The following is a 113168-nucleotide window of genomic DNA, read 5'->3' on the forward strand; positions in this document are numbered from 1 at the left end:
GCGCCGGCGATCTGGCTGAAGAAGAACGGCACTCGCGCTTTCGCCATGCCGTACTGCGTGAGTGCGGCCAGTGCGGCGCCGATGAACGCGAATGCGATCCCGAGCCAGTTCACGCCGAACATGATGGCCACACCGACCGCGAGCAGCGCCTGCGCAGCGACCACCACGCCCGGGGGATACCGGAACGGGGCTCGACGGATGGTGCGGTAGCGCTCGTACGCGGCATCCACGGACATCCCGGACCGGACCTCGGCCACGAGTGCCTGCAGGCTCTGCAGCTTGTCGTGATCGGGCACGGCGGCGCGTACGACGCGCAGCAGCGTTATGGGCCGTGCCGTTCCGGCGCGGTGGTGGGCGGCGGTGATCGCGTTGTAGGTCACTTCGACGTGCACCGGCTGCAGTCCGTATGCTCCGGCCACCCGCACGATCGTCAGGGTCACTTCGCTCGCCGGTGCGCCGGCGACGAGGGTCGACTCGCCGAGGCGGACCGCGAGGTCGAGAATCCGTGCGGCGTGGGCGTCGTCCATGATCGGCAGGGACTCCGTCAGGGCGTCGCTGCCGTACGACGGGCGCACCAAGCCGGACAGGGGTGCGAAGACCCGGCGGCGAGGCTTTGCCATCACAGCGGCGCGAAGGCGTCGGGGTCGTTCGTCAGTGTGACCTCGAGTGCCTGCTCGATGTCCTCATCCTCGAGCACGTAGGTCTCATCGATGCGCTCTTCGGCGGCTTCCTTCGCGTCGTCGTCGAGGTCGCGCTCTTCGAGCACGGCGTTGTCGATCGCACCGGCGGCGGACTCGAGGCCGAGGAAGCGGTACGCCTCGACCACCGCGTCGGCCGGGTACACCGGATCGTTCGCGTGCAGTTCGACCGCACTCAGCAGGCCGCCGTTCATCACGAGGCCGTGAAAGGTCAGCACAGTCAGCAGGGCGGCATCGCCCGGGCGTTCGGCGGCGGCGGGGGACTCCAGATCGAGCGCACGGTTCCACACGGCGTCAGTAGGAGAGCTCATGACCACCACGGTACGCCGTCGTCGTCGTCACATGGGCAGGCGCCACCCGATCGCTCTCTACAATGGCACGTGGGGTCGTGGCATCCGCCCACCCGTCGGCTCGTCGAGGCCGACCGTCTCCCGGGAGTTTCACACGTGGCGCTGATCGTCCAGAAGTACGGCGGGTCGTCCGTCTCCGACGCCGAGAGCATCAAGCGGGTCGCCAAGCGCATCGTCGATGCGCGCCGCGCCGGTGACGACGTGGTGGTGGCCGTCAGCGCGATGGGCGACACCACCGACGAACTGCTCGACCTCGCCGCACGCGTGTCGCCGATCCCGGCCCCGCGCGAGCTGGACATGCTGCTGTCCAGCGGCGAGCGCATCTCGATGGCGCTGCTGGCCATGGCCATCCACTCGATGGGCTTCGAAGCGCGCTCCTACACCGGCATGCAGGCCGGAATGCTGACCACGGCGGATCACGGGGCGGCCCGCATCGTCGATGTCACCCCGACCCGCGTGCGCGAGGCGCTCGATGAGGGCGCGATCGTCATCGTCGCGGGGTTCCAGGGATTCAACACCGACACCCGCGACATCACGACCCTCGGCCGAGGCGGCTCCGACACGACCGCCGTCGCGCTCGCCGCCGCGCTGGGTGCCGACGTGTGCGAGATCTACAGCGATGTGGAAGGCGTCTTCACTGCCGACCCGCGGGTCGTCCCGCGTGCCCGCAAGCTCCACACCGTCGGCTCCGAGGAGATGCTCGAGCTCGCCGCCAACGGCGCCAAAGTCCTGTACATCCGCGCGGTCGAATACGCCCGCCGCCACGGCGTCATGATCCATGCCCGTTCGTCGTTCAGCACCGGCCCCGGCACGTTCGTGCTCGGCCCGGGCATGACCGCACCGCAGGGCGCAGAGGGAGAAGAGATGGAAGAGCCGATCGTCGCGGGAGTCGCGACCGACCTGAGCCAGGCCAAGATCACGATCATCGGCGTGCCGGACGTGCCCGGCAAGGCAGCGGAGATCTTCAAGATCATCGCCAAGAGCGGTGCCAACGTCGACATGATCGTCCAGAACGTGTCGGTCGCCGGCACCGGGCGCACCGAGATCTCGTTCACGCTGCCCAAGTCCGATGCTTCCACCGCGCTGCGCGCGCTCGCTGCCGAGCAGGGCGATGTCGGTTTCGAGAACCTCGTGCACGACGACCAGATCGGGAAGCTCTCGGTCGTCGGCGCGGGCATGCGCTCCCATTCGGGCGTCTCGGCCACGCTGTTCGAAGCGCTGTCCACCGCGGGGGTGAACATCGAGATGATCTCGACGTCCGAGATCCGCATCTCGGTGGTCGTCCGCGGCGACGACCTCGCCGAGGCCGCCCGCGTCGTGCACACCGCCTACGGCCTCGACGGCGACATCGAAGCGGTCGTCCACGCCGGCACCGGCCGGTAGCCACCCGGCATCCGGAGTCGCGTGTCATCCGGAACACAGGAGAAATCACCGGTACAGGAGGTGTTACCGGTAACCGCTCCTGTCTCGGTGAGTTCTCCTGCCTTCATGAGGTGGCAGTCATCCGGCGGTCCGGGGCTGCCCGGCGGGGCGCACCGCGCTGCGCACACCCGCCCGGCCGGTAGACTCGCGGCATCCGCCCCTTCGGGCACTTCACCCGCGCTGCCGCAAGGAATACTGCCATGACACGTATCTCTGACTCAGGACTCTCCGTCGCCGTCGTGGGCGCCACCGGCCAGGTGGGCACAGTCATGCGCGAGATTCTCGCGGAGCGCGGCTTCCCGATCCGCGAGCTGCGGCTGTTCGCCACGGCCCGCTCGGCGGGCACCACCATCGAGTTCGGCGGCGAGACCATCACCATCGAAGACATCGCCACCGCCGACCCGACCGGCATCGACATCGCCCTGTTCTCGGCCGGTGCCACCGGGTCTCGCGCGCACGCACCCCGTTTCGCCGAGGCCGGCGCGGTCGTCATCGACAACTCCAGCGCCTGGCGCATGGACCCCGAGGTTCCGCTGGTGGTCAGCGAGGTCAACCCGCACGCGACCGAGAACCCGCCAAAGGGGATCATCGCCAACCCCAACTGCACCACGATGGCCGCGATGCCGGTGCTCAAGGCGCTGGATGCCGAGGCCGGCCTGGAACGCCTCATCGTCAGCACCTACCAGGCCGTGTCGGGTTCGGGGCTGGCGGGAGCGCAGGAACTGCTCGGACAGGTCGAGAGCGTCCTCGCCCAGGGCGACACCCTTCGGCTGGTTCACGACGGCAGCGCGGTCGAGTTCCCCCAGCCGGAGAAGTACGTCGCCCCGATCGCGTTCGACGTGATCCCGTTCGCCGGCAACCTCGTCGACGACGGTGACAATGAGACCGATGAGGAGAAGAAGCTCCGCAACGAGAGCCGCAAGATCCTCGAGCTGCCGGGCCTCCGCGTCGCGGGCACCTGCGTGCGCGTACCCGTCTTCACCGGCCACTCGCTGTCGATCCACGCCGAATTCACCCGAGACATCACGCCCGACCGGGCGCGCGAGGTCCTGGCATCCGCCCCCGGTGTCGTGCTCGAAGAGGTGCCGACCCCGCTTCAGGCGGCCGGCAAGGACCCGAGCTTCGTCGGCCGCATCCGTGCCGACCAGTCCGCACCCGAGGGCAAGGGCCTCGTGCTGTTCATCAGCAACGACAACCTGCGCAAGGGCGCCGCGCTGAACACGGTCCAGATCGCCGAGATCGTCGCCGCCCGCCTGTCAGCCCCCGTCTGACCCGCCGCTCCGCAGCCCTGCGCCGTCACCGCGAGAGAACCCCTCGCTGCCGAGAGAACAGCTGAGGTGTGTACGCTCGGCGCCACCCTGTTCTCCCGCTGCTGAGGCGCTGATGCGCTGAGACGCTGGGCCAGGGACCGCGGCGCATGACAGAGGTGAAAGAACCGCGATCCTTGCCGGATGCCGGTGCCCCGGCACGGACGGCACACCCAGGCCCGCGGCCTAGACTTGATGATTGTGAGTGAACCAGTCGACGTCGTCCTGATCGGTGGGGGCATCATGAGTGCCACCCTCGGAACGCTGCTGCACCAGCTGCAGCCGGACTGGAAGATCGTCGTCTGCGAGCGCCTCTCCGAGGTCGCGCTGGAGTCCTCGAACGCGTGGAACAACGCCGGCACCGGCCACGCCGCGCTCTGCGAGCTGAATTACATGCCTGCCGGCCCCGACGGTGAGGTCGACCCCGCCAAGGCAGTGGCCATCAACGAGCAGTTCCAGCAGAGCCGGCAGCTGTGGACGTCCTGGATCGAACAGGGCATCCTCGACGAGCCGTCGACGTTCATCAACGCCGTGCCGCACATGACGTTCGTCCAGGGTGAGAAGGACGTCGCCTACCTGAAGAAGCGCTACGAGGCGCTGAAGGGCCAGCCGCTCTTCGCCGGCATCGAGTACTCCGAGGACTCCCGTGTCATCAATCAGTGGGCCCCGCTGTTGATGCAGCAGCGCCGTAAGGGTGAGCCGTTCGCGGCCACCCGCGTCCCCGCCGGTACCGACGTCGACTTCGGTGCGCTTACCCGCCAGCTGTTCGCCCACCTCGAGAGCGAAGGCGTCGACGTCGTCACCAACCGCGAGGTGCGCGGCCTGAAGAAGCAGGCCGACGGCACCTGGAAGGTCTCACACCGCAACTCGCTCGGCAAGACCCCGGGCAGCTTCTCGGCCCGTTTCGTCTTCGTCGGCGCTGGCGGCTGGGCGCTGAAACTGCTGCAGAAGTCGGGCATTGCGGAGATCGGCGGCTACGGCGTCTTCCCGATCGGCGGCCAGTTCCTCAAGACCACGAACCCGGCCATCGTCGCGCAGCACCAAGCCAAGGTCTACTCGCAGGCCTCGGTCGGAGCGCCCCCGATGTCCGTGCCGCACCTCGACACCCGCGTCGTCGACGGCCAGGCCTCGCTCCTGTTCGGCCCGTTCGCCACGTTCAGCCCGAAATTCCTCAAGCAGGGCCGCATCACCGACATCGTCGCCCAGGTGCGCCCGGGCAACCTCTGGCCCATGACCAAGGTCGCCATCGACAACCCCAGCCTGATCACCTATCTCGTCGGCGAGCTGCTGAAGAACCACGCGAAGAAGGTCGACTCGCTCCGCACCTTCATGCCTACCGCGAAAGACGAGGACTGGGAGCTCATCCAGGCCGGTCAGCGCGCGCAGGTGATGAAGAAGGATGCCGACAAGGGTGGCGTGCTGCAGTTCGGCACCGAAGTGGTCACCGCCGCCGACGGCTCGATCGCCGGGCTCCTCGGTGCATCCCCGGGCGCGTCGACCGCGGCATCCATCATGCTCAACTTGCTGAAGACCTGCTTCCCCGATCGCATCGAGGGCTGGAAGCAACCGCTCACCACACTCATTCCGAGCTACGGCGAGACCCTCAACACCGACCCGCCGCTCGCCGCGGCCTCGGTCACGCGCACGGCTCAGGCCCTCGCGATCAACGCCTGACGGATGGCGGGCCCAGCACTGCACTCCCGCGCCGTGCGGATGCCGATGGCGCTGGTCACCGCCCTGCTCGCGCTGCTGATGGTGTGGATGCCGGTATCCACCGCCCACGCAGACGTTGACGACTTCACGTTCGACTCGTTCACGGGCGACTACTTCCTCAGCCGCTCCGCCGACCAGCAGGCGCAGCTCTACGTGGTCGAAACGCTCGTGGCGGCCTTCCCCGACGTCGATCAGAACAAGGGCCTCGTCCGGGCGCTGCCGAAGGTCCAATCCGGCATCGACCTCGGCACCGAGGTCATCTCGGTCACCGGTGCGGATGATGCCGCGGTGCCGTGGTGGACCGAGGAGGACGAGGAGTGGGTCTACGTCCTCACCGGCGACGACTCGTACGTACACGGCCCGCAGGAGTACACGTTCCGTTACACGATGAGCGACGTCGTGGTGCGCTACCCCGACACCGGGGCGGAGGAGTTCTACTGGGACACCGTCGGCACGGACCACCCGCAGCCGGTCGACCGCGCCGACATCACCGTGCACATGATCGGCTCGGTCGCCGCGGGGCTGCTCGACGATTCCGTCTCGTGCTACCAGGGTGCCGAGGGATCGACCGACACCTGCGAGCTGACCGAACCGGAGATCGGTGCTCAGTGGCCGCCCGACGCCGCATCGTGGGCGTCGTGGCACGGTGCATCGGCATCGGGTGCCGTGTCGATGAGCACGCAGGCCGACGGGCTCGGGCCGAACGAGAACGTGACCGTCGCGCTCGGTTTCACCCCGGGCACGTTCGCCGCGGCGACACTGCCCCCGCCGGCCGCGTACCCGTGGTGGGAGTGGATCGTGCCGGTGCTCGGCCTGGCACTGGCCGTACTCGGCTTGCCGTTGCTGCTGATCGTGCGATGGACGCTGCGACGCAACCCTGACCGCACCCCGGTCATCGTGCAGTACACGCCCGCCGACGACGAGTCCCTGACCCTGTCGGCCGGGGTACTCGATGTGCCGGCGCGGGCACTCGCCGCGCACACGGTCGACCTGGCGGTCCGCGACAAGATCGAGATCCACGGCACCGGCGACCGCGACGACCCGGAAGACTTCGAACTCGTCCTCACCGACCCCGAGGGCCTCGACCACGACGACCGGCGCATCGTGCAGACCCTGTTCGGCCGCAAGGCCGGTGTGGGCGCGCGGGTGCGACTGACCGCGTTCACCTCGTCGCCGCCGGCGCGCGCCGTCACCTACGTGCGACGTATCGACGAGTTCACGCTGCAGCGCGGCTACCGTGCGATGCGGCCGGGCTGGGTCGGCGGGTTGCGGCTCGGCGTCATGTTCGGAGCGCTGCTGACGGCGCTGTTCACCCTGGGCACGATCGACGAGCTCACCGTCGTCCCGGGCTGGGTGGTCGCCGTTGCGCTTGTGGGCTGCGTGCTCGCCTTCCTCGGCGCACTGGTGATCCGCATGCCGAAGACCGTGCTCACTGTCGCGGGCGGCATGCACGCCCACGAGCTCGAAGGCATCACGCAGTACCTCGCCCTGGCGGAGGAAGACCGTCTCAAGGCCGCACAGTCGCCGCAGACGGCCGACCTCGTGTCATCGGGCCGGCGCGCGTTCGGCGACAACCGGCTCGGCCCCGTCGTCAACGTCTACGAACGACTGCTGCCCTACGCTGTGCTGTTCGGCATGGAAGACGAGTGGGCGAAGGTCATCCGTGCCGAGCTTCCAGCCGAGCATCTCGCGTCGCGCGCCGTGCTGTTCGATGCGATCACCTCGCGCTCACTCGCCCGCGCCTCTTCGTCGGTCGGCCGTCTCGCCGCCACGCCGGTGTCACCCAAGGGTGGCTCGCGTTCGTCGTGGAGCTCGTCCAGCAGCGGCTGGTCGTCATCGGGCGGATCGTTCGGCGGCGGCTTCTCGGGCGGCGGCGGGGGAGGCGGCGGCATCGGCGGACGCTGATACCGACAGGTGCCCGATGCGACTCTGGTCTCTGAACGCCGCGATCCTCGATCGCGCGGCGCTGGTCGCCTGCTGGCGTGAGGCGCTGCTCGCACAGAAGGTGCTCGCCGGTGGCACCCGCGGCTACACGCGGCATCCCCAGCTCGAACGCTTCCGCAGCGCAGCGGACCCGCTCGCCGCGGTCGGACACTTCCTCGGGTGCCTGCAGAGCGAGGCGACGGCGCGAGGTTACCGGTTCGACGCGTCGCGCATCGCGGTTGTGGATGCCGCTTCCCCGGCCATCCCGGTGACCGACGGCCAGCTCGCCTACGAGCTGGAGCACCTGCGGCGCAAGATCACCGCTCGCGACGCGGACTGGCTCAGCCGGCTGCCGCGCGTTGCGACAGCCGCCGAGACTTTCACCGTCATCCCGGGCGCGATCGAGGCGTGGGAGCGGCCGTAGCAACGGCATCCACCCGCTGCAATTGTCGGCAACCGCCAAACAACAGGTGGCAACCATGGGCGGTAGTTGTCGGTGTCACTCAGACTGGGCCTTCAGGGGTGCTCCGCACCCAGTTCAAAGGAGATCCACTGTGAACGCATTCTCGCGTAAGCGTCGACGGATCGGCATGGCGGCACTCGCCGTCGCCGTTCCGTTGACGCTCGTCATGGGAGCCGGCACCGTCGCCGCCGCACCCGACCACGCTCAGCGCAACGACCGCGCATCCGCGCACGGGTCGAAGGGCCACCACGTCAAGACGCCCGCGCTTGATGCCCGGGCCAAGGAGATCATCAAGGTCAAGGGCAAGAAGTTCAAGGACCTCAACGCCAACGGCACACTCGACCCCTATGAGGACTGGCGGCTGCCGGTCGAGGACCGGGTCGCCGACCTCATGTCGCAGATGACGCTCGAGGAGAAGGCGGGCCTCATGCTGATCGACACCCTCAACGCGTCGTGCGACCCCGAGACGGGCGAGTTCGGCACGGTGGACGATCTGGCATCCGACTACATCGGCACGCAGCAGATGCACCGGTTCATCTTCCGCAACGTCGTGGATGCCGGTGAGCGCGGTGAGTGCGTGCCGGCGGGCGGTGGCTTCGGCACCAACGTGCGGGTCACCCCGGGCGAGGCGGCGACGTTCATGAACGAGATCCAGGAGATGAGCGAGGCGACGCGCCTCGGCATCCCCGTGCTCTACAAGTCGAACGCGCGCAACCACATCGACCCCCAGGCTCGCGCCGGCATCAACGAGGCTGCCGGTGCGTTCTCCGCGTTCCCGAAGGAGGCGGGCATTGCCGCCGCGGCCCTCGGCGAGCAGGCCAAGGCCGACGCGAAGAAGAAGGGCAAGAAGCACAAGCCCAACACCATCGGCGACATGTCGATCGTCGAGGACTTCGCCGAAGTGATGGGCGACGAGTGGTCGGCCATCGGCCTCCGCGGCATGTACGGCTACATGGCTGACCTGTCAACCGAGCCCCGTTGGTACCGTACGCACGAGACGTTCACCGAGAACGCCGACCTCGGCGCCGAGATCATGGGCGAGCTCGTCGAGAGCCTGCAGGGCAAGGTCGGGAAAGACGGCAACTCACTGAGCCCGTCGACCGACGTCGCGCTGACGATGAAGCACTTCCCGGGCGGTGGCCCGCAGGAGCTGGGCCTCGACCCGCACTACGCGTTCGGCAAGGCGCAGGTCTACCCGGGCGACGCGTTCGGCTATCACCTGAAGCCCTTCGAGGCGGCCATCGAGGCCGGGGTCTCGTCGATCATGCCGTACTACGGTGTGCCGGTGGATGTCACCTACGAGGGCGTCGACTACGACGAGGTGGGCATGGCCTTCTCCGACCAGATCGTCAACGGCCTGCTGCGTGACCAGATGGGCTTCGACGGTTACGTCAACTCCGACACCGGCATCATCAACGATCGTGCCTGGGGCCTGGAAGACGCGACGATCCCCGAGCGGGTCGCGGCGGCCATCAACGGCGGCACCGACACGCTGTCGGGCTTCCACGAGGTCCAGACGATCACCGATCTGGTGGATGCCGGACTGGTGACGGTCGACCGGGTCGACCTTGCTGCCGAGCGCCTGCTTGCCCCGCTGTTCGAGATGGGGCTGTTCGAGAACCCGTACGTCGATGCCCGCGCCGCGGACAAGATTGTCGGCAGCGACAAGCACCGCAAGACGGCACTCGACCTGCAGCGCAAGTCGACAGTCCTTCTGCAGAACCAGAAGGATCGCCGGGGCGCCGTGCTCCCGCTCGACGGACGCGAGACCGTCTACGTGCTGGGCAACGTCGACGCGGCCGAGGTCGCTGACGCGGGCTACGACGTCATCGACGGCAACGACCCCGCCGAGCAGCGCACCGCCGCCGACGCCGATGTCGCGCTCATCTCGATGACCGCGAGCAACGTCAACACGGGTGAGTACGTCAGCAACGACCCGGCGTACGGACTCAACCCCGATCACATCAACCCGAGCGCGATCGAGGGCATCACCGGTCTCGACGGGCAGAGCCCGTACGGTGCGGCAGACGCCTGTGTCGTGAACGGGGCCGGGGCGTGCACCGACAACGGGCTGCGGTTCGGCGGTTCATTCCCGTGGGAGTCGAGCGTCATCGACTTCACCGGCATGAGCCAGGCCGATTCGTGGGAGGTCACCCCGGCGCTGGCCGACGTGCAGCAGGTGATGGACGAGGTCGGTGCCACCAACACGGTGCTCGACATCTACTTCCGTCAGCCGTTCGTCCTCGATGAGGAAAGCGGCCTGCGTGACGCCGGCGCGATCCTGGCCAACTTCGGCAACAGCACCACAGCGCTGATGGACATCGTCTCGGGTGATGTCAACCCGCAGGGGCGCATGCCGTTCGCGTTGGCCGGCACCCGTGCCGCAGTCGAGCAGCAGAACAGCGACACCCCGGGCTACGACGAGACCGACGACGGGGCGCTGTACCCGTTCGGCTACGGGCTCAGCTACGACACCAAGAAGCACAAGAGGTAGCACTCTGACAGTGCGGCGGCGGGTCACCGATCGGTGACCCGCCGCTTCGCTCTGCATGGCGGTCAGTAGACTCATCCGGTGGCCAAACTGTACTTCCGCTACGGCGCGATGAACTCCGGGAAGTCCACGGCACTGCTGCAGGCGGCCTACAACTATGAAGAGCGCGGCCAGCACGTGCTGCTCGCGAAGCCGGAGATCGACACCAAGGGCGCCGACCGCATCTCGAGCCGGCTCGGTGTCGACCGCGACGTCGACTTCCTGATTCGTCCGGACGACGACGTGCGCGCGCTGTTCGCCGTGCACCGCCGCCGCGTGCAGGACCGCGCAGAAGACGCCCTCATCCCCGAGTCGGCTGCCACCGGAGCCCGCCCCGACGTGGCCTGCCTGCTGATCGACGAGGCGCAGTTCCTGACCCCCGCCCAGGTCGACGACCTGCTGCGGATCGCGGTGACCGACGGCATCCCCGTGCTCGCCTACGGCATCCGCACCGACTTCCAGACCCGCGCCTTTCCCGGGTCGGCGCGCCTCCTCGAACTCGCGCACACCCTCGAAGAGCTCAAGACCATCTGCCGCTGCGGCCGCAAAGCACTGTTCAACGCGCGCCTGGTCGGCGGGCGGTTCGTGTTCGACGGCGACCAGGTCGCGATCGACGAGCTGTCGGCCGACCGGGTCACGTACGAGTCGATGTGCGCACGCTGCTACCTGGAGGAGTCGGCCGGTCGTCTGCGCTGATTCCGTGACCTCGGGTTTGCGTGGTCAGACCATGGCGACTAGTGTGGTCCGACATCAGGAAGGATGTCGATGGCCGACACACCCACCCCCCGCGCATGGCGCGTCGTGCTCGAGAAGATCGAGCAGGATCTCCTCGACGGCACGCTCACACCCGGCGATCACCTCGCACCCGAGCGCGAGCTGGCCGCCACCCTCGGCGTGGGCCGCTCCAGTGTCCGCGAGGCGCTGCGCGTGCTCGAGGTCATGGGACTCATCCGCACCGGCACCGGCTCCGGCCCGACCTCGGGGGCGATCATCATCGCGACGCCCGCGGGCGGCCTGGCGCAGTTCCTGCGACTGCAGGTCGCCGCACAGGGCTTCCCGATCGACGATGTCGTCGAGACCCGGCTGCTCCTCGAGGCCTGGGCCGTCAGCCACCTCGCCGAGCGGGACGACACCGACCTCACCGCGGTCCGCGCCACCCTGCAGGCGCTGGATGCCACCGACCTCACCCGCGAGGAGTTCCTCGCCCTCGATGCGCAGTTCCACACCGGCCTGGCCGATGCCGCGGGCAACCAGATCGTCGCGGCGACGATGAACGGCCTGCGGTCGGTGATCGAGGGCTACGTGCGCACCGGCGCCGAGCGGATCGCCGACTGGGATGAGGCTGCCCGCCACCTGCAGGAAGAACACCACCACATCCTCGATGCGATCGAGGACCGCGACGCCGAGACGGCGCGCGCCCGCGTTCGCGCGCACATCACCGGCTATCTGGCCGCGACCGGCCTGCGCGGCTGATCCGGCACACCCAGGAAGGACACCCATGGTTCAGCGTCAGCTGCCCAAGATCTCCGAGCTGCTCGAACTCATGCAGTTCAAGAAGCCCGAGCTCAACGGCACCAAGCGCCGCCTCGACTCGGCACTCACGATCAGCGACCTGCGCACCATCGCGAAGCGGCGGACGCCCAAGGCCGCCTTCGACTACACCGACGGCGCCGCCGAGGGCGAACTGTCGCTGGCGCGTGCCCGGCAGGCGTTCGAGGACATCGAGTTCCACCCCGACATCCTGCGCCCGGCCGAGAACGTCGACATGTCCACCGAGATCCTCGGCGGTCCCTCGGCCCTGCCGTTCGGCATCGCACCCACCGGCTTCACCCGCCTCATGCAGACCGAGGGCGAGATCGCGGGGGCCGGGGCGGCCGGCGCCGCCGGCATCCCCTTCACCCTCTCCACGCTCGGCACGACCTCGATCGAGAACGTCCGCGCCGCCAACCCCCACGGACGCAACTGGTTTCAGCTGTACGTCATGCGCGAGCGCGAGATCTCGTACGGGCTCGTGCAGCGGGCTGCGGATGCCGGGTTCGACACCCTCATGTTCACCGTCGACACCCCGGTGGCCGGCGCCCGCCTGCGCGACAAGCGCAACGGCTTCTCGATCCCGCCGCAGCTGACGCTCGGCACGATCATCAACGCGATCCCGCGGCCGTGGTGGTGGATCGACTTCCTCACGACGCCGAGCCTCGAGTTCGCATCGCTGACCACGACCGGCGGCACCGTCGGCGAGCTGCTCAACGCGGCGATGGACCCGACGATCAGCTACGACGACCTCGAGGTCATCCGGTCGCTGTGGCCGGGCAAGATCGTCGTCAAGGGCGTGCAGAACGTCGCCGATTCGACGAAGCTCGTCGACCTGGGCGTCGACGGCATCGTCCTGTCCAACCACGGCGGACGTCAGCTCGACCGCGCCCCGATCCCGTTCCGGCTGCTCCCGCACGTCGTCCGCGAGGTCGGCAAGGACGCCACGATCATGGTCGACACCGGCATCATGAACGGCGCCGACATCGTGGCATCCATTGCCCTGGGCGCGAAGTTCACGCTCATCGGCCGCGCATACCTGTACGGGCTCATGGCCGGGGGTCGTGCGGGCGTCGACCGCACGATCGCGATCCTCAGCAGCGAGATCGAGCGCACCATGAAGCTGCTCGGCGTCTCGTCACTGGCCGAGCTCGAACCGCGCCACGTGACGCAGCTGCAGGCCCTCGTGCCCGTGGCGCAGCCCGCCGCGCGCCGCGCTCCGGCGCGCGCGGAGGCCTGACGGGCCGCCCGCGCGTCCCCACCCGCGCCGAGAGAACAGTGTGGCGCCGAGGGAACGGTTGAGACCCGTTCTCTCGGCGCCGAGTTGTTCTCTCGCGGGAGTTCGGCGCACCCGCGTCAGCGGGCGGGCAGCGTCGGGATGAGCTGCTCGAGGAACGTGATCGTGTCCTCCCAGCCGGTGACGGCGTGGCAGGTCACACCCATCGCCAGGACGGGGTAGTCGTTGCCGTGCTCGTCGAGGCGGTCGCCGACGAACAGCATGTCGTCGAGAGGGATGCCGGTCTCATCGGCCAGTTGGCGCATGCCGTAGGCCTTGTCGATGCCGCGCTGCGTGATGTCGACCGACGTCGAGCCGCCCGAACGGACCTCGAGGTCGGGAACGCGCGCGGCGACCGCATCGCGCAGCGCGTTCTTCTTCTCGCCGGTCGGGTCCCACGCCTTCTTCGCCTCGAGCGGAGCGGTCTGGCCCAGGGCCGAGAACGTGATCTGCGAGCCACGGTCCTCGAGGATGTCGCCCCAGGTCTCGGCCTCCCACAAGCCCAGGCGGCGGGCCTCGCCCTCGACGGCACTCAGCGCACGCTGCTTCTCGTCGTCGGTGAGCGAGTGCGCGTACACCGTCGTGACGCCGTCGGGGCTGAGCCGGTAGTACTGGGTGCCGCACGTGGGCAGCAGGTGGATGCGAGACCGGATGCCGGCATCGGCAGCGGGCAGCCGGTCGACCACCTGCGTCTGGAACTGGAGCAGCTGACCGCCCGAGATGATCGCCACCTCGACGCGCTCGGCGAGAGCCAGCAGCAGCTCGCCCATGCGCGGGTGGATCGCGCTCTTGGACGGGGCGAGGGTGTCGTCGAGATCGAAGGCGACAAGGCGGGGAGTGGTCATGCTGGCCTCTCGTTGTGCGCGGTATTCACACGAGAGGCCCCGGCCGGTGAACCGGTCGGAGCCTCTCGATTGGTCGGGGTGACAGGATTTGAACCTGCGGCCTCTTCGTCCCGAACGAAGCGCGCTACCAAGCTGCGCCACACCCCGTGGCAACCCTGAGAGTCTACCCGTTCGCGCCGCCGATACCGAATCGACGGGCAGATCGAGCGTTCCGAAGATCGACGCAGCTCTCCTGCGGCAGTCTTCGCATCAGCTCACCTCACGCGACCGCGGTCAGCGTCAGCACGGAGGCCTCGGGCCGGCATCCGAACCGCACGGGGGCGTAGATCGAGTGGCCGAGGCCGGCGCTGACGTTCAGCGGCACGGTGCGGCCGGCAGTGGTCCACGTGCTGAGTCCGCGGGCCTGATCGAGGGGGATGTCGCAGTTGGCGACCAGCGCCGACGGTGAGAACGGGATGCGCACCTGCCCGCCGTGGGTGTGGCCGGCGAAGATCGCGGAGGCTCCGAGGTCGATGAATCCGTCGAGCACACGGCGGTAGGGGGCGTGGGTGACGCCGAGCGTCACGGCTGCCTCACCGCGGGGTAGACCCGCGATCGCGGCGGGGAGCGCGTCGAGCTCGTCCCAGTCGCGGTGCGCGTCGCTCACGCCGAACGCGTCGATGCGCAGTCCCGCGATCTCGAGGCTGGCCGCCGCGTTGTTCAGACCCCGCCAGCCCAGTTCGTCGGTGAAGAACGCGTCCATCGCCGCCGTGTCGAGCTCCTCGACCTGATGCTCACGGGCGGATGGGCCTGCCAGGTACCGCAGCGGGTTGCGCGCGATGGGGCCGATGACATCGTTGGAGCCGTGCACGAACAGGCCGGGAACGTCTCGGAGGGGCGCGAACGCGGTCCGGATGCCGGTGAGGCCGTCAGCATGCCCGAGATTGTCGCCGGTGTTGATGACGAGGTCGGGCTTCACATCCGCGGCCAGCGCTGCGATCCACCGCTGCTTGTGCTTCTGCCACGGCGCCATGTGCGCATCGGACAGGTGCAGCACGGTCACCGGGGGAGCGCCGGCGGGCAGGACAGCCATCTCGTGCCGCCGCACCGTGTACAGGTGACGCTCGATGCCGATGCCCCAGGCGGCTGCCGCCGCACCGGCGGCACCGACGGCCGCCGCCCCCACGAGCCAGGGGCTCACGGGGGCGGCAACGCGGTGGCTGGTGCCGGTCACGGTCACCCGTCGTCGTTTCCGCCGCGGCCGCCGCAGCGGTCGCTCTGGTACTCGACGGTGATCGCCGTGTCACGGTTCGCCGAGGTTCCTGCCGCCGGGGAGGTGCCGGTGACGACGCCCTGGGCGGGCGCGCCCTCGGTCTCGGTGCACTTCATCTCGATGTTGCTGAATCCCGCTGAGCGCAATTGTCCTCGAGCGTCATCGGGCGTGCCGTTGACGGCGGGCACGGTGGCGCCCTTGCCGTTGCTCGGGCGGATGGTGACGGTCGTGCCACCGGCCACGCGACCGGCGCCCGGATCCTGCTCGATGATCGTGCCCTCGGACTCGCTGCCGTCCACCGGATCGCCGACCCTCACATCGAAACCGGCTGCCTCAAGAGTCGCGACGGCCCGGTCCTCGTCCATGCCGATGACACTCGGCAGTGTCACGTACGTGCGCTTGGTGAGCGTGGCATCCGGCTGCGGGAACGCATCGCCGCCGTACTTCGCGTTCGCGGCGCGCTGCATGTTCGGCCAGATCGAGTTGCGGATCCGGGACAGCTGGTAGCCGCTCGCGTTGTACCGCCAGAGCTCCTTCTCGCCGACGACATTGCCGACCCACACCACGGTGGCGACCTCGGTGGAGGCGCCGTCCATCCAGGTGTGCAGGTACTGGTGGATACCGGTCTTGCCGAACACCGGCGTGCCATCGAAGGTCCGCGCGCCGACGCCGGTGCCGTTCATGACGCCCTGCAGTGTGTACGCGGCGGTCGAGGCGACGGCCTCGCTCATGACCCGTTCGCACTTGGTGTCAGGGATCGGCTGTTCCACGCCGTCCGAGTCCACGACCTTGTCGATGGCCTTCGGCGCGCAGAGGATGCCGTTCGACGCGATCGCGGCATAGGCCGCGGCCATGTCGATGGGGGCGACGGCAGACGAGCCCAGCACGTTGTACGGCGCGTTGGTAGGGTCATCCGACCATGCCGGTACGTCGGTGAGCGGCGTGCCGTCACCCCAGGTCACGCCGAGCTTGCCGGCGACTTCGTTCGTGCTGCACACCGAGATCTTCTCGGCCATCGACAGGAACCCGGAGTTCAGCGAGTCGACCGTGAACTTGTAGATCGTGCCGGTGTAGCCGTTGTTGTTCTCGAAGTTGCCGATGTGGCCGGGTACGCCGCTGTTGTCGGCCGGGACGACCTGCTCGGCACCGTCACAGGTCTCGACGGTCTTCTTGCCGACACGGCCGTTGAGGTACTCGTTGACCGAGTGGCCCTGCTCCATCCAGTTGATGAGGCTGAACACCTTGTAGGTCGAACCGGCCGAATGGCCGATGCTGCCGCCGTTGGCCATGCGGACGTTGTAGTTGACGGCGGTCGTGCTGCCGTCCTCGCTGCCGTTCGGGCTGTACGGGCGGTTCTGCACCATCGACAGCACGCGCCCGGTGCCCACCTCGACCTGGACGCCGGAGGCGCCGAGATCGATGTTCGGCATGGTGGCGGGCACCACCGAGATCGCGTCGCGGGCGGCCTTCTGCAGGTCGTAGTCCAGCGTCGTGTAGACCTTCAGGCCACCGCGGCGCAGTTTCGCGGAGCGTTCTTCAGGAGTCTCGCCGAACGCTTCGTCGTTCTGGATGAGCGAGACGACGTACTCGCAGAAGAACTCGGAGCCCTTCGCCTCGACGCACCCCTGCGATCGGGGGGTGATGTTCGGCTCGATGGGGGCGGCGGCCGCCTCGTCGTACTCGGCCTGGGTGATCTTGCCGTCCTCGAGCATGCGCCCGAGCACGTACACCTGGCGGTTCTTGGTCAGCTTGTAGCCGTCCGCCTGGCTGTTGACGAGCTCGCCGTCCTTGTTCGTGGTCGAGCCGTCCGGCCGGTCGATGCGGTAGGTGTTGGGCTCCTGGACCATGCCGGCGATCGTGGCCGCCTGGCCGATGGTCAGGTCCTTGGCGTTGACCCCGAAGTAGTACTCGGCTGCCGCGCCGATCCCGTATACGACACCGCCGAAGCCGGCGATGTTGAGGTAGCCGTTGAGGATCTCGTTCTTGGTGAACTTCTTCTCCAGCTGGATGGCGTACCGCATCTCCTGCAGCTTGCGCTGGTAGCCGGCGGTGCCCTCGTTCACGCTGTACTGCTCGAAGCAGGCGTTGACTTCTTCTTGCCCGTTGGCGGTGAGCTCGCAGTTCTGCTGCAGCACGTTCTTCACGTACTGCTGGGTGACCGACGAGCCACCGCGGTTGGACCCGCTCGTCGCGTTGCCCACGAGCGCGCCGACGGTGCCGATCAGGTCGATGCCGCCGTGCGAGTAGAAGTTCTTGTCCTCACTGGACAGAATCGCGTCGTACATCACCGGTGCGACCTCATCGAAGGCGACCGGAATGCGGTTCTGGTCGTAGAACTCCGTGAGCAGGACGTCTTTGTCGTCCGCGTTCTTGACGTAGATCTCGGTCGGCAGCATCAGCTTGTCGATCTCGAGATAGCTCGGCATGTTGTCGAAGACTTCGATGGCACTGGATGCGGCATAGCCGGATACGGCGATGGCCGGGGTGACCGTGGCGGTCACCAGAACACCGGCGACAGCGCTCAGGCCGACGAGGCCGGCGAGACCACCGAGCACACCGGTGGTCGTCCGTTTCTTGTGGGGCATAGGGTTGATCGTAAGGGAGATAGCTGGGGGAAGCCTTGGTGGCTCCCCGTATGCCGCGCCGATTCCTGCCAACTATTCAGGGAGTTTCGATGACCACGTGGGAGTACCTCACCACCCCGCTGCTGATCCACAACACGGCAGCGATCCTCAACAACTGGGGCAAGCAGGGATGGGAGCTGGTGCAGGTCGTTCCCGGCCCTGAGGGTGGGCTCGTCGCCTACTTCAAGCGTCCTGTCGGCGGTGGCGCCGCGAACGCGGGGCTGGATGCCGCGGCCGAAGCCGCTCAGCAGTTCGAAGGCGCATGATGTCGGTCTCAGACCGCTTGGCCGAACTCGGCATCGAGCTGCCTGCCGTCGTCCCGCCGGTCGCCGCCTATGTGCCGGCGAATGTGCACGGCGACCTCGTCTACACCTCCGGGCAGCTGCCGATGGTCGGCGGCGCGATGCCCGCCACCGGCAAGGTCGGGGACGCGGACGGCCTCGTCTCACCCGACGACGCGAAGGCCTACGCCCGCCAGAGCGCGCTCAACGCGATCGCGGCGGCAGCGGCTGCCGCCGGCGGTGTCGACCGGCTCGTGCGAGTGGTCAAGGTGACCGGCTTCGTGGCATCCACCCCCGACTTCACCGGCCAGCCCGCCGTCATCAACGGCGCGAGCGAGGTGCTCGGCGAGATCTTCGGCGATGCGGGGCGGCATGCCCGCTCCGCCGTGGGTGTGAGCGCGCTGCCGCTCGACAGCCCCGTCGAGGTCGAGGTGACCTTCGCGCTGAGCTGAGGTCGATGTGACCTGCACGGGGCCGGCACCATTCGCGGTGCCGGCCCCGTTGCTCGTCAGGCCTGGCGGCGTCCAGATCGGGCAGCTGCCTACTTGACCTGCGCACTGATGACCGACATGACCATCGTGTCGGCAAGCGTCGTCGTGTCGCCGACCTCGCGGCCTTCGGCGACGTCGCGCAGCAGGCGGCGCATGATCTTGCCCGAGCGGGTCTTCGGAAGCTCGCCCACGATGTAGACGTCGCGCGGGCGGGCGATCGGGCCGATCTGCTCGCCGACCCAGCGGCGCAGCGTGCCGGCGAGGCCCTCGGGCGAGTGCTCGTCGAGGAAGCTCTGCTTGATGATCACGAATGCCACGACCGCCTGCCCGGTGGTCTCGTCTGACGCGCCGACGACGGCGGCCTCGGCGACGGCCTCGTTCGCGACGAGCGCCGACTCGATCTCGGTGGTCGACAGGCGGTGGCCCGACACGTTCATGACGTCGTCGACGCGGCCGAGGAACCACACGTCGCCGTCCTCGTCGAGGCGGGCTCCGTCGCCGGCGAAGTAGAAGCCCTTGTCGGCGAACTTCTCCCAGTACGTCTCCACGAAGCGGTCCGGATCGCCCCAGATGCCGCGCAGCATGCTCGGCCAGGGCTCGGTCACCACGAGCAGGCCGCCGTTGCCGTTGCCGACGTGCACGCCGTCCTCGTCGACGACGTCGATGGCGATGCCCGGCAGCGGCACTTGGGCGCTGCCCGGCTTGGCCTCGGTGACACCGGGCAGAGCCGACACCATCATCGCGCCGGTCTCGGTCTGCCACCACGTGTCGACGATCGGCGCGGTCTTGGCGCCGATGACCTGGCGGTACCACATCCACGCCTCGGGGTTGATGGGCTCGCCCACCGAGCCGAGCAGTCGCAGCGACGACAGGTCGAACTGCTTCGGGATCTTGCGCCCGAGCTTCATGAACGACCGGATCGCGGTGGGCGCCGTGTAGAGCACCGTCACGCCGTACTTCTGCACGATCTCCCACCAGCGGCCCGGGTGCGGGGTGTCGGGCGTGCCCTCGTAGAGCACCTGGGTCGCACCGTTGGCCAGCGGGCCGTAGGTGACGTAGGAGTGGCCGGTGACCCAGCCGATGTCGGCCGTGCACCAGAACACGTCGGTCTCGGGATGCAGGTCGTGGACGACCCGGTTCGTGTACGCGGTCTGGGTGAGGTAGCCGCCCGAGGTGTGCAGGATGCCCTTGGGCTTGCCCGTCGTCCCCGAGGTATAGAGGATGAACAGCGGATTCTCGGCGGGGAAGGGCTGCGCCGTGTGATCGGCGGATGCCGCGGAGACCACGTCATGCCACCACAGGTCGCGTCCTTCGGTCCAGTCGACCTCGTTCTCGCCGCGACGGACGACGATGACGTGCTCGACCGTCTCCTGCGCGCCCGCGCCCCGATCGCTCAGCGCCTGGTCGACGGCGGGCTTGAGGGCTGACACCTTCCCCTTGCGGTAGCCGCCGTCGGCGGTGATGACGACCTTCGCGCCGGCGTCGTCGATGCGCGAGCGCAGGCTGTCGGCCGAGAACCCGCCGAACACCACCGAGTGGATCGCGCCCAGGCGCGCCACGGCCAGCATGGCGGCGACGGCCTCGGGGATCATCGGCAGGTAGATCGCGATGCGGTCGCCGGCGACGACGCCGAGGTCCGTGAGCACATTTGCGAGGCGCTTGACTTCGTCGGTCAGTTCGGCGTAGGTGACGCGGCGCTCATCGCCCGGCTCGCCCTCCCACAGCAGGGCGACCCGGTCGCCGTTGCCGGCCTCGACGTGACGGTCCAGACAGTTGTAGGCGACGTTGAGCTCACCGTCGGCGAACCACTTCGCGAACGGCGGCTTCGACCAGTCGAGCACTTCGGTGAACGGGGTGTCCCAGTGCAGCGCGCGGGCCTGCTCGGCCCAGAACGCGTCACGGTCGGCCTTCGCCTGTGCGTACAGCTCGGCGGTGCCGTTCGCGGTCGCCGTGAACTCGGCGGGCGGCGCGAAACGGCGGTTCTCGTTCAGCAGGTGGTCGATCTGGCTGCTCATGGGCACGCTCCTTCGCGTCGGGTATGAGGACGGCACGGATGCCGGACGGTACCGCACAATCTATGTCGCGCTCGTGGAGAGCACTACCGCCGATAGTGAGTACCGGCATCCGGAAGTATCCGGACAGATATATCGTGTCGCGACGCGTGGGGTGTTTTGCGCCTACCGACCTGATGCGTATGCTCTTCCGTGGCCGAACATTGATTCTGGCGATGCAGCGTCCCGTCCCCCCAACTTGCGGGGCACTGCATGTGGCGGCATCCCATTTCCCCCCAATGGGATGCCGCCCCTCTCTTTTCCGGCGACGCGGCCTCATCGCCTCCTCCCCAACGCGGCGATCGCGTGCGCTGTCCACGGATCGACGTCTCCGTCTCCGGCGATGGATGCCACCGGCCTAGCGTCGGCGTATGCCCGAGCTCTTCGTCGTACAGCCCCGGCCGGCCGCGGCGGCATCCGCCCTGTCCCGGGGCGGCGCTCCGGCGGCACCGGCGATGCGGGATCGGGCGTACGGCGGGGAAGGCGCAGCCTTCCCGGGCGGCGCGACGACGGAGGGCCTCGCGTTCCCGGCATCCATGGATCGTGCCCCTGCCGCGCCCCGCAGGCTTCCGGACCATCCCGCTCTCGAGCCGCTGCTGCCGTTCCTGCTCGATCCGGCAGTGACCGATGTGTTCGTCAACGGCGCCGACGGGCTGTTCATCGACCGGGGCAGCGGCGTCGAGCCGGTCGACGGCTGGCACACGGATGAGACCGGGGCACGCGAACTCGCCGTCGCGCTGATCGGCATCGGCGGCCGTCATCTCGACGACCTCGCGCCGTGCGTCGACGTGCGCTGGGAGCACGGCGCGCGCGTGCACGCGGTGCTTCCGCCGGTGGCGTGCGGCGGCACCGCGATCTCGATCCGGCTGCCGGCGACGCGCACGCCCGACCTCGATGAGCTCGGGCGGCGGGGCATGTTCGACGCGGCGACGGCGCAACGGCTCGAGCAGCTCGTGGCCGATCGGGAGAACCTGCTGCTCACCGGTGCCACCGGCGCCGGCAAGACCACCCTGCTGGCCTCGTTGCTGGGCCGTGTGCCGCAGGCCGAGCGCATCGTCACCATCGAGGATGTCGCCGAGCTGCGGATCGTGCACCCGCATCACGTTCGGCTCGAAGCGCGGCAGGCGAACCTCGAAGGCGCGGGCGGCGTGCCGCTCAGCCGGCTCGTGCGCGAGGCGCTGCGCATGCGGCCCGACCGGCTCGTGGTCGGCGAGTGCCGGGGCGAAGAGGTGCGCGAGCTGCTGACGGCGCTGAACACCGGGCACGACGGCGGCGCCGGCACCGTGCACGCCGGCGGAATCCGCGACGTGCCTGCCCGGCTCGAGGCACTCGGATCACTCGCCGGCATGGACGACCACGCCGTCGCCCGCCAGGTCGTCAGCGCGATCGGCGCCGTCATCCATGTCGACCGCGGACCGGACGGGCAACGCCGGGTCGCCGGCATCGCCCGTCCCGTCGTCACCGGCGGTCGCCTGGACGTGGAGGAGAGAACCTCGTGACCATCGCCACCGAAGCCTCGACCGGCCGGAAGCAGCGTGCGACGCGGCCCGGCCCGGCCGACGACGGCGCCGAGGCTGCCGTCGTCTCCGAAACCGTGCAGCGGCTCGCGGTGCTGCTCCAGGCCGGTGTGATCCCCGACCGCGCCTGGGAGCATCTGGCTACCGCGGGCGACCCGGTCGCCGCGCGCGTGACGGCAGCGACCGCGGGCGGTGCGTCGACGGTCGACACCCTCGAGGGGATGGGCGGCGCCTGGCAGCAGGTCGCGGTCGCGTGGCGGGTGTCGCAGACCGTCGGTGCCCCGCTGGCCCCGAGTCTGCGCAGCACCGCGGATGCCCTGCGCGACAGTCAGGAGTCTCGCGACGATGTCACCGTCGCCCTCGCCGAGCCGGTCGCCACTGCACGGCTCATCGCCTGGCTGCCCCTGGTCGCCATCGCCCTCGGCCTGCTCTTCGGCTTCGACATCGCTGCGACGCTGACCCACCCGATCGGCATCGCATGTGTCGTCCTCGGCGCCGTCCTCATGCTGGTCGCCCGGCACTGGACGCGGCGGCTCATCGCCGGGGCGCAGCCCGATGCCGGCATCCCCGGCCTGCAGTGCGAGGTCGTGGCCATCGCGCTCTGTGGAGGCGTCTCGATCGACCGGGCCCTCCGCGTGGTCGAAGGCAGCGGGGGCGGAGCCATCCAGCCCGAGACCGAGGGCATCCTCCGCCTCTCCCGCATCGCGGGCGCGCCTGCCATCGACCTCCTGCGCGCCGCCGCCGCCTCGGCGCGCCACCGGGCCCGCACCGACGGACGCCTGCGGGCGGCCAGGCTCGGCGGCCGCCTCCTCGTCCCCCTCGGCGTGTGCACGCTGCCGGCCTTCATGCTGCTGGGCGTCGGGCCGATGCTGCTGTCCGTGCTCACAAGCGAGGTCGTGGTCCTGTGACCGCGCTCGCACTCGTCCCTGATCGTGCCCACCCGACACCCACCATCCGAAGGAGACCCCGTGTCCGATTCCACCCTGAATGCGCCCGCCGCGCCGGCGCGCACCACGTCACCCGAACGACTCCCGCGCCTCACCATGCGTCGTGCCCGCACCCTCTACGACGATGAGACCGGAGCGGCCACCGCCGAGTACGCCATCGCGACGATGGCCGCCGTCGCCTTCGCCGGCCTGCTGGTGATCATCATGCGCAGCGACGAGGTGCGGGGGATCCTCACCGATCTCGTGCGCCGCGCCCTGACGGTGCAGTGACCGGTCACCGCGACGAGCGGGGCTCGGTGACGGCGGAGTTCGCCGTCATCGTCCCCGCCGTCGTGATGATCATCGTGCTGACCGTCGCGACACTTGCCGGCGCATCCCGGCAGATCCGCCTCGAGCAGGCGGCCGCGCAGGCGGCACGGCTGGCATCTCGCGGTGAGACCGACGCGCGTGTGCATGCTGCGCTCGCCCAGGTCGGCGGTGACGCAACCGTTCGGATGAGCGACGACGGCGATCTCGTCTGCGCCGAGGCGCGGGTCTCGGTTCCCGTCCCGCTGCCGCTGCCGCCCATGCGGGCCGTCGCCTGCGCCGCCGGAGACGGGCGATGAGCACTCCCTCCGGCGGCTCGACGACGGCCATCGCATGAGTGGCACGGCCCTCGCCGTCGGCGCGCTCGCCGTCACCGCGACGCTCGCCGTCGGCGTCGCCGGGGCAGGGGTCGCGGCCGTCCGCAGCGTGCAGGCCGCCGGGCTGGCCGACGCCGCAGCGCTCGCGGCCGCGGATGCCGCCGCCGGTGCGATCTCCGGCATCCCGTGCGAGCGCGCGGCCGCTCTCACCGGCCGGGCCGGTGCCGAACTGGCGTCCTGCACCGTCGATGCGCTCATCGCCACCGTCGAGGTCACCGTTCCCGTCGGGGTCTTCACCGCTCGCGCGCGCGCCCGCGCGGGGTCGGCACCCTGATCGGCGGACTCCCAGCTTTCTCCGGTTGCCGCTGTGTGTATGGTGTGCATCGAAGAAAGGACGCCACGTGGCAGACGGCAAAAAGCTCGTCATCGTCGAGTCTCCGACGAAGATGAGGTCGATCCAGGGATACCTGGGCGACGGGTACGAGGTGCTCAGTTCGGTCGGGCACATCCGCGATCTGGCGGACAAGAAGGACATCCCGGCAGAGCTGAAGAAGACGTCCGTCGGCAAGTACTCGATCGACATCGAGAACGACTTCACTCCTCTATATGTGGAGAGCGATCGCGGCCGCAAGACCGTCGCCGAGCTCAAGCGCGCCCTCAAGACCGCCGACGCACTCCTGCTCGCCACTGATGAGGACCGCGAGGGCGAGGCCATCGCCTGGCACCTGCTCGAGGCGCTCAAGCCCAAGGTCCCCGTCAAGCGCATGGTGTTCCACGAGATCACCAAGGACGCCATCCAGGCCGCCGTCAACAACACCCGCGACCTCGACCTGGCGCTCGTCGACGCGCAGGAGACCCGCCGCATCCTCGATCGCCTCTACGGCTGGGACGTCTCCGACGTCACCCGTCGCAAGGTCGGCCAGGGCACCTCCGCCGGCCGCGTGCAGTCCGCCGCCACCCGCATGGTCGTCGACCGCGAGCGCGAGCGCATGGCGTTCGTGTCGGCGTCGTACTGGGACGTGGACGCCACGGCATCCGCCCTCGCATCCGATGCACAGTCCTTCGCGACCCGCCTCGCCCGGCTCGACGGCGCACCGCTCGCGCGCGGCACCGACTTCGACGACAACGGCCAGCTCAAGAAGGCCGTCGTCGTGCTCTCCGAGACGCAGGCCCGCGACCTCGCGGCCGTGCTCGAGAAGAACGGCACCGCCTCGGTCGTGTCGGTCGAGGCCAAGCCCGGCACCCGCAGCCCCAAGCCCCCGTTCACGACCTCCACCCTGCAGCAGGAGGCCGGGCGCAAGCTCTCGATGAGCGCCAAGCACGCCATGGGCGTCGCGCAGCGACTCTACGAAAAGGGCTACATCACCTATATGCGCACCGACTCGACGGCCCTGTCCACGCAGGCGATCTCCGCCGCTCGTGCGCAGGCCGTCGCGCTGTACGGCGACAAGGCCGTACCGGCGAACCCGCGCAGCTACCGCAACAACAGCAAGAACGCGCAGGAGGCGCATGAGGCGATCCGCCCGTCGGGCGAGGAGTTCCGCACGCCCGCGTCCGTGGCATCCGCCCTCGATCGCGACGAAGCACGCCTGTACGACCTCATCTGGAAGCGCACCATCGCCAGCCAGATGTCGGACGCGAAGTACGAGACCACCACCGTCACGCTCGACGCCGTGGTGACCGGCGCCGGCGACCACGCGACGGCCACGTTCACCGCGTCGGGCACCGTCTACGTCTTCAAGGGCTTCCTCGAGGCGTACGAAGAGGGCCGCGACGAGAAGCGCGGCGACAGCGACCAGGATCAGGACCAGGCGCTGCCGCCGCTCACCGTCGGCGACGACGTGCGGCTGCGCGAGATCGAGGCCAAGGGTCACGCCACGAGCCCCAAGCCCCGCTACACCGAGGCGTCGCTCGTGAAGGCGCTGGAGGAGAAGGGCATCGGTCGGCCGTCGACGTTCGCGAGCATCATCGATGTGATCCTCGACCGCGGCTACGTCAGCAAGCGCGGTCAGGCGCTCGTGCCCAGCTGGCTCGCGTTCAGCATCGTGCGGCTGCTCGAGCAGCACTTCACCGAGCTGGTGGACTATGACTTCACCGCGGCGCTCGAAGACGACCTCGATGCGATCGCCCGCGGCGAGCAGGACCGCGCCGCGTGGCTGCGCAAGTTCTACTTCGGCGACGAGGACGGCCGTGTCGGGTTGCGCAACATCGTCGACAACCTCGGCGACATCGACGCGCGCGAGATCAACTCGACGCCCATCGGCGACGTCGCCACCCTCCGGTTCGGAAAGTACGGGCCTTACCTCGAGCTGCCGGCGACGGGCGAAGACGAGACGCCGCGGCGGATCAACGTGCCCGACGATCTCGCGCCCGACGAGCTGACGGCCGAGAAGGCGCAGGAGCTCATCGATGCCCCCGTCGGCGGTGACCGGCTGCTCGGGCAGAACCCCGAGACCGGCCGCGACATCGTCGTGAAGGACGGCCGGTTCGGCCCGTACCTCGAAGAGGTGCTGCCCGAGGCGCCGGCGCCGGTGGAAGAAGCTCCGAAGAAGCGCGGCGCCAAGAAGGAGGCGGCCCCCAAGCCGCGCCGGGCGTCGCTGTTCAAGTCCATGTCGCCCGAGACCATCGACCTGGGCACCGCGCTGCAGCTCCTGGCGCTGCCGCGCACCGTCGGCGTCGACCCCGAGACCGAGCAGCCCATCACCGCGCAGAACGGTCCGTACGGCCCGTACCTGAAGAAAGGCACCGACTCGCGCTCGATCGGCAGCGAAGAGCTCATCTTCGACATCACGCTCGAGCAGGCGCTGGAGATCTACAAGCAGCCCAAGTACGGCAACCGCGGAGCCTCCAGTGCGCTCAAGGACTTCGAGAAGCCCGACCCGGTCAGCGAGAAGCCGATCAAGATCAAGGACGGCCGATTCGGCGCCTACGTCACCGATGGGACGACGAACGTGACGATTCCGCGCGGACAGACCGTCGACGACATCACGTACGAGATCGCCGTGCAGATGCTGGCGGACAAGCGCGCCAAGGGCCCGGCCAAGAAGCCGGCACGGCGGACGACGACCCGCAAAGCCCCGGCGAAGAAGAAGTGACCGACGGCCTCTGGATCACGTTCGAAGGCGGCGACGGCTCGGGCAAGACCACCCAGGCGGCGTTGCTGGAGGACTGGCTGCGTGACCAGGGGCGCGCGGTCGTGCGCACGCGCGAGCCGGGCGGCACCGAGGTGGGGGTGCTGATCCGCGAGATCGTGCTGCACCACCGCGGTGACATCGCGCCGCGCGCCGAGGCGCTGCTGTACGCCGCCGACCGCGCTCACCACGTGGCGACGCTCGTGCGACCGGCGCTCGAGCGGGGCGACGTGGTCATCCAGGACCGTTACCTCGACTCGTCCGTCGCCTACCAGGGCGCGGGTCGGGTGCTGGATGCCGGGGAGATCCGCGATCTGTCCCTCTGGGCCGCCGCCGGAGCGCTGCCCGACGTGACGGTGCTGCTCGACCTCGACCCGGCGGCCGCGCGCGCCCGGCTCGACGCGGCCGACAAACCGTTCGACCGCCTCGAGGCCGAGAAGGCCGAGTTCCACGAGCGTGTGCGCGCGGCGTTCCTGCAGCTCGCTGCCGCGGAGCCTGCGCGGTTCCTGGTGCTCGACGCGACCCGGTCGCCCGAGGAACTGGCATCCACGATTCGCGATCGCGTCGCCACGGCCCTGGCCTGACCACCTCCCCGCCGCACCCGCCTGACCACCTTCCGGCCGCACCCGCCTGACCACCTTCCGGAGGGAGGAGAAGTCATGGACACAGGACGTGTGACCGGTAACCTCTCCTGTCCTGGTGATATCTCCTGTCGTGGTGAGTTCTCCTGGACCGGGGACTCCGGTTGCGGTGTCCTAGGTGACCTGAGGGTGGATGCCGGGGCGTGAACTGACTGCCCGACCTGGGTGCCGGCCGGCGAAACGGCACGTCGCCGGCACCGCATAGGGTGGAATGCATGACCCAGGCCGCACTCCATGAGCTGCCGTGGGGCGACGTCTGGGGGCAGGACGAGGCCGTCGCGCAGCTGCGCGCCGCGGCATCCGACCCCGCCCAGCTCGCACACGCCTGGCTGATCACCGGCCCGCCCGGGTCGGGGCGCTCCACGCTCGCCTATGCGTTCGCGGCCGCGCTCATCGCCGAACCGGGTGACGACACCGCGATGCGCCAGGTCTTGGCCGGCACCCATCCCGACCTCACCGCGCTGCGCACCGAGGGTGTCATCATCTCGATCAAGGACGCCCGCGCGCTCGTCGAGCGCTCGTACTTCTCACCGTCGCTGGGCCGCCACCGTGTCATCGTGATGGAGGACGCCGACCGCATGGTCGAGCGCACCAGCAACGTGCTGCTGAAGGCGCTCGAAGAGCCTCCCGAGCGCACCGTGTGGGTGCTGTGCGCCCCCAGCGACGCCGACCTGCTGCCCACGATCCGCTCGCGCGTGCGCACGCTGCGGCTGCGCGAACCCGATGTCGCCGACGTGGCCCGCCTCATCGTGGCGCGCACCGGCGCCGACGAGGCGGTCGCCGAGCAGTCCGCCCGCCTCGCGCAGCGTCACATCGGCATGGCGCAGCGGCTGGCGACCGACGCGGCATCGCGCGCGCGCCGCGACGAGACGCTCCGTGCCGTCCTCCGCGTCCGCGGCGTCGGCGACGCCGTCGAGGTCGCCGCCCGCATCGTGCAGCTGGCGACCGAAGACGCGAAGGCGCTCACCGCCGAACGCGACGAGTCCGAGCGCGAAGCACTGCTGCACACGCTCGGCGTCGCGCCGGGCGCGGCCATCCCGCCGGCTGTGCGCGGCCAGGTCAACGCCCTCGAAGACGAGCAGAAGCGGCGCGCCACGCGCAGCCTGCGCGATGGTCTCGATCGTGTCCTCACCGACCTCGAGTCGATGTACCGCGACACGCTCATGCTGCAGTTCGGGCGCTCGGAAGACCTCATCAACCGCGAGCTGACCGACGACCTCGTCACCCTCGCCGCCGCCTGGACCTCGCCGCGCACCCTGACCGTGCTCGACCAGATCGCCCTCACGCGCACGAACCTGCAGGGCAATGCGGCGCCCGCCCTGGCGCTGGAGAGCATGCTCATCACCGTCGCAACCGGAAGGACCCCGTGAGACGGCGCCTCGTACTGGCGATGACCGGCCTCATCGCGGGGGCCCTCCTGCTGACCGGATGCATGAATCTGCCGGCTCCCGAGCGCACCCCCGTCGTCGAGGGTGTCGCCTCCGATCTCCTGCCGTTCTACGGGCAGGAGATCACGTGGGAGGGATGCGACGGCATCGACGAGGGCAGCTACTACTGCACGACGGTGACCGCACCGCTGGATTGGACCGACCCCGATGACGGCGCGCTCGACCTCGCCGTCGTCGTGCGCGTCGGCGGCAGCGGCAAGTCCACGGCGTCGCTGCTGACCAACCCGGGAGGCCCGGGCGCGAGCGGCTTCGACCTCGTCGCCGACTCGGCGCTGTTCGCCGTGGGGGACGAGCTGGCCGAGAACTTCGACGTCATCGGGTTCGATCCGCGCGGCGTCGGCCGCTCCACCGCCGTGCGCTGCCTCGACGCCCCCGAGATGGACGCGTTCCTGTTCGACATCCCCGCGGGCACGCGCGGCAGCGACGAGTGGGAGGCCGAGCTGACAACGCGCAACGACGGGTTCGCCGCGGCATGCGAGGTGGGAAGCGACGGCATCCTGCCCTACATCACGACCGAGAACGCCGCACGCGACATGGACCTGCTGCGTGCCGTCCTCGGCGACGAGACCCTGAACTACATCGGCTACTCGTACGGCACGTTCCTGGGCGCGACCTACGCGAAGCTGTTCCCCGAACGGGTCGGCAGGCTGGTGCTCGACGGCGCGATCGACCCGTCGACCTCGAGTCTGGAGGTCGGTATGACGCAGGCGATCGGGTTCGAATCCGCGTTGCGCACCTACATGGCGAGCTGCCTGAACACCGAAGGCTGCCCGTTCGGCGGCACGGTCGACGACGCGATGGCCGACCTCGGCACGCTCCTGGCGACCGTCGACCGCACCCCGCTGCCGAACAGGGACGGCCGCATGCTCGGCGCCGACACCCTCACCACCGCGATCATCGCGGCGCTCTATGCGCAGGGCAGCTGGCCGGTGCTCACCGCGGCGCTCAGCGACGCGCTCGCCGGCGACCCGGCGCAGGCGTTCCGGCTCGCGGACTTCTACTACGACCGGGCGGACGGCGTCTACCTCACCAACCAGACCGAGGCGTTCACGGCGTACAACTGCATGGACTACCCGAACGACGACGACCCGGCCGCCGAGGCGGCGGCCGACGAACGTGTCAACGCGCTGGCGCCGACCATCGCCCCGTACTGGTCGGGTGTCGACCGGTGCGCGAGTTGGCCCGATGAGCCCACCGGCGTCCGCGAGGAGATCGCCGCGGACGGCGCCGCCCCCATCGTCGTCATCGGCACCACCGGCGACCCCGCGACGCCGTACGAGTGGGCCGTGTCGCTGGCCGGTCAGCTCTCCAGCGGCGTCCTGATCACCCGCGAGGGCGAGGGGCACACGGGATTCAACAAGGGCAGCGCGTGCGTCGACGAGGCGGTCGTCGCCTACTTCCTCGACGACGTCGTCCCCGAAGACGGACTGGTCTGCCGGTGACCCGCTGGTTCGCGGCACGGTGCACGACCCTGTAGGATTGATGATCGTGCATCGCGCGAGCGAAGTACGCCACCTTAGCTCAGTGGTAGAGCATCCCACTCGTAATGGGAAGGCCGTCAGTTCAATCCTGACAGGTGGCTCCACGTCGTGATCAGTGGATGCCGGTGGCTTGAGCCCCGGCATCCCTCGCCTGAATCTGGGAAAACCCTGTGCGTCGGCGTCGATCCTGTGTAGCCTCACTTCCGAGAGGGCCCCAGCCCTCGGAACGGAGTGACTGATGAAGTTCTTCCAGCGCCTGGGCAGATCGATCATGCTGCCCGTGGCCGTCCTGCCGGTCGCCGCGATCCTCTCCGGCGTCGGCTACTGGATCGCGAGCGCCGCGGGCGAGAATGTCGTCTCGGCGTTCCTGAGCGCCGCGGGCGGTGCGCTGCTCAGCAACATCGCGCTGCTGTTCGCCGTCGGCATCGCGATCGGCATGGCCAACAAGACCGACGGGACCTCGGCGCTGGCCGGCCTCGTGTCATGGCTGACGGTCACCACGCTCCTCGCCCCCGCGACCATCCAGGGGCTGACCGGTGCCGCCTCGCTCGAGGAGGTCGACCCGGCGTTCGGCCAGGTGCAGAACGTCTTCGTGGGCATCATCTGCGGCTTGATCGGCGCCTGGGCTTACAACAAGTTCAAGGACACGAAACTCCCCGACGCCCTGTCGTTCTTCTCCGGCAAGCGCTCGGTGGCCATCGTCACCGCAGGGATCTCGCTGGTGGTTGCCGTCATCCTGATGTTCGTCTGGCCGCTCGTGTACAACGGGCTGGTGATCTTCGGCGAGTGGATCGTCACGCTCGGTCCTCTGGGCGCCGGCATCTACGGGTTCTTCAACCGTCTGCTGATCCCATTCGGCCTGCACCACGCGCTCAACTCCGTGTTCTGGTTCGATGTGGCCGGCATCAACGACCTCGTGAACTTCCAGCAGGGCGACACCGGCGACGGCGTGTTCGGCGTCACCGGGCAGTACATGACCGGGTTCTTCCCGATCATGATGTTCGGTCTGCCCGGCGCCGCCCTGGCGATCTACCTGACCGCGAAGACCACGCGCAAGAAGGTCACCTACGGCATCATGCTGTCGGCGGCGATCGCGTCGTTCTTCGTGGGGGTGACCGAGCCGCTCGAGTTCTCGTTCATGTTCCTGGCGCCGTGGCTGTACGCGATCCACGCGCTGTTCACCGGCATATCCATGTTCATCTCCGCGATCCTGCCCGTCAGGATGGGCTTCGGGTTCTCCGGAGGGTTCATCGACCTGGTCCTCGGCTGGGTGAATCCGCTCGCGCAGAACCCGTGGCTGATCCCGGTGATGGGTGTGTTCTGGTTCGCGATCTACTTCTTCACGTTCCGCTGGGTGATCAAACGGTGGAACCTGAAGACACCCGGTCGCGAGGACGACGAGGATGCCCTCGACGCCGACGACGTGGGGGCCTCGCTGACCGGCTACCACTCCACGGCGGAGAAGTTCATCGCCGGGCTCGGCGGCAAGTCGAACATCATCGACGTCGACAACTGCGCGACGCGGCTGCGCATGGAGATCGCCGACGTGTCGAAGGTCGACGAGCACGCCCTCAAGCGTGCGGGCGCCGCCGGCACGGTGAAACCGGGCGGACACTCCGTTCAGGTCGTCTACGGGCTCAACGTGCAGTTCGTGAAGGATGCCATGGAAGACATCATCAACGACCGTCACATCGTCCCGGTGGACGAACCCGCCGCGGCGAGTGCCCCGACGACGACCGTCACTGCCCCGGGGGCGACACGGGTCATCCTCCGGCAGCCGGTCGCGGGGCGTGTCCTGCCGTTGGAGAAGGTGCCCGACCCGATGTTCGCGCAGGGGACGATGGGCCCCGGCATCGCGATCGACCCGACCGGCGACACGATCGTCGCGCCGGCCGATGCGACCGTCGCGACGGTGTTCCCGACCGGCCACGCGATCGGGCTGACGCTCGACGACGGGACGGAGTTGCTGATCCACATCGGCATCGACACCGTGGGGCTCAAGGGCGACGGGTTCGAGTCGCTCGTGGCCTCCGGCGACAAGGTGACAGCCGGCACCCCGCTGGTCCGCTTCGACGCCGCCAAGATCCGCGACCGCGGGCTGTCGGCGATCACCCCGGTCATCGTCCTGAACAACGAGGCGGCCACGGTCGAGTTCGAGTGAGAGCGCCCTCTGACTCGGGAGGGCCGATGGCCGACACGCTCGACGTGATCCTCGAGGTGTTCACGTGGGTCGGGTTCGGTGCCGCGGCCCTCCTGGGTGTCATCGCGGTCGCCATGTGGGCCGCCGACGGGTCGTGGCTACCCGCCGATGCCTACGTCGACCACGAGGACGGCGTGACGACCGTGCGATGGTTCGACGCGGACGGCGACGCCAACAGTGCGCCGGCCGTCGGTGCCGTGGCAGCCACCCTCGCCGGCGTCGACCGCGCATCGATCTGGTATCGGCACGGCTGGCACGGCCGCATGCGCCTCACGCCGCACGCCCCCGACGTGCGGCGCGTCGGCTGGGCGGCGCTGGTGCTGCTCGGCGTCGGCGTACTCGCGTTCGCGGCGTCGTGGGTGCTGCTGTTCCTCGACGTGTCCTGACCGGCGGTAGGCTGGCCCGCATGTCCGGCAGCAGCCGCGCTGCCCGCCAACCGTCACGTTGGCTGCGCATCGGCATCCCCGCACTCCTGGTCCTCGTCTGGCTCGTCGGAGGTGCGATCGGCGGCCCGTACTTCGGCAAGGTCGGCGAGGTGTCGACGAACGACCGGTCCACGTTCCTGCCCGAGCGGGCCGACGCGACCGCGGTGAACGAACGGCTGCCCGACTTCCTGGGCGCCGACAGCATTCCGGCGCTGGTCGTCGTCACCGGCGACGGTGAGCTCACCGATGCCCAGCTCGAAGCGCTGCAGACGCTCGCCGAGGATCTTGGCGCCGTCGACGGCGTGAACGGCGACGTGTCGCCCGCACTCCCTTCCGACGACTCGATGGCGGCGCAGATCATCGTGCCGCTGGACACCGGCGGCGACATCGACGGCATCGTCGAGGGCCTGCGCGCCGCCGTCTCCGACGACCTGCCCGCCGGCATGCAGGGGTGGGTGACCGGACCGGCAGGGTTCACCGCCGACCTGGTCGAGGGGTTCCTCGGCATCGACGGCCTGCTGCTCGGGGTCGCACTGCTGGCCGTCTTCATCATCCTGGTGATCGTCTACCGGTCACCGCTGCTGCCGGTGCTGGTGCTCCTGACCTCGATGTTCGCGCTGTGCGTGGCGCTGCTCACGGTCTGGTGGCTCGCGTACGCCGGCATCGTCGTGCTCAACGGCCAGGTGCAGGGGATCCTGTTCATCCTCGTGATCGGCGCCGCCACCGACTATGCGCTCCTGTACGTCGCGCGGTTCCGTGAGGCGATCGCCGCGGGCGCGACGCGCTGGAGCGGCATGCTGCAGGCATGGAAGGGTGCGGTCGAGCCGATCGTGGCATCCGGCGGCACGGTCATCGCGGGTCTGCTGTGCCTGCTGCTGTCCGACCTCGCCACCAACCGCGCGCTCGGCCCGATCGCCTCGATCGGCATCGCGTTCTCGGTGCTGTCGGCGCTCACGTTCCTGCCGGCGCTGCTGGCCCTGGCCGGCCGCGCCGCGTTCTGGCCGTTCATCCCCAAAGAGCCGCTGGCCGTTCCCACCGATCTGACCCAGCCGGCGAAGGGCTTCTGGCCGCGTCAGGCGCGCCTGGTCGCCCGCCACTCCCGCGTGGTCTGGATCGTGTGCACGGTCGTGCTGCTCGCCGGGGCCGCCGGTGTCACGCAGCTCAAGGCCGACGGGGTGCCCACGAGCGAGTTCGTGCTCGGCGAGTCCGAGGCCCGCGACGGGCAGGTGGTGCTCGCCGAGCACTTCCCGGCAGGTTCCGGCAGCCCGGTCTACGTGGTCGTGCCCGAAGCCGACCTGACCGCCACCGTCGACGCGCTCGACGCGAACGACGGCATCGAGGGCATCGCCGTGGCATCCGATGACTCGCCCACAGGTCAAGCCACCGTCACGCTCGAGAACGGCGAGCCGGTGTTCGCCGCGGTCGGCCCGCCGGGGACGGCGGCGCCCGCGCCGACCGTCGCGGACGGCGATGTGCTCGTGATCGGCACGCTGGCCGACGCGGCGGACTCCGTCGCCGCGGAGGACACCGTGCGACAGGTGCGCGCCGACCTCGACGACGCCCTCGGCTCGGGCACTGCCCTCGTCGGCGGCGAGACGGCGACCGACATCGACACGATCGACACGTCGACCCGCGACCGGACCGTCATCATCCCGGTGATCCTCGTGGTGATCCTGTTCATCCTGATGCTGCTGCTGCGCTCGCTGGTGGCGCCGCTCATCCTGATCGCGACCGTGATCCTGTCGTTCCTCACGGCGCTGGGCGTCAGCGCACTCGTCTTCAACGGGGTGTTCCAGTTCCCCGGCGCGGACCCCGCGGTGCCGCTGTACGGATTCGTGTTCCTCGTCGCGCTGGGCGTCGACTACAACATCTTCTTGATGTCGCGCGTGCGTGAGGAGTCCCTCGTGCACAGCACGAGGCCGGGCATCCTGCGTGGGCTGGTGACCACCGGCGGAGTCATCACCTCGGCGGGGCTGGTGCTGGCGGCGACCTTCGCCGCACTCGGGGTGATCCCGATCCTGTTCCTCGCGCAGATCGCGTTCATCGTCGCCTTCGGCGTGCTGCTGGACACCTTCGTCGTGCGGTCGCTGCTCGTGCCCGCGCTCTCGTACGACATCGGCCGGGCCATCTGGTGGCCGTCGCAGCTCTCGCGGCGGGGCGCGGTGGCCGAAGGCGCCGGGGGAGTCGATGCTCGCGACATGGATGCCGGGGCGACGGATGCCGGGGCGACGGACGCCGGAGAAGTGGATGCCGCAGCCGAGGGCGATCCGGCGACGATGACGCGCGCGGAGTATCGGCGTACGCTCGAAGAATGACCAGGGCACTGTTCATCGTCGACGTCCAGAACGATTTCACCGAGGGCGGAGCGCTCGGCGTGGCGGGCGGAGACGCCGTCGCCGAGGGCATCACAGCCCACCTCGCCGCGCACGCCGGCGACTACGGTCTGATCATCGCGTCGCGCGACTGGCATGATGCCGAGGGCGACAACGGCGGTCACTTCGCCGACGAGCCCGACTTCGCAGGCACCTGGCCGGTGCACTGCGTCGCCGAGACCGCGGGGGCGGAATACGACCCCGGGCTGTCGACCGACGCGGTCACCCATCACGTGAAGAAGGGCCAGGGGGTCCCGGCGTACTCCCTGTTCGAGGGCGTCACCGACGACGGCCAGACCGTGGCGCAGCTGCTCGACGAGCACGGTGTGGTGGACGTCGACGTGACCGGCATCGCCACGGACTACTGCGTCCGCGCATCCGCCCTCGATGCGATCGAGCACGGCCGGCATGTGCGCATCCTCACCGCACTGGTCGCGGGCGTCGCAGCCGAGTCGAGCGAAGCCGCCCTCGCCGAGCTCGCGCACGCCGGCGCAGAGCTCGTCACGGACGCCTGACGCCGGCGGCCGCCCTGCGCGATGCCCGCGGGCTGCGGCCCGAACTCCGTCACCGTCCCCGTCGAGATCGAGGGCACCATCGAGCCGCCCGACGAGTGGTGGCGTCTGACCCACCCGGGCGAGCTCGGCTAGGACCGTGGAACGTCGGAGGTAGCCGATAGAACGGAAAGGTGCCCCCGGAGAATTACGATATCTCGACCCACCGGTTAAAAGCCGGTTGCTCTGCCTCTGAGCTACGGGGGCGCGTGGACGTACACAAGACGTGCGGCTCCTGTGGGAAGTCTAAGCCACTCGCCGAGTACAACAGAAAGTCGTCGAGCAAGGACGGGCGCCGAGAAGGTCGTCGTGATTACCTGCGAGATCATCCGTGTATCGACTGCGGAATCACCGACCTCCGCGTTCTCGACTTCGATCATCGGCCGGGATCAGGCAAGAGGCATGACGTGATGCGCGACTCCGCGGAGTAGCCCGCTCGCCCCGCCCCGGCACATGCGGCATGCTGGGTTCACACAGCCGAACGACGACGAAGGGGATGCCGTGGCCGCCCAACCCGATGACCCGTCCGTGGAACCCGCCCCGAACACCGAGGCGCTGCAGACGATTCAGCGGCGCAACTGGACCCGGACGATCGTCGGCGTGGTCGGAGCCATGGTGCTGCTGGTCGGACTGGGATGGATCGCCGGAACGATCATGAACACCTTCGCGCTGACGCCGGAAGAACGGGCGCTCGCCGACGTGCGGGATGCGGCTGACTCCCTGACCGCCACCGCGGAGGGCGAGGACGATGTGCGGGCGGCCGTGACGTGGTCGGCCGCGCTCGGCACCGCCGTGCTCGACGCGAGCGGACTTCCCGACGTCACCGCCGAAGAGGAGATCGCGGTCTGGTACGTCCAGGGTGACGAGTATGACCGCGCCGACCGGTTCCGCCCGATCGACGGGTCGGCGACCGTCATCCTCAGCGAACTGTGGCCGGACGGCGCCGTGATCGAACTGTCGGTCGACCCGGTCGGCGGCGGCTCATCGGGGGAGCCACTCGCCGCCCCGTTGCTCACGATCGAACCATGAGGGCCCCCGCCTGCGGCCGCAGCGTGCCGGGCCGCAGGTAGCCTGGAACGATGAGCGACGCGTCCCGGGACTTCCACAAGCCCGTCCGTCGCCCCGCTGAGCACCTCGATCGGCTGTTCGCGGGGGAGGACCCCGCCGAGGTGTCGCGCGTGGCCCACAAGACCGCGACGGCCCTGCTGTCGCGGGTGCGTGAAGAGCCGACGGATGCCGTGGTCGAGCGTCTCGTGTCATTCACCGACGAACACGGCATCGACGCCATCGCCGAGCTGTGGTCGCGCTCGCCGGGCAAGACGCTGCCCGGCGCCCTCTGGCGGCTGTACCTCGTGCAGCTGATGATCCATGACGACCCGCAGACCGTGGCGCTGCTGTTCGAACGCGGCCGGACCGTGCTGCACTCCTCGGACGCGGTGGTCGCGGGCGCTCCGACGCCTGCCGGGCCGGACGAGCTCGTCGCCCTCATCGCGACCATCCTGCGCGGGGTGTTCACCGGCGACTTCGCCGTCGCGCTCGAACGCGCCGCCGCGTTCTGCCGCGTCGTGGGGGCCGGCGCCACCGACCTGGCCGACGACTACGACGCGACCGAGCCCGACCGCGCCACGGCGCTGACGGCCCGCGCGCTGCGCCTGTCCACGTATGCCGGCGACCTCGCCGCCGCGGCCCGGCTGTGGCGCCGCGACGCCCTCACCTGAGTGCGACGATCGATCGCCGGGCAAAGAAAATGCCGGGCCGCAGAACGCCTCTCGGCGCGAGGCCGCTCGCAGCGGCAGAAGATGGAGCCCGGGGTTACTGCGGCCCGGCCATAGAAGTGTAACCGACCAGCGGCGTGAACATTCCCGAACCCCGGGAGTCGTAGGCTCGATGACATGACACGGCGATTCGCGCTGATGATCGAGCCCGCGGCATCCGATGATCCGCGCACCGACTTCGCGACCACCTTCACCGAGGTCGACCCCTCGGCCCCCGCACTCACCGTCGGCGAGCTCAGCACCCAGCGCGGTGACGGGGTGTTCGAGTCGATCGGCGTCATCGACAGGCACGCGCAGGAAGTCGCCGCGCACCTCGACCGTCTCGCCCACTCCGCGCGGCTGTGCGACCTCCCCGCGCCGCACCTGGCGCAGTGGCGTCAGGCGATCGCCCGCGCCGCGGCGGCGTGCGGGCCGGGGGAGTCGATCGTGAAGCTCGTCCTCAGTCGCGGCGTCGAGCACGGCCCCGCCCCCACCGCCTGGGTGACCGCGGCGCCGGCCGCGGACTTCACAGCCGTGCGCGCCGAAGGCGTCCGCGTCGTCACTCTCGACCGCGGCTACGATCTCGACACCCCGGCACGCGCGCCCTGGCTGCTGCTGGGGGCCAAGACCCTCTCCTACGCCGTGAACATGGCCGCCCTGCGAGCAGCACGGCAGCGCGGCGCCGACGATGCGATCTTCGTCTCCAGCGACGGATTCGTGCTCGAGGCGCCGACCGCCTCGGTGATCCTCCGCCGGGGCGATACCTTCGTCACCCCGGCCGCGCAGGGCGCGATCCTGCAGGGCACCACCCAGCAGAGCCTGTTCGAGCACCTCGAGTCGCAGGGCTTCACGACCGCGTATGAGACGATCCCGGCATCCACTCTTCCGGCGGTGGATGCCGCATGGCTCGTCTCCAGCCTGCGACTGGCCGCACCGGTCACCGCCGTCGACGGCGCCGCGCTGACACACGACCGCGCCCTGACCACGGCGATGAACGCCTACCTGCTGAGCCCGCGTGACTGACGGCCGCTAAGCCCCAGCGGCAGGCCCGGCCATCACCCGAAACGGCCGGACACGTAGTCTTCGGTGGCCTGCACCGAAGGAGTCGTGAAGATCGTGCCGGTCTCGTCGTACTCGATGAGCTTTCCGGGCTTGCCCGTGCCGGCGATGTTGAAGAACGCGGTCTTGTCGCTCACGCGCGACGCCTGCTGCATGTTGTGCGTCACGATGACGATCGTGTAGTCCTGCTTGAGCTCCTGGATGAGCTCCTCGATCGCGAACGTCGAGATGGGATCCAGTGCCGAGCAGGGCTCGTCCATGAGCAGGACGTCCGGCTCCACCGCGATCGCCCGCGCGATGCACAGTCGCTGCTGCTGGCCGCCCGACAGGCCCGAGCCGGGCTTGTCGAGCCGGTCCTTGACCTCGTTCCACAGGTTCGCGCCCACGAGTGAGCGCTCCACGAGCGCGTCGGCGTCGGAGCGCGAGATGCGCTTGTTGTTGAGCTTCACGCCGGCCAGCACGTTCTCGCGGATCGACATCGTGGGGAACGGGTTCGGACGCTGGAAGACCATGCCGATCTGGCGACGCACGAGCACGGGGTCGACCCCGTTGCCGTAGAGGTCTTCGCCGTCGAGCAGCACCTTGCCCTCGACGCGTGCACCGGGGATCACTTCGTGCATGCGGTTCAGGGTGCGCAGGAAGGTGGACTTGCCGCACCCGGACGGACCGATGAACGCGGTCACGCTGCGCGGCTCGATTTCGAGGGAGACGCCCTCCACGGCGAGGAACTCGCTGTAGTAGACGTTGAGGTCGTTGACTTCGATGCTCTTGGACACGTCGGGTACTTTCTTGGTGGAGCGGATGCCGGTCAGCGGCCGAACTTGGGAGCGAATCTCTTCGCGATGAAGCGGGCGAGGAGGTTCAGCACCATGACGATGATGATGAGCGTCAAGGCGCCCGCCCAGGCGCGGCCGAGGGCGGCGTCGATGTTGGTGCCGGGGTTCTGGAACTGGGTGTAGACGAACACCGGCAGCGTCATCATGGGCTGGTTGAACAGGTCGAGGTTGAGGGAGGTGGTGAAGCCGGCCGTCAGCAGCAGCGGTGCGGTCTCGCCGATGACGCGGGACACCGAGAGCATGATTCCCGTGGTGATGCCCGCGATGGCGGTGGGAAGGACCACCTTGGCGATGGTGAGCCACTTGGGCACCCCGAGGGCGTACGAGGCCTCGCGCAGTTCGTTGGGCACCAGCCGCAGCATCTCCTCGCTGGAGCGCACGACCACCGGGATCATGAGCACGGTCAGCGAGAGCGCGCCCATGATGCCCATGTACTGTCCGGGACCTATCACCATCGAGAACAGGGCGACGACGAACAGACCCGCCACGATCGAGGGGATGCCGGTCATGACGTCGACGAAGAACGTGATCGACTTGGCGAGCCGGCCGCGACCGTACTCGACAAGGTAGATCGAGGTGAGCAGGCCGATCGGCACCGAGATCACGCTCGCGGCGAGGGTGACCAGCAGGGTGCCCCAGATCGCGTGCACGGCGCCGCCGCCCTCGCCGACCACGTTGCGCATGGTCCACGAGAAGAACGTCGGGTCGAACCGCGTGATGCCGTCGACGACGACCGTGTAGAGCAGCGAGACCAGCGGGATCAGCGCCAGGGTGAACGCGAAGCTGACCAGCACGGTCGCGAGCCGGTCGGCGGCGTGGCGGGAGGTCTCGACGATGTTCGAGAAGATCACGGTGCTGACGGCGAAGAAGAGGAAGCCGAAGAACAGGGCGCCCGCGATGTTGAAGTCGTGCAGCTCGCCGCCGAGGTTGAGGATCGTGAAGACCGAGCCCGACACCAGCATGCCGAGCCCCAGCAGAGCCCACGGCAGCCACTTGGGCAGCTGGCCGGCGGTCAGCGAGGTCGCCTTGCCCGACACGGTCGAGGGCGGGGCGGCAGCGGTGACGGTCATCAGTTTGCTCCAGAGAACTCGGCGCGGCGGCTTACGACCCAGCGCGCGAACGCGTTGACGGCGAAAGTGACGATGAACAGGATCAGGCCGGTGGCGATCAGGGCGTTGACGCCCGTGCCGTGGGCCTCGCCGAACTTGAGGGCGATGTTCGCGGGGATCGGGGTGGGGTTGGTCGAGGTGAGCACCTCGAACGTGATGACGCCTGAGGCCGAGAGCACCATCGTCACGGCCATCGTCTCGCCCAGCGCGCGTCCGAGCGCCAGCATCGCCGCCGAGACCATGCCGCCGCGCCCGAACGGGAAGACCGCCATGCGGATCATCTCCCAGCGCGTGGAGCCGAGGGCGAGCGCGGCCTCTTCGTGCAGCTTCGGAGTCTGGAGGAACACCTCGCGGCAGATCGCGGTCATGATCGGCAGGACCATGACCGCCAGCACCAGCGCGGCGGTGAGGATCGTGCGCCCGGTGGCCGAGACGGTGCCGCTGAACAGCGGGAACCAGCCGAGGTTCGCATTGAGCCAGACGAAGAACGGCTGCAGGAAGCCGGCGAAGACGAGCGCGCCCCACAAGCCGAACACGACGGAGGGGATCGCGGCGAGAAGGTCGATGATGTAGCCGAGCATCGTGGCGAGGCGGCGCGGTGCGTAGTGGGAGATGAACAACGCGATGCCGATGCTCAGCGGCGCGGCGATGAGGAGGGCGAGCACGGCCGCCCAGATCGTGCCGAAGACGAGGGGGGTGACATACGTGAGGAAGCTCTCGCCCTTGAGGATCGGGTTCTCATCGGGGTCCTCGGTGAGGGCCGGCAGCGACTGCGCGATGAGGAAGGCGGTGACGGCGACGAGGATGACGAGGATCAAGATGCCCGCACCGAGTGCGGTTCCGGAGAACACGAGGTCTCCGAGGCGGCGCTTGGCCGGGCGTCGCTCGGCGATGCTGGTCGCCGATTCGGTGTCGGTGGTCATCTTCTCCTCAGACCTGTGGTTCTCGGGTGGTGCGGGTTCCAGGTGTTGCCCCGGCCCGGTGACCGGGCCGGGGCAACACGAGGTGGATGCGATCAGCCGATGAGGGCGATCGCGGCGTTGATCTGCTCGCGCAGCGAGTCTGACAGCGGAGCGGAGCCCGCGGCCTCGGCGGCGACGTCCTGGCCCTCGGCACTGACGACGAACTCGAAGTACGCGCTGACCAGCTCGGCTGCGGCGGCGTCCTCGTACTCCTCGCACGCGATCAGGTAGCTGACCAGCGCGATGGGGTACGAGCCGGCCGGAGCGGCGGCCGGGTCGACGTCGAACACGAGGTCGCCGGCGCCGCGGCCCTCGACCAGCGGCGATGCGTCCACGAGCGCGGCAGCGGCCTCCGACGAGTACGGGACGAACTCGTCGCCGACCTTGATCGCGACGGTGCCCAGGCCACCGGCCTGCGACGCGTCGGCGTAGCCGATGGTGCCCGCGCCGCCGTTGACGGCTGAGACGACACCCGAGGTGCCCTGCGCGGCCTCACCGGAGGACAGCGGCCACTCGTCCGAGGGCTCGTGCGGCCACGCGTCGGGCGCGACGGCGGCGAGGTAGTCGGTGAAGATCTCGCTCGTGCCCGAGGGGTCCGAGCGGTGCACCGGCGAGATCGCCAGATCGGGCAGGGTCGCGTCGGGGTTGTCCGCGGCGATGGCCGGGTCGTTCCAGTTCGCGATGTCGCCGTTGAAGATCTGCCCGACGGTGGTCGCGTCGAGGTTCAGCGTGTCGACGCCCTCGAGGTTGAAGATGATCGCGACGGGCGAGATGTACACGGGGATCTCGACGATCGCGTCGGTGGCGCACGAGCCGAAGCCGCCCTCGGCGATCTCCTCGTCGTTGAACGCACGGTCCGAGCCGATGTACGACTGTCCGCCGGAGAGGAAGTTGTCGCGGCCGACGCCCGAGCCGGTGGCCTGGTAGTTGATGGTGGTGGCGGTGTTCGCGGTCTGGAACGCAGCGACCCACGCCTGCTGCGCGGCGTCCTGCGACGACGCGCCCGTCGCGTTGAGCGTGCCGCTGAGCGAGGGCGTCTCGGCCCCGGTGTCATCGGCCGGCGCGGCGTTCGGCTCGTTGGCCGCACATCCTGTCAATGCGAGTGCGGTCACGGCGGCGACAGCGCCCAGCTGGGCGAGACGATTGAGCTTCACGTGTCGTTTCCTTCTGTGTCGGGGTCAGCCCTTGGTGCAGGGCTCGCCCCGACGCTAGACATCCACTCTTACGAGAGTGCGCTGTCTCGGTGAACGACAGGTGAACGACGTGGAACGTGCCGGTGCCCGCGGCGATGGATGCCGGGGAGGGAATCCACCGGTCAGGGCTTGGGCTCGTGGGTCTCGATCGACACGATTCCCGACCCCGGGTTGGTCGCCGACAGGTGCACGACCGAGAACGCCGCCGGCTCCAGCGCGGAGGCGCTGCCGAGGTACGAGCCACGCATCGTGCCGGTGGCCAGGGCGAGCTCGGTGAGGATGTCCGGGAGCACGGGGCCGTGCGAGCACAGCACCGCGGGCTTGCGCGAGCGGATCCGCTTGCCGACGACGGTGCGCACGTCGGCCTCACCCTGCTCCCACGCGTCCTGGCTGAGCAGGGGGGTCCGGACGATCTGCCGGCCCAGGGCCGCCGCCAGCGGCGCGACGGTGGTCACGCAGCGGACGGCGTCGCTGGAGATCACGCGGCGGACGCCGAACGACTGCAGCGGTCCGACCAGCGCGCCTGCCTGCGTCGTGCCGCGACCGGTCAGCGGGCGCGCGGCGTCGGCACCGGCCCAGTCCTCGCGCGACCGCGCCTTGGCGTGACGCAGCACGATGATGGGGAACGTCGACAGCACGCCGTCACCGACGAAGGTGAGGAACTGCTCCATGATCTCGACGTCGACCGGGTAGCTCAGGCGCCCCAGCGCCTTCTTGGGCGTGACCCATTCCAGCGCCGCGATCTCCTTGTTCGGAACGAACGCGGAGGCGCGGATCGCGGCATCGGTCGCCTCGGCAGACCAGTAGTGCACGATCTTCTGCCGCTTGCTGGGCAGCCGGTAGCGCGAGACGCCGACGGGAATGCCCAGGGCGACGCGGATGCCGGTCTCTTCGAAGATCTCGCGCGCGGCGGTCTCGGCGAGGGTCTCGCCCGGGTCGACCTTGCCTTTGGGGAGCGTGACGTCGGCGTAGGCGGTGCGGTGGATGACCAGCACCATGAGCCTGTCCTCGACCAGGCGCCAGACGACTCCTCCCGCGGCGTAGACGGCGGTGTCCGTCATCGCACCGCGCGGGAGCGCCGGCGGCGCTGGATCTGGGACATGAGCTTCTCCTGCATGTCCACGAGGGGTGTACCGCTGTCGTCGCGGCTGTTCCGCGTCCACTCGCCGGCGGGGCCCAGGTTCCAGGAGCTGGTCGTGTCGGCCATCGCGAGATCGAACAGGTCGTCGAGTTCGTTGATGTGGGCGGGTGCGACGACCCGGACGAGTGCTTCGACGCGCCGGTCGAGGTTGCGGTGCATCATGTCGGCGCTGCCGATGTACACCTGCGGGTCGCCGTCGCCGGCGAAGGCGAAGATGCGCGAATGCTCCAGGTAGCGCCCGAGGATCGAGCGGACGGTGATGTTGTCGCTGACGCCCTCGAGGTCGGTGCGCAGCGAGCAGATCCCGCGTACCCAGATGTCCACGCGCACCCCGGCCTGGCTGGCGCGGTAGAGGGCATCGATGATCTGCTCGTCGACCATCGAGTTCACCTTGATCCGGATGCCGGCAGGCTTGCCGGCCAGGGCGTTGCGGTGCTCCCGGTCGATGAGGCGGAGCAGTCCCTTGCGCAGGTGGAGCGGGGCCACCAGCAGGCGCTTGAACTTCTTCTCGATCGCGTACCCGGACAGTTCGTTGAACAGGCGCGTCAGGTCGCGGCCGACCTGCTCGTCGACGGTGAACAGGCCGAAGTCCTCATAGGTGCGGCTGGTCTTGGGGTTGTAGTTGCCGGTGCCGATGTGGCTGTAGCTTCGCAGCAGCCCGTCTTCCTCTCGGATGACGTGCAGCAGCTTGCAGTGCGTCTTGAGGCCGACGAGGCCGTAGACGACGTGGACGCCGGCCTTCTCGAGCTTGCGCGCCCAGACGATGTTGGCGGCCTCGTCGAAGCGGGCCTTGACCTCGACGAGCGCGAGGACCTGCTTGCCGTTCTCGGCGGCGTCGATCAGCGCCTCGACGATCGGGCTGTCACCCGAGGTGCGGTAGAGCGTCTGCTTGATCGCGAGGACGTGCGGGTCGCGGGCCGCCTGCTCGAGGAACGCCACGACGCTCGTCGTGAACGACTCGTAGGGGTGGTGGACGAGCACGTCGCCCTTGCGGATGGCGGTGAACAGGTCGGCGCGCGGGCTCTGGTCCGGCGGCTGGAAGGCCGCGGCGGTCTTGGGGACGTGCGGCGGGTAGTGCAGCTCCGGCCGGTCGATCTTGGCGAGGTCGAACAGCCCGCGCAGGTCGAGCGGCCCGGGGAGCCGGTACACCTCCTGCTCGGTGATGTCGAGCTCGTTCAGCAGCAGGTCGAGGGTGACCTCGTCCATGTCCTCGGTGATCTCGAGCCGGATGGGCGGCCCGAACCGGCGGCGCAGCAGCTCGGCCTCGAGCGCCTGGATGAGATTCTCGGTCTCGTCCTCTTCGATGACCATGTCCTCATTGCGGGTGAGGCGGAAGGTGTGGTGCTCGAGGACCTCCATCCCCGGGAACAGGTCGGAGAGGTTCTCGGAGATGAGGTATTCCAGCGGCAGGTACCGGACCCGTCCGATGTTGCCGTCGGCCGGGACCTGGACGAACCGGGGCAGCATCGACGGCACCTTCAGTCGCGCGAACTCCTGACGGCCGGTGCGGGCGTTGCGGATGCGCACGGCGAGGTTGAGCGACAGCCCCGAGATGTAGGGGAACGGGTGTGCCGGGTCGACCGCGAGCGGCATGAGCACCGGGAAGACCTGATTCTGGAAGTACTCGTACAGCTTGGTCTGCTCGGCCGGGGTCAGCTCATTCCACAGGACGACCTCGATGCCGGCATCCACCATCTTCGGCTTGACGAGGTCGGCCCACGCCGCCGCGTGCCGCAGCTGAAGGGCGTGCGCGGCGCCGGAGATGTCGGCGAGCACCTCTTGCGGCGGGCGGCCGACGTTGGTCGGAACGGCGAGGCCGGTGACGATGCGCCGCTTGAGCCCGGCGACGCGCACCATGAAGAACTCGTCGAGGTTGCTCGCGAAGATGGCGAGGAAGTTCGCGCGCTCCAGCACCGGCAGGCTCGGGTCCTCGGCGAGCTCGAGGACCCGCTGATTGAAGGCGAGCCAGCTCAGCTCGCGGTCGAGATAGCGGTTGTCGGGCAGCTGCGAATCGTAGACCTCGACGACGCTGTCGAAGTCGTCGTCGTCCGCGTCGCCCAGTCCGGAGTCGAGAACGTCGGTGTCGATCATCTGATCATCATTGCAGTCTGACGTGAACGGCGCGTGACTCAGGTGGCCGCGGCCGGCTCGTGCGGGGCGGGGATCTCGTCGTCTTCGTACACGTTGAACCGGTAGCCGACGTTGCGGACGGTGCCGATGAGCTGCTCGAGGTCGCCGAGCTTCGCGCGCAGCCGCCGCACATGGACGTCGACGGTGCGGGTGCCGCCGAAGTAGTCGTAGCCCCACACTTCGCTCAGCAGCTGCTCGCGGGTGAACACGCGCGAGGGGTGCGTGGCGAGGAAGTGGAGCAGCTGGAACTCCTTGTAGGTGAGATCCAGCGGCTTGCCGCGCACCTTCGCCGAATAGGCGGACTCGTCGATCGTGATGCCCGAGGTCTGCACCCGCGGCGGCACCTGGTCCTGCGCGAGCCGGCCGATGGCGAGGCGCACGCGCGCGTCGACCTCGGCGGGACCGGCGGTGTGCAAGATCACATCGTCGACGCCCCAGTCGGTCGAGACGGCGGCGAGGCCGCCCTCGGTGACAACGAGCAGCAGCGGGCCGTGCAGACCGGTCGCCGTGAGGATCTTGCACAGCGACTTGGCGGCGGCGAGGTTCGCGCGGGCGTCGACGAGCACCGCATCGGCGTCGGGGGCGTGGACCAGCTGGGCGGGCTCGGCCGGAATCGACCGGACGTCGTGGCTGAGCAGTTCGAGGGCGGGCAGGACCGCACCGCCGGGGCCGGCGGTGCTCAAGACGAGAAGTCGAGCCAAGCGGAGAGTCCCTCCCGGTACGGAAGACCGAATGGAGCCCATCCTAGAACCAACCGCGCCCGCGCTCCGACTGCGCCCGCGACCGGGGTGCGTCACAATGGAGTCATGTCGGCCCCTGAACTCGCCCCTCGCAGCTCTTTCGGCGGTGTCATCGCCGTCTGGATCGCGGCAGCGGTCCTCGCGCTCGTGATCGGGGTCGTCGCTCCTTCGGACTGGCGGGCCGCGTGGATGGCGGTGGGCCTGGGCGCCTGCGTGATCATCGCGTTCGCCGTCCACCTCGCCGGGGGCCACGCCCTCGGCTTCATCCAGCGGGTCGCGGCGAGTGTGCTGGGCGCCATGCTCGTGATGGGGCTCATCGGCGTCGGCTTCGGGCTCGCGACGCTGTTCGCCGGGTAGAGTGAAGACATGGACCTCGTCGCACTGGAACTGTTCTTCGTCGGGCTGCTGGGGCTCGCGTCGCTGGCGATCGCGTTCGTCTCGGTCGTGGTTCTGAAGAACCTCTACCGCGGCCAGCGCTGAGCCGCATGCTCGAACTGCCCACCGACCTGCCCGCGGACATCGTTCCGCTGTCGTGGCTGCTGGGCGTCTGGGAGGGCACCGGCGTCATCGACTACCACGCCGGCGATCAGGACTTCTCGGGCGAGTTCGCCCATCGGGTGAGCTTCAGCCACGACGGGGGAGACGTCGTCAACTACGCCGCCAGCGCCTGGCTGCTCGGCGCCGACGACCAGCGCACGCCGCTCGTGTCCGAGCTCGGCTACTGGCGCCTGACCCGTCCCGCGACCGATGCCGATGCCGGTCCCGGACTCCTGCCCCCGCTCGCGACGCGCGAGAAGCCCCGCGACGTCGACGACGTCGAAGAGCTCCGCAACGCCGACGACGGCTTCGACATCGAGGTGTCGGTGGTCCACTCCGACGGAGTCACCGAGCTGTACCTGGGTCAGGTCAAGGGGCCGCGCATCGACGTCGCGACCGACGCCGTCGTGCGCACTGCCGGCGCCAAGGCCTACACCGCGGCGACCCGCATGTACGGGCTCGTCGACGGCCACCTGCTGTGGGCGTGGGACATCGCCGCGCTGGGCGGCGAGCTCGCCTCGCACGCGTCGGCGCGCCTCGCCCGCGTCGACTGAGGGAGCATCATGACCGACGACTTCACCCGCGTGCCCGGCGCGGTCTGCGACGAGCATGGCCTGCTGCACGTCGGCGCGCCGCTGCGCGAGCAGCGCGACCTGGCCGCCGGCGCCGCGCTCGCGCCGCTGGGCGACCGCACTGTGCTGACCGTGACCGGCGAGGACAGGTTGTCGTGGCTCGACTCGATCACCTCGCAGGCGCTGACGGCGCTGCGCCCCGGCGAGAGCACCGAGACGCTCGTGCTCGACCCGCAGGGTCACGTCGAGCACGCCGCGGCGGTCGTCGACGATGGCGAGACGACGTGGCTGATCGCCGACCGCTCCGACGCCGACGCGCTGCTGACCTGGCTGACCCGCATGCGGTTCCGGCTGCGCGTCGACCCGCAGGACGCGTCCGACCGCTATCGGGTGATCGCCGGGACGGTGGATGCCACGGCGGCACTGGCGGCGGCCGCCTCCTGGCGCGATCCGTGGCCGGGTGTCACGGTGGGCGGCTGGGGCTACGCGGCCGTCGAGCCGCACCCAGGGAGCGAGCGCGAGTGGGTGGAGGCGATCGTCCCGGTCGCCGAGCTCGATCGCCTGATCGATGCCGCGGCCACCGGTGAGCAGCGGCTGGCCGGCCGGCTCGCCGCCGACGCCCTGCGGGTGGCCGCCTGGCGGCCGCGCGTGAGCGCCGAGGCCGACGGGCGGACCCTGCCGCACGAGGTCGACTGGCTGCGCACGGCCGTCCACCTCGAGAAGGGCTGCTACCGCGGTCAGGAGACGGTGGCCAAGGTGCACAACCTCGGTCACCCGCCGCGCCGGATGGTCGCGTTGCAGCTGGACGGCAGCACGGACGTGCTGCCCGAGCCCGGCGCCCTCGTCCACCTCGGTGAGAACGCGGTCGGCGCCGTGACGTCGGTCGCGCGACACCACGAAGAGGGCCCGATCGCCCTCGCGATCGTCAAACGCACGACCCCGGTCGATGCGGAGCTGACCGTCGAGACCCCCGACGGCCCGATCGCCGCGGCGCCCGAGCTGATCGTGCCACCGGATGCCGGCAGGACGGCATCCATCCCCCGCATGCCCCGCCTGTCGCAGCGCCGCTGACGTACCCCGGCGCGTCAGCGTGCCGGGGAGACGCAGTCCCACGGTACGGTCACCTCACCCAGCCGCCACCGCGAGCGGCCGGCGACCGGCCAGCCCGCCGCGGCCATCGCCTCCAGCGCCGCACGCCACCGCTGCACCGGGCCGAACGCCGACGCGGCCACCGCGCGCGTCCACTCCCCATCGAGCGCCGCGAGGAAGGCGTGCACCGGCTCGCCGGGCACGTTGCGGTGAATGAGCGCCTTCGGGAGGCGCTCGGCGGCGATCGCGGGGGAGTCCAGGCCCGCGAGGCGCAGAGAAACGGTGAGGGTGCGCGGAACGGCATCGGTCCCCACCTCGACCCATGTGCAGATGCGCCCCAACTCGTCGCACGTGCCCTCTACGACCATGCCGCCCGGAGCCAGCCGCGCGCACATGCGCGCCCACGCTTCGGCGACCTCGGACTCGTCGTACTGACGCAGCACGTTGAGCGCGCGGACGACGGCCGGCCGGCGGTCGCCGGGCAGGGGAACCTCGAACCCGCCCCGCGCGAAGGACACCCGCGCGCCGGCGGCGAACGGCGTCCGCCCCGCCCGCACGCCGGCCAGCTGCGCCCGTGCGCGGGCGACGCGAACCGGGTCGATCTCCAGGCCGATCACCTCGACATCGGCGCGTGCCCGGCGCAGCCGCGCCTCGAGCTCGAGGGTCGTCACACCGCTGGCCCCGTAGCCGAGATCGACCACGAGCGGGTCGGCGGCCCGGCGCAGAACCGGGTGCCGGGCGATCCACCGGTCGATGCGGCGCAGGCGGTTGGTGCCCGTCGTCCCGCGGGTGATCTGCCCCACCGGTCCACGCGCCATGGACCCATGATGCCAGCCGCGCGGAGAACCACCGCTGGATAGACTGGCGCCATGACTGCGCCCTACACGCTGATCCTCCTCCGCCACGGCCAGAGCGAGTGGAACAAGACCAACCAGTTCACCGGATGGGTGGATGTCCGCCTCACCGAGCAGGGCAAGGCCGAGGCCACCCGCGGCGGCGAGCTGCTCAAGGAATCCGGCCTGCTGCCCGACATCCTGCACACCTCGCTGCTCTCTCGCGCCATCCAGACCGCCGACATCGCGCTCGACGCGGCCGACCGGCTGTGGATTCCCGTGAAGCGCACCTGGCGCCTGAACGAGCGTCACTACGGCGAGCTGCAGGGCAAGGACAAGGCGCAGACGCTCGAGGAGTTCGGTGAGGAGCAGTTCATGCTGTGGCGCCGTTCGTTCGACGTTCCGCCGCCCGAGCTCGCCGACGACGCGGAGTACAGCCAGGCGAACGACCCGCGGTACGCCGGCATTGACGGCGGGATCCCGCGCACCGAGTCGCTCAAGATCGTGATCGACCGGATGATGCCGTACTGGGAGGGCGAGATCGTCCCCGATCTGAAGGCCGGTCAGACGGTGCTCGTCGCAGCACACGGCAACTCGCTGCGCGGCCTGGTCAAGCACCTCGACCAGATCAGCGATGATGACATCGCGGCGCTGAACATCCCCACCGGCATTCCGCTGGTCTACAAGCTCGGCGAGGATTTCATGCCGCTGGGCCCGGGCGAGTACCTCGATCCCGAGGCGGCGGCAGCCGGGGCTGCCGCCGTGGCGGCGCAGGGCAAGAAGTAGTCGTCGGCCGGGGGTGACCCGGCGGACCACGCGAAAGCGCCGGTGGGGGTGAAACCCCACCGGCGCTTGTGGTCTGTCGTCAGTTCGCGGGTTCTTCCGCGGTGACGCCGGGCTCTCCCGCGGCATCCACCCCTGCCTCGGTCTCGTCAGCGGAGGAGACGAGACCGGCGGCTTCGGCACGCGAGACGACCGCGATCGTGTCGGTGTCGGCGGTCCAATCTCCGGTGGCGAGGTAGGCGACCTTCTTGGCCACCGACAGGGCGTGGTCGGCGAAGCGCTCGTGATACCTGCTGGCCAGGGTGGCATCGACGGTCGCCGCCGCCTCACCCTGCCAATTGGCGCCGAGCACCTTCTCGAACACGGAGAGGTGCAGATCGTCGAGCTGCTCCTCGCGGTCGCGCAGGATCTCGACGAGGGTGAGATCTTCGGTGCGCAGCAGATCGGCGAGCGTGCGCGCCACTTCGACGTCGAGTTCGCCCATCTTCACGAAGGTGCTCTTCAGGCCCTTGGGGATCGCCCGCTCGGGGAAGCGCATGCGGGTCATCTGGGCGATGTGCTCGGCGATGTCGCCCATGCGCTCCAGCGACGTGCTCACCCGGAGCGCGGCCACCACGATTCGCAGGTCGCGGGCGACCGGCTGCTGGCGGGCGAGGATGTTGATGGCCAGCTCATCGAGGGTGACGGCCTTCTCGTCGATGATGAGGTCTTCTTCGATGACCTCTTCGGCCAAGCCGACGTCGCTCTTGCCGAACGCGCGGGTCGCTTTGTCGATGGCGACCGTCACCAGTTCGGCGATCTCGACCAGACGCCCTTGGACGTCTTCCAGCGACTGGTGGAAAACTTCGCGCATGTCAGCACTTCTCCTCTCGCAGGCACGGCACGGCGCCCGCCCGGCGACACGGTAATCGTCTCTGCCGAAGGTTAACGAACGGTGCCCTGTGCGTGAACAGTGTGTGCGATGTGGTGCGGGACCGGAAACTCCGACAGATCGGGGGTCGCGACCAGCCTACGCTGGGAAGCATGGACACGACTGCGGCCGCGCTGCTGGCGCTCGCCGTCGGCGTCGTGGTCGGTGTCGCCATCGCGTGGATCGTCGTGCAGGCCCTGCGTGCCCGGCGCACCGCCGGCGTCCAGGCGTCCACCGAGATCCCCGACGGCGCCCACGCCGTGCTGGGGGCCATGGACGACGCCGCGGTCATCGTGGACTCCTCCATGTCGATCGCGGTCGCATCGGCGGCGGCGGGACTGTTCGGTCTGCGCGAGGGACAGATTTTGCCCGACGAGCTGCGGACCCTCGCACGCGCGGCGCGCGCGCACGAGAAGCATGAGACGGCGACGCTGCGGCTGCGCCGGGGCGTCGAGATGCGCTCGGTCGTGGCGCGCGCCGGCTCGGTCACTCCGCGGATGACCCTCGTGATCGTGCGCGACATCACCGAGCGCGAGCGTGTCGAGGAGATGCGCCGTGACTTCGTCGCCAACACCAGTCATGAGCTGAAGACTCCGGTCGGGGCGATCAGCCTGCTGTCGGAGGCGGTCGAGTCGGCCGCCGACGACCCCGCGCAGGTGCGCCACTTCGCGAGCCGCCTGATGGCCGAGGCCACCCGCCTGTCACAGCTGACCGCGCGCATCATGGACCTGTCGAGGCTGCAGTCCGACACCGATCTCACCGATCTGCGCGACGTCTCGATCGACGAGGTGGTGACCTCGGCCATCGAGTCGCAGGCGATCGCGGCCGACTCGGCGGGCATCGAGGTCGTGCGCGGCGGCGCCCGTGGGCTGTATGTCCGCGGCGACGTCCATATCCTCAGCGAGGCGATCGGCAACCTCGTCGCGAACGCCATCGCCTACTCGCCGGCGGGCGGTCGCGTCGGCGTGGGCGTCAAGAACGGCGACGGAACGGTCGAGATCGCCGTGACCGATCGCGGCATCGGCATCCCCGACGCCGAGCAGGACCGCGTCTTCGAGCGCTTCTACCGCGCCGACCAGGCACGATCGCGTCGCACCGGCGGCACCGGACTCGGCCTGTCGATCGTCAAGCACGCCGTGCAGCGCCACGGCGGCGTAGTCGAACTGTGGTCGCGCCCCGGTCGCGGCTCCACCTTCACCGTCCGGCTCGCCACCGTCGCCGCGCCCGAACCCACCGTCGTCAAGAAGAAGCGCAAGAAGAAGCCCGTGGACCGGGCGAAGGGAGAAGCGTCATGACCCGCGTTCTGATCGTGGAGGACGAGCCCGACCTCGCCGACCCGCTCGCATACCTCCTGCGTCGCGAGGGCTTCGACGTCGAGATCGCCGAGGACGGGCCCACCGCCCTCGAGCTGTTCGCCGCGCGCGGCGCCGACATCGTGCTGCTCGACCTGATGCTGCCCGGGATGCCGGGGACCGAGGTGTGCCGGATCATCCGCACCACGTCGCAGACGCCGATCATCATGCTGACCGCGAAGGACTCCGAAGTCGACATCGTCGTGGGGCTCGAACTGGGCGCCGACGACTATGTCACCAAGCCCTATTCGTCACGTGAGCTGCTGGCCCGCATGCGCGCGGTGCTGCGACGCGCCGAGACGGCGGCGCTCGACATCGACGAGCACGTGCTCGAAGGGGGCCGGGTCACGATCGACATCGACCGGCACACGGTCGCCGTCGAGGGCACGGAGATCGCCATGCCCCTCAAGGAATTCGAACTGCTCGAGGTGCTCATGCGCAACGTCGGCCGCGTGCTCACGCGCGGACAGCTGATCGATCGCGTATGGGGCAGCGACTACTTCGGCGACACCAAGACGCTGGACGTCCACATCAAGCGCATCCGCTCTCGCATCGAGAAGGACCCCGGCAGCCCGGTGATGCTGCTGACCGTGCGCGGCCTCGGCTACCGCTTCGAGGGGTGACCGCTCAGGCGGTGCTGCCCGCTCGCGCGGTTGCGCCCGCTCAGGCGGCGGGGACGAACTCGGCCAGGTAGTCGAGCGACCCGTCGAGCACGGGGACGGCGAATTCGACGCCCGTGCCCGTGCCGGACTGGAACGAGACGTCCAGGTTGGCGCCGGGCGGGGTGTCGATGCCCTCGAGCAGCAGCGGCTCGACACCGTCGAACCCGAAGCTCACCACGCCGTCGGCGGGCACGCGCACGGTGTGCGCGGTGCCGTCGACGCCGATCGTGAGGGTCTGCGGCTCGTCGGTGTCGTTGATCACGGCGGCCAGCAGGTTGCCGTTCACGCCGTCGTCATCGGCCACGATGAGCGCGTTGCGGATCTCGAGCGGGCCCGACTCGGGGATGTTCACGCCGTCGGCGGGGGAGTAGGGGATCGTCGTAGCCTGGGGAGCCACCATGTTGCAGCCGGTCGTTCCCAGCGCGAGTGCAGCACCGACGGCAAGAGATGCCACAAAACGCGACTTCTTCACGATTCCTCCAGATGACGACAAGGGTCTGTGCGTACATTCTACGCAGTCGTCGTCGGCGGTCCCGACGCGGCAGGGCGCAGGAAACGGGGCAGGGGCGAACCTTAGCGTATGTCCGCTGTGGTATCCTTTAGTTTGCCGAAAGGACATAATTGCATGCTTTTTGAGGTTGGCGAGACCGTCGTCTATCCGCACCATGGGGCCGCGACGATCATCGAGGTCAAAGACCGGATCATCAAGGGTGAGACGAAGAAGTATCTGAAGCTCAACGTCACCCAGGGCGACCTGATCATCGAGGTTCCGGCAGACAATGTCGACCTGGTCGGCGTCCGCGACGTGATCGGCAAGGACGGCCTCGAGAAGGTGTTCGACGTGCTGCGCGCACCGTTCACAGAAGAGCCCACGAACTGGTCGCGCCGGTACAAGGCGAACCTCGAGAAGCTCGCCTCCGGCGACGTCATCAAGGTGAGCGAAGTCGTCCGCGACCTGTGGCGCCGTGATCAGGACCGCGGTCTGTCGGCCGGTGAGAAGCGCATGCTCGCCAAGGCGCGCCAGATCCTCGTCTCCGAGATCGCGCTCGCGCTGAAGGCCGACGAAGAGCACGCCGGCGGCGTCCTCGACGAGGTCCTCGCGAGCTGACCCGGTCCGTTCCGGTGTGCGTACGCTCGGTACGCTCGAAGGCATGAGCATCGTCCCCGTGCCCTCCGTCGCCGTCATCGTCGTGGCCGCCGGCTCGGGGTTGCGGCTCGGGGCCGGGGGGCCGAAGGCGTTCGTGGGCATCGACCGGCACTCCATGCTGCGGCACGCGCTGCGCGGAGTCTTCGAGGGACCGGTGGCGCAGGTGATCGTGGTCGCCCCCGCCGATCGTGTCGGCGATGCGCGGACGGATGCCGTGGAGGCGGCCGGCGCGCACCGTGACCTCGTCACCGTCGTCGGCGGCGGGCAGACCCGGCAGGATTCGGTGCGTGCCGGCCTTTCGGCCGTCTGGCCCGACGTCGAGATCGTGCTCGTGCACGACGCCGCGCGTGCACTCACCCCGGCGTCCGTGTTCGAACGGGTCGTCGGCGCCGTGCGCAGCGGACGCGATGCCGTGGTGCCGGTGCTGCCGGTCGTCGACACGATCAAGCGGGTCGATGCCGATGCCGTCACCGCCGCGGTCGACCGCTCGGCCCTCGCTGCCGCGCAGACGCCGCAGGGCTTCCGCCGCGACGTCCTCGACACCGGGTACGAGATCGCGCGCGAGGAGTACACCGACGACGCCGCACTCGTCCAGGCGGCCGGATTCTCGGTCTTCACGGTCGCCGGCGATGATCGCGCCTTCAAGATCACGACGCCGGCCGACCTGGAGCGGGCACGGCTACTCGCGTCGCCGGTGGCACCGGCCGTCGCATCGATCGACCCCGCGCCGTTGCTGCCCAGGGTCGGCGTCGGCACCGACGTGCACGCGTTCGGCGGCGACGGCACGCTGTGGCTGGCCGGGCTCGAATGGCCCGGCGAGCAGGCGCTGCACGGTCACTCCGACGGCGACGCCGTCGCCCACGCGATCGTGGACGCGCTGCTGGCCGCCGCGGGGCTCGGCGACATCGGCACGCACTTCGGCACCGACACGCCCGAGTACGCCGGTGCACACGCCGACGTCTTCCTCGTGCGCACGCGCGCGATCCTCGGTGAGGCGGGCTGGGCCGTCGGCAACGTGTCGGTGCAGGTGCAGGCGAACCGGCCGCGCTTCGCGGCGCGGCGGACGCAGGCCGAGGCGGTGCTGTCGGCGGCGCTGGGCGCTCCGGTGTCGGTGTCGGCGACCACCACCGACGGGCTGGGGTTCACCGGCGCGGGCGAGGGCGTCGCGGCCTTCGCCGTGGCGCTGGTCGTACCTGCGTGAATCACCCCTCCACCGCGAACGGTGCGGGATCGCGGGGCGAGCGTGAGCCCCAGGCGAGGAGCGCCAGCCCGGCGGCCAGCACGGCGAGACCGACGATGGCGAGCACCGACAGCCGTTCGCCGAGCACCGTGATGCCCAGGACACTCGCCGTCAGCGGCTCGCCGAGCGTCAGGGTGGCAGCTGTCGCCGCCGTGAGCCCGCTGAGTCCCCACGTGAACAGGATGTAGGCGACGCCGATCGTGGCGACCCCGAGCCACAGTGCCATGATGAGGCCGCTGGTCGTGCCCAGCCAGTCGAGCGTCACGAACGGGATCGCGAAGGCGCACAGCACCGCCGAGCTCGCGCCCATCGCGCCGACGACGGTGAACGGATCCCAGCCGGCGTCGAGCAGCCGGCGCTGTGCATTGGCGATCACCGCGAACGACGCACCCGCCCCGATCGATCCGAGCAGGCCCACCGGGTCGGTGCCGCCCGCAGCGTCCGCCCCGCCGCCGAAGCCCAAGAGCACGACGCCGACGGTCGCGAGTGCCGTCGCGCCGATCCAGGTGGCTGTCGGCAGCCGCCGCGTCAGCGCCCACTCGAGAAGGCCCGCGAGCACGGGCGCGGACCCGAGCGCGACGACGGTGCCGACAGCGACCCCGTTCACGGACGTGCCGAGGAAGAACAGCGGCTGGTAGATCGCCAGGCACGCGCCCGTCAGCACCATCAGAGACAGGGGACGGATGCCGAGGCTCGGCCGCGCGGCACCGGCATCCATCTGCCGCCGCCGGGTATGACGGGCGGCCAGCAGGAATGCGATGACCGCCAGAACCGTGCCGCCGATGACCATGCGCACGACGCCGATCGACAGGGGCGTGGTCCCGTCCGGACCCAGCGCCTGCGAGGTGCCCGTCGTGCCGAACAGCAGGGCCGCGGCGAGGACGGCGAGGACGTGGAGCACTCTACAGTTCTACCGGGTGTCATCGCACGCGGGCGCACAGGCGCCCGCCGGTACGATGGTGCGGTGACCGTTCAGCTCTATGACACCAAGGCGCAGGCCCTGCGCGACTTCGTGCCACTGCACCCCGAGAACGTCACGGTGTACGTCTGCGGTCCGACGGTGCAGTCCGGGCCCCATATCGGGCACCTGCGCGGGGCCCTGAGCTTCGACATCCTGCGTCGGTGGCTCGAGCACCGGCACGGGCGCGTCACGTTCGTCCGCAACGTCACCGACATCGACGACAAGGTGCTGCTGAACGCCACCGACACCGAGCCGTGGTGGGCGCTCGCCTACCGCATGGAACTCGAGTTCACGGCGGCATATGCCGCGATCGGCATCCGTCCGCCGACCTACGAACCGCGCGCGACCGCGTCGATCCCGCAGATGCAGGAGATCATCGAGCGCCTCATCGCCGCCGGTCACGCCTACGCGGCCCCGGACGACTCGGATGCCGCGGGAGATGTGTACTTCGATGTGCGGTCCTGGCCCGGCTACGGCGGCCTGACCCGCCAGAGCCTCGACGCGATGGAACCGGCCGAAGACACCGACCCGCGCGGCAAGCGCGACCCCCGTGACTTCGCCCTGTGGAAGGGCACCAAGCCCGAAGAGCCTGCCTCGGCCACGTGGGACTCCCCGTGGGGACCCGGCCGCCCCGGCTGGCACATCGAATGCTCGGCCATGTCGGCCCGCTACCTCGGCACCGAGTTCGACATCCACGGCGGCGGTCTCGACCTGCGCTTCCCGCATCACGAGAACGAGCTGGCGCAGTCGACCGCGGCCGGTGACGCGTACGCCCGGTACTGGGTGCACAACGGCCTGGTGACCGTCGGCGACCAGAAGATGTCGAAGTCGCTGGGCAACTACCTCCTCGCCGATGACGTGCTGGCCGAACGCGACCCGCTGGTCGTGCGCTACGCGCTCGCCGCGGCCCACTACCGCTCTAACCTCGACATCACCGCATCGTCGTTCGACGAGGCCGAGGCCGCGCTGGAGAGGATCCGCGGTTTCCTGCAGCGCGCGACGCGCCTGCTGCAGAACGCGGACGACGACCTGGCCATCGACGGCGTCATCCCCGAGCGATTCGCCGCGGCCATGGACGACGACCTCGGCGTTCCGCAGGCACTCGCCGTGGTGCACGAGCGGGTCCGCGCCGGCAACACCGCGCTGGAAGCCGGCGACCGCGAAGCAGTGCTGTCCGCGTTCACCGACGTCGCGCTGATGACCGGCATCCTCGGGCTCGACCCCCTCGACCCGCGGTGGCAGACGGAGGGCGGCGAGGCGGCATCGGCCCTCGACACCCTCGTGCAGACGATGCTGGCCCAGCGCGCCGACGCGCGGGCCGCGAAGGACTGGGCGGCCGCCGACCGCATCCGCGACGCGATCGCGGCGGCCGGCATCACCCTCGAAGACGGGCCGAACGGCACGCACTGGAGCCTCGCCGGCGCTGAGTCCGGCACGAAGGAGAACTGATGGCCAAGCCAGGACGCCCCGGCGCAGCGAAGGGCAAGAAGGGCCCCCTCAAGGGCACCGGCGGCAAGAACAAGCGGTCCCTCGAGGGCCGCGGCCCCACGCCGAAGGCCGAAGACCGTGCATGGCACCCGGCCGGCAAGCGCAAGGCCGCATCGGAGCGCTATGCCGCCGCGGGCGGCAAGGGCAAGCCCGGCGGCCAGACCGGCGGGCGCCCGCGCGCGAAGAAGGACGACGACACCGAGACGGTCACCGGCCGCAACTCCGTGCTCGAGGCGCTGCGGGCGAAGATCCCCGCGACGGCGTTCTACATCGCGCAGCGCGTCGAGATGGACGACCGTGTCAAGGAGATGCTGTCGATCGCCACGCACCGCGACATTCCGGTGATGGAAGTCATGCGCCCCGAGCTCGACCGCATGGCCGGCTTCGACGGCGTGCACCAGGGCGTCGCGCTGAAGGTGCCCCCGTACGAGTACGCGCACCCGCAGGACCTGCTCGAGGACATCATCGACACCGGCGCGCTGCCGCTGCTGGTCGCGCTCGACGGGGTCACCGACCCCCGCAACCTCGGCGCGATCATCCGCTCCACGGGCGCGTTCGGCGGGCAGGGCGTGATCATCCCGCAGCGCCGCTCGGCGAGCGTCAACTCGGCCGCGTGGAAGACGAGCGCCGGCGCCGCCGCGCGCATCCCGGTCGCGATGGCGCCGAACCTGACGACCACGCTCAAGGAGTTCAAGAAGCAGGGCGTGTTCGTCCTCGGCCTCGACGGCGGCGGCGACGTGTCGCTGCCCGCGCTCGAACTGGCCGACCGACCCGTCCTGATCGTCGTGGGCTCCGAGGGCAAGGGCCTGTCGCGCCTGGTCACCGAGACCTGCGACCAGATCGTGTCGATCCCGATCTCCGCAGCCACGGAATCGCTGAACGCCGGCATCGCGGCATCCGTCGCCCTCTATCAGGTGTCGACGCTGCGCGCCGCGGGAGCTGCCGCGGGGGAATGAATCGCGGCTCGTCCTGATTGCATTCAGATGAAACTGAATCTCTAGGAAAGGGACACCCATGGCACGCATCGCCGTCATCGGCGGAACCGGGTACGCCGGCCGCAACATCGTCACCGAGGCGGCCAGCCGCGGGCACACCGTGGTCTCGGTCTCGCGCAAGGCATCGAGCGAGCGCGTGCCCGGGGTGACCTACCTCGAAGGGACGCTCCTCGATGCGACGTCGCTGGTCAAAGAGCTCGAGGGCGTCGACGTGGTGGTCTCCGCGGTCGCGCCGCGTGACACGATGGCAGGCCAGGTGCGCCCCAGCATCGAGGCGCTGAACACGCTGCTGCCGGCCGACGTGCGCATCGGCGTGATCGGCGGCGCAGGAGGAAGCCTGGTCGCTCCCGGCGGTCCGCGCCTGGTCGACACCGACTTCCCCGAGGACTACCGGGCCGAGTCGCTCGAGATGATCGGGGTGCTCGAAGACCTGCAGGCCGACCAGAGCGGGCGCGACTGGTTCTTCGTCCACCCGGCCGGCGGCTTCGGCGCCTGGAACCCGGGTGAGCGGACTGGCGCCTACCGCGATGGCGGCGATGTTCTGGTGACGGATGCCGCGGGGGAGTCGTTCATCTCCGGCCCCGACCTCGGTGTCTCGGTGGTCGACGAGATCGAGTCGCCGAAGCACGTGCGCGAGCGTTTCTCGGTCGGGTACTGAGCTAGACCAGATCGCGCCAGTCGATCGTTCCCGTGTCGGTGGGCACTTCGTCGTCCGGCGTGTCGGGATCGATCACCGCCAGCGACGTGGTCTCGGTCGGCGGGCCCATGACCGTGGCCTCGTCGCGGCGGTGGCGCAGCACGTTGTCGATGTACGAGGCGAGCACCTCGGCCAGCGGCACCGAGCGGCCCTGCGCCTGGGAGATGAACCAGCGGTGGTCGAGCACCTGATGGAACAGCTCGGCCGGTTCGAGCTTGGCGCGCAGATCCCACGGGATCGCCTTGACCACCGGCTCGAACACCCGGGTGAGCCATTCGTGCGCGACCATCTCCTCGTCCGAGCCGAGGCGTGAGATGCGGGCGCTGTACTCGTCCATGTCGTTGAGCAGGCGGCGCGCCTGGTTCTCCTGCACGTCGAGCCCGGTCAGGCGCAGCAGTCGGCGCTGGTGATGCCCGGCATCCACCACCTTCGGATGGATCGAGACCGTGGTGCCGTCGGAGGTGGTGTGGATCGACATCTCTCCGATGTCGAACCCGAGGTCGTTGAGCCGGCGCACCCGCTCGGTGATGCGCCACGCCTCGTCGGATGAGAAGCTCTCCCACTCGGTGAGCGTGGCCCACAGCGAGTGGTACGACGACATGATGCCGTCGGCGATCGCGATGGCGTCGACGCCGCCTTCGAGGCGCCCGCCGGCCTCGAGGTCCATGATCTCGCCCGCGATGTTCGTACGGGCGATGTCGAGATCGTGCGCCCGCTGGCCGTCGGTGAGCCCGGCCTCGTGCAGCTCACCCGTCTCGGCGTCGACGAGGTACGCGGCGAAGGCACCGGCATCCCGCCGGAAGAGCGTGTTCGACAGCGACACGTCGCCCCAGAAGAAGCCGACGGTGTGCAGGCGCACCAGCAGCACGGCGAGGGCGTCGACGAGGCGGCTGGCCGTGTCGGGGCGCAGCACCTGCGTGAACAGGGCGCGGTAGGGGAGCGAGAAGCGCAGGTGCGCGGTCACCAGGGCTGCCGGCAGCGGGTCGCCCTTCGCGTCGCGGCGGCCCTCGATCGCGGCGACCCGCTCGACGCAGGGCACGTCGAGGCGGACGAGCGAGCCGAGCATCTCGTACTCGCGGCGCGCCATCTCGGCGGTGGTCTCCTTGACGGCGACGACCCGCCCCGACAGGTTCGCGAAGCGCACCAGGTGGCGGGAGATGCCCTTGGGCAGTGACACGATGGTCTCGCTCGGCCACTCTGCGAGGCCGGTCGACCACGGCAGGGAGAGCAGCCCGGCGTCGATGCTGCTGGCGGTGATCGTCAGAGAATCAGGCACGGATGCCACGCCCTTCTGTCGCCGGAATGTGCGGCGGCGCGGGGGGTCTGAAGACCTGCCCGCGCCGCGCTGCACGTCTTCGGTCAGGCCGAGGTGATGGCCTTGTCGTTGAGCCGGTCGCCCGTCTCGAGGTCGAAGGCGTGGACGTGTCCGGGCTTGGCGGCCAGGGTCACGGTCTCGCCCGCGTTCGGGTGGTTGCGGCCGTCGACGCGCGCGACGATGTCGGTGCGCGTGCCGGCGATGTCGGTGTGGCCGTACAGGTAGCCGTCCGCGCCGAGCTCTTCGACCAGGTCGACCTGGACCGGCAGGCCCTTGCCGTCGGCGGGTCCGACCTCGATGTCCTCGGGGCGGACGCCGACGGTGACCTGGCTGCCGTTCGCGCGGCCGACGGTGTCACGGTCGAGCGGGACGACCTCGGAGCCGAAGCGCACGCCGCCCTCGGCCAGGTCGGCCGGGAACAGGTTCATGGCGGGCGAGCCGATGAAGCCGGCGACGAACACGTTGTTCGGCTTCTCGTACAGGTCGCGCGGCGAGCCGACCTGCTGCAGGAGGCCGTCCTTGAGGACCGCGATGCGGTCACCCATCGTCAGGGCCTCGGTCTGGTCGTGCGTGACGTAGACCGTCGTGACGCCGAGGCGGCGCTGCAGCGACGCGATCTGCGTGCGGGTCTGGACGCGGAGCTTGGCGTCGAGGTTCGACAGCGGCTCGTCCATGAGGAACACCTGCGGCTGGCGGACGATCGCGCGGCCCATGGCGACGCGCTGACGCTGACCGCCGGAGAGGGCCTTCGGCTTGCGGGTGAGGTACTCCTCGAGGTCGAGGAGCTTGGCGGCCTCGAGCACGCGCTGGGCGCGCTCTTCCTTGCCGATGCCGGCGATCTTCAGGGCGAAGCCCATGTTCTCGGCGACCGTCATGTGCGGGTACAGCGCGTAGTTCTGGAACACCATCGCGATGTCGCGGTCCTTCGGCGGGACGTCGGTGACGTCGCGGTCGCCGATGAGGATGCGGCCCGAGTTGACCTCTTCGAGGCCGGCGAGCATGCGCAGCGACGTGGACTTGCCGCAGCCGGAGGGGCCGACGAGGACCAGGAACTCGCCGTCGGCGACTTCGAGGTCGAGCTTGTCGACTGCCGGGCGGGTGCCGCCGGGGTAGAGGCGGGTTGCGCTGTCGAATGTGACGGACGCCATTTTTTCTTCTCCTTCACCGGCAGGTACGTGCCGGACGATCCGTAGTGATGGAATGAGCGGAAGGGCTGACCTCCCGCACGCCCGCCATTGGGCGCACCTCCCAGTATCACACGGATCTGAAGACGGCATGAATCGTGCGTCTGGTCATTTCCCAGCCTGTCTGGCTACCATCGAACAATCGCCACGCCCGGGCGATCCTGCCCCATCGGGGCCCCGCCGTCTCCTGCTTGAGGTTCCATGTCCACTGACGACACCACGAACGCGACGACGTCCAGCGACCGCCGCGACGCCGTGCGAGAGAAGGCCCAGCAGGTCCGCGTGCGCCAGTCGCGTGCGAAGTGGGCGCGCCGTTCGGCCATCGGCGTGACCCTCGTCGCCGCTGTCGCAGCCGTCGCCGTCGTGGTCACCTGGACCGTCTCGACCACCGCGGGTCGCCCGCAGCTGACGCCGGCGAACCTCTCGCACGAGGGCGGCTTCCCCGTGACGTCGATCACCGGCTCGACCGGCACGCTCGACGCGAGCCTCGCCACCCCGTCGCCCACGCCCGCCGACGCCACGGCCACGCCCGCGCCCGACGCGACGCCGACGGCGACCGCCGCCGCCGTCGAGATCGATGTGTACGTCGACTACCTGTCGCCCGGCGCCCGCGAGTGGCAGGTCGCCAACTCCGACCAGCTGTCGAGCTGGCTGAGCCAGGGTGCCGCGACGCTCTCCTACCACCCGGTGTCGATGCTGACCGCGAAGTCGAACGGCACGAAGTACTCGCTGCGCGCCGCCGGTGCCGCGGCATGCGTGGCCACCCACTCACCCGACCTGTTCTTCCCCTTCAACCAGGAACTGCTCATGCGGCAGCCCGCGATCGACTCGGACGGCTTCTCCGACGAGGAGCTCGCCGACATCGCCCAGGCCACCGGAGTCACCGAGCCGAAGCGGATCCGCGCCTGCATCGAAGACGGTTCCTTCATCTCGTGGGTGAAGGAGAGCACCGAGAGCGCTGTCAGCGGCATCCCCGACACGAACGGTCTCGCTCTCACAGGCACACCGATGATCGTGGTGAACGGCGAAGCGTACGTCGGCGAACTGACCGACCCGGCCGAGTTCTCGCAGTTCGTGCTCACCAGCTCCAGCGGTGCCTTCTACCGCGCACAGGCCACACCGACGCCGACCGCCACGCCCGTTCCGACGGCTTCGCCGACGCCGTAACCGGCTCGCGGCGCCCGATAGACTGGGCGTTCTGCCGGCTTGGCGCAATTGGTAGCGCACCGTACTTGTAATACGGGGGTTGCAGGTTCAAGTCCTGTAGCCGGCACCACACCACCGACGCACCGGTCACCGAGCAGATGTCGCCGTGACCGAAGAGGGCATCGACATCACCGTGACCTCGCCCAGGCTGCTCACGACCGGTGACGTGATGCAGGCCGACGTCGTCATCACGATGGGCTGCGGCGACGCGTGCCCGCTCTTCCCCGGGAAGCGCTACGAAGACGGGGAGCTGGACGAGCCGGTGGGGTCAGCAGGGCCTGCTCCAGCGCGCCGGTAGACTCGCCGCTCGTGACCTCTCGCCGTATGCCCGCCTGGATCGCGCTCGGCGGAGCGGTGCTGGTGGGCGTCATGACCGCCGTGCAGGCCCGCATCAACGGGCAGCTCGGACTGCGACTCGACGACGGTCTGCTGGCGGCGGCGATCTCGTTCGGCTCGGGCCTCGTGCTGCTCATCCTCCTGTCGGCGGCGCTCCCGGCCGGACGCCGCGGCGTCGGCCGCCTCGTCACCGGCGTGCGCGAACGGACGATCCCGTGGTGGATGCTGGTGGGCGGCGCCGCCGGCGCGTTCACGGTCGCGACGCAGGGTGTGGCCGTCGCGATCATCGGCGTCTCCCTGTTCACCGTCGGCGTCGTGGCAGGGCAGGCGGTGTGCGGGCTCGTGCTCGACCGCATCGGGTACGGGCCGTCGGGCGTGGTCGCGGTGACGATGCCCCGCGTCGCCGGCGGCGCGCTCGCGATCCTCGCCGTCGTCATCTCGCTGCAGGGCGGGGTGCTCGGGCAGGTGCCGTGGTGGATGCTGCTCATGCCGCTCATCACCGGCATCGGCATCTCGTGGCAGCAGGCCACGAACGGTCGTCTGCGTCAGCGGGTCGGGTCTCCCATGACCGCGACCCTCGTGAACTTCATCGGCGGCACGGCGATCCTCGTCGTCGCGGCGGCGATCCACATCGCGATCGCCGGGCCGCCCCGTGCGCTCCCCACCGACGCGTGGCTCTACGTCGGCGGCGTGCTGGGCCTGGTCTACATCATGCTGTCGGCGGCGCTGATCGCCTACACCGGCGTGCTGCTGTTCGGCCTCGGCTCGGTGACCGGGCAGCTGATCACGGCGTACCTGCTCGATCTGCTCTGGCCTGCCGAAGCGCACAGCGGGTGGCTCATCGGGCTGCTCACCATCGCGATCGCGGCGGGGTCGGTCATCGTCGCCGTCGCGCCCTGGCGGCGCGCCTGAGCGGTCCCGGCTACGAGACCTTCTTGGCCTTCTTCGGCATCCGGGTCACGTGCTTGCGGGCGTCCACCGGCTTGCGTCCGCCGCCCCGAGCGTTCGCGGGCTTGCCGCCGACGTACAGCCAGCCCAGCAGCGCCTCGTCCTTCGCCAGGCCGTGCGCCTTCGCGACGGCCTTCGACCGCGTGTAGCCGCCGGTCCGCCAGAACACGCCCCAGCCCGCGTCGTCCAGCAGCAGGCTGAGCGCGTGTGCGACGCCGGATGCCACCGCTTCCTGCTCCCAGTGCGGCACCTTGCTGCTCTTCTTGTGGCTGGCCACGACCGCGATCAGCAGCGGAGCGCGCAGCGGCTTCGTCGACGGCTTGCTGTCGCCCTCGGCCTTCGCGATCGCTGCGCCCAGCCGCAGCCGGTCGTCGCCGCGCAGCTCGATCAGGCGCCACGGCCGCAGCGCCGAATGGTCGGCGACCCGGCCGGCGGCCGACACGAGATCGAGCAGCTCGGCGCGCGAGGGCGCCTCATCGGTGACCTTCGACCACGACCGCCGAGTGCGCATCGCCTCGAGCGCGCCGGACATGCGTCAGTCCTCGGCGGGGGCGAACCCGAGCGACAGTGAGTTCATGCAGTAGCGGTCGCCGGTGGGGGTCCCGAACCCGTCCGGGAACACGTGGCCCAGGTGCGAGCCGCAGTTCGCGCAGCGGACCTCGGTGCGCTCCATGCCGTGCGAGTCGTCGGTGAGCAGCTGCACCGCGTCGGGGTTGATCGACTCGTAGAAGCTCGGCCAGCCGCAGTGCGAATCGAACTTCGTGCCGCTCTGGAACAGCTCGGCACCGCACGCGGCACAGGTGTAGAGGCCGGCGCGGTGCTCGTCGAGCAGCTCGCCGGTCCAGGGACGTTCGGTGCCGGCCTCACGCAGCACGGCGTACTGCTCATCCGAGAGCTCGTCGCGCCACTGGTCGTCGGTCTTCGTCACGCGGTAGGTCATGTCGACTCCTTCTGCCTCCATTAAACCCGCATCCGCGGGGGTCGGCGCGGGTCGCGCGTCACAATGGTCATATGGGGCAGATGAGGGATGCCGGTGCCGCCGTCGCCGACCGCTATGACCGGTTCGCGCGACGCGAAGCGCCGGGCAGATCCGAGCTCTATGCCCAGTGGGCCGCAGGGGCCGCAGCCGACGAGGACGTGTGCGATGTGCTCGCGCGGATCCCGGCATCCCACCGCCAGCCGCCCCTCGTCTTCGCCGTGAGCCGCCTGCTCGGCGTGGGGGAGCCGGACTACCCGACGTGGCGCCGGTGGCTGCTCGAGAACGCCGACCAGGTCGTCGCCGAGTGCGGCAGCCGGTCGCTGCAGACCAACGAGCCGCTGCGGTGCGCGGCGCTGCTGCCCGCGCTCAGCAGGATCCCCGGGCCGATCGCGCTGCTCGAGGTCGGTGCGAGTGCCGGGCTGTGCCTCTACCCCGACCGCTATTCGTACCGGTACGCGGGCGGCGAAGGCGAGGCGCGCCTCGATCCGGCCGCCGGGCCCTCGACCGTGGAGCTGACCTGCGAAGTCACCGGCTCCGTGCCGCCGGTGGCGCTGCCCGAGATCGTATGGCGGGCGGGCATCGATCTGAACCCGCTCGATCCGGCTCTGCCCGGCACCGCGGACTGGCTCACCGGGCTCGTGTGGCCCGGCGAGACCGGACGCGCCGAACGGGTGCGCGCGGCGCTCGAGATCGCCGCGGCCGACCCGCCGCGGCTCGTCGCCGGGGACGCGCCCGATGTGCTCGCGCAGGTCGCGGCATCCGCGCCGCGTGATGCGACGCTCGTCGTGACGACGCCCGGCGTGCTCGCGCACATCCCGCATGCCGACCGGCTGCGCACCATCGCGGCCGCACGCGCCGCCGGGCGCTGGATCACCCTCGACGATCCCGGACTGCACGACGCGTGGTCGGCGCCGATCGACCCCGGCACCTGGCCGGGCGGATTCGCGCTCGCGCTCGACGGCGAGGTGCTCGCCGCCGCCGACCCACTCGGCGGATCGCTGGAGTGGCTCCCGGGCGCGCACGCACATGCCGGTTAGCGTGGAGGGGTGCCCCTGACTGACCGCGACCGTGAGCTGCTCGACTTCGAAGCCCGCTGGCAGCGACACGACGCCGCGAAGGAGGAGGCGGTGCGCACCGATCTGGGCATCACCCCGGCCCGCTACTACCAGCTGCTGGGCCGGCTGCTCGATACGGGGGATGCCGTGGCCTACGACCCCATGCTCGTGCACCGTCTGCGCCGGCTGCGCGACGCCCGCGAACGGGACCGTGCTGCGCGTTCGGCCGTCCTCACAGGCACGGGCCGGTAGCATTCTCTGGTGCCGAAAACGACCTACCCGAAGGACCGTTTCGACGACCTCCCCGCAGACGTGACACGGATCGGCGTGCATCGCGCCGAGAATCCCCGTCTGCGTGCCGGCGTCGTCGTGATGTGGTCCGTGATCGCGACGATCGTGCTGATCGCCGTCGGCGTGTTCGGCACGATGCTGGCGACGGGCCGCTTCTCGCCCGGAGCCGAGGCGCCCGTACCGGTGCCCGATGCCCCCGCGGTCGAGGCCGTCGTCGACACGAGCTACTCGGTCCTCGTGCTCAATGCGACGCCCGAGGACGGGCTCGCCGGTGCCATGAGCGACACGATCATCGCGGCCGGATGGTCGGCCGACGACATCATCGCCGGTGAGGCCGGCAGCGACGACTTCCCGACGACCACCGTCTACTTCCCGACGGTCGACGACGAAGGCGCCGCCCGGGGTCTCGCAGAGGTGATCGGGGGAGCCGAGGTCGCGCTGAACGACTCGTATCAGCCGGCCGATGATCCGGACACCGCCGATGTCGATGAGAGCCAGGCCCGCCAGCTCGTCGTGGTCATCGGCCTCGACCGGATGACACCCACACCGCAGGCCTGAGCGATACCGCGCGATCCGCGGGTTATTCTTCGTCGGTGACCCTTCTCGCATCGCGGCGACCCGTACGCCGCGTGGCCCTCTCCGCGGCCGCATTCGTGGCCGCCGTGCTGATCGCCGGCTGCACGCCGACCACTCCCGAGCCGTCGCCGAGCACGAGCACGAGCACCGCACCCATGGCCCGGCCGTCCCCGACGCCGACGCCGACGCCCGAACCGGTGGTCGCGCCGCTGCGGGGCACCGAGGTACCGGCATCCATCGACACCCCCGCGCTGTCCGCCAAGATCGACAACCACTGGGACGCGCGACCCCAGTGGGGGCTCGAGCACACCGACATCGTCTTCGAGGAGCTGGTCGAGGGCGGCCTGACCCGGTATGTCGCGGTGTGGCACTCCGACGTCCCGGAGGAGGTCGGTCCGATCCGCAGCATCCGGCCGATGGACCCCGACATCGTCTCGCCGCTCGGCGGCATCATCGCCTACTCGGGCGGCCAGGCGCGGTTCGTCGCGATGATGCAGAAGACCGACGTGCACAACGCGATCCACGGCGGTGCCGATGACCGCTTCATGTTCCGGTCGACCCAGAAGCTCGCGCCGCACAACGTGGTGCTGGATGCACAGGACATCGTCGCCGAGTACGACGAGCTCGACCCGCCGGCCGCCCAGTTCGCCTACTCGCCCCGAGGCTCGGCCCCCGTGTTCGGCACGCCATCGGGCGGCGTGGACCTGGCCTTCGCGCCCGAGTCGCCGCGCTCGTGGACGTGGGATGCCGCATCGAACACCTACCTGCGGGCGCAGGAGGGCAGGGCCGACACCGATTCCACCGGCGCTCAGCTGTCGGCGACGAACGTCGTTGTGCTGCGCGTGGCGATCGACTGGTCATACGGGATCGTGCCGCGCACCGTGATGATCGACTCCGGACAGGCCTGGATCTCGACCGGCGGCAGCGTCCGCGAGGGCACCTGGAGCAAGGACAGCCGCACCGCGGCGATCACCCTCACCGACGCGGTCGGACGCGAGATCAGACTGGCTCCGGGCAACACCTGGGTCGAACTCGTGCCCGACAGCGGCAGCGTGAGCGTGCACGACTGATCGACTCCGCCCGTGCGGCTTGCACTCCCCATGGTCGAGTGCCAGAATGGGTTAGCACTCACTACTGGAGAGTGCTAATGACTGAACGTCCGGGAGGGACGACACACTTATGGCAAAGATCATCGCTTTCGACGAGGAAGCCCGCCGCGGCCTCGAGCGTGGACTCAACACGCTGGCCGACGCCGTCAAGGTGACCCTGGGCCCGCGCGGCCGCAACGTCGTGCTCGAGAAGAAGTGGGGCGCCCCCACGATCACGAACGACGGCGTCTCGATCGCCAAGGAGATCGAGCTCGACGACCCGTACGAGAAGATCGGCGCGGAGCTCGTCAAGGAGGTCGCCAAGAAGACCGACGACGTCGCAGGTGACGGCACCACCACCGCCACCGTGCTGGCCCAGGCGCTCGTGCGCGAGGGACTGCGCAACGTCGCCGCCGGCGCCGACCCCATCTCGCTCAAGAAGGGCATCGAGAAGGCCGTCAAGGCACTGTCCGACCAGCTGCTCGCCGACGCCAAGGAGGTCGAGACCAAGGCGCAGATCGCCGCCACCGCATCGATCTCGGCCGCTGACACCGAGATCGGCGACCTGATCGCCGAGGCCATCGACAAGGTCGGCAAGGAGGGTGTGGTCACCGTCGAGGAGTCCAACACCTTCGGCACCGAGCTCGAGCTCACCGAGGGCATGCGCTTCGACAAGGGGTACATCAACCCCTACTTCGTCACGGACCCGGAGCGCCAGGAGGCGGTCTTCGAGGACCCGTACATCCTCATCGCGAACCAGAAGATCTCGAACATCAAGGACCTTCTGCCCATCGTCGACAAGGTGATCCAGGAGGGCAAGGAGCTCCTCATCATCGCGGAGGACGTCGAGGGCGAAGCGCTCGCGACCCTCGTGCTCAACAAGATCCGCGGCATCTTCAAGTCGGTCGCCGTCAAGGCGCCCGGCTTCGGCGACCGTCGCAAGGCGCAGCTGCAGGACATCGCGATCCTCACCGGCGGCCAGGTCATCACCGAAGAGGTGGGCCTCAAGCTCGAGAACGCCACGACCGACCTGCTCGGCCGCGCCCGCAAGGTCATCATCACCAAGGATGAGACCACGATCGTCGAGGGTGCCGGTGACAGCGCGCAGATCGAGGGTCGCGTGACCCAGATCCGCCGCGAGATCGAGAACACCGACAGCGACTACGACCGCGAGAAGCTGCAGGAGCGCCTCGCCAAGCTGGCCGGCGGCGTTGCCGTCATCAAGGCCGGCGCGGCGACCGAGGTCGAGCTCAAGGAGCGCAAGCACCGCATCGAGGACGCCGTTCGCAACGCGAAGGCGGCCGTCGAGGAGGGCATCGTCCCCGGTGGTGGCGTCGCGCTCATCCAGGCCGGCCAGAAGGCGTTCGCGGTTCTCGAGCTCTCGGGCGACGAGGCGACCGGTGCCAACATCGTCAAGGTGGCCATCGAGGCTCCGCTGAAGCAGATCGCGCTCAACGCGGGCCTCGAGCCCGGTGTCGTGGCCGCCAAGGTGGCCGAGCTGCCCGTCGGTCAGGGCCTGAACGCCGCGACCGGTGAGTACGTCGACATGTTCGAGGCGGGCATCATCGACCCGGCCAAGGTCACCCGCTCGGCGCTGCAGAACGCCGCGTCGATCGCCGGTCTGTTCCTGACGACCGAGGTCGTCGTGGCCGACAAGCCGGAGAAGGCTCCGGCCATGCCGGCTGACCCGACCGGTGGCATGGACTTCTGATCCACCCCTGTTGACAGAAGGGCCCCTCCCGCGTGGAGGGGCCCTTCTGCGTTCAGCGGAACAGGCCGGCGGTGGCCAGCTCGGTCTGCGCGTACTGCTGCCCGGCCGCGCCCAGCGCGGTGCTGATGTCGGCCAGCGCCCCGTCGAGATCACGCTGCGCGGCGCGCCAGCGTTCGATGACGGTCTGGAAGCCCGTCGCTGCGCTGCCGGTCCATGAACCCTGCAGTTGGGTGAGCTGCGCGAGCATGGACGCGGTCTCGCCTTGGATGCGGTCGCCGGTCGCGCGGATCGCCGAGGTGGCGGTGAGGACCGCGTCGCTGTCGACGGAGAAGATGGCCATGAGTGCTCCTTCCGGTGGATGTCCCGTAACCGTAAGCGCGGTGGCCGCCGCGAGACGGGCGCGGCGGGCGATCGGTGGAGGGATGCCGGACACCGGCGCCTGGGGAGGAGGCGGCGATCCGGTGCGGGAGCAGGGACCGGCGGCCGGCTCAGACGTCTTCGTCGCGCAGCTTCGGCAGCGGCTGCGTCTCGATGAACAGATGCTCGGCGGCATCACGCCGCTGCGCGAGCGGGAGCGACACCCGGAAGGTCGCGCCGCCGCCGCGCGTCTCGACCACCTCGATGGTGCCGTGCAGCGCGTCGACGATGGATGCCACGATCGACAGGCCCAGGCCCGAGCCGCCCGTCTCGCGCGTGCGCGAGGTGTCGGCCCGCCAGAATCGCTGGAACACCTTGTCGCGGATCTGCTCGGGCACGCCCGGGCCGTGGTCGATGACCTCGATCCATCCCATCGCGGTGGCGGCATCGACGCCCACGGCCACCTCGATGGGCGTGGCCTCAGGGGTGTAGCGCCGCGCGTTTCCGAGGAGGTTGGCCACCACCTGCCGGATCCGGTTCTCGTCGCCCAGCACGATCGGGGGACCGGTCGGCGCCATCGGCGGGGGCGGGGGCGTCGTGATCGGGGCTGTCAGCGCCACGTTCGGCGACGCGGGCGTGCGCGGCCGGCGTCGCAGCAGCGAACCGGCGATGCCGGCGATGCCCGCCCCGGAGCGTTTGGCGGCCGCGGCGTCAGGCACCACGGCGATGGTCACGGTGGTCGGCGCCGAGGACGTGCGGTCGAGGAAGGTGACCTCGCGCTCGGGCGAGGTGGCACGGGCGTCGAGCACCGCGTCGCGTGCGACCGGCACCAGGTCGATCTCGGCGACGACGAGGTCGCGGCGCTCGTCGAGGCGGGCGAGGGCCAGCAGATCCTCCACGAGCACGCCCATGCGGATCGCCTCCTTCTCGATGCGCTCCATCGCCTGCGCGGTCTGCTCGTCGCCGGAGACCGCGCCCATCCGGTACAGCTCGGCGTAGCCGCGCACGGTGACGAGCGGGGTGCGCAGCTCGTGGCTCGCGTCGCCGATGAACCGCCGCATCTGCTGCACCGTGGCATCCCGCTGCCCGAGTGCCTGATCGACACGGTCGAGCATCGCGTTGATGGCGGTCTTCAGTCGGCCGACCTCGGTGCGCGGTGAGATCTCGGTCATGCGCTGGGTGAAGTCGCCGGCGGCGATCGACATCGCGGTGTCCTCGACCTGGCCGAGCCCGCGGAAGGTCAGCGTGACCACCCACCGGGTCAGCAGTGCGGCGACGAGGATCACCACCAGCGCGAGGGCGGTGTAGATGCCGATGAAGCTCGCCACCGTCTGATTCACCGGCGCCAGCGGCAGCGCGACCAGCTGCGTGTTGAACTCGCGGGCCCCGGCGACCTGAAGGGTGTCGACGCTGGCGTGGAACCCCGCCCCGCCGATGCTCGACTCCAGTTCGAACGGCGAGGTGCCCTTGACGGTCGTCTCGTCGAGCGCGAACGTCTCGGGGTACACCGGTTCTGCCGGCCCGGTGCCGCCGCCGGTGGCCAGCAGCGTGCCGTCGGCGGCGTACACCGCGACGAAGAACTGCGTCGGGGTGGCGCCGTCGACCTCGGAGAACTGCGCCACGCCGTCGACGACCTCGACCTCGAAGATCGTGCTGGCGATGTCGGTGGGCACGACCTGTTGCAGGTTCTGGTCGAGCGCGGTGATCTGCGTGGTGCGCAGGAACACCATCGTGCCGATGCCCGCGGCGGCCAGGCCGATGGCGAGGACGGCCACCGTGACCCCGGTGACCTTCGCGCGCAGGCTGATGCCGCGCCACCATGCGGTGACCCGGTCGGTCTTCTTCGCGTGCGCGGCCAGGGGCGGCATGCTGGCTCCTAGGCCGACTTGCCGACCTTCAGCATGTAGCCGAAACCGCGCTTGGTCTGGATGAGCGGCTCAGACGAGTGCGGGTCGATCTTGCGGCGCAGGTACGAGATGTAGCTCTCGACGATGCCCGCGTCGCCGTTGAAGTCGTACTCCCACACGTGATCGAGGATCTGCGCCTTGCTGAGCACCCGGTTCGGGTTGAGCATGAGGTAGCGGAGCAGCTTGAACTCGGTGGGGGACAGGTCGATCGACACGTCGCCGACCAGCACGTCGTGGGTGTCCTGGTCCATCGTCAGCTCGCCGGCGCGGATGGCGGACTCCTCGTCGGCCTGCATGGTGCGACGCAGGATCGCCTGGATGCGGGCGACGATCTCGTCGAGGCTGAAGGGCTTGGTGACGTAGTCGTCGCCGCCGGCGTTGAGCCCCTCGATCTTGTCTTCGGTCTCGTCCTTCGCCGTCAGGAACAGGATGGGCGCCGTGTAGCCCGCGCCGCGGAGGCGCTTGGTCACGCTGAATCCATTCATGTCGGGGAGCATGACGTCGAGGATGATGAGGTCCGGTTCTTCTTCGAGAACGGCGGAGATCGTCTGCGCGCCGTTGGAGACGGCACGGACCTGGTAGCCGGCGAAGCGAAGGCTTGTGACCAACAGGTCCCGGATGTTCGGTTCGTCGTCCACGACGAGGATGCGCGGTGCGGTCATAGGCCCATACTGGCATCCGAATCGATGCGAATGCGGGAAATCAGTCGCAATGGGCGAGGTTCACTCGGTCGCGTGGCGCCGCAGGGCGACGCAGCAGTAGCCGGTCCGCGGTGCGAGGACGGGGGTCCGCGTGTCGCCGGTGGCGGCGGCGAGGCCGCGCACGAGGTCGAGATTGGCGCCGCAGATGAGCGGGGTGTGCGCTCTGGCGAGGACGTGGAAGGGACAGTTGTCCAGGACCGTGTCTCCGGATGCCGCGGTGCGCGGCTCGTAGCCGCACTCCACCAGCGCGGTGTCGAGGTCGTCATGCGCGGCGCCGATGGCGGCTCCCGTCGAGAACGCCTCTTCGGACAGCGCAGCGCGCACGGCGATGCCGCGTTCCTCGGCCCGCTCGACGGCGGCGGCCAGCAGCTCGCCGGCCAGTTCGTAGTGCCGCTCGGGGAGGGTGCCGGCGATCTCGGCCGCGACGGCGCGATAGCGCTTGGCCGGCCGCCCGGCGCCGGGCCCGGAGCGGCCCGGCGGCCGCTCGAACGTCACCGTGAGAAGGCCCGCCTCGGTGAGTCGATCGAGGTGGAACGCGGCCGTGCTGCGGGGGATCCCGAGCAGCTCGGCGGCCTCGTCGCGCCCCAGGGCACGATCGATCGCCGCACGGTAGAGCCGCCGGCGGACCGGGTCGGCGAGCGCGGCGAAGGCGGCCGCATGATTTGTCGCGACAGTGCTCACATTCCGCAGTCTATCTCTAAAAACATGAATCTTGACAAAAGAAGATGCGCGACCTATCGTCGGCATCAGGCGAAGGGGTGGTGGGTGATGTCGACCATGGTGCAGACCGGTGCGCTCCACGCCGTGACCGACGACGGGCCCATCGACCGGGACCGCGCGATGACCGCCGTCGCCGACCTGCTGAGCGCACTCGGTCGCGATGTCGCGAGCGAGGATCTGGCAGACACGCCCCGGCGCGTCGTCGACGGGTTCATCGAGATGCTGACGCCGCGGCCGTTCACCATGACCACCTTCGCGAACGACGCGGCCTACGACGAGGTCGTGGTCGTCCGCGACATCGCGTTCGCCTCGATCTGCCGGCACCATCTGCTGCCGTTCCGCGGAACGGCCACCGTCGGCTACCTGCCCGGCACGCGTCTGGTCGGCCTGTCGAAGCTCGCCCGCATCGTCGCCTTCCACGCCCGCGACCTGCAGGTGCAGGAAGACCTGACGGCGCAGATCGCACGCACGCTCGAAGACGAGCTCGCGCCGCGCGGCGTGGGTGTCGTCATCGAGGCAGAGCACCTGTGCATGTCGATCCGCGGCGTGCAGGCGGCGGGCGCCACGACGGCGACCGCGCTGTTCCGCGGGGAGCTCGCAGGCGACGCCGTCCGGCAGGCGAGGTTCCGGCCGGTCTGAGATCCGAGGAGGTCACGATGTCGCACATGCTCATCATCGGGGGAGGGCTCGCCGGCGGAACGGCGGCGGCCACCCTGCGGCGCGAGGGATTCGACGGCGACGTGACACTCGTCGCGGACGAGGCGCATCCGCCGCACCAGCGCCCGCCGCTGTCGAAGGGGTTCCTCGCCGGTAAGGAGGGGATGGATGCCGTGATCCTGCATCCCGACGAGTGGTATGCCGATCGCGGCATCCACCTGCGCACCGGCGTGGCCGCGACCGGGCTCGACCCGGACGCGCACACCGTCGCGCTCGCCGACGGGTCGGAGCTCACGTACGACGCGGTGCTGCTGGCGACCGGCGCGTCGCCGCGGAGGCTGCCCATCCCCGGCCACGATCTGGCCGGCGTGCACACGCTGCGACGGATCGAGGACTCCGAGAGCCTCGCCGCCGCGCTGCGCGACGGCGGGAAGCGCCTCGTGCTGATCGGCTCGGGCTGGATCGGCATGGAGGTCGCGGCCACCGCGCGCCAGTTCGGCAACGCGGTCACGATCCTCGAGCGCGACCCCGTGCCGCTGGCCGCGGCGGTCGGACCGCAGTTCGGCGAGATGTTCCGCGCCCTGCACGTCGAGCACGGCGTCGACCTGCGCACCTCGGTCGGCGTGGAGCGCATCACCGGCGGGGACCGGGCGGACGGAGTCGTCGTCGACGGCGAGACCGTCCCGGCCGACCTCGTCCTCATCGGCGTCGGCGCGGTGCCCAACACGGCGCTCGCCGAGGTGGCCGGGCTGCGGATCGACAACGGCATCCTCGTCGACGCCCGGCTGCGCACGAGCGCGCCGGATGTCTACGCCGCCGGTGACGTCGCGAACCCCTACCACCCCGTGATCCAGCGGCACCTGCGCAGCGAGCACTGGGCCAACGCCCTCGGCGGCGGGAAGGTCGCCGCACGGTCGATGCGCGGCATCCACTCGACCTTCTCCGAGATCCCGTACTTCTACACCGACCAGTACGACCTCGGGATGGAGCTGTCGGGCTACCCGCCGCTGATGAGGGATGCCGAGGTGATCATCCGCGGTGACCTCGACGGCCGTGAGTTCATCGCCTTCTGGGTCGACAGCGGTCGGGTCGTGGGCGGCATGAACGTCAACGTGTGGGACGTCAACAAGGCCGTGCAGGCGCTCATCCGCGCGGGCGACCGCATCGATGCCGCGAGGCTGCGCGATCCGGCGGTGCCGCTGGCGGATCTCGTCGCGTGAGTGACGTGGCTGCGGCGACGGCGACTGCGACCACGCTCGACCTGCGCGGCCGCACGCTCGAGCTGTCCTGCCACATCGCGGTCATGGCGATCGTCAACCGCACACCCGACTCGTTCTACGACCACGGCCGCACCGACTCGCTCGACGCCGCCGTCGCCGCCGGGCTCGCGGCCGCCGACGCCGGTGCCGACATCGTCGATGTCGGGGGAGTGAAGTTCGCCCCCGGGCCGCCGGTGTCGATCGATGAGGAGATCGCCCGCGTCGTCCCCGTCGTGGCGGCGCTCGCGCCTCGCGTGCCGGTGTCCGTCGACACGTTCCATCCCGAGGTCGCGCAGGCGGCGATCGCTGCCGGCGCGGCGATGATCAACGACACGACCGGTCTGTCGAACCCCGCGATGGCCGACGTCGTCGCCGGAAGCGGCGCGGCGATCGTGATCGCGCACAGCCTCGCGACGCCGCGCACGCAGCACCCGCTGCCGCAGTACGACGACGTCGTCGACGAGGTGCGGGAGTTCCTGCGCGCACAGGTCGCGCTCGCGCGGGAGCGCGGGGTGCCGACCGACCGGATCGTCATCGACCCGGGCCACGACCTCAACAAGAACACGCGGCACTCACTCGAGCTGACGCGCCGGCTGGCCGAGTTCGCCGACCTCGGCATGCCGATGCTGGTGGCCCTGTCGAACAAGGACTTCGTGGGCGAGGCGCTGGGCCGTGAACCCGACGACCGGATGCCGGGGTCGCTGGCCGCGGCCGTCTTCTGCGCCCTGCAGGGCGCGCGGATCGTGCGGGCGCACAACGTCCGTGAGACCGTGGACGCCATGCGGATGGTGGAGGCGATCGTGGGCTGGCGTGAGCCCGCATGCGAACGGCACAACACCCGGCCGGAGGGGAACACATGATGCCGGCACGGACCGGGCTGCGCGCGGCCTATGCGCTGCCCGATCGCGCGACCCCGCGCATCCGCATGAACTTCGTCGAGAGTCTCGACGGCGCCGTGACCCTCGCCGGGCGCAGCGGCGGGCTCGGCGGCCAGACCGATCGCGTGCTCATGCAGGTGCTGCGCGCCATGGCCGACGTGGTGCTCATCGGCGCCGGCACCGTCCGCGCTGAGGGCTACGGCGGCATCCGCGTCGCCGGTGACGATGCCGCGTGGCGCCTCGAGAACGGGCTCTCTCCGCAGCCGCGGCTCGCCGTGGTGTCGCACGACCTCGACCTCGACCCGGGGCACCCCGTCTTCGCCGACGCCGAGTCGCGGCCGCTGCTGATCACGCATGCCGGGGCGCCGCCGGGCAGGCGCGAAGAACTGTCGCACGTCGCCGATGTGGTCGTCGCGGGCGCGGCATCCGTCGACCTGATCGAGATGCGCGACGAACTCGCACGGCGGGGCATGCCGCAGATCCTGTGCGAGGGCGGACCGCATCTGTTCGGCTCGCTGCTGGATGCCGGTGTCGTCGACGAAGTCTGCGTGACCCTCGCCCCGCGCCTGATCGGCGGGCGGGCCGGGCGGATCGTGCAGGGCGCCGGCGAGGCCGACCGGCACGGGCAGCTTGCGGGGGTGCTCACCGACGACGAGGGGTACGTGTTCCTGCGGTACCGGACGCGATGACGAGCGCTGCCCGCGAGAACTTCGGCGAAGATAGAGGCATGACGACACCGCCCCCTGTGCCGCCCGTGGCCATGCCGCCCGTCGCAGCGCCGCGGCCGCCCGCGCCGCGCCCGCTGCCGGCCGATGCGACCGTCGGAGGGCTCGCGTTCCACCGGCTGCTGTTCGCGCGCCGCCGCTCGGGCTGGTGGACGCCTCTCGTGGTCGGTGCGCTGGGTGTCGCGATCTATTTCGCCTTCCTGGTCGTCATCTTCGTCGGCATCCTGATCGCGACGCTGGCGTCTCCCGCCGCCGGCGAGTGGCTGCTGACGATCGGCACCGACGTCAGCTTCGACCTCGCCGACCCGGCGATGCTCGTGCTGCTGCTCGGCTCGATCGTGCTGATGCTGCCCGCCTACGTGCTCGCCTCGCTCATCGTCAACGGGCGGCGGCTCGGGCTGATCTCGTCGGCCGCGGGGCGGCTGCGCTGGGGATGGATGCTGCTGTGCACCGCCGCGGCCGCTGTCGTCGCCCTGGTGCTCACAGCGCTGTCGGCGCTGCTGCCCACCGACGAGGTCGTCGACACGACCGGCACGATCATGCAGCCCGCCGAGAACCCGATGTTCCTGTGGAGCCTGCTCATCATCCTGCTCATCGTGCCCCTGCAGTGCGCCGCGGAGGAGTACGTCTTCCGCGGATACCTGCAGCAGGCCATCGGGCGCTGGCTCCGGCATCCACTCTTCGCGATTCTGCTCCCCGTGCCGCTGTTCGTCCTGGGCCACCTCTACGACCCACTCGGGCAGCTCAGCGTCGGGGTGTTCGCCGTCGTGGCCGGCTGGCTGACCTGGCGCACCGGCGGGCTCGAGGCGGCGATCGCGCTGCACGTCGTCAACAACCTGCTGGCCTTCCTGCTGGCGCTGTTCGGGCTGGGCGACATCAACGCCACGTCTCCCGGTGTCACGAGCTTCGTGTGGTCGACGGTCGTCGTGCTCGCCTACGCGGGGGGCGTGGAGTGGCTGTTCCGCCGGCGCGCGCTCGGGCGGACGCTGGTGCTCACGCCGGTCGCGCCGCAGGCGAATCCGGTCCCGGCGCCGGTGCATCCCGGCTGAGCTCGCGTTCAGCCCCGCAGGCAGCCGCGCACCGCGATCGCCACGGTCGGGCGCAGCGCGGCGTCCGGGGCGACGGTGAGACGGTTGAGAATCAAGCCCGCGCTGACGGCGAGCAGCGACCGCGCCGCGGCATCCGGATCCTCCGCGCCGAACGCGGTGAGCAGCTCCCGCGCCCACGCCTCGAAACGTGCGCGCTGCGCCTGCAGAGGGCCGTGGGCCTCGCCCCCCGCGGTCATCTCGAGGAACAGGGCGTATCGGGCCCGGGTGCGCACCGCGTGGTGTCCGGTCGCGTCCTCGATCAGCGCGGTGAGGGTATCGATCAGGTCGTCGACGGTCTGTGCCGGCGTCGTGGCCGCGGTCAGGTCGGCGCGTTCCTGCTCGGCGATCCAGTCGATGACGCCGGTGAGCAGCGCGTCGCGGGAGCGGAACCAGTTCGACGTGGAACCCCGGGGCAGCTCCGCCTCGGCGTCGACCCGGGCATGGGTGAGTGCGCGGACCCCCTGCTCGCCGACGAGTCGCACGGCGGCGGTGAGGGCGCGGTCGCGGGTCGTGGCCATGGCTCGACGATAGCAGTCGATTACTACGAATGTAGTGACAAGGCACTATAAACGTAGTATTCTGCGGCCATGGGGTACGTGGTGCTGGGAGCCTGGGTGATCCAGGCCATCGTCGGGGCGATCCTGCTCGGCGAGTGGCTCCGTCACGCCCGTGGCGCAGGCCGTGGCCCGCTGCTCGTGCATATCTCGCTGGTCGTCCTCTATCTCGCCCCCTGGGTGGCTTTCGTCGTCACGGGTGCCGCCTGGTGGGCGTGGATCGCGGTGGCCGTGCTGACGGTCGCCCTCTCATTCGGCGACGTCATGATGGTCCGGCGTGCGCGCCGGCTGCAGGGGCGGACCAGACCCGGCATGCGCGACTACGGAGGTGCGATCGGCATGGTCTTCACCGGCAAGATGCCGCGGCGCGTCGTGTTCCATGCTCTGCTCGCCCCGGTGGTCTACTTCGGGTCGCTCGGGCTCGCGATCGCGGCGACCGTCGCCCCGGCATCCTGACGCCCGCGGCGGGTTGAGCAGTCGGTTCGTGTCAGCGCCGGGGGAGACACCCGCCGCAAGTGACTGCGGAACGGGTGCACCGCCCGTGTCAGGCGGCGCGCAGTCCGTCGGCGTCGAGGATCGTGTAGCTGTAGCCCTGCTCGGCGAGGAAGCGCTGCCGGTTCTGGGCGAAGTCCTGGTCGACGGTGTCGCGGGCGATGAGCGTGTAGAAGCTGGCCGTGTGGCCGCTCGTCTTCGGGCGCAGCAGCCGGCCGAGGCGCTGCGCCTCTTCCTGCCGTGAGCCGAACGAGCCCGACACCTGGATCGCGACGGACGCCTCGGGCAGGTCGATCGAGAAGTTCGCGACCTTCGAGACGACCAGCACCGGCACCGTGCCCTCGCGGAACGCGCCGTACAGCTGTTCGCGCTCGTCGACGGGCGTGGCACCGGTGATCTTCGGCGCGCCGAGCGCCTCGGCGAGCACGTCGATCTGGTCGAGGTACTGGCCGATCACCAGGATCTGCTCGCCGGCGTGGCGTTCGACCAGGTCGCGGACGACGCCGATCTTCGCGTGCGCGGTCGAGGCGAGCCGGTAGCGTTCGTCATCCGCGGCGGCGGCGTATTCCAGGCGGTCGGATGCCGGAAGGTCGACCCGCACTTCGTAGCAGACCGCGGGGGAGATGAAACCCTGAGCCTCGATCTCCTTCCACGGGGCATCGAACCGCTTGGGGCCGATGAGGCTGAACACATCGCCTTCGCGGCCGTCCTCGCGCACGAGCGTCGCGGTCAGTCCGAGGCGGCGGCGGGCCTGGAGGTCGGCGGTCAGCTTGAACACCGGAGCGGGCAGCAGGTGGACCTCGTCGTAGACGATGAGCCCCCAGTCGAGGGCGTCGAGCAGCGCGAGGTGCGCGTACTGGCCCTTCCGCTTCGCGGTGAGGATCTGGTAGGTCGCGATGGTGACCGGCTTGACCTCTTTGGACTGGCCGGAGTACTCGCCGATCTCGTCGGCTGTGAGCGAGGTGCGCTTGAGCAGCTCGTCGCGCCACTGCCGGGCGCTGACCGTGTTGGTCACGAGGATCAGGGTCGTGGTTTTGGTGTCGGCCATGGCGGCGGCGCCGACGAGCGTCTTGCCGGCGCCGCAGGGGAGCACCACGACGCCCGAGCCGCCCTCGGTGAAGATGTCGACGGCCTTGCGCTGGTAGGGCCGCAGCGTCCAGCCGTCTTCGTGCAGGTCGATCTCGTGCGGCGTGCCCGGCGTGAAGCCGGCGTGGTCTTCGGCGGGCCATCCGATCTTGAGCAGCTCCTGCTTGATCTGGCCGCGCGCCCACGCGTCGATGACGTACGTGTCGGGGGCGGGGTGGCCGATCAGCAGCGGCTGGATCCGCTTGTTCTTGGCGACTTCGGTGAGCACCGCGGCATCCATCGATCGAAGGATCAGCGTGCCCTCGTCGTCGCGCTCGATGACGAGCCGGCCGTACCGCCCCACCGTCTCGCGGATGTCCATCGCCACCGACGGCGGCACCGGGAAGCGGGTCCAGCGCTCGAGGGTGGCGAGCATGTCCTCGGCCTCGTGGCCGGCGGCACGGGCATTCCACAGGCCCAGCCGGGTGATCCGGTAGGTGTGGATGTGCTCGGGCGCGCGTTCGAGTTCGGCGAAGATCGCGAGCTCGTGGCGGGCGTCCTCGGCCTGCGGGTGCGCGACTTCGAGGAGGACCGTGCGGTCGCTTTGAACGATGAGGGGGCCGTCAGCCATAGCGGTCCAGTCTACCGGGTCCGCCGGTGCCGGACGTGTCCCGCCTCGTCTCTTCGCGACCTGGCCGGTCTCTTCGCGACCTGGCCGGTTCTCCCGCGACCTGGCCGGTCTCTTCGCGACCTGGCCGGTCTCTTCGCGACCTGGCCGGTTCTTCCGCGACCTGGCCGGTCTCTTCGCGACCTGGCCGGTTCTCCCGCGACCTGGCCGGTTCTCCCGCGACCTGGCCGGTTCTGCCGCGACCTGGCCGGTTCTGCCGCGACCTGGCCGGCCACCTCGCCGAGAGAGTGGCCACCTCGGCGCGGGAGTGGCCACCTCGACGAGAGGGAGAGAGTGGCCGCCTCGGCGCGGGAGTGGCCACCTCGACGAGAGGGAGAAAGTGGCCACCTCGGCGCGGGAGTGGCCGCCTCGGCGCGGGGGCGCAGTCAGGGGTGGCGGACCTGGACGATGCTCGAGATCGGCAGGGTGCGCTCCACGTCGACGGCCTTGTCGCGGCCGCGCAGCCGGCCGCCGCCGATGCCGGTGGCCTCGAGGGTGACCTCGCGGTCGCTGCCGTCGGGCATGCGCACCACGATCATGATGACGGCGCGATCGCGGACAGCCTGGTCGAGTTCGCGCTCCAGCCATGCGGCGTCGGCGTCGTCCTCGTGGGCGGCGCGCAGCCGCGCGATCAGCGGCGCGTACACCGACGGTGCGTCGTCTGCAGGCGGCGCGGGGGCGATGCGGTGCCGGTCGAGACGGCGCGGCCGGCCGTCGGCGTCGACGGCGACGACCGGGTAGCGGGCGTCGGCGAGCATCCAGAACACGGTCTCGGGCGTGCTGCGGCTGGTGAGCGCGTCGCCGTCCGGCACGAGCCCGACCGGGCGCAGCGCCTGGTCGACGGAGACCGTGCGCAACAGCGCCTCGTCGTCGCTGGCGACGCGCGTGCGGCCCGTCCAGTCGGGTCCGACGCGGATGCTGCCGTGCCGCGCCGCGCTGCGTTCGATCTCGTACGCGAGCGGCTGCGGCACGCCGGTGAGCGAGAGTTCCTGCAGGAACTCGCGGAGCGAGTCGGCCGTCTCGCCGCCGGCGAGCGCCGCGTCGATCGACTCGGCCGTGAACCGGTACGTGGAGGCCTGTGCCCGCGACTCGCGGCGGGTCATCGACCGCAGGCGCATGTCCAGGCGCGGCGCGAGCGGACCGGGCGCGATGGCGGTCAGGTCGTTCTGCAGGTACACCCGGTCGACCTCGGGCGGCAGCAGGGCACGCAGCGCGTCGGCGTCGGCCTCGCCGCCGCGCGCGACGTCGGCCGCCCAGTGCGGCGGTGCGCCGTCGGGCCCGATCATGACCCACCGGCGCAGCAGCGCGCGCAGGTGCGCCGCCCGCTCCGGCCACGCCGGGTCGAACGGGTGGGCCGATGGCCAGTCGGCGGGATCGATCCAGCCTCCGTCAAGGGAGTGGATGCCGGGGGGCAATGCCTCGCGCAGGTGATCGGCCACGGTGCGCCAGCGGGACACCGTGTCAGAGATCAGCCAGTCGTACGCCGACTCGGTGACCAGCCAGGCGCGGTCGGCGCCGGCGAGCAGGCCCGCGATCTCGGCGATGGCGATCAGCTCGTCGGCCTCTGCGCCGTCGTTCGCGGCACCGGCATCCACGAGCCGGCGTCGATCGGTGGCGCCGAGGGCACCCGATCCGATGCGGCCCAGGGGTGTCGTGACGGTCAGCTGGAGGATGTCGGCCATCGCGGCGGTGGCGGAGAACACGCGTTCCGCGGCGGCTGCGTCGGACTCGGATGCGGCCGGGGAGGACTCGCCCGGCAGCTCGACGGGTTCGGGCCACGCCTCGACCACGGCGCGGAACGGGGTGCCGTCTTCGGCGACGATTCCGCGATCGGCGAGGGCGGCCCGCAGCGGGCCCGCAGGGAGCGGCTCCGCGGTGTCGATCGCATGACGCAGCGCGCCGGCCTCGGCGGCGGTCAGCGCGGCGAATCCGCGATCGAGGAGCGGGGGCTGCAGCAGCGCGTCGGCGGCGTCGAAGTGATCGGACCAGGTGACGCTCGGTGCGACGCGGCGCTCGGCCAGCAGACGTCCCAGGGCAGCGTCGTCGAGTGCGGCCAGGCGGCTCGCGAGTGACCGGGCGTCGGTGGCGGCCACGTCAGCGACCCTTGTTGGCTCGCGCCTTCCGCACGAAAGTAGAGATCAGCACGATCATCAGCGAGATGAACCCGGCGATGGGCGCGATGTACACGACCGTGCCGATGACCGGCCACAGGCCCTCACCGAAGTCCGCGTGCTCCATGCCGGCGGCCCCGCCGATGAAGATCGCAGCGAAGCACACGATCGACAGGACCATGAGTCCCAGTGCTGTCGCAGCGAGGATTCGGTCGACGCGTCGGACGGGGAGCTGCTCACCCGCTGCCTGCTTGCTCATCAGCCTCAGCCTACTGCGTCCGGGGCGTGCCCTAGGCTGTATGAGGGGCTGTTCGGTCCCGGTTCCACAGCGCCCGAACACGGGTTTCATGCAGCGAGGTTGAGATGCCCACCGGCAAGGTCAGGTTCTACGACGACGAGAAGGGTTTCGGCTTCATCACGGGAGATGACGGCCAGGACGTCTTCCTGCACGCCACCGCCCTTCCGGCCGGCACCACGTCGGTCAAGGCCGGCACGCGACTCGAGTTCGGCGTCGCCGACGGGCGCCGCGGACTTCAGGCGCTCTCGGTGCGGGTGCTCGATGCTCCCGTGAGCCTCGCGAAGAAGACGCGCATGAAGGCCGACGACATGGCCGTGGTGGTCGAAGACCTCGTGAAGCTCCTCGACGGTCTCGGCGGTGACCTGCGTCACGGTCGCTACCCGAGCGCCACCCAGGGCAAGAAGGTCGCCGCCATCCTGCGCAAGGTAGCCGATGACCTCGAAGCCTGAGTCGTCCGAGACGCCCGAGCCCGGCGTGACGCCGGAGTCGGCCGCCACACCTGAGTCGGCCGACTCCGGTGTGACGCCCGAGGCCGCGGACGTCGTCGAGGCTGCCGAAGCCGTCGAGGCTGCGGACGTCGTCGAGCCGGCCAACGCGGTCGAGCCGCCCCAGACCCCGATACCCGCGGATGAGCGGCTGCTGAGCGCGCACGATCTCGCGCGCGCGGCGCTGCACGAGGTGACCGCCTCCACGACCGTCGGCGACCCCGTCGGCTACACCCTCGAAGACGACGGCGTCGTCTCGCTGCGGTTCCACAACACGATGGACGGCTATCCGGGCTGGTTCTGGACCGTCAGCGTCGCCGTCGTGGAAGACGCCGAGCCCACCGTGCTCGAGGTCGAGCTGCTGCCCGGAGACGACGCGCTGCTCGCCCCCGAGTGGGTGCCGTGGGCCGTGCGCCTCGCCGACTACCAGGCGGCTCAGGCCGCGCAGGCCGAGGCTGCGGGCGCCGATGAGGACGAGCATGGGGATGAGGACGACTCCGACGAACTCGACGATCTCGACGACTTGGATGCCGTGGACTTCGACGAAGACGGATCTTCCATCCTGCACGCCGGCGACCTCGACGGCGTCGACATCGACGCGCTCGACGAGGACGCCGACGACGATGAGGATGACGAAGACTCTGACTCCGACGAGGACGAGGACGACGACGAGGACGACGACGACGAGGACGAGGACGACTCTGGCGACGACAAGGATGACGACTCTGACGAGTCTGACGCCGACGACTCCGACGCCGACGCTGACGCCGACGACTCCGACGCCTCAGACTCCGACTCTGCCGACGCCGATTCCAGCTCTCGCTCCGAATCCCGGAAACGGGGACGAGGCTTCTGGCGTCGAGGCCGCTGACCCGACGCGCACGCCGGGGGGCTGAGCACAGTTGGCGCTTGCGCCGGGTATGTCGCAGTCGTTCCGCGTCTTAGCGCCAACTCAGGCATTGGGGGCTGAGCAAAGTTGGCGCTTGCGCCGGGTATGTCGCGGTCGTTCTGCGTCTTAGCGCCAACTCAGGCATTGGGGGCTGAGTAAAGTTGGCGCTTGCGCCGGGTGTGTCGCAGTCGTTCTGCGTCTTAGCGCCAACTCAGGCACTGGGGGCTGAGCAAAGTTGGCGCTTGCGCCGGGTATGCGCGTCGATTTCCGGCGCAAGCGCCAACTCAAGCCCTGGGCGGCGAGAGCCGCCGGCGCGGGCTCAGCCTTCGTCCCCGGGGCTTGGCCAAGGGCGCACCCGGGCGGCATCGGCGAGCATCCTCGCGGTCATGGACGGACTGCAGGTGCAGTGGCTGCTCGACCCCACCGCCGTCGACCTCGGGCGATCGAGTCAGCTCGCGATCGAGGCCATCCTCGCCGCCGTCCTCGACCCGCGGCCGTCAGCCCTGACGGAGTGAGTCAGGCGCGCAGCGCATCGACCGTGTAGTCGATGCACTCGATGAGCTTGCGGACGTCGTCGGGCTCGATCGAGACGAAGGTCGCGATGCGCAGCTGGTTGCGGCCGAGCTTGCGGTAGGGCTCGGTGTCGACGATTCCGTTGGCACGGAGACTGGATGCCACAGCCGCGGCATCCACGCTCTCGTCGAAGTCGATCGTGACGACGACGGGCGAGCGGTCGGCCGGGTCGGCGACGAACGGCGTCGCGAACGCGCGGTCCTCGGCCCACGCGTACAGTGCGCCGGACGACTCGGTCGTGCGGGCGTCGGCCCAGGCGAGGCCGCCGTTGTCGTTGATCCACTCGAGCTGCTTGTCGAGCAGGTGCAGGGTGGCCACAGCCGGCGTGTTGAGCGTCTGGTTCAGGCGCGAGTTGTCCACGGCGTTCTTCAGGCTCAGGAACTCGGGGATGTAGCGGTCCGTCGCCGCGATGCGCTCGATGCGCTCGATCGCGGCGGGTGAGACGGCTGCGAACCACAGGCCGCCGTCGGAGCCCAGGTTCTTCTGCGGTGCGAAGTAGTAGACGTCGGCCTCGGAGACCTGGAAGTTGATGCCGCCGGCGGCGCTGGTCGCGTCGATGACGGTGAGTGCGCCGTCGTCGCCGGCGATGCGCGAGACAGCGGTGGCGACACCGGTCGAGGTCTCGTTGTGCGGCCAGGCGTACACGTCCACGCCGGAGACCGCCTCGGCGGCGATGGAGGATCCGGGCTCGGCCTTGCGGACGTCGGGGGCGGTCAGCCACGGCGCGGCGGCGGCCTTCGCGAATTTGCCGCCGAACTCGCCGAAGACGAGGTTCTGGCTGCGGTTCTCGATGAGGCCGAACGCCGCGGCATCCCAGAACGCGGTCGATCCGCCGTTGCCGAGGATGATCTCGTACCCGTTCGGCAGCCGCAGCAGGTCGGACAGGCCCGCGCGCACCTGACCGACGAGCGTCTTGATCGGCGACTGGCGGTGCGAGGTGCCCATCAGCACCGAGCCGGGGCCGACGAGCGATTCGAGCTGCGCGGCGCGGATCTTCGACGGGCCGCAGCCGAATCGTCCGTCGGCGGGCAGGATCTCGCGGGGCAGCGTCACATGGGCCATGGTTCGATTCTAGGACGCTGGGCTCCGGCATCCCGATCCCGTGACAGGGGGAGCCGATAGGCTGGGGGAGCATCATTCCCCGCGCGTAGAGGCCAGACATGACCGACTTGATCGACACCACCGAGATGTACCTGCGCACGATCCTCGAGCTCGAGGAGGAGGACATCACGCCGCTGCGCGCCCGCATCTCGGAACGCCTGGGCCACTCCGGCCCGACCGTCTCGCAGACGATCGGGCGCATGGAGCGCGACGGGCTAGTCGTGGTCAGCGAAGATCGCACGCTGGAGCTGACGGATGCCGGCAGGCAGAAGGCCGTGGACGTGATGCGCAAGCACCGTCTCGCGGAGCGGCTGCTCAGCGACGTCATCGGCCTCGACTGGGCCTATGTCCACGAAGAGGCGTGCCGGTGGGAGCACGTGATGAGCGAACTGGTCGAGCGCCGCCTGCTCGAGCTGCTCGACCACCCGACCGAGTCGCCCTACGGCAACCCGATCCCCGGTCTCGACCAGCTCGGCGATGTGCCGGCCCGGACGTTCGACGAGGGCGTCGTAGGCCTGGTCCGTGCGCTCAACGAGGCGGGCGGTCCCATCACCGGCACCGTGCGCCGGCTCGCCGAGCCCGTGCAGGTCGAGCCCGAGCTGCTCACCCAGCTGCGCGCTGCGGGGGTCGTTCCGGGGGCTGCCGGAGGCTTCCGGTTCAGCGAGGGATACGTGCTGGTGCAGATGGACGGCAACGAGGAAGCGCTCGAGCTTCCGGTCGAGGTCGCCGCGCACCTCTTCCTCGTCGACGCCCGCGAGCGCGTCTGAGCATCCCCTCCGAACACGCGGGCGGCGCCCGCCTAGCGTGACTTATTCGTTACTTTCGGGTAGCCTCGGAAAGTCCGAAGGCGAGAAGCCCGCCGCAGGACCGCCACCCGAGTTGCCTCACCGGTTCGTCACTCGCGTGGTGAAGCCCGTACATCTGTGCCCGACACCGAGTACGACGAACCAGTGCCCTCGGGCGCAGAGGCGCCGGAGGATCCAGTTTGGCTGAAGAGACCGATTCGTCGATTGACGGACCCGAAACCGATACGACGAGTCTCACGCAACGCGACCGTGCGCGCCGTTTCACCGCGCGCCGCCCCGCTGCGAAGGCTCCCGCCCGTCGCTCGACCGCTGTGGCCACGAAGGCCGCGCGACCGTCGTCGCAGACCAAGCCGCACCCGGTGCGCAGCTTCTTGACGGTCGCCGCCGTCGCGGGCCTGGTCGCCACCGTCGCGATCCCCGCAGTCGTCTCCGCCGACCGCAGCGCCTCGGCCGACGCCGTCACCACGGTGCAGCAGGTCGCCGCCGAGAACGCACAGTCCCTCGTCGTGGCCAGCGAGGCGACCCCCGAGGCCCTCGACCGCGACAGCTACTCGGCTACGACGAAGGAAGAGATCGACAAGAAGAAGGCCGAGGAAGCCGCCAAGAAGGCCCTCGCCGCTCGTCTCGCCTCGCGCGCCAGCTCGGCCTCGTTCAGCACCGCGGTGCCGCTGACCATCGCCGCCTCCGGCGACGTCGTGCGCCCGCTCACCTCGTTCAACAGCTTCGGCACGCCGTATGCGGGCCACAAGGGCACCGACTACATGGCCGGCCGCGGCACCCCGATCTACTCGATCGCCGACGGCGTGGTCGTCGCGTCGAGCGAGAGCGGCCCCGGCTGGGGCGTGTACGTGAAGATCGCCCACAACATCGGCGGCAAGAGTGTCACCTCGCTGTACGCGCACATGAGCTACGGCACCCGCCGCGTCACCGTCGGCCAGACGGTCTCGGCCGGTCAGCTGATCGGCCAGGTCGGCGACAGCGGTCGCGCTTACGGCACGCACCTGCACCTCGAGGTCGTCGTGGGCGGCGCGTACCAGAACGCCGAGAGCTGGCTGCAGGCCAACGCGAACTGAGCGGGGCGGAGCCGCCGACACGCGGCATCCATTCACCTGCTGTTGGTCCTCGGTGTCACGGGCATGCATTACCCTGATCCCGACGCTCGCGCACAGCCGAGGGGGAGCCAATGGATGACGTGCCTCGCATTCGAACCGTGAATGCGCTCGGTCGTTACGTCCTGCGGCATCGTGTGTACGACTGCCGCGACATTCGTCGTGGAGTCAAGGCGCTGTCTTCGTGACAGCGCCTTTTTTCGTGCCCGCACCCGCTCACTGAACGCCTCGTCGCAACCGAACAACCGCTGAAGCCGTCACGGCAGTTCGAGAGGACACGGATGCGCACTCTGGTGCTGAACGCAGGATATGAACCCTTGGCCGTCGTGTCGTTCAAGCGGGCCCTCGTGCTCGTGATGAACGACAAGGCCACCGTCATCGAACGGATGGAGGGCAACCCGGTGTGGGGGACACGTGATGTGTACGACCGCCCCGCGGTGATCCTCCTGAGCAGATACGTCCGCATTCCCGGCAGCCGCCGGGTGCCGGTCACCCGCCGCGGGGTGCTGCGCCGCGACGGGCACCGCTGCGCGTACTGCGGGTCGGGGGCCACGACGATCGACCACGTGCAGCCGCGTTCGCGTGGCGGAGCGGATTCGTGGGAGAACCTCGTCGCGTGCTGCCTGCGCTGCAACAACGTGAAGGGCGATCGCACGCCGCAGGAGATGTCGTGGTCGCTGCGGATCATGCCGCAGCCGCCGCGCGGGGCGCACTGGACCGTGCGGGGCACCGAGCGCACCGACCCGGTCTGGGAGCCGTACCTGGCACTCGCCGCCTGAGGGGGTGCCGCCGTGGGCGTGCACCGGTTCGGTCGGGGTGATTGATCTGCGGCGAGATTGAACCGTCGCATCCGCGCCTCGAAGCGACGACTCGGGACGGATGACGTCCCTCGCCGCGTGATTCCGCCGGTCCGGCGGCGATGTCGGACCTAGAGCGTATCTTCGATCTCATCATATTGAGGATCTAGAACATTCGTTCTATCCTGTCGTAGTGAGGTCGATCGTGCCCAACTCCACTGCGCAGAGTTCCACTCTGCAAGAAGTGCAGCGGCTGCGCGCCCAGCTCGAAAGGGTGCAGGGGCGGCGCATGGACGCACCTGTGCTGCCGACCCATCCGGTGCTCGCGGGCCTGCTGCCCGGTCGCGGACTGCGCACCGGGTCGTCGTATTCGCTGGGCCGGTCGATGTCGCTGCTGTTCGCCCTCCTCGCGCAGCCCTCGCAGGCGGGGTCGTGGTGCGCGGTACTGGGAATGCCGGGGTTCGGTGCCGAGGCGGCTGAGAAGGCCGGGGTCGACCTGTCGCGGCTCGTGCTCATCCCCGATCCGGGTCCGCGGTGGCTGGCGGTGGCTGCGACGATCGCCGACGCCCTGCCGGTGGTGGCGGTGCGTCCCCCCGAGCGGGCGAGGGATGCCGATGTCTCGCGGCTGGCGGCACGCATGCGCGAGCGGGGCTCGGTGCTGCTGGTGCAGGGCCCCTGGCCGCAGACCGAGGCGATGATCGACGTCGCCGACCCGCACTGGTCGGGGCTCGGCGACGGGTACGGCCTGCTCAGCGAGCGGCAGCTGACGGTGACGGTGACCAGCCGGCGCTTTCCGATGCCGCGCACGGGGCGCATGCTGCTGCCCGCGCAGGGGGGCGCGCTCGAGCAGGCCTCGCCGGGTCTGCATGCCTCGCCGGGTCTGCCCGCCTCACCGGATCTGCATGCCTCGCCGGGCCTGCCCGCCTCACGGAGACAGGAGAAATTGCCGAAACAGGAGATGGCACCGGAAACACGTCCTGTGTCGGTGATTTCTCCTGTGCCGGTGATCCAGCCGAGCCGGCCGTCGGACACGCCAGACATCGGCGATCTCGAGCACGAGCCGGCGCCGATGCGGGCGGTGGGGTGAGATGGGCGCCGCTGACGTCCGCGACACCAGGGCTGGCAGCGCTGAGGTCCGCGGCACCGGGGTCCGCGGCACCGGGGCCCGCGGCACTGAGGGGCACGCCGCTCCCGTCCGCAGCCTCGTGGTGTGGGTTCCGGACTGGCCCGTCGTCGCCCTGACCCGCGACGGCGAGAGTCCGCCCGATCCCCAGGAGCCGATCGCCGTGTTCGACAAGGGCGCCGTGATCGCGTGCTCGCCGGCCGCCCGCGCCGAGGGGGTGCGCCGCGGGCAGCGGCGCCGTGACGCGCAGGCCCGGTGCCCGCAGCTGATCGTCGCCGAGGCCGATCCGGTGCGCGACCAGCGGATGTTCGCCCCGCTGATCGCCCGGCTCGAAGAGCACGCACCCGGGGTGCAGCTGGTGCGGCCGGGGCTGTGCGCCGTGCACGCCCGTGGTCCCGCCCGCTACTACGGCGGCGAGGCGGCCGCGGCGATCGTCCTGCGCGATGCCATGGTCGACGCCCTGCCCGCACCCGTGTTGGCCTCCGCGGCCGGCTCCATGGGCGACCCCGCCGTGCCAGCCTTCGACACCACCGACCTCACTCCCGACGTGCGCGTGGGCATCGCCGACGGCCCGTTCTCGGCCGAGCAGGCCGCGCGGGTGGGCACGCGGCGCGAAGACCCGGTGCGGGTGGTGCCGGCCGGCGAGGCGGCCGCGTTCCTCGCGCCGCTGCCGGTGACGGCGCTGGACGACGACGTCGTCGACCTGTTCGCCCGGCTGGGCATCCAGACCCTGGGCCAGGTGGCCGAGATGGATCCGCAGCGACTCGTGGAACGGTTCGGGCCCCGTGGCGCGCGGCTGCACGCCCTGGCCGCCGGGCAGGACTCCCGTCCGGTGTCGCCGCGCACCCCGCCGCCCGAGCTGCAGCGCGAGGTCGCGTTCGAGCCGCCGCTGGAACTTGCCGACCAGGTGGCGTTCGGCATGCGCCGCACCGCCGAGGAGTTCATCGCCGGGCTCGGCGCCGTCGACCTCGTGTGCACCGAGCTGCGGGTCGTGCTCATCGGCGATCGCGGCGACCACAGCGACCGGGTGTGGCTGCACCCCGGCACGTTCGACGCGCCGGCGGTCGTCGACCGGGTGCGGTGGCAGCTGGCCGAGCAGCCCCTCGTCGCACGCGGGCTGCGCAGTGCCGTCGCGCGGGTGCGGATCGAGCCCGAAGCGGTCGACGCGGCATCCCACCACGTCCGGGCGCTGTTCGGGTCGGGGCCCGAGGAGCGCGTGCACCATGCGCTCTCGCGCGTGCAGGCGATGCTCGGGCACCGGGGCGTGCTGACGCCGGCGATCGGCGGGGGCCGGTGGCTGGCCGAGCGGCAGGTGCTGGTGCCGTGGGGCGACCGGTCGGTCACCAGCGCGCGGGCGCGCCCGTGGCCGGGGAGCCTGCCCGACCCGCTGCCGTCCACCGTGTTCGCCGATCCGCTGCCGGTTGCGGTGGTCGACGCCGAGGGTGACATGGTCGCCGTCGACGGTCGCGGCGAGCTCACCGCGCCGCCGGCCACCCTGCTGAGCGACGACCGGTCGCGCCGGGTGGAGACATGGGCGGGCCCCTGGCCGGTGTTCGAGCGGGGGTGGGACCCCACGCGGGCGCGCCGCGCGCACCGGTTCCAGATGGTGGATGCCGCGCAGACGGCCTGGCTGCTGGTGTGCGAAGAGGGCGTCTGGCACGTGGAGGGGAGGTACGACTGATGGGATTCAACAATCCGTCCGTCCCGTGGTCGGAGATGGAGCGGCTGCTCAGCGGCCGGCCGAAGCAACCCGAGAAGAATCCCGCCACCGCCACCCCCGCGGGCACCCGCGACAGCGACGTCCCCGACGGCGCGGACGGCGGCGACAGCCCGGCCTGGTCGCGCAAGCGCGGAAAGTACACGCCGCCGCCGCTCGTCCGGCCCGAGAACCCCATCCCGTACGCCGAGCTGCACGCGCACTCGTCGTACTCGTTCCTCGACGGGGCGTCCTCGCCTGAAGAGCTCGCCGAAGAGTCCGAGCGGCTGGGGTTGCACGCGCTCGCGGTCACCGATCACGACGGCTTCTACGGCATCGTGCGCTTCGCCGAGGCGGCTGAGACCCTCGAGGTGAAGACCGTCTTCGGGGCCGAGCTGTCGCTCGAGCTGCCCGCGCCGCAGAACGGCGAGCCCGATCCCGTCGGCTCGCATCTGCTGGTCCTCGCCCGCGGCGAGGAGGGCTATCACCGGCTCGCGTCGGCGCTCACCCACGCGCAGCTGGCCGGGGCGGAGAAGGGCAAGCCGCACTACGACCTCGACGAGCTCGCCGCGCAGGCGGGCGGGCACTGGGCGATCCTCACCGGATGCCGGAAGGGCGCCGTCCGGCAGGCGCTCCACGATCAGGGGGCCCAGAGCGCCGCGGAAGAACTCGACCGGCTCATCGCGCTGTTCGGGCCCGAGGCCGTGAACGTGGAGCTGATCGACCACGGCAACCCCACCGATTCCCGCGACAATGACGTACTGGCATCCCTCGCCCGCGAGAGAGGGCTGCCGGTGCTCGCGACCGGCAACGTGCACTACGCCGTGCCCGAGCGGGTGCACCTGGCCGCCGCGGTGGCCGCGGTGCGCGCGAACCGTGGGCTCGACGAGCTCGACGGGTGGCTGCCGGCCCACGCCGGGGCGCACCTGCGCTCGGGCGAGGAGATGACCCGCCGGTTCCGCCGCTACCCGGGCGCGGTGGCCCGCACCGTCACGCTCGCCGACGAGCTCGCGTTTCCGCTGCGGCGCGCCAAGCCCGCGCTGCCGAAGCTGCCCGTCCCCGACGGGCACACGCCGATGTCGTACCTGCGGGAGCTGGTGTGGGAGGCGGTGCCGCGCAAGTATCCCGATGCCACCGATGCCGATCGGGCGCGGATCGAGAACGAGCTGGGCGTCATCGCGCAGAAGGACTTCCCGGGGTACTTCCTCATCGTGCACGGGATCGTGCAAGAGGCGCGGCGCCGCGGCATCCTGTGCCAGGGGAGGGGATCGGCGGCCAGCAGCGCCGTCTGCTACCTGCTCGACATCACCGCCGTCGACGCGATCGCCTACAACCTGCCGTTCGAGCGGTTCCTGTCGGCGCTGCGCGACGAAGAGCCCGACATCGACGTGGACTTCGACTCGGATCGGCGCGAGGAGATCATCCAGTGGGTGTACCGGCAGTACGGGCGCGAGCGCGCGGCGCAGGTCGCGAACGTCATCCAGTACCGGCCGAAGAACGCCGTCCGCGACATGGCGAAGGCGCTCGGACACTCGCCCGGGCAGCAGGACGCGTGGTCGAAGCAGGTCGAGCGGTGGGACGGGCTGTTCGAGACGGCCGACCACGACATCCCCGACCGGGTGCTGGAGTATGCGACTGAGCTGTTGAAGACGCCGCGTCACCTCGGCATCCACTCGGGAGGAATGGTGCTCACCGAGCGACCCGTCGGCGAGGTCGTGCCGATCGAGCACGCGCGCATGGCGAACCGCACCGTCATCCAGTGGGACAAGGACGACGCCGCCTGGATGGGCCTGGTGAAGTTCGATCTGCTGGGCCTGGGCATGCTCGCCGCTCTGCAGTACTGCTTCGACATGATCGCGGATGCCACGGGGGAGCGGTGGGAGCTGGCGACGATCCCGAAGGAGGAGGCCGCCGTCTACGACATGCTGTGCCGGGCCGACTCGATCGGGGTGTTCCAGGTGGAGTCGAGGGCGCAGATGGGGCTGCTGCCGCGGCTGCAGCCGCGCCGGTACTACGACCTCGTGATCGAGATCGCGCTGATCCGGCCCGGGCCGATCCAGGGCGGGGCGGTGCACCCGTACGTGCGGCGCAAGCTGGGGCAGGAGAAGGTGACGTACGCGCACCCGAAGCTGAAGCCGGTGCTGGAGAAGACCCTGGGCATTCCGGTGTTCCAGGAGCAGCTCATGCAGATGGGCATGGCCGTGGGCGGGCTCACCGGCGAGGACGCCGATCTGCTGCGCCGGGCGATGGGATCCAAGCGCGGTATCGAGCGCATCGATTCGCTGCGCAAGAAGCTGTACGCGGGCATGGCGGAGAACGGCCTGACCGGCGAGGTCGCCGACGACATCTACGCGAAGATCCAGGCGTTCGCGAACTTCGGGTTCGCCGAGAGCCACTCGCTGTCGTTCGCGTTGCTGGTCTACGCGTCGTCGTGGCTGAAGCTGCACTATCCCGGCGCGTTCCTGGCGGCGCTGCTGCGCGCGCAGCCGATGGGGTTCTACTCGCCGGCCTCGCTCACCGCCGACGCGCGCCGCCACGGTGTGCAGGTGCGGCGCCCCGACCTGCATCTGTCGGGGGTGGATGCCGGATTGGAGGCGGTCACGCCCGACGACGCCAGGCAGAGCGGGGTGGATGCCGCCGACGCCGGGTCGACGCGCCGCCCGGCCACCGGCATGGACGCCTGCACCCACCGCACCCAGCCGCCGGTCGGAAGGTTCGATCGCGACGCCCCCGACGAATCCGCTGCGCACCGCCGCGACGGAGCATTCGCGGTGCGGCTGGGACTGGCATCGGTCACCGGGATCGGCAAGCCCCTCGCCGAGCGCATCGTCGCCGAGCGCGAGGCCCGCGGGCCGTTCCGGGACCTGCGCGACCTCACCCGCCGCACCGGGGCGAACACAGCGCAGCTCGAGGCCCTCGCTACCGCGGGCGCGTTCGAGGGTCTCGGGGTGAGCCGGCGCGAGGGCATCTGGCTGGCGGGCGACGCCGCGCAGGACCGCATCGAGTACCTCGAGGGGTCGCTCGTGTCGGTGCAGCCGCCGCTGTTCGGAGACCAGTCGAGCTATGACGTGCTGGCCGCCGACCTGTGGGCGACGGGCATCTCGACCGACGATCATCCGCTGGTGCATTACCGGTCGCAGCTCGATGCCCGGGGTGTGCTCACCGCCGCAGAGCTGCGTGGGCACGAGACGGGGCGACGGGTCGAGGTGGCGGGGCTGGTGACGCACCGGCAGCGCCCGGCCACGGCATCCGGTGTCACCTTTCTCAATCTCGAGGACGAGCACGGCCTCGTGAACGTCATCTGCTCGGTGGGAGTGTGGAACAAGTACCGGCGGGTGCTGCGCGATTCTCCGGCGCTGATCGCGCGGGGAATGCTGGAGCGCTCGCCCGAAGGCGTCACGAACCTGCTCGCCGACCGGTTCGAAGACCTGCGCGTGGGCGTGCAGCACCGGTCGCGCGACTTCCGGTGATGCGCGGACGGCGTCGAATCCGCCGCGTTCGTAGCATTCATACAAATGTGATCGATCTGTGGTCAGACCACATGAGGAGTGCGCACAGACTTTTCCCAGGGTGGGCGCGGACGGGCGGAAACTGAGGTCATCACAGAGCGCCGGACAAGCCGGCACACGAATGAGAAAGGCCCTCACATGACCGCCCCCACCGCCACCACCGTCCTGTCCGGCGCACCCGCCGACGTTCCGGTCGCGGCACACTCCTCCGCCCTGCCGATCGCGATCGCGGTCACGCGCATGCTGATGGGCTTCTACTTCTTGTGGGCGTTCTTCGACAAGGTGTTCGGCCTCGGCTTCGCGACGCCGGTCGAGCGCGCCTGGATCAACGGTGGCAGCCCCACGACGGGCTTCCTCACGAACGCGACGGCCGAGAGCCCGCTTGCGGCGGTGTTCAACGCGATCGCCGGCAACCCGGTCGTGGACTGGCTGTTCATGCTGGGCCTGTTCGGCGTCGGGTTCACTCTGCTGTTCGGCATCGGCGTGCGGGTCGGCGCGATCGCGGGTGCGGCGATGCTGTTCCTGATGTTCCTCGCCGAGTTCCCGCTGACCCTGACCGGGGCCACCAACCCGCTCATCGACGGCCACATCATCGAGATGGGCGTGATGGCCATCGTCTTCTTCGGGGTCGCGGACCAGCGGCTGAGCGTCGCCCGGGTGTGGCGCACCGTCGTCGGAGACAAGACCTGGCTCTGGTGACATCCTGACGACGATCGTCCCGGCGGAATTTCACCGTCGGGACGATCCCTTTTGTGTGGATGCCGCGGGCGGCAGCCGGCTTCAGGGCTCGTAGCCGGCGGCGGGGACTGAGTTGACTACGGCGCATTGACCGCAATGGGCACCCGCCGACACACTGGTCGAGTGAGAGCCGTCGTGTACGACCGCTATGGGACCGTCGACGAGCTGCGGGTGGCTGACATCCCGGTGCCGACGCCCGGACCGGGCCAGGTGCTCATCGAGGTCGTCGCGACGAGCGTGAACCTCTCGGATTGGGAGGGTCTGCACGGCAGTCCGGCGTACGCGCGGATCGGCGGGCTGTGGCGTCCGGCGCGGCGGGTGCTGGGGTCGGACATCGCGGGGCGCGTGGCGGCGGTGGGGGACGGCGTCGACCGGTTCCGGGTGGGCGATGAGGTGTTCGGCGACAACCTGGAGCGCATGGGCGGGTTCGCTGAGTATGCGGTCGCGCCCCAGGCGGTGCTGGCGCCCAAGCCTGCGGAGCTCACGTTCGCCGAGGCGGCGACGCTGCCGCAGGCGGGGGCGATCGCGGTGCAGGCGGTCGCCCGGGGTGACGCGGGCATGCCGATGCTGATCAACGGCGCGGGGGGAGGGAGCGGGATGTTCGCGATCCAGCTCGCCGCACGGGCCGGAATGCACGTCACCGGCGTCGACAACGCCGGCAAGCTCGCCTTCATGCGTGAGCTCGGGGCGGATGCGGTGATCGACTATCGCGCCGAGGACTTCACGCGCACCGGACCGTACGATCTGGTGGTCGATCTGGTGGCGCGGCGTTCGATGTTCGCGTACCGGCGTGCGCTGGCGCGGGGTGGCCGGTTCTTGATGGTCGGTGGCACGGTGCGGGCATTGCTGCGGGCGCTGACCGTCGGCACTGTCGTCGGTGCGGTGAGCGGGACGCGGCTGGGGGTGCTGGCGGTGCGGCAGGGGCCGGCGCACTTCGGGCCGCTGGTTGAGGCATGCGTCGCGGGCGACGTGCAGATCCGCATCGACAGCACGTTCCCGCTCGAGCAGACGGCTGCGGCGCTGGAGCATCACGGTGAGGGACGTGCGCTGGGCAAGGTCGTCGTCGCGGTGCGGGACGAGTAGGTCTCTCGGCCGGCGCTATGGGCAGAGCTCGAAGACGTAGCCGGGTTCTTCGGGCTTCGTCAGGGCGCGGTCGCGGTGGATCAGGGATGCGGGCCGGTCGGGGGCGGCGCATGCGTCGGCGAAGGCGGCCGGGTCGCTGTACTCGATGGCGAGCACGTGGTCGCCGTACACGTCGGTGTAGGCGTCGCACTCGTCGTACGCGGCGCATTCCTCGGTGATGGCGAAGTCGAAGCCGGCCTCGGTGTGGAGGAGGGCGGCGTCTTCGGCGGCGTTCTTCTGCGCGGCGGCGAGTCCAGCGTCGTGGGCGCGGGTGACGAGCGCACTGGCGAGGGTGAGGTTGTCGTCGCGGGTGAGGAGGCCGTTCGTGCGCGTATAGGTGTCGAGGTTGTCGAACTCGACGGCGTCGTAGCCGGCGTCGGCGCACTGGTCGATCCAGGGTGTGACGATCGCGGCGACGCGTTCAGCGTCGCGGGTGTCGATGAGGGCTTCGTCGGGCCAGTCCGGGTCGTAGACGATGTCGCCGTCCGCGTCGTGGAGGAGCAGGTCGTCGGGCCAGTTGTCGAGTTCGTCGGGCTGGGTCTGGAAGGCATTGAGGTAACAGACCGAGTAGCGGTCGTCGGCGGGTGGGGCAAGTCGATCACGGACGACGATCTGCACCGCTGGGCCGGGTTCGTATGCCCCGCCGAGCTGGTAGTCGAATGCGGCGGCAACGGGTGGCAGGGAGATCGTGGGGGTCTGCTCACCGGTCGGACTGTGGTCGTCGACGCTGTGGCTCGCGCAGCCGATGAGCGTGGCGAGCGTGAGGAGTGTGGCTGCGGTCACTGCGGCGGTGTGGTGCTTTCGTCTGCGGCCGGTGTGATGTACCCGCAAGGCGCGCTCGGTGGAGGGCGCGGAACCGTGTCGCGGCATGGCCTCGAGGGTACGTCAGAACGGTGGCGGTCCGTCGTACTTGGTGGTTGCCGGGTCGGCGGCGGGCGTGGACGTGGCGGTGTCGAGGGGCGGGTCGACGCGAGTGGTGAATCCGGTGGGGCTGACCCAGTACAGCTGGCTGGTCGCCTTGTCGCGGATCAGCTGCCAGAGCGTCTCGTCCTTGATGATGTGGTGGTGTTCGCACAGCGGACACAGGTTTTCGGCGTCGGTGGTGCCGCCATCGGCCCAGCGTGTGCGGTGGTCGATGTCGCATCGGTGCGCGGGTCTGGTGCAGCCTGGGGCGATGCAGGTCGGGTACTGGGTGTCGAGCCACCGGCGCAGGTCGGCGGGAACCCGGTATGTCTTGCGGTCGACGTTGAGGATGGTTCCGGTGACCGGGTGAGTGAGCACCCGTATCCACGATTTCGCCCGTCCGGCGAGTCGTTTGGCGGTTTCGATGTCGATCGGCCCGTATCCGTCCAAGGTGGCCGGTTCGTCGGAGTGTCCGAGGAGGGCGAGGGCGGGGATCGTGATCCGCACCGTCGGCGTGATGCCCTTCAGTGACGGGAGAGTCTCGTTCGGCCCGGCCGCACCGACCGGCGCCTCGGTCTCGCCTGGGGCGTCGGTGTCGGGTTCGCTCGGCGCATCCGCATCGTCTGCGGTGTCTGCGCCGGTCTCGGATCCGCTCAGCACCTCCGCAAGGTCTGCGGTGTCTGCGTCCGTCTCAGGGTCACCCGGCGCATCCGCACCGTCTGCGGTGTCGGTCGCATCGTCGCGGGCGTCATTGCCACCTGCGGCGGCGGCGCGGACTGCATCGACGATATCGTCGGGGAGCGCGGCGAGGGAGCCGCTCAGCAGCAGATCGGTGGAGATATCGGCGCGCAGTTGTGCAAGGGTGCGGGTCTCGCCGGGCAGGGTGGCCAGGTACCGGGACTGGATGTCGAGGTAGTCGGCGATCGCGTGGCCGGCGGTGGCGGGAACGCGCAGGATCATCTCCATGATGCCGTCGAGCTCCGGCGTGACCCACACATCGCGGTTCTTCGCAGCCCGAGCGTGGCGCTCGTTGACCGATTCGGGGTGCACCCGCTCGCGGACGTTGCGGGCGCGGGAGCGGAACTTCCCGCTGTTCTGCCGGGTTGCTGCGTCGACCAGTTGCTCGTCGAACGCAGCCCACGCGATCGGATCGGCAGGGAGCTCGTCGACCAGCGTCTTGGCGTAAGCCGCGTTCTGTTCGGGGACGTCTCCGGCCAGGTATGCCGCCCATAGTCGCGGGCATCGCGCCGCGAGCACCTGCGCACGACTGGCGCGCGCGTGCACCTGGCCCTCGGACAGCTGAGTGCGCACGGCAATGTCGAGCGCCACGGCGCTGACGGCCAGGTCGCGGCAGTGCCGCTGATACTCGGTCAGCGACATCCCGCGGCCCGCGACCGCCGCCGGGTAGTTGCCCTCGACATCCGTCCACGCCGACGGGTCGTTCGCCGCTTCGGTGAGCAGGTCGTTGATCCGCTGATCCTGCCGCGCCGCGGCCACCCGCCCGTATCGGACGAGGTCTTCCAGGCCGACTCCCGGCGGGGTGGCATCGTCAAGGTCGGTGAAGTCCAATGGTGACTCCGGCACGGATGCCGTGTCGTGACCCGCTGCGAAACTGGAAGCGAAATCCACCTGGACTCCGGACTTGAAATCGATGATGACACCGCCGCGTGCCTCGTACTCCTCGCACAGTCTGGCCAGGAAGGCATCGACGTAGTCAGACCCCGCGGACGATGCCGCTACCGGGTCCTGTACCACCGTCGAGCTAACCATACAAAAATACTAACACGCAATCGCCGACATGGGAAGAAATATTCGAACCAATGTGGAAGATAGACTGAGTGACGCCAGCCTCTGTAGCTCAATGGAAGAGCAGTTGCGTCCTAAGCAAACGGTTGGGGGTTCGAGTCCCTCCAGGGCTATTGGACAGTTTCGGGCGCGACCTCAGGTTCGCCCGGGCTCATTTCGTCGTGCCCGACCTTGACGTGACTCAACCGAGTCGACTGCGCGGAGGGAGGTCGATCTTGCCGGTGCGACGGGCGCGGGATCGAAGTCGACGAGTCGGTGATATGGTGACTGACACTTCGACGAGGGAGTCCGCGATGCTGCGCAGTGATGCCAAGCAGAATCGCGTGCTGTTGCTGGATGCCGCGTGCGATCTCATCGCCCAGGCGGGCACCGATGACATCAGCGCGCGCGATATCGCCGATCGTGCAGGCGTCAGCTCGGCGACGCTGTACCGTCACTTCCCGAACAAACAGGCCCTCGTGGACGGCATCTCGGTGGATCGCTGGGAGCGCATGAGCGAGTGGGCGCGCGGCTCGCGCAGTCCCCGTGCGGCGGTCTTCGACATCGCTCGCGTGCTCGACCGGTTCTCGCGACTCGTCAGCGACGACGCGCAGTTCATCGTGGCCGCGGGGCTGAAGGTCGGCACGACGCCGGCGGCGATCGCGCCCGTGCGCGAGGTCTTTGACGCGCGCTTCGACTCACTCTGGAACGCCGCCCGGGCGTCGGGGTCAGTCCGCCGATGGGCCGACCCCAGGGATGCGGTCGAGCTCGTCGGCTCTATCCGTAACAAGGAGCGCCGCACTCCCATGCTGGCAACCGTCGTCGGGGGCTTCGTGGCACCGCAAGTCGATGTGGAACGACTGTTGCGCGTCGTGCATCACCCGCACCGATCTGCCCAACTGTGACGGATACGGGGTAGTTCCCTCACTTCCGTCGCACGGACTGTCTGGCTCTCGCATTATCGAGACGTGTTGAACAATGTTGCTCATCCGTTGGATTCCGGAATCCGCCGTCTGGCGGAACAGCTACGCGACGGCAGCATCAGCTCGCGCGAACTGACGGAGCTCGCTTTCGACAGGATCGGCGCGCGAAACGGCGGCGAACCCGACTTCGACGGCGGCCCGGACGCTGTCAACGCGTGGGCGCGTCTTGATCGCGATGCCGCGTTGACAGCTGCAGATGCCGCGGATCGGCGCATAGCGCAGGGTGATCCCTCGCTGTTGGCGGGCATACCCGTCGGGCTCAAGGATCTGTTCGCCGTCGCGGGCAAGCCGCTCACCGCTTCGAGCCGCCTCCGCGCAAACGAGACAGCGGACCAGGACAGCGCGGCGTGGTCGGCGCTGTCCGACGCCGGTGCCGTTTACGTGGGGCACACTCACACGCACGAGTTCGCCGCCGGCGGCACCACCGACCAGGTCGGCAACCCGTGGAATCTCGCCCACAGCCCCGGGGGCTCCAGCGGAGGCTCCGGCGCTGCCATCGCCGCCGGCATGGTGCCCTTGGCGCTCGGCACCGACACGGCGGGTTCCCTCCGAATCCCTGCGGCCCTCGTCGGCGTCTCCTCGTTCAAGGCGTCGTTCGGCCGTGTGCCGACCGACGGCGTCATCCCGCTGTCCACGACGCTCGACCACGCCGGCCCCATCGCCCGCACGATCGATGACTGCGCTGTCGCGCTCGAGGTCCTCACCGCCGCGCCGCGCTCCCGCGACCCGTTCGGTGTCGGCGCGCGCCCCGGAATTGTCGCGCCGCGGGCGGCGGACCTGCGCGGCGTCCGGGTGGCCGTGACCGATCGCCCCGATTCTGTCGACCTCGAACCGGATGTGCGCGATGGTCTGGAGCGGGCCGTCGCGGCGTTGTGGGAGCTGGGCGCGACCGTCGTGACCATCCCCGCACCGACGGATCTGTCCAAGGCTGACTACGACACGATCTTCCTCGCCGAAGCGCGCACGTATCACGCGCAGTACGCCGATCGCGCGAGCGAATACCGACCGAGCGTGCGCGAGTTCCTTGCCCACGACCTTCCGCCCATCGCCGTTGACGTCTATCTGGCGGCTCAGCAGCGCCGGGCAGGCGTCACCGCCGCCTGGCAACGCTGGTTCGCCGAGAACGGCATTGCCGCACTCATCGAGCCGACGGCGGCATCCACCGCGCCCGTGCGCGGGCACGGGTACGACGCGGGCCGCCCGATGGGCGGCACCGATCCACTCACCGCCTTCACCGCCACCTGGAACGTCACCGGTTTCCCCGTCGCCGCGCTCCCCGCGGGAGTCGGCAGCCGCACCGGTCTACCCGTCGGCGTCTCGGTCGTCGGACCCGGCGAAAGCGACGCCGAGACGCTCGCCATCGCCCTGGGGTTGCAGGAGCGACTTCCCATCCCCGAACTCGCGTGGTGAGCTGATGGAGTCCTTTGTCCTCTTCGCGCTGTCGGTGTTCACCGCCTTCGGCTTCTACGCGCTGCTTGCGTGGGGCCTCGGGCTCATCTTCGGTCAGCTCAATGTGGTCAACGTGGCCCATGGTGACATGGCCATGGTGGGCGCCTACCTCATGGTCGTGCTGACCCCCGTGGCCTTCCCGCTCCGCCTGCTCCTCGCCGTCATCGGGGGGTTGGTCCTGGGTGCACTCATCGAACGAGGACTGCTCAGCCGTCTGTATGAGCACGGCATGCTTGCCACGCTTCTGGCGATGTGGGGCACCGGCATCGTCCTGCGCCAGACCGCTGAGGCGATCTTCGGTCCCACTCCGGCGTCGGTGCCAGCACCTATCACCGGCACCGTGGAGATCCTCGGGGTCGACTACCCGACCTTCCGCCTGGTCAGCGCGACCGTCTCGCTGCTCATCCTCGCGGGGCTCGTGCTTGTGATGTACCGGACAAGCCTTGGACTGCGGCTGCGCGCATCCATCGACAACCGTGCGATGGCCGCCGGTTTCGGTATACCGACCGGCGCCATGGTCACCGGCACCTTCGCCGTCGGCACGGCGCTTGCGGTCCTCGCTGGCGCTCTACAGAGCCCAATGCTCGGCATCACCCCGCAGGTGGGCGTGTCACTGCTCGCGCCCACCTTCTTCGCCGTGCTGCTGGGACGTCCCGGCAGCATCGGCGGACCGATCTTCGGCGCGTTCGTCGTCGCTGTACTCGACATCGGACTGCGCACGGTCCTTCCCGAGACGGTCGCCGGCGTCGTCTTCTTCGTTGCTCTCATCGTCCTGATCGCCCTACAGCCACAAGGCCCCAACTGGAGGTTCACACTATGGAAGCCGTCTCAACAGCGCGTCGCCTGAACTGGCGCCGCACAACCACCGGAGCCGCGGCACTTGCCGTCGCCACGTTGGTGCTCTCCGCCTGCGGTGGAGGATCGTTCGCCGGCGACGCCGGTGACGGTGCCGACGGCGCACAGGACCGCGCCTTCCGCCTCGGCCTCGTCGCACCCACCACCGGAGTCGCCTCGCTCGAGGGCAACTCGCTCGTCATGGGCGTCGAGCTCGGCATCGAAGCCGTCAACGCCGATGGCGGCGTGCTCGGACACCCGATCGAGCTGGTCGTCGTCGATGACAAATCGGATGCCGCAACCTCGACCCAGGTCACACAACAGCTCATCCGCCAGAACGATGTGGACTACGTTCTGGGGACGATCGCCGGTGACACGTCCGTCGCGGCGGGGTCGGTCGCCGCCGAGGCGGGTGTACCGTTCTCGAGCGTCGTCAACGGCACCGTCGAGTTCTGCAGCGCGCACTTCTGGCCCTTCGGTGCGAGCGAGCGCATGATGGTCGAAGACCTCATCCCGCACATGATCGAGCAGTATGGTTCGCGCGTGGGACTGGTCGGAAACGACTACATCTTCCCTCACACGTACCACGCGGTCGCCAGCGAGATCATCACCGAGAACGGCGGCGAGGTCGTCGCAGAGGAGTACAGCCCCCTGGGAACGGCCGACTGGCAGCCGGTGATCGGCAAGCTCAGCAATGCCGACCCCGACTGGATACTGACGGCTGTCGTCGGCGGTGACGCGGTGTCGTTCATGACTCAGGCCGACCAATTCGGATTGCTCACCGATCGCGGCGTCACCGGCACCACGTCGCAGCAGGAGTTCTACGCCGCGCTCGGTCCGATTCTGGAGGGTCGCACGACGGCGCTGCAGTACTCCGATCAGACGCCGGGAGCCGACAACGAGGCATTCGTCGCGGCCTACCGCGCGGAGCACGGCGACAACGGCTCGATATCGGCGATCGCCGCGACCTCGTACGAAGCAGTGCGCTTCATCGCTGCCGCCGTCAACGCCGCCGGTGGGTACGACGCCGAGGCCATCAGCGAGCAGATGTCGACCATCCGGCTCGATGGGCTCCTGGGTGATCTGGGCTTCCGTGAGGACAACCACTACGTCAGCAGCGACATGGTGCTCGTGCAGATCGACGAGGGCGGCGTCTACTCGACCGTCAAGGTCCTTGACCCGATCGACGACACGACGGCTCGCAATTGCTCGTGATGCACTCCGTTGAACCCCGCCTACCGCTGCGGCGAGCCCTCGTGTTCGCCGCAGCGGTAGGGCTGCTCGGGCTTGCACCGTTCATCTTGCCGCCGTACCCGCTCGCCCTGCTGACGCTCGCGCTGGTCTACGGTCTGTTCGCGTTCGGGTTGGACATCGCGTGGGGGCGCACAGGAATCGTGAGCATCGGCCACGCCGCGTTTTTCGGTCTGGGCGCGTACGGCTGGGCCATCGCGGAACGTCAGGGCCTGCCCGGTGTCGTCGGCGCGGGGGGCGGCATCCTTGTGGCGGTCTGCGTCGCAGTCGTCATCGGGCTCGCCGGACTCGGCCGCCGCGCACTGCCCTCCACGATGGCGATCCTCACTCTTGCGCTGACGTTGCTGTTCGAACAGCTAGCGCGCACCTGGTCGGATGTCACCAACGGCAGCAACGGCATCGTCGTGCGCTCCCGCGGTCTCATTCCCGACTACTACACCACAGCCGCCCTGGTGGTGCTGATCGTTGCCGTGGTCTGGCTCTTCGTGCTCCGCGGGCGCCTCGGTCGCCGAGCCCTTGCCGTCAATCTCAATCCGGATCGAGCGGCGCACCTGGGCATCGACGTCCGTGGCACCCGGCTGTCGGCGCTGGTCGTCAGCGCGGCGGTGGCTGCTGCGGCGGGCGCGATCGCAGCTCCCGTCATGGGCCTCGTCTCGCCATCGGCTGGCGGCATCATGCTCTCCACACAGGTGCTCGTGTGGTTGGCCGTCGGGGGCCGGGGCACACTCATCGGTGCCTTCGCCGGAGCTGTGATTGTCACGATGGGCCAGCAGTACCTCGGTGAAGCGATCGGCTCGTGGTATCTGCTCGTTCTCGGCGTGATCTTCCTCGTCGTCGTGCGCTTCGCCCCGGGCGGACTCGTCGGGCTCGTGCGCCGCGTCGTGCGCATTCCCGCGCACATCGCCGCGAGGCAGGACGCGCGGCTTTCCGGTGCGATTCTCCGGCGAAAGCTGCCCGCGAAGACGGAGTTCGCCGTGCAGGCCCGTGACATCCGCAAGTCGTTCGGTGCTACCAAGGTGCTCTTGGGGGTCGACCTCATGGTCCCGACAGGGGAGGTGCTCTGCATCATCGGGCCGAACGGCGCAGGCAAGACCACACTGCTGAACATCGTCGCCGGAGATGTCGCGCCGACGGCCGGTACCGTGGCAATCTTCGACGTCGACGCGACCCGGTGGCGCATCCACCGTCGCGCCCTTGCGGGTATGGGCAAGGTGTTCCAGATCCCGAGCGTCTTCACCGAGCTCTCTCCGGCCGACAACCTCCGCCTCGCCCATAGTGAGGCGCTCCAGCCGCGCGAGACCGCCGAAGCGCTTGCACGGTTCGAGCGCGACGACGCACGGTCGGCCGCAGAGCTGCCGCTGGCGGACCGTCGGTCGCTCGAGCTCGCCATGGTGCTGGTGTGGGGGCCGGAGGTCATCATCCTGGACGAGCCCGCCGCTGGCCTATCCCATGAGGAGTCCGTCGCATTGGCGCGGCTCCTACGCAGGGTCGCGACCGAGACGGGCGCGACGCTGGTGATAATCGAGCACGACATGGACATCGTGCGCGAGCTCGCGGACCGCGTCGTGGTGCTCGCGAACGGACGCTTTCTTGCAGAGGGGACGATGGAGGAGATCACTGCGCGAGACGATGTGAAGGACGCCTACTTGGGGGTTGTGACGTGATCGAGGTGAACGCCCTCGCGGCCGGCTACGACGGAATCCCCGTCGTCTCGCATCTGGACCTGACTCTTGCCGCCGGGGAAGTGGTGGCGTTGCTTGGCCGCAACGGCATGGGCAAAACCACGATGATGCGCACTTTGGCCGGCCACCTACCCTCGATCGACGGCGATGTGCTCCTAGACGGATCGCCGCTTCGCTCAGGCCGTGCCGACCTCGCCGCGCGCGCTGGGATGTCATTCTTGCCCGACGACAGGGGCGTCTTTCCGCGCCTGACGGTCGCGGAGAATCTCGCCCTGGCGCGCCGTCGTGGTTACCAGCCGCCGGTGGATGTCGTAGCTCTGTTTCCCGTGATCCGGGAGCGCATGAACGTCAACGCCCAGGATCTCTCCGGAGGGCAGAAGCAGCAGGTAGGACTCGCGCGCGCGATTCTGGCGGGTGAGAAGGCGATCCTCGTAGACGAGTTCTCACAGGGGCTGCAGCCCTCGCTCGTGCGCGACGTGCTGGCGGCGTTCCATGAGATCGCGCGCGCTGGCGTCGTCATCGTCCTGGTGGACCAATCGCCGCAGCCGCTCGTGGAGTTCGCCACGCGGGTCTTGGCGATGGACAAGGGAGCGATCGTGCTGGATTCGCCGGCGGCAGTAGTGCGCGAAGATCCCCAGGCACTGCTCGACTTCCTCGTCGTCTGACAGTGCGTCGCCGGCCCGGGACGGCGTCCGCATTTCGCAACGCAATTCGACCTCCCCACGAGCTAGTCCGCCATGCGGACGTGGTTCGGGGCCGAGGACATCTGGCGCGCGCTGCGTGCGATGGAGTGTGGGGTCCTACAGGCGATTCAAGAACCGCGATGCGGATTGGCAACCGCGCTCGACGCGGGCCGGCCGGGGCGACCGCTGGACCCCGCTTCCGCCCTGGCGGGTAGAATCGCCGGGTGCATTTCTCGAAGGTGATCGTCGGCGCGCTCTGCGCCGGCGGTAGAGGCTGACAGTCAGCCGGCGGCGGAACTCCCGTCACCGGCGCGTCGACGTACCCGCATTCGGCGGGGCTTCCTCATTCACCTGCGCCGCCAGCGCGCCGACACCGAAGGCATCATCATGCACACCCTCGACGAGCGCACGATTCGTGCGTCCTTCATCAACGCCTCCCGCAAAGAGGTCTCCTCCCTCACCCTGCCCGCCGGCTTCGCCGAGATCGACTTCTCCGCGCTCGACTACCTCGGCTGGTTCGACCCGAAGCTGCCCAAGCGCGCCTACGTCGTCGCCGAGGTCGACGACCGGGTCGTCGGCGTTCTGCTGCAGCGCGGTGAGTAGCGCATCGCGGCCCGAGCCCAGTGCTCGTGGTGCGACGACGTGACGCTGCGCAACGACGTGCAGTTCTTCTTCGCGCGCAAAGCCGGAACCGCGGGCCGCAACGGCAACACCATCGGCACCCTCATCTGCCAGAACTTCGGGTGCTCGGCCAACGTCCGCCGACTGCCACCTCTCGCATATGAGGGATACGACCGCGAACTCGCGCGCGAGATGCGGATGTTGCGACTGCGCGAGCACGTCGCCGGTTTCATCGCCGGGCTCGGCTGAGCTGCCGGCATCCATCGCACAGCGTCGCCAACGCTCGATTGCCCCTAGGCGAGTACCAACTCGATCTCGGGGTGGTCGGCGAACACTTCGAGAACGATGTCGAAGTACGTGGAGCCGGTGCCGGCCTCGACGGCGTCGAGCAGTGGTTCGAAGCGCTCGGCCGAGAACGTCTCGGGGTGCCGCAACTTCTCGCGGTAGTACTCCGCAGTCGTCTCTCGGCCGAGCGCGCGACGGCTGGCGGCATGATCGCGCCACACGATCCGGACCGCATCGTGGCCGTGCAGTGCGCCGAACCCGCCGTGCAGCAGGTCGTTCAGCGCGTCGAGGCTCGGGCCGAGCTGCCAATCCTCGTCGGCCATGAAGACCCGATCGAGCTCGTTGTACAACGACGCGATGTCGTGCACCGCCGCGCCCTCGATTGTGAAGGTCGTCATGGACTCATCATCGTCCTGGACAGTTCAGCCCTGGCCCGGCGCGCCCCACATCCCGCCACCCGGGGGCGTGGGGCAGACGGCGGACTCGGTGAGTGCCGCGATCTCCGCGCGTACCGCGACGCCGTCCTCGGTTTTCATGATCGTGTAGACGATTCCCTCTTGAGAGTCCGCTGCGGGAATGAAGCCGACGCTCGTTGAATCGATCGCCGGATCATCTGGCACAGACGGCCCCGCGGTCGAGATGAGATCCGCGGTGGGATTCTCCCTCAGCCAGTTGCCGGTGCCGGTGACCGTGGCATCCGGAATGGTCCAGAAGGCCTCGATCTGCTCGATTGGTCCACAGGGCCAGCCGGTGTAGGAGGAGAAGCCGGCGATGGTCTCATCGGACCTCACGGCACCCGACGGGAGGTTGGCGGCATTCAGCCACGCCTCTGCCTGCGCGCGTGCCGCCGCATCGGTGCCGGCGTCGTCGGGTTCGACGGCGGGCTGACTGTTCGCACCGGGCTCACTCGTGACGGAGGCGACCGGGGTCGCGCACCCCGCCAGTGCAAGGGCCAGCAGCGTGACACCGACGACCAGTCCTGAGCGCAGACGCATGCGCTCAACATACCGGGGACGTTCGTGCTCGACGATGACAGGGTAGGAGTGTTCCTCGACCCGGCGGAGTAGCAGAACGGGGCTAGGGAGTTCACGGAGAGAGCATGACGGTCGTGCTGGTGGAGGGCGAGAGCGACGCCGTCGCGGTCACGACGCTGGCCAGGCGGCTCGGGATGCCGGTGCCGCGCGTCCTGCCGGTGGGCGGCTCGAAGGGCGCTCGCCGTGCGGTTGAGCAGCTGGTAGGCGAGCAGCTGGTAGGGCTCGTCGACGCGGCAGAGCGCCGCGACTTCGAGCGCGTGCAAGCGCCGGTACGCGCGACTGCTGGCCGAGGCCGTTCCGCTGGACCGCATACCGCCTGCGCTCGGTGCACTACTGGCATCCCTCACCTGACTCGGGCTGCGCGGGGTTCAGACTGGTGCCATGGCTCACCATGAACACGACGCGCCGACATCCGTGTCAGGCGCCGAGCGGTTGCCGCGCCTCGGAGTGATCGGGCTCGGGCAGATGGGCCTGCCGATCACTGCGCACCTCGTGCGGGCCGGGTTCGCGACCGCGGTCTTCGACGTCGACCCCGAGCGTGTGCGGATGGCGGGGGAGGCCGGTGCGGTCGCGGCGCCGGACGCTCACGCGCTCGCCGCGGACGTCGACATCCTGATCACCGTCCTGCCCGGCGCGCCCGAGTTCGCGAGCGTGATGAGCGGGGCCGACGGGGCGATCGCACGGCTGCGTGCCGGTGCGGGGTGGCTCGACCTGACGAGCAACGATCCGCGGGTGGCCGAGCACGCGGCATCCGAATCCTCGTCTCGTGGCGTGTGGGCGGTCGGCGCTCCGATGGGCGGGGGAGTCGGCAGCGCCGAGACCGGGATGCTGGAGTTCTTCGTCGGTGGGGATGTCGCCGCCCGGGCGCGGTGTGAGCCGGTGCTCCAGGTGCTGGCGCGGCCCGGTGGCATCCGCGATGCGGGTCCTGCGGTCGCGAGCGGGTACACGGCGAAGCTGCTCATCAACCAGCTGTGGTTCACACAGGTCGCCGCTTATGCCGAGGCGGCGCTGCTCTGGCGTGCGCTCGGGAACGACCCCGCGTGGTTCGAAGACCTCGTGACAGGCTCCGCGGCCGACAGCACGTTCGTGCGCGATTATGCCGGGCGGCTTCGGGTGGGGGACTACGCGGCGTCGTTCGGGCTCGACCGCTGCATCGACGAGATCGACATCGTCAGCGACTTGGCCGATGATCGGCAGACACCGTTCGACGTGGGTCGGGTGATCCAGCGGCTGCATCACGACGCGCTTGACCGGTACGGAGCCGTCGACGGCGAGATGCTGGTGGCGAAGATGCTCGAGGAGCGTGCGGGCGGCTGAGTGGCCGGGCGATGACCCTTCAGGCCCCGTACATGCGCGTGGAGAAGTCGAGCGCTGGTGCGGCGGCGATGCCGACGATCGCGAGGACGATTGCTGCCCCCCACAGCGTGCGTACCCGCTTCGCGGCGGCGACCTCACCTCGCAGGATTCCGAATGCCGCTGGGCGAGTGCGCCTGCGGTTGGCCTGGACGCATTGATGACTCCACACAAAGAGAAAGCCCCGACTGTTACCACACAGCCGGGGCGAGACGAATGAGAAGTTCGCCTATCCCGACCAGCGTATCGCGCGCACCTGTGAAGTGGCCCGGCGTTCGCCTATCGGTGATCTCGATGCGGCATCCTGCCGACCGTCGATGGATGGGCGATCGCGCGGCAAATCCGTATTGTCCTCGGCATTTCGACCCGCAGCGCGTGTGCAGCAACGAGTAACGACTCAGTACGTCAGGCGCGTATACCTTGAGCACGGTCCGGGAGACGAACGCCGGACCGCTCTTGCAGTTGAAGTAAGACGGAATCGTCCCGCGCCGTGTCCAACAACGGCTGACGACGGATCGACAACGTTCGTCCCCATGCAGGCGTCTACGCCCCGCGGCCAGACTCACTACCGACGCAGTGCTGTTGTCAGTGCTTCGTCAGCTCCTGGGCCAGCATGACGAGGATGCCGCTGGGGCCGCGTAGGTAGGTGAGCTTGTAGACGTCGCGGTACGTGGCCACGCCGCGCAGGGGATAACAGCCGTGACGCGCAGCTACCTCGAGTGCCGCATCGATGTCGTCAACGGAGAACGCGACGCGGTGCATGCCGATCTCGTTGGGGAGAGTGGGCTCCGTTTCGATCGCGTCGGGGTGCAAGTACTCGAACAGCTCGAGCTGACCGGCGCCATCCGGAGTCGTGAGCACGGCGATCTTCGCGTGATTCCCGTCCAGACCGACAGCCATGTCAGCCCAGTCACCGCTGATCGTGTCGCGGCCGACCACCTCGAGGCCCAGATCGGTGAAGAATGCGATCGTCGCCTCGAGGTCGCGGACCGCGATCCCCACGTTCTCCAGCTTGATCGCCATGTTCCGGACAATACCGAGCGGTGTCGAGACCGACAAGGCGGCTCTGACCGCACGAATACGGATCGTGTGGCGGGCGCAGCGCTCGGGGGAGCGGCCATCCCGCGTCCGCCGGCTCCGGCGTACCGTGGGGCTCGCATCAGTCCGCTCCCGCCGACGGAGCAGACTCCGTCGGCGATCGGGAAGGAGTTCGCAATGGGGGAGTCATCGAGTGGAACGGATGTGATCTCGGCATCCACGTTCCATCAGCCTGAAGGAGTCTCGGACTGGCGGGTCACGGCCGCAGGGCGGGCACCCCTCGCAGGATGTCTCCGGACTGGCAGTCGAGCACACGGCAGATCGCGTCGAGCGTCGAGAACCAGACGGACTTCGCACGGCCGTTCTTCGGCATCCAGCCACCCGCTGCGAGTGCGCAGGCGGGCATTTAGGCTGTAACGATGCCCGAGAACTCCCCGCTGTCAGATGCTGCAGCGCTCGCTCGTCGCGTTGAGATCGTGGCGGTGCCGCACGACGATCCGCGGGCAGCGCTGCTGCGCGACGCGCTCGACGAGGAACTGAACGTGCGCTACCTCAGCGCCGAGCCCGAGTCGCCCGCCGTCTCGGCCGCGCGCGCCGACGCGTTGCGCGTGCACTCCGATCAGCTCGTCGCGACGCTGCTCGCCGTCACCGACGACGGCCACGCCGTCGGCCACGTGATTCTGCGCCGCCTCGGTGCCGAGTGGGAACTCAAACGGCTGATCGTCGCGGTCGAAGCTCGCGGCACCGGCGCTGGGCGCCGGCTCGTGCAGGCCGTGATCGACAGTGCCCGCGCGGACGGCGCCACACGCATCATCCTGCAGACGGGTCCGGCACAACCCGAGTCGGTCGCGCTCTACCGCTCGTTCGGG

The 113168-nt window shown here is 69.7% G+C and carries 106 protein-coding genes, 5 tRNA genes and 2 pseudogenes (2 of these 113 running past the window's edge); 75 read left to right on the forward strand and 38 right to left on the reverse strand.

Features of this window, described 5'->3' with window-relative positions:
- Together BKA10_RS01130 and BKA10_RS01135 are read right to left on the reverse strand one after the other, a co-directional pair.
- On the reverse strand, nt 1-620 hold the start of the coding sequence (locus tag BKA10_RS01130) for a threonine/serine exporter family protein (protein WP_183498178.1). The gene continues 778 nt to the left of window position 1, outside the view; 620 of the gene's 1398 nt are visible here — the first part of the coding sequence; it begins with the start codon at nt 618-620; its stop codon lies off the left edge, out of view.
- Nucleotides 620-1009 (reverse strand): DMP19 family protein, encoded by a 390-nt coding sequence (locus BKA10_RS01135; RefSeq protein WP_183498180.1) that lies wholly within the window; start codon nt 1007-1009, stop codon nt 620-622. The genes BKA10_RS01130 and BKA10_RS01135 overlap by 1 nt, the downstream gene beginning before the upstream one ends.
- Before the next feature lie 135 nt (nt 1010-1144).
- On the opposite strand from BKA10_RS01135, the gene BKA10_RS01140 reads away from it, so the two are divergent.
- From BKA10_RS01140 to BKA10_RS01180, 9 genes are all read left to right on the forward strand, one after another.
- Complete coding sequence (locus BKA10_RS01140; protein WP_183498182.1) at nt 1145-2431, forward strand: aspartate kinase; 1287 nt, start codon at nt 1145-1147, stop codon at nt 2429-2431.
- Nucleotides 2432-2670: 239 nt separating this feature from the next.
- A complete protein-coding gene (locus BKA10_RS01145) occupies nt 2671-3741 on the forward strand; it encodes an aspartate-semialdehyde dehydrogenase (RefSeq protein ID WP_183498184.1) in 1071 nt (356 codons plus the stop codon).
- A 231-nt stretch (nt 3742-3972) separates the two neighbouring features.
- Nucleotides 3973-5451, forward strand: a complete 1479-nt coding sequence (locus BKA10_RS01150) for a malate:quinone oxidoreductase (protein ID WP_183498186.1) — start codon at nt 3973-3975, stop codon at nt 5449-5451.
- A 3-nt stretch (nt 5452-5454) separates the two neighbouring features.
- Nucleotides 5455-7395, forward strand: coding sequence for a DUF2207 family protein (locus BKA10_RS01155; RefSeq protein WP_183498188.1), 1941 nt, complete (start codon nt 5455-5457; stop codon nt 7393-7395).
- Nucleotides 7396-7411: 16 nt separating this feature from the next.
- A complete protein-coding gene (locus tag BKA10_RS01160; protein ID WP_183498190.1) occupies nt 7412-7837 on the forward strand; it encodes a pyrimidine dimer DNA glycosylase/endonuclease V in 426 nt (141 codons plus the stop codon).
- A 130-nt stretch (nt 7838-7967) separates the two neighbouring features.
- Nucleotides 7968-10370 carry a glycoside hydrolase family 3 protein gene (locus BKA10_RS01165; RefSeq protein WP_248199117.1) on the forward strand — a complete coding sequence of 801 codons (2403 nt, stop codon included), beginning with the start codon at nt 7968-7970 and terminating at the stop codon, nt 10368-10370.
- 78 nt (nt 10371-10448) lie between these two features.
- Nucleotides 10449-11102 (forward strand): thymidine kinase, encoded by a 654-nt coding sequence (locus BKA10_RS01170; RefSeq protein WP_183498192.1) that lies wholly within the window; start codon nt 10449-10451, stop codon nt 11100-11102.
- A 69-nt stretch (nt 11103-11171) separates the two neighbouring features.
- Nucleotides 11172-11879 (forward strand): FadR/GntR family transcriptional regulator, encoded by a 708-nt coding sequence (locus BKA10_RS01175; RefSeq protein WP_183498193.1) that lies wholly within the window; start codon nt 11172-11174, stop codon nt 11877-11879.
- A gap of 25 nt (nt 11880-11904) precedes the next feature.
- Entirely contained in the window at nt 11905-13176 is a 1272-nt protein-coding gene (locus tag BKA10_RS01180; RefSeq protein WP_183498195.1) for an alpha-hydroxy acid oxidase, read from the forward strand.
- A gap of 116 nt (nt 13177-13292) precedes the next feature.
- Here BKA10_RS01180 and BKA10_RS01185 read toward each other — a convergent pair whose 3' ends face one another.
- From BKA10_RS01185 to BKA10_RS01200, 4 genes are all read right to left on the reverse strand, one after another.
- Nucleotides 13293-14057 (reverse strand): HAD-IIB family hydrolase, encoded by a 765-nt coding sequence (locus tag BKA10_RS01185; protein WP_183498197.1) that lies wholly within the window; start codon nt 14055-14057, stop codon nt 13293-13295.
- Nucleotides 14058-14127: 70 nt separating this feature from the next.
- Nucleotides 14128-14204 (reverse strand) — tRNA-Pro (locus BKA10_RS01190).
- 112 nt (nt 14205-14316) lie between these two features.
- Entirely contained in the window at nt 14317-15270 is a 954-nt protein-coding gene (locus tag BKA10_RS01195) for a metallophosphoesterase (RefSeq protein ID WP_372491425.1), read from the reverse strand.
- A 2-nt stretch (nt 15271-15272) separates the two neighbouring features.
- A complete protein-coding gene (locus tag BKA10_RS01200; protein ID WP_183498199.1) occupies nt 15273-17894 on the reverse strand; it encodes a transglycosylase domain-containing protein in 2622 nt (873 codons plus the stop codon).
- Between the two features lie 89 nt (nt 17895-17983).
- On the opposite strand from BKA10_RS01200, the gene sp36 reads away from it, so the two are divergent.
- Nucleotides 17984-18199: a Sp36 family protein gene (gene sp36 / locus BKA10_RS01205; protein ID WP_183498201.1), complete on the forward strand. Its 216-nt coding sequence runs from the start codon at nt 17984-17986 to the stop codon at nt 18197-18199.
- A complete protein-coding gene (locus BKA10_RS01210) occupies nt 18199-18666 on the forward strand; it encodes a RidA family protein (RefSeq protein WP_183498203.1) in 468 nt (155 codons plus the stop codon). Before sp36 ends, BKA10_RS01210 begins: the two co-directional genes overlap by 1 nt.
- A gap of 89 nt (nt 18667-18755) precedes the next feature.
- On the opposite strand, the gene acs is transcribed toward BKA10_RS01210, so the two are convergent.
- Nucleotides 18756-20720: an acetate--CoA ligase gene (gene acs / locus BKA10_RS01215; protein WP_183498205.1), complete on the reverse strand. Its 1965-nt coding sequence runs from the start codon at nt 20718-20720 to the stop codon at nt 18756-18758.
- Between the two features lie 407 nt (nt 20721-21127).
- Between acs and BKA10_RS01220 the strand changes: the two genes are divergently transcribed.
- From BKA10_RS01220 to BKA10_RS01285, 14 genes are all read left to right on the forward strand, one after another.
- Nucleotides 21128-22255: a TadA family conjugal transfer-associated ATPase gene (locus BKA10_RS01220; RefSeq protein ID WP_372491423.1), complete on the forward strand. Its 1128-nt coding sequence runs from the start codon at nt 21128-21130 to the stop codon at nt 22253-22255.
- Nucleotides 22252-23181 carry a type II secretion system F family protein gene (locus BKA10_RS01225; RefSeq protein WP_248199115.1) on the forward strand — a complete coding sequence of 310 codons (930 nt, stop codon included), beginning with the start codon at nt 22252-22254 and terminating at the stop codon, nt 23179-23181. Before BKA10_RS01220 ends, BKA10_RS01225 begins: the two co-directional genes overlap by 4 nt.
- Nucleotides 23182-23316: 135 nt before the next feature.
- The gene (locus BKA10_RS01230; protein ID WP_183500994.1) at nt 23317-23490 is read left to right on the forward strand and encodes a DUF4244 domain-containing protein; all 174 of its coding nucleotides are present in this window, start codon (nt 23317-23319) and stop codon (nt 23488-23490) included.
- Nucleotides 23487-23825, forward strand: a complete 339-nt coding sequence (locus BKA10_RS01235) for a TadE family type IV pilus minor pilin (protein ID WP_248199113.1) — start codon at nt 23487-23489, stop codon at nt 23823-23825. The genes BKA10_RS01230 and BKA10_RS01235 overlap by 4 nt, the downstream gene beginning before the upstream one ends.
- 34 nt (nt 23826-23859) lie before the next feature.
- Complete coding sequence (locus BKA10_RS01240) at nt 23860-24177, forward strand: helicase (RefSeq protein ID WP_183498207.1); 318 nt, start codon at nt 23860-23862, stop codon at nt 24175-24177.
- A 67-nt stretch (nt 24178-24244) separates the two neighbouring features.
- The gene (gene topA / locus BKA10_RS01245; RefSeq protein WP_183498209.1) at nt 24245-26938 is read left to right on the forward strand and encodes a type I DNA topoisomerase; all 2694 of its coding nucleotides are present in this window, start codon (nt 24245-24247) and stop codon (nt 26936-26938) included.
- A complete protein-coding gene (gene tmk / locus BKA10_RS01250; RefSeq protein WP_183498211.1) occupies nt 26935-27558 on the forward strand; it encodes a dTMP kinase in 624 nt (207 codons plus the stop codon). The genes topA and tmk overlap by 4 nt, the downstream gene beginning before the upstream one ends.
- A 272-nt stretch (nt 27559-27830) precedes the next feature.
- The gene (locus BKA10_RS01255) at nt 27831-28985 is read left to right on the forward strand and encodes a DNA polymerase III subunit delta' (protein WP_183498213.1); all 1155 of its coding nucleotides are present in this window, start codon (nt 27831-27833) and stop codon (nt 28983-28985) included.
- A 20-nt stretch (nt 28986-29005) separates the two neighbouring features.
- The gene (locus BKA10_RS01260; RefSeq protein WP_183500996.1) at nt 29006-30505 is read left to right on the forward strand and encodes an alpha/beta hydrolase; all 1500 of its coding nucleotides are present in this window, start codon (nt 29006-29008) and stop codon (nt 30503-30505) included.
- 68 nt (nt 30506-30573) lie between these two features.
- A tRNA-Thr gene (locus tag BKA10_RS01265) sits at nt 30574-30648 on the forward strand.
- A gap of 134 nt (nt 30649-30782) precedes the next feature.
- Entirely contained in the window at nt 30783-32705 is a 1923-nt protein-coding gene (nagE, locus tag BKA10_RS01270; RefSeq protein ID WP_183498215.1) for an N-acetylglucosamine-specific PTS transporter subunit IIBC, read from the forward strand.
- A 26-nt stretch (nt 32706-32731) separates the two neighbouring features.
- Nucleotides 32732-33130 (forward strand): hypothetical protein, encoded by a 399-nt coding sequence (locus BKA10_RS01275; RefSeq protein WP_183498217.1) that lies wholly within the window; start codon nt 32732-32734, stop codon nt 33128-33130.
- Nucleotides 33131-33150: 20 nt separating this feature from the next.
- A complete protein-coding gene (locus BKA10_RS01280) occupies nt 33151-35484 on the forward strand; it encodes an MMPL family transporter (protein WP_183498219.1) in 2334 nt (777 codons plus the stop codon).
- Complete coding sequence (locus BKA10_RS01285; RefSeq protein ID WP_183498221.1) at nt 35481-36056, forward strand: isochorismatase family protein; 576 nt, start codon at nt 35481-35483, stop codon at nt 36054-36056. Before BKA10_RS01280 ends, BKA10_RS01285 begins: the two co-directional genes overlap by 4 nt.
- 171 nt (nt 36057-36227) lie before the next feature.
- Here BKA10_RS01285 and BKA10_RS01290 read toward each other — a convergent pair.
- Nucleotides 36228-36299, reverse strand: a tRNA-Lys gene (locus BKA10_RS01290).
- A gap of 294 nt (nt 36300-36593) precedes the next feature.
- On the opposite strand from BKA10_RS01290, the gene BKA10_RS01295 reads away from it, so the two are divergent.
- From BKA10_RS01295 to BKA10_RS01305, 3 genes are all read left to right on the forward strand, one after another.
- On the forward strand, nt 36594-37121 hold the full coding sequence (locus tag BKA10_RS01295) for an anti-sigma factor domain-containing protein (RefSeq protein ID WP_183498223.1): 528 nt from the start codon (nt 36594-36596) through the stop codon (nt 37119-37121).
- Nucleotides 37122-37171: 50 nt separating this feature from the next.
- Nucleotides 37172-37810, forward strand: coding sequence for a response regulator transcription factor (locus tag BKA10_RS01300; protein ID WP_183498225.1), 639 nt, complete (start codon nt 37172-37174; stop codon nt 37808-37810).
- Between the two features lie 174 nt (nt 37811-37984).
- Nucleotides 37985-38869: an aminodeoxychorismate lyase gene (locus BKA10_RS01305; RefSeq protein WP_183498227.1), complete on the forward strand. Its 885-nt coding sequence runs from the start codon at nt 37985-37987 to the stop codon at nt 38867-38869.
- Nucleotides 38870-38901: 32 nt separating this feature from the next.
- Here the strand turns inward: BKA10_RS01305 and pstB are convergent, their stop codons facing one another.
- The 7 genes from pstB to BKA10_RS01340 all read right to left on the reverse strand — a co-directional run bounded on the left by pstB (nt 38902) and on the right by BKA10_RS01340 (nt 46977).
- On the reverse strand, nt 38902-39681 hold the full coding sequence (gene pstB, locus BKA10_RS01310; protein ID WP_183498229.1) for a phosphate ABC transporter ATP-binding protein PstB: 780 nt from the start codon (nt 39679-39681) through the stop codon (nt 38902-38904).
- Nucleotides 39682-39713: 32 nt separating this feature from the next.
- Nucleotides 39714-40811, reverse strand: a complete 1098-nt coding sequence (gene pstA, locus BKA10_RS01315; protein ID WP_183498231.1) for a phosphate ABC transporter permease PstA — start codon at nt 40809-40811, stop codon at nt 39714-39716.
- The gene (gene pstC / locus BKA10_RS01320) at nt 40811-41773 is read right to left on the reverse strand and encodes a phosphate ABC transporter permease subunit PstC (protein ID WP_183498233.1); all 963 of its coding nucleotides are present in this window, start codon (nt 41771-41773) and stop codon (nt 40811-40813) included. Before pstC ends, pstA begins: the two co-directional genes overlap by 1 nt.
- Nucleotides 41774-41865: 92 nt before the next feature.
- A complete protein-coding gene (locus BKA10_RS01325; protein WP_183498235.1) occupies nt 41866-42966 on the reverse strand; it encodes a phosphate ABC transporter substrate-binding protein PstS in 1101 nt (366 codons plus the stop codon).
- A gap of 161 nt (nt 42967-43127) precedes the next feature.
- Nucleotides 43128-44066 carry an NUDIX hydrolase gene (locus tag BKA10_RS01330; RefSeq protein ID WP_183498237.1) on the reverse strand — a complete coding sequence of 313 codons (939 nt, stop codon included), beginning with the start codon at nt 44064-44066 and terminating at the stop codon, nt 43128-43130.
- Complete coding sequence (locus tag BKA10_RS01335; RefSeq protein ID WP_183498239.1) at nt 44063-46237, reverse strand: RNA degradosome polyphosphate kinase; 2175 nt, start codon at nt 46235-46237, stop codon at nt 44063-44065. Before BKA10_RS01335 ends, BKA10_RS01330 begins: the two co-directional genes overlap by 4 nt.
- A 38-nt stretch (nt 46238-46275) precedes the next feature.
- On the reverse strand, nt 46276-46977 hold the full coding sequence (locus BKA10_RS01340; RefSeq protein ID WP_183498241.1) for a winged helix-turn-helix transcriptional regulator: 702 nt from the start codon (nt 46975-46977) through the stop codon (nt 46276-46278).
- 105 nt (nt 46978-47082) lie between these two features.
- Between BKA10_RS01340 and BKA10_RS01345 the strand changes: the two genes are divergently transcribed.
- From BKA10_RS01345 to ygfZ, 3 genes are all read left to right on the forward strand, one after another.
- Nucleotides 47083-47373, forward strand: coding sequence for a hypothetical protein (locus BKA10_RS01345; RefSeq protein ID WP_183498243.1), 291 nt, complete (start codon nt 47083-47085; stop codon nt 47371-47373).
- 128 nt (nt 47374-47501) lie between these two features.
- Nucleotides 47502-48107, forward strand: coding sequence for a nitrobindin family protein (locus tag BKA10_RS01350; RefSeq protein ID WP_183498245.1), 606 nt, complete (start codon nt 47502-47504; stop codon nt 48105-48107).
- Nucleotides 48108-48116: 9 nt separating this feature from the next.
- Nucleotides 48117-49196 (forward strand): CAF17-like 4Fe-4S cluster assembly/insertion protein YgfZ, encoded by a 1080-nt coding sequence (gene ygfZ, locus BKA10_RS01355; RefSeq protein WP_183498247.1) that lies wholly within the window; start codon nt 48117-48119, stop codon nt 49194-49196.
- 14 nt (nt 49197-49210) lie between these two features.
- Here ygfZ and BKA10_RS01360 read toward each other — a convergent pair whose 3' ends face one another.
- A complete protein-coding gene (locus BKA10_RS01360; protein ID WP_183498249.1) occupies nt 49211-50032 on the reverse strand; it encodes a class I SAM-dependent methyltransferase in 822 nt (273 codons plus the stop codon).
- Nucleotides 50033-50083: 51 nt separating this feature from the next.
- Between BKA10_RS01360 and BKA10_RS01365 the strand changes: the two genes are divergently transcribed.
- Nucleotides 50084-50833, forward strand: coding sequence for a phosphoglyceromutase (locus tag BKA10_RS01365; RefSeq protein ID WP_183498250.1), 750 nt, complete (start codon nt 50084-50086; stop codon nt 50831-50833).
- 79 nt (nt 50834-50912) lie between these two features.
- Here BKA10_RS01365 and phoU read toward each other — a convergent pair whose 3' ends face one another.
- Nucleotides 50913-51683, reverse strand: coding sequence for a phosphate signaling complex protein PhoU (gene phoU, locus BKA10_RS01370; protein WP_183498252.1), 771 nt, complete (start codon nt 51681-51683; stop codon nt 50913-50915).
- A 170-nt stretch (nt 51684-51853) separates the two neighbouring features.
- On the opposite strand from phoU, the gene BKA10_RS01375 reads away from it, so the two are divergent.
- Nucleotides 51854-53035 carry a sensor histidine kinase gene (locus BKA10_RS01375; RefSeq protein ID WP_183498254.1) on the forward strand — a complete coding sequence of 394 codons (1182 nt, stop codon included), beginning with the start codon at nt 51854-51856 and terminating at the stop codon, nt 53033-53035.
- Nucleotides 53032-53715 (forward strand): response regulator, encoded by a 684-nt coding sequence (locus BKA10_RS01380; protein ID WP_183498256.1) that lies wholly within the window; start codon nt 53032-53034, stop codon nt 53713-53715. Before BKA10_RS01375 ends, BKA10_RS01380 begins: the two co-directional genes overlap by 4 nt.
- 40 nt (nt 53716-53755) lie before the next feature.
- Here BKA10_RS01380 and BKA10_RS01385 read toward each other — a convergent pair whose 3' ends face one another.
- A complete protein-coding gene (locus BKA10_RS01385) occupies nt 53756-54208 on the reverse strand; it encodes a DNA modification methylase (RefSeq protein WP_248199111.1) in 453 nt (150 codons plus the stop codon).
- Between the two features lie 171 nt (nt 54209-54379).
- On the opposite strand from BKA10_RS01385, the gene BKA10_RS01390 reads away from it, so the two are divergent.
- Both BKA10_RS01390 and ispD read left to right on the forward strand, forming a co-directional pair.
- A complete protein-coding gene (locus tag BKA10_RS01390; RefSeq protein WP_183498260.1) occupies nt 54380-54862 on the forward strand; it encodes a CarD family transcriptional regulator in 483 nt (160 codons plus the stop codon).
- A 43-nt stretch (nt 54863-54905) separates the two neighbouring features.
- Complete coding sequence (ispD, locus tag BKA10_RS01395) at nt 54906-56102, forward strand: 2-C-methyl-D-erythritol 4-phosphate cytidylyltransferase (RefSeq protein WP_183498262.1); 1197 nt, start codon at nt 54906-54908, stop codon at nt 56100-56102.
- A 1-nt stretch (nt 56103) separates the two neighbouring features.
- Here ispD and BKA10_RS16870 read toward each other — a convergent pair whose 3' ends face one another.
- On the reverse strand, nt 56104-57042 hold the full coding sequence (locus tag BKA10_RS16870) for an EamA family transporter (RefSeq protein ID WP_183498264.1): 939 nt from the start codon (nt 57040-57042) through the stop codon (nt 56104-56106).
- A 63-nt stretch (nt 57043-57105) separates the two neighbouring features.
- Between BKA10_RS16870 and cysS the strand changes: the two genes are divergently transcribed.
- Genes cysS through BKA10_RS01415 form a run of 3 tightly spaced genes read left to right on the forward strand, consistent with a single transcriptional unit; the run spans nt 57106 to nt 60243 of the window.
- Nucleotides 57106-58551 (forward strand): cysteine--tRNA ligase, encoded by a 1446-nt coding sequence (cysS, locus tag BKA10_RS01405; RefSeq protein WP_183498266.1) that lies wholly within the window; start codon nt 57106-57108, stop codon nt 58549-58551.
- Complete coding sequence (rlmB, locus tag BKA10_RS01410) at nt 58551-59546, forward strand: 23S rRNA (guanosine(2251)-2'-O)-methyltransferase RlmB (protein WP_183498268.1); 996 nt, start codon at nt 58551-58553, stop codon at nt 59544-59546. The genes cysS and rlmB overlap by 1 nt, the downstream gene beginning before the upstream one ends.
- A gap of 58 nt (nt 59547-59604) precedes the next feature.
- Nucleotides 59605-60243 (forward strand): NAD(P)-dependent oxidoreductase, encoded by a 639-nt coding sequence (locus tag BKA10_RS01415; protein ID WP_183498270.1) that lies wholly within the window; start codon nt 59605-59607, stop codon nt 60241-60243.
- Nucleotide 60244: 1 nt separating this feature from the next.
- On the opposite strand, the gene BKA10_RS01420 is transcribed toward BKA10_RS01415, so the two are convergent.
- Nucleotides 60245-61558, reverse strand: coding sequence for a DUF4032 domain-containing protein (locus BKA10_RS01420; RefSeq protein ID WP_183498272.1), 1314 nt, complete (start codon nt 61556-61558; stop codon nt 60245-60247).
- Between the two features lie 83 nt (nt 61559-61641).
- Complete coding sequence (locus BKA10_RS01425) at nt 61642-62745, reverse strand: ABC transporter ATP-binding protein (protein ID WP_183498273.1); 1104 nt, start codon at nt 62743-62745, stop codon at nt 61642-61644.
- Nucleotides 62746-62982: 237 nt separating this feature from the next.
- Between BKA10_RS01425 and BKA10_RS01430 the strand changes: the two genes are divergently transcribed.
- The 4 genes from BKA10_RS01430 to BKA10_RS01445 all read left to right on the forward strand — a co-directional run bounded on the left by BKA10_RS01430 (nt 62983) and on the right by BKA10_RS01445 (nt 65235).
- Entirely contained in the window at nt 62983-63948 is a 966-nt protein-coding gene (locus tag BKA10_RS01430) for a DsbA family protein (protein WP_183498274.1), read from the forward strand.
- A 33-nt stretch (nt 63949-63981) separates the two neighbouring features.
- Nucleotides 63982-64057, forward strand: a tRNA-Thr gene (locus BKA10_RS01435).
- 36 nt (nt 64058-64093) lie between these two features.
- Nucleotides 64094-64285, forward strand: a complete 192-nt coding sequence (locus BKA10_RS01440) for a low molecular weight phosphatase family protein (protein WP_206686724.1) — start codon at nt 64094-64096, stop codon at nt 64283-64285.
- A 26-nt stretch (nt 64286-64311) separates the two neighbouring features.
- Complete coding sequence (locus tag BKA10_RS01445; protein WP_183500997.1) at nt 64312-65235, forward strand: DMT family transporter; 924 nt, start codon at nt 64312-64314, stop codon at nt 65233-65235.
- Nucleotides 65236-65245: 10 nt separating this feature from the next.
- Here BKA10_RS01445 and BKA10_RS01450 read toward each other — a convergent pair whose 3' ends face one another.
- Nucleotides 65246-65803 (reverse strand): nitroreductase family protein, encoded by a 558-nt coding sequence (locus BKA10_RS01450; RefSeq protein ID WP_241740027.1) that lies wholly within the window; start codon nt 65801-65803, stop codon nt 65246-65248.
- A gap of 3 nt (nt 65804-65806) precedes the next feature.
- Nucleotides 65807-66211 (reverse strand): peptide-methionine (R)-S-oxide reductase MsrB, encoded by a 405-nt coding sequence (msrB, locus tag BKA10_RS01455; RefSeq protein ID WP_183498275.1) that lies wholly within the window; start codon nt 66209-66211, stop codon nt 65807-65809.
- 71 nt (nt 66212-66282) lie between these two features.
- On the opposite strand from msrB, the gene BKA10_RS01460 reads away from it, so the two are divergent.
- From BKA10_RS01460 to groL, 5 genes are all read left to right on the forward strand, one after another.
- Nucleotides 66283-67287, forward strand: a complete 1005-nt coding sequence (locus BKA10_RS01460; protein WP_241740028.1) for a DUF2332 domain-containing protein — start codon at nt 66283-66285, stop codon at nt 67285-67287.
- Between the two features lie 9 nt (nt 67288-67296).
- Nucleotides 67297-67557, forward strand: a complete 261-nt coding sequence (locus tag BKA10_RS01465) for a DUF3263 domain-containing protein (protein ID WP_183498276.1) — start codon at nt 67297-67299, stop codon at nt 67555-67557.
- 9 nt (nt 67558-67566) lie between these two features.
- A complete protein-coding gene (locus BKA10_RS01470; RefSeq protein ID WP_183498277.1) occupies nt 67567-68154 on the forward strand; it encodes a LytR C-terminal domain-containing protein in 588 nt (195 codons plus the stop codon).
- Nucleotides 68155-68189: 35 nt separating this feature from the next.
- Nucleotides 68190-69242, forward strand: coding sequence for a DUF3048 domain-containing protein (locus BKA10_RS01475; RefSeq protein WP_183498278.1), 1053 nt, complete (start codon nt 68190-68192; stop codon nt 69240-69242).
- 109 nt (nt 69243-69351) lie between these two features.
- Nucleotides 69352-70971, forward strand: coding sequence for a chaperonin GroEL (gene groL, locus BKA10_RS01480; protein WP_183498279.1), 1620 nt, complete (start codon nt 69352-69354; stop codon nt 70969-70971).
- A 52-nt stretch (nt 70972-71023) separates the two neighbouring features.
- On the opposite strand, the gene BKA10_RS01485 is transcribed toward groL, so the two are convergent.
- From BKA10_RS01485 to BKA10_RS01500, 4 genes are all read right to left on the reverse strand, one after another.
- On the reverse strand, nt 71024-71311 hold the full coding sequence (locus BKA10_RS01485) for a WXG100 family type VII secretion target (RefSeq protein WP_183498280.1): 288 nt from the start codon (nt 71309-71311) through the stop codon (nt 71024-71026).
- 148 nt (nt 71312-71459) lie between these two features.
- Nucleotides 71460-73196 (reverse strand): sensor histidine kinase, encoded by a 1737-nt coding sequence (locus BKA10_RS01490; RefSeq protein ID WP_183498281.1) that lies wholly within the window; start codon nt 73194-73196, stop codon nt 71460-71462.
- An 8-nt stretch (nt 73197-73204) separates the two neighbouring features.
- A complete protein-coding gene (locus tag BKA10_RS01495; RefSeq protein ID WP_183498282.1) occupies nt 73205-73897 on the reverse strand; it encodes a response regulator transcription factor in 693 nt (230 codons plus the stop codon).
- Nucleotides 73898-73957: 60 nt separating this feature from the next.
- A complete protein-coding gene (locus tag BKA10_RS01500) occupies nt 73958-74617 on the reverse strand; it encodes a helix-turn-helix transcriptional regulator (protein ID WP_206686725.1) in 660 nt (219 codons plus the stop codon).
- An 87-nt stretch (nt 74618-74704) separates the two neighbouring features.
- Between BKA10_RS01500 and folE the strand changes: the two genes are divergently transcribed.
- The 5 genes from folE to BKA10_RS01525 all read left to right on the forward strand — a co-directional run bounded on the left by folE (nt 74705) and on the right by BKA10_RS01525 (nt 79224).
- Entirely contained in the window at nt 74705-75295 is a 591-nt protein-coding gene (gene folE / locus BKA10_RS01505; RefSeq protein WP_183501000.1) for a GTP cyclohydrolase I, read from the forward strand.
- 17 nt (nt 75296-75312) lie between these two features.
- The gene (locus BKA10_RS01510; protein WP_183498284.1) at nt 75313-76533 is read left to right on the forward strand and encodes an NAD(P)/FAD-dependent oxidoreductase; all 1221 of its coding nucleotides are present in this window, start codon (nt 75313-75315) and stop codon (nt 76531-76533) included.
- An 83-nt stretch (nt 76534-76616) separates the two neighbouring features.
- Complete coding sequence (folP, locus tag BKA10_RS01515) at nt 76617-77432, forward strand: dihydropteroate synthase (RefSeq protein ID WP_183501001.1); 816 nt, start codon at nt 76617-76619, stop codon at nt 77430-77432.
- Entirely contained in the window at nt 77429-78139 is a 711-nt protein-coding gene (locus tag BKA10_RS01520) for a pyrimidine reductase family protein (RefSeq protein WP_183498285.1), read from the forward strand. The genes folP and BKA10_RS01520 overlap by 4 nt, the downstream gene beginning before the upstream one ends.
- A gap of 38 nt (nt 78140-78177) precedes the next feature.
- Complete coding sequence (locus tag BKA10_RS01525; protein ID WP_241740029.1) at nt 78178-79224, forward strand: CPBP family intramembrane glutamic endopeptidase; 1047 nt, start codon at nt 78178-78180, stop codon at nt 79222-79224.
- 8 nt (nt 79225-79232) lie between these two features.
- Here the strand turns inward: BKA10_RS01525 and BKA10_RS01530 are convergent, their stop codons facing one another.
- Nucleotides 79233-79781, reverse strand: a complete 549-nt coding sequence (locus tag BKA10_RS01530) for a TetR/AcrR family transcriptional regulator (protein WP_183498286.1) — start codon at nt 79779-79781, stop codon at nt 79233-79235.
- Nucleotides 79782-79850: 69 nt separating this feature from the next.
- On the opposite strand from BKA10_RS01530, the gene BKA10_RS01535 reads away from it, so the two are divergent.
- Entirely contained in the window at nt 79851-80273 is a 423-nt protein-coding gene (locus BKA10_RS01535; protein WP_183498287.1) for a hypothetical protein, read from the forward strand.
- Nucleotides 80274-80361: 88 nt separating this feature from the next.
- Here the strand turns inward: BKA10_RS01535 and BKA10_RS01540 are convergent, their stop codons facing one another.
- The 3 genes from BKA10_RS01540 to BKA10_RS01550 all read right to left on the reverse strand — a co-directional run bounded on the left by BKA10_RS01540 (nt 80362) and on the right by BKA10_RS01550 (nt 84411).
- Nucleotides 80362-82005 carry a DNA repair helicase XPB gene (locus BKA10_RS01540; protein WP_183498288.1) on the reverse strand — a complete coding sequence of 548 codons (1644 nt, stop codon included), beginning with the start codon at nt 82003-82005 and terminating at the stop codon, nt 80362-80364.
- Nucleotides 82006-82427: 422 nt separating this feature from the next.
- Entirely contained in the window at nt 82428-84134 is a 1707-nt protein-coding gene (locus BKA10_RS01545) for a helicase-associated domain-containing protein (protein ID WP_183498289.1), read from the reverse strand.
- A gap of 1 nt (nt 84135) precedes the next feature.
- Nucleotides 84136-84411 carry a multidrug ABC transporter ATPase gene (locus BKA10_RS01550; protein ID WP_183498290.1) on the reverse strand — a complete coding sequence of 92 codons (276 nt, stop codon included), beginning with the start codon at nt 84409-84411 and terminating at the stop codon, nt 84136-84138.
- A 104-nt stretch (nt 84412-84515) separates the two neighbouring features.
- On the opposite strand from BKA10_RS01550, the gene BKA10_RS01555 reads away from it, so the two are divergent.
- The 3 genes and pseudogenes from BKA10_RS01555 to BKA10_RS01565 form a co-directional block, all read left to right on the forward strand.
- Complete coding sequence (locus BKA10_RS01555) at nt 84516-84899, forward strand: cold-shock protein (RefSeq protein WP_183498291.1); 384 nt, start codon at nt 84516-84518, stop codon at nt 84897-84899.
- A complete protein-coding gene (locus tag BKA10_RS16875) occupies nt 84883-85806 on the forward strand; it encodes a DUF3027 domain-containing protein (protein ID WP_183498292.1) in 924 nt (307 codons plus the stop codon). Before BKA10_RS01555 ends, BKA10_RS16875 begins: the two co-directional genes overlap by 17 nt.
- Before the next feature lie 383 nt (nt 85807-86189).
- A pseudogene (locus BKA10_RS01565) lies at nt 86190-86339 on the forward strand (TetR family transcriptional regulator); the annotation flags it as partial.
- Between the two features lies 1 nt (nt 86340).
- On the opposite strand, the gene serC reads toward BKA10_RS01565, so the two are convergent.
- Nucleotides 86341-87459 (reverse strand): phosphoserine transaminase, encoded by a 1119-nt coding sequence (serC, locus tag BKA10_RS01570; protein WP_183498293.1) that lies wholly within the window; start codon nt 87457-87459, stop codon nt 86341-86343.
- 98 nt (nt 87460-87557) lie between these two features.
- On the opposite strand from serC, the gene BKA10_RS01575 reads away from it, so the two are divergent.
- The 8 genes from BKA10_RS01575 to BKA10_RS01610 all read left to right on the forward strand — a co-directional run bounded on the left by BKA10_RS01575 (nt 87558) and on the right by BKA10_RS01610 (nt 98359).
- Entirely contained in the window at nt 87558-88265 is a 708-nt protein-coding gene (locus tag BKA10_RS01575; RefSeq protein WP_183498294.1) for an iron-dependent transcriptional repressor DtxR, read from the forward strand.
- A 218-nt stretch (nt 88266-88483) separates the two neighbouring features.
- Nucleotides 88484-89377: a M23 family metallopeptidase gene (locus BKA10_RS01580; protein WP_183498295.1), complete on the forward strand. Its 894-nt coding sequence runs from the start codon at nt 88484-88486 to the stop codon at nt 89375-89377.
- A 317-nt stretch (nt 89378-89694) separates the two neighbouring features.
- Nucleotides 89695-90192 carry an HNH endonuclease gene (locus BKA10_RS01585; RefSeq protein ID WP_183498296.1) on the forward strand — a complete coding sequence of 166 codons (498 nt, stop codon included), beginning with the start codon at nt 89695-89697 and terminating at the stop codon, nt 90190-90192.
- A 211-nt stretch (nt 90193-90403) separates the two neighbouring features.
- Entirely contained in the window at nt 90404-91297 is an 894-nt protein-coding gene (gene imuA', locus BKA10_RS01590) for a DnaE2-dependent mutagenesis accessory factor ImuA' (RefSeq protein WP_248199109.1), read from the forward strand.
- Nucleotide 91298: 1 nt separating this feature from the next.
- Nucleotides 91299-93014: a DNA polymerase Y family protein gene (locus tag BKA10_RS01595; protein WP_183498297.1), complete on the forward strand. Its 1716-nt coding sequence runs from the start codon at nt 91299-91301 to the stop codon at nt 93012-93014.
- On the forward strand, nt 93014-96499 hold the full coding sequence (locus tag BKA10_RS01600; protein WP_183498298.1) for an error-prone DNA polymerase: 3486 nt from the start codon (nt 93014-93016) through the stop codon (nt 96497-96499). Before BKA10_RS01595 ends, BKA10_RS01600 begins: the two co-directional genes overlap by 1 nt.
- Nucleotides 96500-96676: 177 nt before the next feature.
- On the forward strand, nt 96677-97237 hold the full coding sequence (locus BKA10_RS01605) for a hypothetical protein (protein ID WP_183498299.1): 561 nt from the start codon (nt 96677-96679) through the stop codon (nt 97235-97237).
- Nucleotides 97238-97399: 162 nt separating this feature from the next.
- The gene (locus BKA10_RS01610; protein ID WP_183498300.1) at nt 97400-98359 is read left to right on the forward strand and encodes an NAD(P)-dependent alcohol dehydrogenase; all 960 of its coding nucleotides are present in this window, start codon (nt 97400-97402) and stop codon (nt 98357-98359) included.
- A 15-nt stretch (nt 98360-98374) separates the two neighbouring features.
- On the opposite strand, the gene BKA10_RS01615 is transcribed toward BKA10_RS01610, so the two are convergent.
- Both BKA10_RS01615 and BKA10_RS01620 read right to left on the reverse strand, forming a co-directional pair.
- On the reverse strand, nt 98375-99181 hold the full coding sequence (locus BKA10_RS01615) for an endo alpha-1,4 polygalactosaminidase (protein WP_248199107.1): 807 nt from the start codon (nt 99179-99181) through the stop codon (nt 98375-98377).
- Between the two features lie 102 nt (nt 99182-99283).
- Nucleotides 99284-101071: an HNH endonuclease signature motif containing protein gene (locus BKA10_RS01620; RefSeq protein ID WP_183498302.1), complete on the reverse strand. Its 1788-nt coding sequence runs from the start codon at nt 101069-101071 to the stop codon at nt 99284-99286.
- A gap of 76 nt (nt 101072-101147) precedes the next feature.
- Here BKA10_RS01620 and BKA10_RS01625 point away from each other — a divergent pair.
- From BKA10_RS01625 to BKA10_RS01660, 8 genes and pseudogenes are all read left to right on the forward strand, one after another.
- Nucleotides 101148-101220 (forward strand) — tRNA-Arg (locus BKA10_RS01625).
- A gap of 180 nt (nt 101221-101400) precedes the next feature.
- Nucleotides 101401-101991: a TetR/AcrR family transcriptional regulator gene (locus BKA10_RS01630; RefSeq protein WP_183498303.1), complete on the forward strand. Its 591-nt coding sequence runs from the start codon at nt 101401-101403 to the stop codon at nt 101989-101991.
- Nucleotides 101992-102078: 87 nt separating this feature from the next.
- Complete coding sequence (locus BKA10_RS01635) at nt 102079-103479, forward strand: amidase (RefSeq protein ID WP_183498304.1); 1401 nt, start codon at nt 102079-102081, stop codon at nt 103477-103479.
- A 4-nt stretch (nt 103480-103483) separates the two neighbouring features.
- Entirely contained in the window at nt 103484-104365 is an 882-nt protein-coding gene (locus BKA10_RS01640) for a branched-chain amino acid ABC transporter permease (RefSeq protein ID WP_183498305.1), read from the forward strand.
- The gene (locus BKA10_RS01645; protein ID WP_183498306.1) at nt 104335-105567 is read left to right on the forward strand and encodes an ABC transporter substrate-binding protein; all 1233 of its coding nucleotides are present in this window, start codon (nt 104335-104337) and stop codon (nt 105565-105567) included. Before BKA10_RS01640 ends, BKA10_RS01645 begins: the two co-directional genes overlap by 31 nt.
- Nucleotides 105567-107267, forward strand: a complete 1701-nt coding sequence (locus BKA10_RS01650) for a branched-chain amino acid ABC transporter ATP-binding protein/permease (RefSeq protein ID WP_241740111.1) — start codon at nt 105567-105569, stop codon at nt 107265-107267. The genes BKA10_RS01645 and BKA10_RS01650 overlap by 1 nt, the downstream gene beginning before the upstream one ends.
- The gene (locus tag BKA10_RS01655; protein WP_183498308.1) at nt 107264-107950 is read left to right on the forward strand and encodes an ATP-binding cassette domain-containing protein; all 687 of its coding nucleotides are present in this window, start codon (nt 107264-107266) and stop codon (nt 107948-107950) included. The genes BKA10_RS01650 and BKA10_RS01655 overlap by 4 nt, the downstream gene beginning before the upstream one ends.
- 405 nt (nt 107951-108355) lie before the next feature.
- Nucleotides 108356-108838, forward strand: a pseudogene (locus BKA10_RS01660) (FBP domain-containing protein).
- 44 nt (nt 108839-108882) lie between these two features.
- On the opposite strand, the gene BKA10_RS01665 reads toward BKA10_RS01660, so the two are convergent.
- Nucleotides 108883-109272: a barstar family protein gene (locus BKA10_RS01665; protein WP_183498309.1), complete on the reverse strand. Its 390-nt coding sequence runs from the start codon at nt 109270-109272 to the stop codon at nt 108883-108885.
- A 24-nt stretch (nt 109273-109296) separates the two neighbouring features.
- The gene (locus BKA10_RS01670; RefSeq protein WP_183498310.1) at nt 109297-109869 is read right to left on the reverse strand and encodes a hypothetical protein; all 573 of its coding nucleotides are present in this window, start codon (nt 109867-109869) and stop codon (nt 109297-109299) included.
- Between the two features lie 420 nt (nt 109870-110289).
- On the opposite strand from BKA10_RS01670, the gene BKA10_RS01675 reads away from it, so the two are divergent.
- Nucleotides 110290-111225, forward strand: a complete 936-nt coding sequence (locus BKA10_RS01675) for an NAD(P)-dependent oxidoreductase (protein WP_183498311.1) — start codon at nt 110290-110292, stop codon at nt 111223-111225.
- Nucleotides 111226-111846: 621 nt separating this feature from the next.
- On the opposite strand, the gene BKA10_RS01680 is transcribed toward BKA10_RS01675, so the two are convergent.
- Together BKA10_RS01680 and BKA10_RS01685 are read right to left on the reverse strand one after the other, a co-directional pair.
- Nucleotides 111847-112284, reverse strand: coding sequence for a VOC family protein (locus tag BKA10_RS01680; RefSeq protein WP_183498312.1), 438 nt, complete (start codon nt 112282-112284; stop codon nt 111847-111849).
- Nucleotides 112285-112555: 271 nt separating this feature from the next.
- Nucleotides 112556-112672, reverse strand: a complete 117-nt coding sequence (locus BKA10_RS01685; protein WP_372491421.1) for a helix-turn-helix domain-containing protein — start codon at nt 112670-112672, stop codon at nt 112556-112558.
- 46 nt (nt 112673-112718) lie between these two features.
- Here BKA10_RS01685 and BKA10_RS01690 point away from each other — a divergent pair, with 46 nt between their 5' ends.
- Nucleotides 112719-113168, forward strand: the 5' portion of a protein-coding gene (locus tag BKA10_RS01690) for a GNAT family N-acetyltransferase (protein WP_183498314.1). It continues 75 nt past the right edge of the window; the window shows 450 of its 525 coding nt (coding positions 1-450); its start codon is at nt 112719-112721; the stop codon falls past the right edge of the window.

This window comes from Microbacterium invictum, from assembly GCF_014197265.1.
GTDB lineage: Bacteria > Actinomycetota > Actinomycetes > Actinomycetales > Microbacteriaceae > Microbacterium > Microbacterium invictum.

Coding starts and splice junctions, on each gene's coding strand:
- BKA10_RS01185 (WP_183498197.1), bottom strand. CDS start 14,057: ATGACCACTCCCCGCCTTGTCGCCTTCGATCTCGACGACACCCTCGCC.
- BKA10_RS01460 (WP_241740028.1), top strand. CDS start 66,283: ATGGGGCAGATGAGGGATGCCGGTGCCGCCGTCGCCGACCGCTATGAC.
- BKA10_RS01585 (WP_183498296.1), top strand. CDS start 89,695: ATGCGCACTCTGGTGCTGAACGCAGGATATGAACCCTTGGCCGTCGTG.
- BKA10_RS01240 (WP_183498207.1), top strand. CDS start 23,860: ATGAGTGGCACGGCCCTCGCCGTCGGCGCGCTCGCCGTCACCGCGACG.
- BKA10_RS01680 (WP_183498312.1), bottom strand. CDS start 112,284: ATGGCGATCAAGCTGGAGAACGTGGGGATCGCGGTCCGCGACCTCGAG.
- BKA10_RS01260 (WP_183500996.1), top strand. CDS start 29,006: ATGACCGGCCTCATCGCGGGGGCCCTCCTGCTGACCGGATGCATGAAT.
- ygfZ (WP_183498247.1), top strand. CDS start 48,117: ATGACCGACGACTTCACCCGCGTGCCCGGCGCGGTCTGCGACGAGCAT.
- acs (WP_183498205.1), bottom strand. CDS start 20,720: ATGAGCAGCCAGATCGACCACCTGCTGAACGAGAACCGCCGTTTCGCG.
- BKA10_RS01230 (WP_183500994.1), top strand. CDS start 23,317: ATGCGTCGTGCCCGCACCCTCTACGACGATGAGACCGGAGCGGCCACC.
- BKA10_RS01605 (WP_183498299.1), top strand. CDS start 96,677: ATGACCGCCCCCACCGCCACCACCGTCCTGTCCGGCGCACCCGCCGAC.
- BKA10_RS01540 (WP_183498288.1), bottom strand. CDS start 82,005: ATGGCTGACGGCCCCCTCATCGTTCAAAGCGACCGCACGGTCCTCCTC.
- folP (WP_183501001.1), top strand. CDS start 76,617: ATGGCGATCGTCAACCGCACACCCGACTCGTTCTACGACCACGGCCGC.
- pstC (WP_183498233.1), bottom strand. CDS start 41,773: ATGACCACCGACACCGAATCGGCGACCAGCATCGCCGAGCGACGCCCG.
- BKA10_RS01675 (WP_183498311.1), top strand. CDS start 110,290: ATGGCTCACCATGAACACGACGCGCCGACATCCGTGTCAGGCGCCGAG.
- BKA10_RS01335 (WP_183498239.1), bottom strand. CDS start 46,237: ATGATCGACACCGACGTTCTCGACTCCGGACTGGGCGACGCGGACGAC.
- BKA10_RS01380 (WP_183498256.1), top strand. CDS start 53,032: ATGACCCGCGTTCTGATCGTGGAGGACGAGCCCGACCTCGCCGACCCG.
- BKA10_RS01150 (WP_183498186.1), top strand. CDS start 3,973: ATGATTGTGAGTGAACCAGTCGACGTCGTCCTGATCGGTGGGGGCATC.
- BKA10_RS01285 (WP_183498221.1), top strand. CDS start 35,481: ATGACCAGGGCACTGTTCATCGTCGACGTCCAGAACGATTTCACCGAG.
- BKA10_RS01425 (WP_183498273.1), bottom strand. CDS start 62,745: ATGGCGTCCGTCACATTCGACAGCGCAACCCGCCTCTACCCCGGCGGC.
- BKA10_RS01665 (WP_183498309.1), bottom strand. CDS start 109,272: ATGACGACCTTCACAATCGAGGGCGCGGCGGTGCACGACATCGCGTCG.
- rlmB (WP_183498268.1), top strand. CDS start 58,551: ATGGCCAAGCCAGGACGCCCCGGCGCAGCGAAGGGCAAGAAGGGCCCC.
- ispD (WP_183498262.1), top strand. CDS start 54,906: ATGAGCATCGTCCCCGTGCCCTCCGTCGCCGTCATCGTCGTGGCCGCC.
- BKA10_RS01445 (WP_183500997.1), top strand. CDS start 64,312: ATGCCCGCCTGGATCGCGCTCGGCGGAGCGGTGCTGGTGGGCGTCATG.
- BKA10_RS01275 (WP_183498217.1), top strand. CDS start 32,732: ATGGCCGACACGCTCGACGTGATCCTCGAGGTGTTCACGTGGGTCGGG.
- BKA10_RS01415 (WP_183498270.1), top strand. CDS start 59,605: ATGGCACGCATCGCCGTCATCGGCGGAACCGGGTACGCCGGCCGCAAC.
- BKA10_RS01450 (WP_241740027.1), bottom strand. CDS start 65,803: ATGTCCGGCGCGCTCGAGGCGATGCGCACTCGGCGGTCGTGGTCGAAG.
- BKA10_RS01430 (WP_183498274.1), top strand. CDS start 62,983: ATGTCCACTGACGACACCACGAACGCGACGACGTCCAGCGACCGCCGC.
- BKA10_RS01365 (WP_183498250.1), top strand. CDS start 50,084: ATGACTGCGCCCTACACGCTGATCCTCCTCCGCCACGGCCAGAGCGAG.
- BKA10_RS01645 (WP_183498306.1), top strand. CDS start 104,335: ATGGAAGCCGTCTCAACAGCGCGTCGCCTGAACTGGCGCCGCACAACC.
- phoU (WP_183498252.1), bottom strand. CDS start 51,683: ATGCGCGAAGTTTTCCACCAGTCGCTGGAAGACGTCCAAGGGCGTCTG.
- BKA10_RS01135 (WP_183498180.1), bottom strand. CDS start 1,009: ATGAGCTCTCCTACTGACGCCGTGTGGAACCGTGCGCTCGATCTGGAG.
- BKA10_RS01350 (WP_183498245.1), top strand. CDS start 47,502: ATGCTCGAACTGCCCACCGACCTGCCCGCGGACATCGTTCCGCTGTCG.
- BKA10_RS01180 (WP_183498195.1), top strand. CDS start 11,905: ATGGTTCAGCGTCAGCTGCCCAAGATCTCCGAGCTGCTCGAACTCATG.
- BKA10_RS01305 (WP_183498227.1), top strand. CDS start 37,985: ATGACACGGCGATTCGCGCTGATGATCGAGCCCGCGGCATCCGATGAT.
- BKA10_RS01640 (WP_183498305.1), top strand. CDS start 103,484: ATGGAGTCCTTTGTCCTCTTCGCGCTGTCGGTGTTCACCGCCTTCGGC.
- BKA10_RS01175 (WP_183498193.1), top strand. CDS start 11,172: ATGGCCGACACACCCACCCCCCGCGCATGGCGCGTCGTGCTCGAGAAG.
- folE (WP_183501000.1), top strand. CDS start 74,705: ATGTCGACCATGGTGCAGACCGGTGCGCTCCACGCCGTGACCGACGAC.
- BKA10_RS01620 (WP_183498302.1), bottom strand. CDS start 101,071: ATGGTTAGCTCGACGGTGGTACAGGACCCGGTAGCGGCATCGTCCGCG.
- BKA10_RS01490 (WP_183498281.1), bottom strand. CDS start 73,196: ATGCCGCCCCTGGCCGCGCACGCGAAGAAGACCGACCGGGTCACCGCA.
- BKA10_RS01375 (WP_183498254.1), top strand. CDS start 51,854: ATGGACACGACTGCGGCCGCGCTGCTGGCGCTCGCCGTCGGCGTCGTG.
- BKA10_RS01390 (WP_183498260.1), top strand. CDS start 54,380: ATGCTTTTTGAGGTTGGCGAGACCGTCGTCTATCCGCACCATGGGGCC.
- BKA10_RS01210 (WP_183498203.1), top strand. CDS start 18,199: ATGTCGGTCTCAGACCGCTTGGCCGAACTCGGCATCGAGCTGCCTGCC.
- BKA10_RS01495 (WP_183498282.1), bottom strand. CDS start 73,897: ATGACCGCACCGCGCATCCTCGTCGTGGACGACGAACCGAACATCCGG.
- msrB (WP_183498275.1), bottom strand. CDS start 66,211: ATGACCTACCGCGTGACGAAGACCGACGACCAGTGGCGCGACGAGCTC.
- pstA (WP_183498231.1), bottom strand. CDS start 40,811: ATGACCGTCACCGCTGCCGCCCCGCCCTCGACCGTGTCGGGCAAGGCG.
- BKA10_RS01300 (WP_183498225.1), top strand. CDS start 37,172: ATGAGCGACGCGTCCCGGGACTTCCACAAGCCCGTCCGTCGCCCCGCT.
- BKA10_RS01160 (WP_183498190.1), top strand. CDS start 7,412: ATGCGACTCTGGTCTCTGAACGCCGCGATCCTCGATCGCGCGGCGCTG.
- BKA10_RS01345 (WP_183498243.1), top strand. CDS start 47,083: ATGTCGGCCCCTGAACTCGCCCCTCGCAGCTCTTTCGGCGGTGTCATC.
- BKA10_RS01685 (WP_372491421.1), bottom strand. CDS start 112,672: ATGCCGAAGAACGGCCGTGCGAAGTCCGTCTGGTTCTCGACGCTCGAC.
- nagE (WP_183498215.1), top strand. CDS start 30,783: ATGAAGTTCTTCCAGCGCCTGGGCAGATCGATCATGCTGCCCGTGGCC.
- BKA10_RS01220 (WP_372491423.1), top strand. CDS start 21,128: ATGCCCGAGCTCTTCGTCGTACAGCCCCGGCCGGCCGCGGCGGCATCC.
- BKA10_RS01360 (WP_183498249.1), bottom strand. CDS start 50,032: ATGGCGCGTGGACCGGTGGGGCAGATCACCCGCGGGACGACGGGCACC.
- BKA10_RS01255 (WP_183498213.1), top strand. CDS start 27,831: ATGACCCAGGCCGCACTCCATGAGCTGCCGTGGGGCGACGTCTGGGGG.
- BKA10_RS01670 (WP_183498310.1), bottom strand. CDS start 109,869: ATGCGTCTGCGCTCAGGACTGGTCGTCGGTGTCACGCTGCTGGCCCTT.
- BKA10_RS01520 (WP_183498285.1), top strand. CDS start 77,429: ATGATGCCGGCACGGACCGGGCTGCGCGCGGCCTATGCGCTGCCCGAT.
- BKA10_RS01280 (WP_183498219.1), top strand. CDS start 33,151: ATGTCCGGCAGCAGCCGCGCTGCCCGCCAACCGTCACGTTGGCTGCGC.
- BKA10_RS16875 (WP_183498292.1), top strand. CDS start 84,883: ATGACCTCGAAGCCTGAGTCGTCCGAGACGCCCGAGCCCGGCGTGACG.
- BKA10_RS01595 (WP_183498297.1), top strand. CDS start 91,299: ATGGGCGCCGCTGACGTCCGCGACACCAGGGCTGGCAGCGCTGAGGTC.
- BKA10_RS01525 (WP_241740029.1), top strand. CDS start 78,178: ATGACGACACCGCCCCCTGTGCCGCCCGTGGCCATGCCGCCCGTCGCA.
- BKA10_RS01155 (WP_183498188.1), top strand. CDS start 5,455: ATGGCGGGCCCAGCACTGCACTCCCGCGCCGTGCGGATGCCGATGGCG.
- BKA10_RS01485 (WP_183498280.1), bottom strand. CDS start 71,311: ATGGCCATCTTCTCCGTCGACAGCGACGCGGTCCTCACCGCCACCTCG.
- BKA10_RS01535 (WP_183498287.1), top strand. CDS start 79,851: ATGGGGTACGTGGTGCTGGGAGCCTGGGTGATCCAGGCCATCGTCGGG.
- BKA10_RS01600 (WP_183498298.1), top strand. CDS start 93,014: ATGGGATTCAACAATCCGTCCGTCCCGTGGTCGGAGATGGAGCGGCTG.
- BKA10_RS01630 (WP_183498303.1), top strand. CDS start 101,401: ATGCTGCGCAGTGATGCCAAGCAGAATCGCGTGCTGTTGCTGGATGCC.
- BKA10_RS01200 (WP_183498199.1), bottom strand. CDS start 17,894: ATGCCCCACAAGAAACGGACGACCACCGGTGTGCTCGGTGGTCTCGCC.
- BKA10_RS01575 (WP_183498294.1), top strand. CDS start 87,558: ATGACCGACTTGATCGACACCACCGAGATGTACCTGCGCACGATCCTC.
- BKA10_RS01510 (WP_183498284.1), top strand. CDS start 75,313: ATGTCGCACATGCTCATCATCGGGGGAGGGCTCGCCGGCGGAACGGCG.
- BKA10_RS01650 (WP_241740111.1), top strand. CDS start 105,567: ATGCACTCCGTTGAACCCCGCCTACCGCTGCGGCGAGCCCTCGTGTTC.
- BKA10_RS01145 (WP_183498184.1), top strand. CDS start 2,671: ATGACACGTATCTCTGACTCAGGACTCTCCGTCGCCGTCGTGGGCGCC.
- groL (WP_183498279.1), top strand. CDS start 69,352: ATGGCAAAGATCATCGCTTTCGACGAGGAAGCCCGCCGCGGCCTCGAG.
- serC (WP_183498293.1), bottom strand. CDS start 87,459: ATGGCCCATGTGACGCTGCCCCGCGAGATCCTGCCCGCCGACGGACGA.
- BKA10_RS01530 (WP_183498286.1), bottom strand. CDS start 79,781: ATGGCCACGACCCGCGACCGCGCCCTCACCGCCGCCGTGCGACTCGTC.
- BKA10_RS01330 (WP_183498237.1), bottom strand. CDS start 44,066: ATGACGGACACCGCCGTCTACGCCGCGGGAGGAGTCGTCTGGCGCCTG.
- sp36 (WP_183498201.1), top strand. CDS start 17,984: ATGACCACGTGGGAGTACCTCACCACCCCGCTGCTGATCCACAACACG.
- BKA10_RS01555 (WP_183498291.1), top strand. CDS start 84,516: ATGCCCACCGGCAAGGTCAGGTTCTACGACGACGAGAAGGGTTTCGGC.
- BKA10_RS01550 (WP_183498290.1), bottom strand. CDS start 84,411: ATGAGCAAGCAGGCAGCGGGTGAGCAGCTCCCCGTCCGACGCGTCGAC.